The sequence below is a fragment of the Pseudomonas agarici genome (genome assembly GCF_900109755.1).
GTDB lineage: Bacteria > Pseudomonadota > Gammaproteobacteria > Pseudomonadales > Pseudomonadaceae > Aquipseudomonas > Aquipseudomonas agarici.
Genome location: NZ_FOAR01000024.1, coordinates 1 through 92,777, shown reverse-complemented (window position 1 = coordinate 92,777; position 92,777 = coordinate 1). Strand labels below are relative to the sequence as shown.

Annotated in this window: 89 protein-coding genes and 3 pseudogenes; 48 read left to right on the top strand and 44 right to left on the bottom strand. The window is 60.8% G+C overall.

What is annotated here, in order from left to right; translation table 11 throughout:
• Positions 1-373, top strand: a 373-nt coding sequence (locus BMX68_RS19810) for a hypothetical protein (protein ID WP_218145921.1), incomplete at its 5' end; no start/stop codon positions are given.
• A 247-nt stretch (positions 374-620) separates the two neighbouring features.
• Here BMX68_RS19810 and BMX68_RS19805 read toward each other — a convergent pair.
• From BMX68_RS19805 to BMX68_RS19790, 4 genes are all read right to left on the bottom strand, one after another.
• The gene (locus tag BMX68_RS19805; protein WP_017130264.1) at positions 621-1,076 is read right to left on the bottom strand and encodes a YaiI/YqxD family protein; all 456 of its coding nucleotides are present in this window, start codon (positions 1,074-1,076) and stop codon (positions 621-623) included.
• Positions 1,077-1,078: 2 nt separating this feature from the next.
• Positions 1,079-2,974 carry a cytochrome c/FTR1 family iron permease gene (locus BMX68_RS19800; protein ID WP_026012994.1) on the bottom strand — a complete coding sequence of 632 codons (1,896 nt, stop codon included), beginning with the start codon at positions 2,972-2,974 and terminating at the stop codon, positions 1,079-1,081.
• 154 nt (positions 2,975-3,128) lie between these two features.
• Positions 3,129-3,761 (bottom strand): LysE family transporter, encoded by a 633-nt coding sequence (locus tag BMX68_RS19795; protein ID WP_026012995.1) that lies wholly within the window; start codon positions 3,759-3,761, stop codon positions 3,129-3,131.
• 125 nt (positions 3,762-3,886) lie between these two features.
• Positions 3,887-5,797 carry an ATP-binding cassette domain-containing protein gene (locus BMX68_RS19790; protein WP_017130267.1) on the bottom strand — a complete coding sequence of 637 codons (1,911 nt, stop codon included), beginning with the start codon at positions 5,795-5,797 and terminating at the stop codon, positions 3,887-3,889.
• 50 nt (positions 5,798-5,847) lie between these two features.
• Between BMX68_RS19790 and BMX68_RS19785 the strand changes: the two genes are divergently transcribed.
• Positions 5,848-6,312 (top strand): TIGR02444 family protein, encoded by a 465-nt coding sequence (locus BMX68_RS19785; protein WP_017130268.1) that lies wholly within the window; start codon positions 5,848-5,850, stop codon positions 6,310-6,312.
• A gap of 2 nt (positions 6,313-6,314) precedes the next feature.
• Here BMX68_RS19785 and BMX68_RS25995 read toward each other — a convergent pair.
• Positions 6,315-7,094: pseudogene (locus BMX68_RS25995) on the bottom strand (AlgP family protein); the annotation flags it as partial.
• 332 nt (positions 7,095-7,426) lie between these two features.
• Here BMX68_RS25995 and BMX68_RS19770 point away from each other — a divergent pair.
• Positions 7,427-8,092 (top strand): FKBP-type peptidyl-prolyl cis-trans isomerase, encoded by a 666-nt coding sequence (locus BMX68_RS19770; protein ID WP_017130270.1) that lies wholly within the window; start codon positions 7,427-7,429, stop codon positions 8,090-8,092.
• Between the two features lie 64 nt (positions 8,093-8,156).
• On the opposite strand, the gene BMX68_RS19765 is transcribed toward BMX68_RS19770, so the two are convergent.
• From BMX68_RS19765 to BMX68_RS19730, 8 genes are all read right to left on the bottom strand, one after another.
• A complete protein-coding gene (locus BMX68_RS19765) occupies positions 8,157-8,615 on the bottom strand; it encodes an Rsd/AlgQ family anti-sigma factor (protein ID WP_017130271.1) in 459 nt (152 codons plus the stop codon).
• A 190-nt stretch (positions 8,616-8,805) separates the two neighbouring features.
• Entirely contained in the window at positions 8,806-9,318 is a 513-nt protein-coding gene (locus BMX68_RS19760) for a disulfide bond formation protein B (protein WP_017130272.1), read from the bottom strand.
• 224 nt (positions 9,319-9,542) lie between these two features.
• Entirely contained in the window at positions 9,543-10,781 is a 1,239-nt protein-coding gene (locus BMX68_RS19755) for a heme biosynthesis HemY N-terminal domain-containing protein (protein WP_017130273.1), read from the bottom strand.
• A complete protein-coding gene (locus BMX68_RS19750) occupies positions 10,778-11,905 on the bottom strand; it encodes a uroporphyrinogen-III C-methyltransferase (RefSeq protein WP_017130274.1) in 1,128 nt (375 codons plus the stop codon). Before BMX68_RS19750 ends, BMX68_RS19755 begins: the two co-directional genes overlap by 4 nt.
• Positions 11,906-11,922: 17 nt before the next feature.
• Entirely contained in the window at positions 11,923-12,690 is a 768-nt protein-coding gene (locus BMX68_RS19745) for a uroporphyrinogen-III synthase (protein ID WP_017130275.1), read from the bottom strand.
• Positions 12,687-13,628: a hydroxymethylbilane synthase gene (gene hemC, locus BMX68_RS19740; RefSeq protein WP_017130276.1), complete on the bottom strand. Its 942-nt coding sequence runs from the start codon at positions 13,626-13,628 to the stop codon at positions 12,687-12,689. The genes BMX68_RS19745 and hemC overlap by 4 nt, the downstream gene beginning before the upstream one ends.
• 138 nt (positions 13,629-13,766) lie before the next feature.
• Positions 13,767-14,513 (bottom strand): LytR/AlgR family response regulator transcription factor, encoded by a 747-nt coding sequence (locus tag BMX68_RS19735; RefSeq protein WP_017130277.1) that lies wholly within the window; start codon positions 14,511-14,513, stop codon positions 13,767-13,769.
• Entirely contained in the window at positions 14,510-15,571 is a 1,062-nt protein-coding gene (locus BMX68_RS19730) for a sensor histidine kinase (RefSeq protein ID WP_017130278.1), read from the bottom strand. The genes BMX68_RS19735 and BMX68_RS19730 overlap by 4 nt, the downstream gene beginning before the upstream one ends.
• Positions 15,572-15,775: 204 nt before the next feature.
• Between BMX68_RS19730 and argH the strand changes: the two genes are divergently transcribed.
• Complete coding sequence (gene argH / locus BMX68_RS19725) at positions 15,776-17,197, top strand: argininosuccinate lyase (RefSeq protein ID WP_017130279.1); 1,422 nt, start codon at positions 15,776-15,778, stop codon at positions 17,195-17,197.
• Between the two features lie 50 nt (positions 17,198-17,247).
• Here the strand turns inward: argH and BMX68_RS19720 are convergent, their stop codons facing one another.
• Positions 17,248-17,907 carry a glutathione S-transferase family protein gene (locus BMX68_RS19720; RefSeq protein WP_017130280.1) on the bottom strand — a complete coding sequence of 220 codons (660 nt, stop codon included), beginning with the start codon at positions 17,905-17,907 and terminating at the stop codon, positions 17,248-17,250.
• Positions 17,908-18,033: 126 nt separating this feature from the next.
• Here BMX68_RS19720 and BMX68_RS19715 point away from each other — a divergent pair, with 126 nt between their 5' ends.
• The 3 genes from BMX68_RS19715 (at position 18,034) to BMX68_RS19705 (ending at position 21,749) form a co-directional block, all read left to right on the top strand.
• Positions 18,034-18,318, top strand: a complete 285-nt coding sequence (locus tag BMX68_RS19715; protein ID WP_017130281.1) for a hypothetical protein — start codon at positions 18,034-18,036, stop codon at positions 18,316-18,318.
• 155 nt (positions 18,319-18,473) lie between these two features.
• Positions 18,474-18,719, top strand: coding sequence for a TIGR02647 family protein (locus BMX68_RS19710; protein WP_017130282.1), 246 nt, complete (start codon positions 18,474-18,476; stop codon positions 18,717-18,719).
• A gap of 183 nt (positions 18,720-18,902) precedes the next feature.
• Positions 18,903-21,749: a class I adenylate cyclase gene (locus BMX68_RS19705; protein ID WP_017130283.1), complete on the top strand. Its 2,847-nt coding sequence runs from the start codon at positions 18,903-18,905 to the stop codon at positions 21,747-21,749.
• A gap of 6 nt (positions 21,750-21,755) precedes the next feature.
• Here BMX68_RS19705 and rnk read toward each other — a convergent pair whose 3' ends face one another.
• The 3 genes from rnk to cyaY form a co-directional block, all read right to left on the bottom strand.
• Positions 21,756-22,169 (bottom strand): nucleoside diphosphate kinase regulator, encoded by a 414-nt coding sequence (gene rnk, locus BMX68_RS19700; protein WP_017130284.1) that lies wholly within the window; start codon positions 22,167-22,169, stop codon positions 21,756-21,758.
• 151 nt (positions 22,170-22,320) lie between these two features.
• A complete protein-coding gene (locus tag BMX68_RS19695) occupies positions 22,321-22,545 on the bottom strand; it encodes a DUF1289 domain-containing protein (RefSeq protein ID WP_039792128.1) in 225 nt (74 codons plus the stop codon).
• Positions 22,545-22,913: an iron donor protein CyaY gene (gene cyaY, locus BMX68_RS19690; protein ID WP_017130286.1), complete on the bottom strand. Its 369-nt coding sequence runs from the start codon at positions 22,911-22,913 to the stop codon at positions 22,545-22,547. The genes BMX68_RS19695 and cyaY overlap by 1 nt, the downstream gene beginning before the upstream one ends.
• A 215-nt stretch (positions 22,914-23,128) precedes the next feature.
• Here cyaY and lptM point away from each other — a divergent pair, with 215 nt between their 5' ends.
• The 6 genes from lptM to BMX68_RS19660 are packed head-to-tail and all read left to right on the top strand — an operon-like array spanning position 23,129 to position 27,727.
• Positions 23,129-23,290: an LPS translocon maturation chaperone LptM gene (gene lptM, locus BMX68_RS19685; protein ID WP_017125495.1), complete on the top strand. Its 162-nt coding sequence runs from the start codon at positions 23,129-23,131 to the stop codon at positions 23,288-23,290.
• Positions 23,291-23,299: 9 nt separating this feature from the next.
• Positions 23,300-24,547 (top strand): diaminopimelate decarboxylase, encoded by a 1,248-nt coding sequence (gene lysA / locus BMX68_RS19680; RefSeq protein WP_017130287.1) that lies wholly within the window; start codon positions 23,300-23,302, stop codon positions 24,545-24,547.
• A 4-nt stretch (positions 24,548-24,551) separates the two neighbouring features.
• Positions 24,552-25,382 carry a diaminopimelate epimerase gene (gene dapF, locus BMX68_RS19675; RefSeq protein WP_017130288.1) on the top strand — a complete coding sequence of 277 codons (831 nt, stop codon included), beginning with the start codon at positions 24,552-24,554 and terminating at the stop codon, positions 25,380-25,382.
• A 13-nt stretch (positions 25,383-25,395) separates the two neighbouring features.
• On the top strand, positions 25,396-26,121 hold the full coding sequence (locus BMX68_RS19670; protein ID WP_017130289.1) for a DUF484 family protein: 726 nt from the start codon (positions 25,396-25,398) through the stop codon (positions 26,119-26,121).
• A 2-nt stretch (positions 26,122-26,123) separates the two neighbouring features.
• Positions 26,124-27,023 (top strand): tyrosine recombinase XerC, encoded by a 900-nt coding sequence (xerC, locus tag BMX68_RS19665; protein WP_017130290.1) that lies wholly within the window; start codon positions 26,124-26,126, stop codon positions 27,021-27,023.
• Positions 27,020-27,727, top strand: coding sequence for an HAD family hydrolase (locus BMX68_RS19660; protein ID WP_017130291.1), 708 nt, complete (start codon positions 27,020-27,022; stop codon positions 27,725-27,727). Before xerC ends, BMX68_RS19660 begins: the two co-directional genes overlap by 4 nt.
• Before the next feature lie 119 nt (positions 27,728-27,846).
• Here BMX68_RS19660 and sutA read toward each other — a convergent pair whose 3' ends face one another.
• From sutA to glnK, 5 genes and pseudogenes are all read right to left on the bottom strand, one after another.
• Positions 27,847-28,179 (bottom strand): dormancy-specific transcriptional regulator SutA, encoded by a 333-nt coding sequence (gene sutA / locus BMX68_RS19655; protein ID WP_017130292.1) that lies wholly within the window; start codon positions 28,177-28,179, stop codon positions 27,847-27,849.
• Positions 28,180-28,281: 102 nt separating this feature from the next.
• Positions 28,282-28,374: pseudogene (locus BMX68_RS25660) on the bottom strand (secondary thiamine-phosphate synthase enzyme YjbQ); the annotation flags it as partial.
• Positions 28,375-28,535: 161 nt separating this feature from the next.
• Positions 28,536-28,867 (bottom strand): annotated as a pseudogene (locus BMX68_RS19650) (secondary thiamine-phosphate synthase enzyme YjbQ); the annotation flags it as partial.
• 207 nt (positions 28,868-29,074) lie between these two features.
• Complete coding sequence (locus BMX68_RS19645) at positions 29,075-30,415, bottom strand: ammonium transporter (protein WP_026012997.1); 1,341 nt, start codon at positions 30,413-30,415, stop codon at positions 29,075-29,077.
• A 35-nt stretch (positions 30,416-30,450) separates the two neighbouring features.
• The gene (gene glnK, locus BMX68_RS19640) at positions 30,451-30,789 is read right to left on the bottom strand and encodes a P-II family nitrogen regulator (RefSeq protein ID WP_002555808.1); all 339 of its coding nucleotides are present in this window, start codon (positions 30,787-30,789) and stop codon (positions 30,451-30,453) included.
• Between the two features lie 413 nt (positions 30,790-31,202).
• On the opposite strand from glnK, the gene BMX68_RS19635 reads away from it, so the two are divergent.
• Positions 31,203-31,463, top strand: a complete 261-nt coding sequence (locus BMX68_RS19635) for an accessory factor UbiK family protein (protein WP_017130294.1) — start codon at positions 31,203-31,205, stop codon at positions 31,461-31,463.
• Between the two features lie 246 nt (positions 31,464-31,709).
• Positions 31,710-33,215 carry a YifB family Mg chelatase-like AAA ATPase gene (locus tag BMX68_RS19630; protein ID WP_060782066.1) on the top strand — a complete coding sequence of 502 codons (1,506 nt, stop codon included), beginning with the start codon at positions 31,710-31,712 and terminating at the stop codon, positions 33,213-33,215.
• 113 nt (positions 33,216-33,328) lie between these two features.
• On the opposite strand, the gene BMX68_RS19625 is transcribed toward BMX68_RS19630, so the two are convergent.
• The gene (locus BMX68_RS19625; protein WP_017130297.1) at positions 33,329-35,305 is read right to left on the bottom strand and encodes a methyl-accepting chemotaxis protein; all 1,977 of its coding nucleotides are present in this window, start codon (positions 35,303-35,305) and stop codon (positions 33,329-33,331) included.
• Between the two features lie 609 nt (positions 35,306-35,914).
• Between BMX68_RS19625 and BMX68_RS19615 the strand changes: the two genes are divergently transcribed.
• Positions 35,915-37,321 carry a NorM family multidrug efflux MATE transporter gene (locus BMX68_RS19615; protein WP_017130299.1) on the top strand — a complete coding sequence of 469 codons (1,407 nt, stop codon included), beginning with the start codon at positions 35,915-35,917 and terminating at the stop codon, positions 37,319-37,321.
• A 20-nt stretch (positions 37,322-37,341) separates the two neighbouring features.
• Here BMX68_RS19615 and BMX68_RS19610 read toward each other — a convergent pair whose 3' ends face one another.
• On the bottom strand, positions 37,342-39,012 hold the full coding sequence (locus BMX68_RS19610; protein ID WP_017130300.1) for a putative bifunctional diguanylate cyclase/phosphodiesterase: 1,671 nt from the start codon (positions 39,010-39,012) through the stop codon (positions 37,342-37,344).
• A gap of 267 nt (positions 39,013-39,279) precedes the next feature.
• Here BMX68_RS19610 and rep point away from each other — a divergent pair, with 267 nt between their 5' ends.
• The gene (rep, locus tag BMX68_RS19605; RefSeq protein WP_017130301.1) at positions 39,280-41,289 is read left to right on the top strand and encodes a DNA helicase Rep; all 2,010 of its coding nucleotides are present in this window, start codon (positions 39,280-39,282) and stop codon (positions 41,287-41,289) included.
• 55 nt (positions 41,290-41,344) lie between these two features.
• The gene (locus BMX68_RS19600; protein WP_017130302.1) at positions 41,345-41,914 is read left to right on the top strand and encodes a xanthine phosphoribosyltransferase; all 570 of its coding nucleotides are present in this window, start codon (positions 41,345-41,347) and stop codon (positions 41,912-41,914) included.
• 42 nt (positions 41,915-41,956) lie between these two features.
• Here BMX68_RS19600 and BMX68_RS19595 read toward each other — a convergent pair whose 3' ends face one another.
• On the bottom strand, positions 41,957-42,625 hold the full coding sequence (locus BMX68_RS19595) for a response regulator (RefSeq protein WP_017130303.1): 669 nt from the start codon (positions 42,623-42,625) through the stop codon (positions 41,957-41,959).
• A 298-nt stretch (positions 42,626-42,923) separates the two neighbouring features.
• Between BMX68_RS19595 and BMX68_RS19590 the strand changes: the two genes are divergently transcribed.
• The 8 genes from BMX68_RS19590 to BMX68_RS19555 all read left to right on the top strand — a co-directional run bounded on the left by BMX68_RS19590 (position 42,924) and on the right by BMX68_RS19555 (position 51,137).
• Positions 42,924-43,487, top strand: a complete 564-nt coding sequence (locus BMX68_RS19590) for a fimbrial protein (protein ID WP_017130304.1) — start codon at positions 42,924-42,926, stop codon at positions 43,485-43,487.
• A gap of 61 nt (positions 43,488-43,548) precedes the next feature.
• The gene (locus BMX68_RS19585; RefSeq protein WP_017130305.1) at positions 43,549-44,319 is read left to right on the top strand and encodes a fimbria/pilus periplasmic chaperone; all 771 of its coding nucleotides are present in this window, start codon (positions 43,549-43,551) and stop codon (positions 44,317-44,319) included.
• A 19-nt stretch (positions 44,320-44,338) separates the two neighbouring features.
• Positions 44,339-45,124: a fimbrial biogenesis chaperone gene (locus BMX68_RS19580; RefSeq protein WP_017130306.1), complete on the top strand. Its 786-nt coding sequence runs from the start codon at positions 44,339-44,341 to the stop codon at positions 45,122-45,124.
• Positions 45,125-45,261: 137 nt separating this feature from the next.
• Positions 45,262-47,862, top strand: a complete 2,601-nt coding sequence (locus tag BMX68_RS19575) for a fimbria/pilus outer membrane usher protein (protein WP_017130307.1) — start codon at positions 45,262-45,264, stop codon at positions 47,860-47,862.
• A 61-nt stretch (positions 47,863-47,923) separates the two neighbouring features.
• Complete coding sequence (locus BMX68_RS26465; protein WP_026012998.1) at positions 47,924-48,886, top strand: fimbrial protein; 963 nt, start codon at positions 47,924-47,926, stop codon at positions 48,884-48,886.
• Between the two features lie 40 nt (positions 48,887-48,926).
• Positions 48,927-49,454, top strand: coding sequence for a fimbrial protein (locus tag BMX68_RS19565; protein WP_017130309.1), 528 nt, complete (start codon positions 48,927-48,929; stop codon positions 49,452-49,454).
• Positions 49,455-49,512: 58 nt separating this feature from the next.
• A complete protein-coding gene (locus BMX68_RS19560) occupies positions 49,513-50,034 on the top strand; it encodes a fimbrial protein (protein WP_017130310.1) in 522 nt (173 codons plus the stop codon).
• A gap of 83 nt (positions 50,035-50,117) precedes the next feature.
• The gene (locus tag BMX68_RS19555; protein WP_244159614.1) at positions 50,118-51,137 is read left to right on the top strand and encodes a fimbrial protein; all 1,020 of its coding nucleotides are present in this window, start codon (positions 50,118-50,120) and stop codon (positions 51,135-51,137) included.
• Here BMX68_RS19555 and BMX68_RS19550 read toward each other — a convergent pair.
• The 6 genes from BMX68_RS19550 to dadA all read right to left on the bottom strand — a co-directional run bounded on the left by BMX68_RS19550 (position 51,128) and on the right by dadA (position 57,713).
• Complete coding sequence (locus BMX68_RS19550; protein WP_074862522.1) at positions 51,128-53,068, bottom strand: acetyl-CoA hydrolase/transferase C-terminal domain-containing protein; 1,941 nt, start codon at positions 53,066-53,068, stop codon at positions 51,128-51,130. The two genes, BMX68_RS19555 and BMX68_RS19550, sit on opposite strands and share 10 nt — an antisense overlap.
• 577 nt (positions 53,069-53,645) lie before the next feature.
• Positions 53,646-54,071, bottom strand: a complete 426-nt coding sequence (locus tag BMX68_RS19545) for a c-type cytochrome (RefSeq protein WP_017130314.1) — start codon at positions 54,069-54,071, stop codon at positions 53,646-53,648.
• A gap of 187 nt (positions 54,072-54,258) precedes the next feature.
• Positions 54,259-54,807 (bottom strand): cupin domain-containing protein, encoded by a 549-nt coding sequence (locus BMX68_RS19540; RefSeq protein ID WP_026012999.1) that lies wholly within the window; start codon positions 54,805-54,807, stop codon positions 54,259-54,261.
• A gap of 115 nt (positions 54,808-54,922) precedes the next feature.
• Positions 54,923-55,996 (bottom strand): alanine racemase, encoded by a 1,074-nt coding sequence (gene alr, locus BMX68_RS19535; protein WP_026013000.1) that lies wholly within the window; start codon positions 55,994-55,996, stop codon positions 54,923-54,925.
• Positions 55,997-56,086: 90 nt separating this feature from the next.
• Positions 56,087-56,440: a RidA family protein gene (locus BMX68_RS19530; protein WP_017130317.1), complete on the bottom strand. Its 354-nt coding sequence runs from the start codon at positions 56,438-56,440 to the stop codon at positions 56,087-56,089.
• Positions 56,412-57,713: a D-amino acid dehydrogenase gene (gene dadA, locus BMX68_RS19525; protein ID WP_017130318.1), complete on the bottom strand. Its 1,302-nt coding sequence runs from the start codon at positions 57,711-57,713 to the stop codon at positions 56,412-56,414. The genes BMX68_RS19530 and dadA overlap by 29 nt, the downstream gene beginning before the upstream one ends.
• A 302-nt stretch (positions 57,714-58,015) precedes the next feature.
• Between dadA and BMX68_RS19520 the strand changes: the two genes are divergently transcribed.
• Entirely contained in the window at positions 58,016-58,504 is a 489-nt protein-coding gene (locus BMX68_RS19520; RefSeq protein WP_017130319.1) for an Lrp/AsnC ligand binding domain-containing protein, read from the top strand.
• Positions 58,505-58,548: 44 nt separating this feature from the next.
• Here BMX68_RS19520 and BMX68_RS19515 read toward each other — a convergent pair whose 3' ends face one another.
• Complete coding sequence (locus tag BMX68_RS19515; protein ID WP_026013001.1) at positions 58,549-58,902, bottom strand: YkgJ family cysteine cluster protein; 354 nt, start codon at positions 58,900-58,902, stop codon at positions 58,549-58,551.
• A 210-nt stretch (positions 58,903-59,112) separates the two neighbouring features.
• Here BMX68_RS19515 and BMX68_RS19510 point away from each other — a divergent pair, with 210 nt between their 5' ends.
• On the top strand, positions 59,113-60,666 hold the full coding sequence (locus BMX68_RS19510; RefSeq protein WP_017130321.1) for a phospholipase D family protein: 1,554 nt from the start codon (positions 59,113-59,115) through the stop codon (positions 60,664-60,666).
• A 1-nt stretch (position 60,667) separates the two neighbouring features.
• On the opposite strand, the gene BMX68_RS19505 is transcribed toward BMX68_RS19510, so the two are convergent.
• Positions 60,668-62,161, bottom strand: a complete 1,494-nt coding sequence (locus BMX68_RS19505) for an aldehyde dehydrogenase (RefSeq protein WP_017130322.1) — start codon at positions 62,159-62,161, stop codon at positions 60,668-60,670.
• 239 nt (positions 62,162-62,400) lie between these two features.
• On the opposite strand from BMX68_RS19505, the gene BMX68_RS19500 reads away from it, so the two are divergent.
• Entirely contained in the window at positions 62,401-62,763 is a 363-nt protein-coding gene (locus BMX68_RS19500; protein WP_017130323.1) for a cupin domain-containing protein, read from the top strand.
• Here BMX68_RS19500 and BMX68_RS19495 read toward each other — a convergent pair whose 3' ends face one another.
• From BMX68_RS19495 to rpmB, 3 genes are all read right to left on the bottom strand, one after another.
• Entirely contained in the window at positions 62,764-64,146 is a 1,383-nt protein-coding gene (locus BMX68_RS19495; protein ID WP_017130324.1) for a hypothetical protein, read from the bottom strand.
• A 158-nt stretch (positions 64,147-64,304) separates the two neighbouring features.
• On the bottom strand, positions 64,305-64,460 hold the full coding sequence (gene rpmG / locus BMX68_RS19490; RefSeq protein WP_003177274.1) for a 50S ribosomal protein L33: 156 nt from the start codon (positions 64,458-64,460) through the stop codon (positions 64,305-64,307).
• 12 nt (positions 64,461-64,472) lie between these two features.
• A complete protein-coding gene (gene rpmB, locus BMX68_RS19485) occupies positions 64,473-64,706 on the bottom strand; it encodes a 50S ribosomal protein L28 (RefSeq protein ID WP_007921114.1) in 234 nt (77 codons plus the stop codon).
• Between the two features lie 449 nt (positions 64,707-65,155).
• Here rpmB and BMX68_RS19480 point away from each other — a divergent pair, with 449 nt between their 5' ends.
• A complete protein-coding gene (locus BMX68_RS19480; protein WP_017130325.1) occupies positions 65,156-66,745 on the top strand; it encodes an ABC transporter substrate-binding protein in 1,590 nt (529 codons plus the stop codon).
• A gap of 22 nt (positions 66,746-66,767) precedes the next feature.
• Here the strand turns inward: BMX68_RS19480 and radC are convergent, their stop codons facing one another.
• Positions 66,768-67,442, bottom strand: coding sequence for a RadC family protein (radC, locus tag BMX68_RS19475; RefSeq protein ID WP_017130326.1), 675 nt, complete (start codon positions 67,440-67,442; stop codon positions 66,768-66,770).
• Positions 67,443-67,575: 133 nt separating this feature from the next.
• Here radC and coaBC point away from each other — a divergent pair, with 133 nt between their 5' ends.
• The 4 genes from coaBC to argB all read left to right on the top strand — a co-directional run bounded on the left by coaBC (position 67,576) and on the right by argB (position 72,889).
• Entirely contained in the window at positions 67,576-68,784 is a 1,209-nt protein-coding gene (coaBC, locus tag BMX68_RS19470; RefSeq protein WP_017130327.1) for a bifunctional phosphopantothenoylcysteine decarboxylase/phosphopantothenate--cysteine ligase CoaBC, read from the top strand.
• 5 nt (positions 68,785-68,789) lie between these two features.
• A complete protein-coding gene (gene dut, locus BMX68_RS19465; protein ID WP_017130328.1) occupies positions 68,790-69,245 on the top strand; it encodes a dUTP diphosphatase in 456 nt (151 codons plus the stop codon).
• Positions 69,246-70,536: 1,291 nt separating this feature from the next.
• Positions 70,537-71,931 carry a phosphomannomutase/phosphoglucomutase gene (algC, locus tag BMX68_RS26165; protein WP_208599941.1) on the top strand — a complete coding sequence of 465 codons (1,395 nt, stop codon included), beginning with the start codon at positions 70,537-70,539 and terminating at the stop codon, positions 71,929-71,931.
• A gap of 52 nt (positions 71,932-71,983) precedes the next feature.
• Positions 71,984-72,889 (top strand): acetylglutamate kinase, encoded by a 906-nt coding sequence (argB, locus tag BMX68_RS19455; protein WP_017130330.1) that lies wholly within the window; start codon positions 71,984-71,986, stop codon positions 72,887-72,889.
• Between the two features lie 47 nt (positions 72,890-72,936).
• On the opposite strand, the gene BMX68_RS19450 is transcribed toward argB, so the two are convergent.
• Positions 72,937-73,518, bottom strand: coding sequence for a DUF4124 domain-containing protein (locus tag BMX68_RS19450; RefSeq protein WP_026013002.1), 582 nt, complete (start codon positions 73,516-73,518; stop codon positions 72,937-72,939).
• Positions 73,519-73,524: 6 nt separating this feature from the next.
• Positions 73,525-74,169 (bottom strand): orotate phosphoribosyltransferase, encoded by a 645-nt coding sequence (gene pyrE / locus BMX68_RS19445; RefSeq protein WP_017130332.1) that lies wholly within the window; start codon positions 74,167-74,169, stop codon positions 73,525-73,527.
• 82 nt (positions 74,170-74,251) lie between these two features.
• On the opposite strand from pyrE, the gene crc reads away from it, so the two are divergent.
• Positions 74,252-75,031, top strand: a complete 780-nt coding sequence (crc, locus tag BMX68_RS19440; protein ID WP_060782080.1) for a catabolite repression control protein Crc — start codon at positions 74,252-74,254, stop codon at positions 75,029-75,031.
• Between the two features lie 72 nt (positions 75,032-75,103).
• Here crc and rph read toward each other — a convergent pair whose 3' ends face one another.
• Positions 75,104-75,826 (bottom strand): ribonuclease PH, encoded by a 723-nt coding sequence (gene rph, locus BMX68_RS19435; protein WP_017130334.1) that lies wholly within the window; start codon positions 75,824-75,826, stop codon positions 75,104-75,106.
• 231 nt (positions 75,827-76,057) lie between these two features.
• On the opposite strand from rph, the gene BMX68_RS19430 reads away from it, so the two are divergent.
• The 6 genes from BMX68_RS19430 to BMX68_RS19405 all read left to right on the top strand — a co-directional run bounded on the left by BMX68_RS19430 (position 76,058) and on the right by BMX68_RS19405 (position 81,392).
• Positions 76,058-76,921 carry a YicC/YloC family endoribonuclease gene (locus BMX68_RS19430; RefSeq protein ID WP_026013004.1) on the top strand — a complete coding sequence of 288 codons (864 nt, stop codon included), beginning with the start codon at positions 76,058-76,060 and terminating at the stop codon, positions 76,919-76,921.
• 12 nt (positions 76,922-76,933) lie between these two features.
• Entirely contained in the window at positions 76,934-77,554 is a 621-nt protein-coding gene (gmk, locus tag BMX68_RS19425; RefSeq protein WP_017130336.1) for a guanylate kinase, read from the top strand.
• A 169-nt stretch (positions 77,555-77,723) separates the two neighbouring features.
• Positions 77,724-77,987, top strand: a complete 264-nt coding sequence (gene rpoZ / locus BMX68_RS19420) for a DNA-directed RNA polymerase subunit omega (RefSeq protein ID WP_010447888.1) — start codon at positions 77,724-77,726, stop codon at positions 77,985-77,987.
• Between the two features lie 60 nt (positions 77,988-78,047).
• On the top strand, positions 78,048-80,153 hold the full coding sequence (spoT, locus tag BMX68_RS19415; RefSeq protein WP_017130337.1) for a bifunctional GTP diphosphokinase/guanosine-3',5'-bis pyrophosphate 3'-pyrophosphohydrolase: 2,106 nt from the start codon (positions 78,048-78,050) through the stop codon (positions 80,151-80,153).
• A gap of 32 nt (positions 80,154-80,185) precedes the next feature.
• Positions 80,186-80,566, top strand: coding sequence for a RidA family protein (ridA, locus tag BMX68_RS19410; RefSeq protein WP_017130338.1), 381 nt, complete (start codon positions 80,186-80,188; stop codon positions 80,564-80,566).
• A gap of 88 nt (positions 80,567-80,654) precedes the next feature.
• Positions 80,655-81,392 carry a hypothetical protein gene (locus tag BMX68_RS19405; RefSeq protein WP_017130339.1) on the top strand — a complete coding sequence of 246 codons (738 nt, stop codon included), beginning with the start codon at positions 80,655-80,657 and terminating at the stop codon, positions 81,390-81,392.
• Positions 81,393-81,447: 55 nt separating this feature from the next.
• On the opposite strand, the gene BMX68_RS19400 is transcribed toward BMX68_RS19405, so the two are convergent.
• Positions 81,448-82,302 (bottom strand): NAD-dependent epimerase/dehydratase family protein, encoded by an 855-nt coding sequence (locus BMX68_RS19400; protein WP_017130340.1) that lies wholly within the window; start codon positions 82,300-82,302, stop codon positions 81,448-81,450.
• A gap of 187 nt (positions 82,303-82,489) precedes the next feature.
• On the opposite strand from BMX68_RS19400, the gene exbB reads away from it, so the two are divergent.
• From exbB to BMX68_RS19370, 6 genes are all read left to right on the top strand, one after another.
• Entirely contained in the window at positions 82,490-83,461 is a 972-nt protein-coding gene (exbB, locus tag BMX68_RS19395; RefSeq protein WP_017130341.1) for a tonB-system energizer ExbB, read from the top strand.
• A gap of 6 nt (positions 83,462-83,467) precedes the next feature.
• On the top strand, positions 83,468-83,896 hold the full coding sequence (gene exbD / locus BMX68_RS19390) for a TonB system transport protein ExbD (RefSeq protein ID WP_017130342.1): 429 nt from the start codon (positions 83,468-83,470) through the stop codon (positions 83,894-83,896).
• On the top strand, positions 83,893-84,642 hold the full coding sequence (locus tag BMX68_RS19385; protein ID WP_017130343.1) for a TonB family protein: 750 nt from the start codon (positions 83,893-83,895) through the stop codon (positions 84,640-84,642). The genes exbD and BMX68_RS19385 overlap by 4 nt, the downstream gene beginning before the upstream one ends.
• Positions 84,643-84,865: 223 nt before the next feature.
• Entirely contained in the window at positions 84,866-85,786 is a 921-nt protein-coding gene (locus BMX68_RS19380; protein ID WP_074862518.1) for a hydrogen peroxide-inducible genes activator, read from the top strand.
• A gap of 5 nt (positions 85,787-85,791) precedes the next feature.
• The gene (gene recG, locus BMX68_RS19375) at positions 85,792-87,867 is read left to right on the top strand and encodes an ATP-dependent DNA helicase RecG (RefSeq protein ID WP_026013005.1); all 2,076 of its coding nucleotides are present in this window, start codon (positions 85,792-85,794) and stop codon (positions 87,865-87,867) included.
• Between the two features lie 78 nt (positions 87,868-87,945).
• Positions 87,946-89,346 carry an aminoacyl-tRNA deacylase and HDOD domain-containing protein gene (locus BMX68_RS19370; protein ID WP_017130346.1) on the top strand — a complete coding sequence of 467 codons (1,401 nt, stop codon included), beginning with the start codon at positions 87,946-87,948 and terminating at the stop codon, positions 89,344-89,346.
• Between the two features lie 26 nt (positions 89,347-89,372).
• Here BMX68_RS19370 and BMX68_RS19365 read toward each other — a convergent pair whose 3' ends face one another.
• Complete coding sequence (locus BMX68_RS19365; RefSeq protein WP_026013006.1) at positions 89,373-89,750, bottom strand: hypothetical protein; 378 nt, start codon at positions 89,748-89,750, stop codon at positions 89,373-89,375.
• A gap of 311 nt (positions 89,751-90,061) precedes the next feature.
• Between BMX68_RS19365 and BMX68_RS19360 the strand changes: the two genes are divergently transcribed.
• Positions 90,062-90,370: a hypothetical protein gene (locus tag BMX68_RS19360; protein ID WP_248672768.1), complete on the top strand. Its 309-nt coding sequence runs from the start codon at positions 90,062-90,064 to the stop codon at positions 90,368-90,370.
• Between the two features lie 361 nt (positions 90,371-90,731).
• On the opposite strand, the gene BMX68_RS19355 is transcribed toward BMX68_RS19360, so the two are convergent.
• Entirely contained in the window at positions 90,732-91,865 is a 1,134-nt protein-coding gene (locus BMX68_RS19355; protein ID WP_143063330.1) for a DUF6708 domain-containing protein, read from the bottom strand.
• Positions 91,866-91,900: 35 nt separating this feature from the next.
• Positions 91,901-92,777: hypothetical protein (locus BMX68_RS25990; protein WP_177178869.1), on the bottom strand; the 877-nt coding region annotated here is incomplete at its 5' end.

The following is a 92,777-nucleotide window of genomic DNA, read 5'->3' as shown; positions in this document are numbered from 1 at the left end:
GGTGATTCCGCTGATGAGCGACGCCGATGCCGCTGACCTGCGCGACAACCTGGGAATTGCCGGGCTGGTGGTGGAATACGGCATGGGCAGCGGCACCCGCCGCGAGGCCAACGGCTGCGGGCAGTACCGGCGCATCTTCGATCATGACCATGAGGCGCTGTCGCTAATCGATGAAGCGGGGCGGCATTTGGGGCATCTGTTCGACGAGATTCAGGAGCGCACCCGACAAGCCACCGAGAGCGTCGGTGCCGTGAAGGACCGGCTGACCGATAGCGTCAGCGAGCTGCCGTCCCGAGCCGCCGAAGTCGCCCGCCGACGCGCGCGGGACGCTCTGCGCGATTCACTGCCCAAAGGCATGCCGCCGCTACGGTGATTTTTAATGATGCGCGTATTTGTCATCCTGGCCAGCTCACAGATGGACAAAACCCGTGCGATCTACAGCCACCACCAAAACACATGGCTGTGCGACCGAACAGATTCACGTCCACAGCAAACTGATGACCGCCGATGACCTTTATGCGCCGATGGGTAGCGCCAAAATCAACAATCCACATTTTGGCGCAGAGCCTCACGGGCTGCGTGGCCCCTGCCGCACGCGGCAACGATTATCAGCCCTGTGTTCAGGAAGACCGTGAAAGCCGGGTGAGGATACGGTCGAAGGCATTGGCGAAGGCCTGCTTGTCCCGCTCGCCATAAGGCGGCTGACCGCCGCCCATCTGCCCTTGCTCACGCAGGTCGGTGAACAGGTTGCGCACCGCCAGCCGCTCACCCATGTTCTGCGGATCGAACTCCTTGCCACGAGGATCGAGTGCCGCCACCGCCTTTTTCACCAATCGATCGGCCAGGGGCACATCGCTGCAAATCACCAGTTCCCCCGGCACCGCATGCTCCACCAGGTAATCGTCGGCGGCGTCCGGCCCGCTGGGCACCACGATCAACTTGACGCAGGCGAAGGCCGGCTTGATCTGCGGCTGGCCCGCCACCAGCACCACTTCGAAGCGGCGCTTGAGGGCGAACTTCACCACCAGCTCCTTGGCCGCCTTGGGGCAGGCGTCGGCATCGATCCACACGCGCATGCTCAGGAAGCCTGCAATCGGCGCTTTTCGGCCAACCGGCTACGGCTGTAGAGCACGATGATCGCCAGCAGGGCCACGGCTTGAGCGCTCAGCGAATAAGCATCGGCATGGATCCCCAGCCAGTCGAAGTCGAAGAACGCCACTGGCCGCGTGCCGAAGATCCCGGCTTCCTGCAAGGCCTTGACGCCATGCCCGGCAAACACCACCGACAGCGCGCACAACAACCCGGCATTGATCCCGAAGAACAGCGCCAGCGGCAGCTTCGCCGAGCCGCGCAGGATGACCCAGGCCAGGCCGATCAGCAGCACCAGCGCCGTCGCGCCGCCTGCCAGCACCGCGTTGTGCCCGGCAGGACCGGCCTGCAACCAGAGGGTTTCATAGAACAGGATCACTTCGAACAACTCGCGGTACACCGAGAAGAACGCCAGGATCGCGAAACCGAAACGACCACCACCACCGACCAGACTGCTCTTGATGTAGTCCTGCCACGCCGCGGCATGGCGGCGATCGTGCATCCAGACGCCAAGCCAGAGCACCATCACACTGGCGAACAGCGCCGTACACCCTTCCAGCAACTCGCGCTGGGCGCCACTGACATCGATCACATAGGCCGCCAGCGCCCAGGTGCCAAGCCCCGCCAGCAACGCCAGACCCCAGCCGATATTGACACTACGCACCGCCGATTGCTGGCCGGTGTTGCGCAGGAAGGCGAGAATCGCCGCCAGCACCAGGATCGCTTCTACGCCCTCGCGCAGCAAGATCAGCAATCCCGAAATAAAGCTCAGGGATTGACTCAGTCCATCATTGCCGAGCAACCCGGCGGACTCCTTGAGCTTATCCTTGGCGAACGCCAGGCGCTGCTCGACCTGCTCGACCGGCAAGCCATCCTGCAAGGATTGCCGATAGGCCATCAGGGATTTTTCGGTGCCCTTGCGCACGCTGGCGTCAACGTTGTCCAGGGAGCTTTCGACTAACTCGAAACCTTCCAGGTAGGCGGCCACGGACAGATCGTAGGCCTGTTCACGGTCGCCGACACGGTAAGCCGCCAGGCTCTTGTCCAGGGTCGCGCCCGTGTAGTCGAGCAACTGCGCAGGGCCGCGCTTGACCTGCGGCGGTTGGGCGCGCTGGGCGCGAAACAGCGCGGCGGCAGCATCGCCTTCGGCCACCCGCACTTCATCAGGGGTCTGACGGGCCAGGTCGGCCAGATTGTAGGCCTTGTCGTTCGTGGCCACCGACGCGGCGCTGAAACCGGCGATATAAGTTGCCAGATCCCAACGCTGACGCTCATCGAGCTGATCGGCGAACGAGGGCATGTCCGTGCCTTCGACACCGAGGGTCAGGGTGTTGTAGAGACCATAGAGGCTCAGGCGATCCAGGCGCGCGGCGTCCCGCAGATTGGCCGGCGGGGGCGTCAGACCAACACCCGCCGGGCCATCGCCGGCTCCCGTGTCACCATGGCAGACCGAGCAGTGCTGGGCGTAAAGCGGCGCACCACGACTCGGATCCGGGGTGATGGCCGGCGCTTGACTGACCTCGTAGCTCACCGCCAGCCTTGCGCCCAGTTGCCGGGCCTGACGTGCCACCAGCGCGCCATCCTGGCGCTGGCTGATGGCCGTGCGCAGATCGACCACGCCCTGCTCCAGCTCCGCCCGCTCTGCACGGGCCGGTAGCGCGACAATCAGCTTGTGCAGAGCTGTCAGGAATTCCAGCTGCTCGTGGTATTCGGTCTCGTCGATGACCTTGCCGTCCGCCACCGTGGCTGGATAGTCCGCGCCGATGTAATCGATCAAGTGCAGGGCCTGGGCGGCGCCTTCCACCGTCTTCGCCAGCAGATTGGAGCTGCATAGGGCGAACATCGGCAGCATCAGCCAGGCCAGGAAACGCATGGGAACAATCATCGAAACAACCTAAATGGAAATGCGAAGTAACACATTGTTCCCTCTCACTGCACTTCACTCAAGCGCCGCGCGCCCTTGAGGCGCAAATAGTGCCTTTCAATAAGCGGTCGGCATCTTTGGGAAGGGTCGGTTGTGGGTATTTGCCGACCGGGACTCAGTGGGTAGCCTTGTGCAAAGTCGCCAGGAATCCCGCCGCGCCCACGAACAACCCGGCAAAAGTCCGATTCAGGCGGCGTTGTTGCTTGGGTGTGCGCAACAGGCGCAGGACCTTGGCCGCCAGGCCGGTGTAGCCGGCCATGACGATCATGTCGACGCCGATCATGGTCGCGCCCAGGATCAGGTACTGATGCACGAGCGGCGCCTGGGGATCGATGAACTGCGGCAGCACCGCGAGCATGAACACCAAGGCCTTGGGATTGCTGACGTTGACCAGGAAACCGCGAAACATCAAGGTCAGCGGTTTGCCGATCGGCCGGATCGTGGACTCTTCGGTCATGTCGTTGGGCAGCGCGCCCCACTGCTTGACGGCCAGGTACACCAAGTACGCCACACCGAACCACTTGATGGCGTAGAAGGCCGTGGCCGAGGCCGTGAGGACCGCACCGACACCGGCGGCGATCACCGCGATCTGTGCCGCCAGGCCCAGTTGCAGGCCCAGGGCATTCCAGTAGCCACGAAGGAAACCGTATTGCAGGCCGCTGGACATCGAGGCAATCGCACCGGCGCCCGGGGACAGGCTGATCACCCAGCATGCCGCGAAAAATGCCAGCCATGTCTCAATCTGCATCATGCACCTCGGATAAGAACTCCAACCCGCCTTTAAGCTAATCCGTGGGCCTGAAATTGACTATTGTTTTTTGTCGGACAGGGTCATCGACGAGCAGACATCTTGTGTAGGAACACCAAGGCACATCAAGACAGCGCTTCCAGTTCCGCCTGCATGCTCTCCAGCAGTTCCAGGGCGTGCATCCAAGCCTCTTCGAGTTCCGCCTCACGCACCTTGAGCTTGGCCTGGTTGGCCAACAGGTCACGCAGTTCGTCCTTGCGATCAGCTTCGTAGACCGCGCTGTCGCCAAGACTCGCCTCAATCTTTGCCAGTTGCTCATGCAGCTTGCCCAGCTCGGCTTCGAGCTTGTCGGCCTCACGCTTGTGCGGGGCCAGTTGTTGACGCAACGCAGCCGCAGCCTGACGCTGAGCCTTCTTGTCGGTCTTATCGGCATTCACTGGGGTGCTGCTGACCGGCGCGTTGCGCTGGCGATATTCGACCAACCAGCGGGCATAGTCTTCCAAGTCACCGTCGAACTCTTCGACCTTACCGTCGGCCACCAGGTAGAAATGGTCGGTGGTGCTCTTGAGCAGATGACGGTCGTGGGAAACCACCAGTACCGCACCGCTGAACTCCTGCAAGGCCATGGTCAGCGCCAGGCGCATTTCCAGGTCCAGGTGGTTGGTCGGTTCGTCGAGCAGCAGCAGATTAGGCCGTTCCCAGGCGATCAGGGCCAACGCCAGCCGGGCTTTCTCGCCGCCAGAGAAGTTCAACACCGGCTCGTCGATGCGTGCGCCACGAAAATCGAAACCACCGAGGAAGTCGCGCAGGGTTTGCTCGCGCTCGGTCGGTGCCAACCGTTGCAGGTGCAGCAACGGGCTGGCCTTGGCGTCCAGCGAGTCGAGCTGGTGCTGGGCAAAGTAGCCGACCACGGTGTTTTCACCACGGGTCATGCGCCCTGCCAACGGCGACAGCTCGCCGGCGAGGTTCTTGATCAGCGTCGACTTGCCCGCGCCGTTGGGACCGAGCAGACCGATTCGGGCACCGGGGGTCAGTTGCAGCTTGACCTTCTCCAGGATGGTTTTCTCGCCATAACCCAGCCGAACATCGGACAGGTCCAACAAGGGGCTGGAGATCTTATGCGACTCGCGGAAAGTGAAGTCGAACGGTGAATCGACATGGGCCGCCGACAGCTCCTCCATTCGCTCCAGTGCCTTGATCCGGCTCTGTGCCTGGCGGGCCTTGGTGGCCTGGGCCTTGAAGCGGGCAATATAGCTTTCCATATGCGCACGCTGCGCCTGCTGCTTCTCGTAAGCCTGCTGCTGCTGGGCCAGACGTTCGGCACGGGCGCGCTCGAAAGCCGTGTAGCCACCACGATAGAGAGTAATTTTGCGCTGGTCGACATGGGCCACGTGATCGACCACTTCGTCGAGAAAGTCGCGGTCGTGGGAAATCAGCAGCAAGGTGCCGGGGTAGCTCTTGAGCCACTCTTCCAGCCAGATGATTGCGTCGAGGTCGAGGTGGTTCGTCGGTTCGTCGAGCAGCAATAGGTCCGAGGGGCACATCAGCGCCTGCGCCAGGTTCAGGCGCATCCGCCAGCCGCCGGAGAAATCCCCGACCTGACGATCCATTTGTTCGTTAGTGAAGCCCAGGCCGGCCAGCAACTTGCGCGCGCGGGCATCGGCAGTGTAGCCGTCGGCGCTGTCGAGTTCCGCGTGCAGGCGTGCCTGGGCAGCGCCATCGTGGGCTGCCTCGGCCACTGCCAGGTCGTGCTGCACCTGGCGCAGGCGTATGTCGCCATCGAGTACATAGTCGACCGCCAGGCGTTCGAGGGTATCGACCTCCTGGCGCATGTGGGCGATACGCCAATCGGTCGGCAGGAAGCAATCACCCGAGTCCGGGTGCAGCTCGCCCCGCAGCAGGGCGAACAAGCTGGATTTGCCGGCGCCGTTGGCACCGATAAGGCCGGCTTTATGGCCGGCGTGCAGGGTCAGCTCGGCGTCTTCTAGCAGACGTTGCGGGCCACGCTGTAAAGTCAGGTTCTGAAGTCGAATCATAATGGCGGCGGAGTCTACCAGCTTCCCTCGCAACTGGCGCGGATCGAACCATGCATGCTGACCTGTGGACGTTTTCTCTTGAGACTTATGCCAAGCCCGGCGTGGAGGAGGCCTGCCTGGCCTTACAAGCCCAGGGGGCGGATGTCTGCCTGATGCTCTGCGCGGCCTGGCTGGGGGCGCGCGGTGTCAACTGCGAACCCGAACGCCTGGCCCGGTTGCGCCTGATTGCACAAGACTGGCAGGCGCAGGTGATACAACCGCTCAGGCAATTGCGTGGGCAATGGCGATCCATGGCGCTGCTAGACAACGAGTTGAAAGTGCTGAGAGATCAGCTCAAGACACTTGAGCTGGAAGCGGAGCGCCAGTTGCTGTTGCGTCTGGAAGGGTTGAGCCAGGGTTGGCCGCAGGGAGTTGCCCTCGACCTGGCACAGTGGCTGGACGGCAGCACCGTCCAGGTGACCCACCTCAATCGCGAGGCGCTGCACAAGCTGCGCCTCGCGGTGAGCCAGGCTTAGGAAGCGCTGGTTGGCGCGGCGACCGAGGCCGGCGCTGGAGCAGCAGCCGGAGCAGAGGTTGCAGTCGATGCCGATGCTGCTGAGGTTGGCGTCGAAACTACGGGCTTAGCTGCGGGGGGGTTTGCAGCCGGTTTGGCAGCAGCCGGTTTTACGGCAGGCTTGGCAGCAGCGGTTTTAGCAACAGCCGGTTTGGCGGCAGGCTTGGCGGCAGCGGTTTTAGCAGCAGCCGGTTTGGCGGCAGGCTTGGCGGCAGCGGTTTTAGCAATAGCCGGTTTGGCGGCAGCCGTTTTAGCAGCAACCCGTTTGGTCGCCGGCTTGGTAACAGCAGCTTTAGCAGCAACTGGTTTGGCAGCAACCTTGACCGGCGCAGCAGTTTGGGCAGTTCGAGTAGACAGAGCCTTGGTCACGGCTTCTTTCACACGCCCAATACCTTGCGCCAGCTTCAGGCTCTCTTGCGCATCGCGCTTGAGTTGCAAAATGTAGGAGCGGGTTTCGGATTGGCTGGTTTTCAGCTTGTCGAGCAGGTCTTCCAACTCACTGACGGCCGTCTTGGCCTTGGCTTGCGCCTTGGCTTTTCCAGCGGCAGCGGCATCCTGCAATTTGGTCCGGGATTTATGCAATTTTTCTTGTGCTTTACCGCGTTGTTTTTCCAGTTTGGCGAGCAATTTTTCAGCATCAGCCAGGGCTTGGGAACAAGCGTTTTCCAAATGTTCGAGCAAGCTGCCCGACAACTGTTGGAGTAAGTGCAACGGAGTATTTACAGGCTTCTTGGTGGCCGACATGGTTTACCTCCTGGCTGACGTGAGTGCGGCTCATACTAGCCCTCTGTGACTAACGCCGCTAGGGCATGTTGACAGTATCGAATGCCGGGCGTTGCATGCGGCAAAAAATGTTCTTCGGGATCATTGGGCGAGCCAAACAATTGCCGATAAAATTCTTCTCGCCCAAGCGATATTTCATCGTATTTTTGCAGACCGGGCGCGCACTCTTTGTCGCGCTCCACCGCCAGTTTCGATCACACCGCCCGCGGCAGTTTTTCATGGTGTCGCGGGCGCTCCAACAACCATCGCGCAGCACTGGCATAATCCTTCGGATCACAGGCCGGAGAATCTCCATGTCGCGTTATCTACTGCTGTCGTTGTGCCTGGTTTTGCCGCTGGTCCAGGGCGCGCCAAAAGAAACAACAGACGATGCCCAGGACCTTGCCTATAGCCTGGGCGCCAGCCTCGGCGAACGCTTGCGCCAGGAGGTTCCGGGCCTGCAGCTCAAAGCCCTGATCGAAGGTTTGCAGCAGGCTTACCAGGGCAAGCCGCTGGCCTTGAAGGAGGAGCGAATCGAGCAGATCCTGGCCGCTCACGAAGCCCGAATCGTCGCGGAATCGACGAAGCCGCAAAGCGAAACAGCCCTCGAAGCCGAGAAAGAATTCCTCGCCCGAGAAAAAGCCCAGCCGGGTGTCCGGGAGCTGTCCAATGGAATCCTGATGACCGAACTGACCCCAGGCACCGGCGAAAAAGTAGCTGCCAATGGCCGGGTGCAAGTGCGTTATGTAGGGCACTTGCCCAATGGCACGGTGTTCGACCAGAACCGCCAACCACAATGGTTTCGCCTGGACAGTGTGATCAATGGCTGGCGCAGCGCGTTGCCGCAGATGCCGGTCGGCGCCAAGTGGCGCCTGGTGCTGCCTTCGGCACAAGCCTATGGCGCGGATGGCGCGGGTGACCTGATCGCCCCCTATACGCCGCTGGTATTCGATATCGAATTGTTGGGCGTCACCAACTGAGCTCGTCCCACAAACGAAAAACGGTGCGCCCCATGCACCGTTTTCATCGAGAAATCGCTACACCTCAAGCCGGATCGACCAACTCTTGCTTGTGCGAGGTGTGCAGTACCTCGATCAGGCAGTCTTCGAGTTCGAAGCGTTCGTGCAGCAACCCACCCAGCTCCTGGAACTTCTGCGCCACGCACTTTCCGGCGTCGCACAGGTCGTTGAAAGCCAGCAACTTCTCGGTGATCACCTCGATACGTGGATAGATCGTCTCGGCCAGCTCCAGCCCGCGCTCATCACCGAAGACCTTAGCCTCACCGGTGAGCTGTTCGTAGATTTCGAAGTGTCCGGCCGACACATAATCCACTAAGCCCCCGCAAAACTCTTGGAGCGATTGGCGATTGTCCGCCAGAGCTCCGGGCTCGGCTCCAAGAGCATCATAGGCTCGTACAAGTTCGTGACGCGCCTGCAACCAGCGGTCGATCAGCAGATGCACTCCACCCCAACGTTCCTGAGCATTCTGACAACTTTCGAGCATGGTGATCTCTTCCCTTCTGGGTCGTGCCGCCCGACCTCGTATAAACCGAGGATTCTGACTTGGCCAAACAAAACAACCTATTTGCAATAACACGTGCGGGCCAGATTATGCCCGCACGACACCCGCTTCAAGGTACGCAGGAGATAAAGTTCATACAAGTGTTTAATCCCGAGGACGGCGATAGGCTGCTTCAGGTGCGGTGCTTAGAGCCTGTGGCCGGGCCAACTATCTGATAGATCGCCAGAATACCCATGCCGACAAATGCCAGCAAACTCCACTCGGGGAGACTCAGATCGAACAGGGTCCAGTGGATCTGAGCACACTCGGCGGTCGCCCGGAACATCAAGATCAGTGCCTTGAAGGGAGATACCTGCTGCATCAGACAATGCAGTCCGGGCTGGCAGATCATCAGTTCCTCCAATGGCACCCGCTGCAGCAGCACTTGCCGGACCGCCGTCGCCGCACCCGCCAGCACGAACAGCAGCCCCAGCGCACCATAGACCCAGCGGCCGATGCGCGCGGGTCCGTGCAATGCGCCCATCAGGCTGACCAGGCAGAAGCCGCCGAGAAATAGGCGTTGCATCACGCACAGCGAGCACGGTTTCAGCCCGACTCCATACTCCAGGTACAACGATGCCCCCATGACCAGGGTCGCCGCCAGAAAAGCGAGAGAGAACAGAGAGCGTGAGCGGGCCAAGAACATGGCTTTTCCGTAACAGGAGAGACAGGCAGTTACGGTAGAGGAAAGGCCTTGGCCCTTTCAAGCAGGGTCACTGCAGATAATTCCTCAAGCCTGTAGGGAATTACCGACAGACATCCTATGAAACCATTAAGTAGCGAGTAGGATTTCGGTATCAGAGTATTACAGGGAAATAGGCCAGGAGCCTGAGACGGGCGCTCATCGCGAACCGTCCGTCCCAGTCGCTTCTAGGCGCTCACCGGCACCGGTAGAGACACCGCAAGCAAGCGTTCGTCCAACAGGCCAAGGCCCTCCTGAAACAACTGGTTGCTACGCTCAGTGTCTCCCAACCGGGCCAGCAGCCTGGCCAGCTCGGCACAGGCTTCCGGGTTGCGCTGCACCCGCAGACTACCTTCCAGGTAATCGCGAGCCTTGCCCCACAAGCTGTTTTGCAGGCACAAGCGCCCCAGTGTCAACAACAGGCTGGCATCGGCCGGATGCTCCTTGAGCCAACCCTCGGCGGTCTGTAGCTGGCGAGCCGGATCGCGCCCGCGCAGCAACCCGTACAAACGCGCGAGATGGCTGTCGTACTGACGCTTGAGCGCCGCGTGCAACGTTTCCTCGGCTTGGACCTCGGCCCCCAACCGGCGCAGTTGCTCGGCATAAGCCAACACCAGTGGCGGTTCCTGCCGTTGGGACGAGGACAATTGCTGCCAGGCCCGCTCCAGCGATTGCAGAGCCGCTGTAGCGTCCTCTTCACGACGCGCCGCCAGACTGAGGTTTTCACCCCAGGCGCGTCGCTCCAGCGCAATCAGCTCACCTTGTGCCAGCGCCTTGTTCTTGCGCAGCTCCGGTAACAGCCGGACCACCGCCGACCAGTCGCCACGCTGCTGATGCAGCCGCTGTAACTGGCGCAGCACCTGGATACTGTGAGGATGCAGCTCGTGCATGGCTTGCAGCGTACCCAAAGCACCCTCGGTATCGCTACGGTCCACTTGCAACTGCGCGTGACTCAGCGCGATCGCCAGTTGGGCCTGCGGCTGACGCGTCAGTGCGCGCTCCAACAAGCTGTCGCACTCCTCATATTTGCCTTGTTCATTGGCCGCACGCGCCGCGCCGAGGTAATAAAGCAGTGGCTGGCGCTCTGCTTCGGCAGCCCGCTGCAAATGCTTCTGCGCGCTGGCCCAACGACCTTCGGCAAGATCCATCTGGCCTTGCTCGATAGCCAGCCGAACCCGCCGGCTGCGGTTGCGGCGGGACCAGGGATTGGCAGCCGAACTCGACGCCGTAACCAGGCCAACGAGGAATCTGACCAGCCGATAAACCAGCCACAACACCAGCAGCACGCCCAGGAATGCCCACAGGCTAGATTCGTAACGAAAGCTGTCATAGGCAATCAGAACGTAACCGGCATGCCTGGAAATCGCGAAACCCAACAGGCCTGCCGCGACAATGACCAGCAGTGCAATCGCGATAAACCGTTTCATGGACGGGCCTCCTGCGTCGGGTTGGCGTTGCCGCTCACAGGCCTATCGACTTCCACCTGCCGGCGCTCGAGATAAGCCTGGACGGCACCGAGGGTCGCGGCGAGATCCGGAGTCAGCACCGTCACCGGTTTTTCGCTCAGCTCGCTAAGTTGTTCGACCATGCCCTTGCTCTGCGGACTGTCTGGGTTGAAACTGCTGGTCAACACATCACGGGCCTCTGTCAGCGCCTGGGTGTAAACCCCTGCCTGGCCATTCAGGGCCGCCCACTGCGCCTGCTCCAGTGCCAGCCGCAAGGCCAGGCGAACCTGAGTCAGGCTCTGCCCGGCGAGCAGCGGCCGAATGTTCTTGTTGGCGTTGAAGTCGATACGGATATAGCGAGAAATCTCGTCCCACCACTGCGCCCAGCGACTGGCGCCGTCGCCATCGGAGGTCAGGCCCAGCAGGGAATCACCGCGGTCCTGGTACTCCGGCGCCAGCTCGTTGAGCTGTGCGACCTGGTCACGCAACGCACCCAGTTGCAGGAACAGTCCAGTACGATCCGGCTGCTCGGTATTGCGCAGCGCCGCCAGGCTCTTGGCCAATTGTTCGCGGGCAGCAAAGGAGCCTGGGTCGTTTTGTTCCCGTAGGATATCGTCGGCCCCTTGGACCAGGGCCAGGGCACTGGGGATATCCTGCAACGCTGATAGGCGCAACGTGGCCAGGCGCAACAAGTGCTCGGCCTCGGCGAGGCGCCAGTCCTTGCGACTGGCTCCCAGGACGCTGTCCAGGCGCTGGCTCAGGCGCTGCTGATCGCCCTGCAATTGCGCCACCAGACGCCGACGATCCTCCAGTTCGGTGGCGCCCGGCAACTGATCCAGACGCAGGGCTAATTGCTGCTCGCTCAACTTGAGCGACTGCGCCTGGTTGCCCAGGTCCTGCAGTTGCCCACCCTGCTGCAGGTGATGGGCCTGCAGGTTGCGCACCTGCCAGACACCCCAGCCGCCCGCGGCTACGCCAGCGGCACCCAGCAGCAACGCCAGGATCGCCAGACCATTGCCACGGCGCTCGACAGGCGCCACTGGCGGTTTGACCGGCGCCTCGGGCACCGGTTGAGCTTGTTCTTTTGGCAAGGCTGCTTCGCTCACGTATCCATCCTTCGCATTCAGAAAGCGGGTACGGGGAACTCCCGTAGCGCCGCCAGCAAAGCCGTGGCGCTGGCACCACGACAATCCACTACACATTGTGCCCCGGCGGCACGGGCCATCTGCGCCACCCGAGGGCTTGGAACAAACAATGGCAACCGGGCCACTTGCGGCCAATCCGCCCCCGCCAACTGCTGCAGGTGTTCAAAACCCTGCCCACTGCTGACCATCAGCCCGTTCAGGCGTTCCCCGTAAATCTGTCGGATCAGGGTGCCCTCGGCATACGCCGGCAAGCGGCGACGATAGAGTTCCAGATAGTCGACACTAGCACCTTGGCTGCGTAAACGCTCAGCCAGGAGCTCGCGGCCACCCTCGCCGCGCAAGATCAGCACACGGGGATCGGGCTGCGCCAGGACCTCGCGCAAGGCCGGCAAATCGAGCAAGGCCTCGCTATCATCGCCATCGGCCGGGTAGCCCACCCGCAAGCCATAGTCGTCCAGCAGCTTGGCCGTCGCGATACCCACAGTGAACCAGGGCAGCAACGGCGGTTGCGGCCAGTACTGATCCACCAGCTCCAACCCTAGGCGCGCAGCCGGTTTGCTGACGACAATTGCCGCCGAATAGAAAGGCAACTTGAGAATCTTCGTCAGCCCGGCGCCATCGATAGCCAGCGGCTCGATTTCCAGCAGCGGCAAGGCACTGCTGAAGATCCCGGCCTCGGCCAGTACCGCCGAAAGCGCGGTCGAGTCATCCGCCGGCCGCGTCAGCAGCAGACGCCAACCGCTCATTCCTCGCCGGCCTCGCCATAGACAGCCTTGAGGATGACGTCCGCGCCCTGCCCCAGCAAATCCTCGGCAACCCGCACGCCCAACGCCTGAGCATCCGCTTGCGGAGCACGTGCTTGAGCGCTCAGCAGCAAGCCCCCGTTAGGCTGGCCGACCAGGCCACGCAACCAAATCTGCTCGCCTTCGAGCACGGCATAACAGGCAATCGGCACCTGGCAGCCACCGTTGAGGTGCTTGTTCAGAGCCCGCTCGGCGCTGACCCTGACGGCGGTGTCGGCGTGATGGAGCGGCGCGAGCAGTGCATGAATCTCGCTGTCGGCGCTACGGCACTCGATACCGACCGCGCCCTGACCACCCGCCGGCAGGCTGTCCTCGACGTTGATGGTCGAGGTGATACGATCTTCGAAGCCCAGCCGGATCAGCCCCGCCGCCGCCAGGATAATGGCGTCGTACTCGCCAGCGTCGAGCTTGGCCAGACGAGTGTTGACGTTGCCACGCAGGAAGCGGATCTGCAGGTCTGGACGGCGACTCAACAATTGCGCCTGGCGACGCAGGCTCGAAGTACCGACCACGGCACCCGAGGGCAACGCATCCAGACTGGCGTGGGTATTGGAAACGAAGGCATCGCGAGGATCCTCGCGCTCGCAGATGCAGAACAGACCGAGTCCCTCGGGGAAATCCATCGGCACGTCCTTCATCGAGTGTACGGCGATGTCCGCCTCGTGTTCGAGCAGCGCGGTTTCCAGTTCCTTGACGAACAATCCCTTGCCGCCGATCTTCGACAGCGGCGAGTCCAGCAGCTTGTCGCCGCGACTGACCATCGGCACCAGGGTCACGATCAACCCCGGATGAGCCTGTTCCAGGCAGGCCTTGACGTATTCGGCCTGCCATAAGGCCAGCGCGCTCTTACGGGTAGCGATGCGGATTTCGCGAGAGGACATAGATCGATCCGTACTGAATAGATACGGCAGATAATAACAGTTCGGCCCGGCTAGCTTTGTCTTGTATCAGAAACTCTGCTGCCTCTCCGGCCCGGAACAGCCAATGAGCGAGTCACGGGGCCTGCGACAAGCCCCGGATTAAAGCTGTTGCATCATTTTGCGCACACCGGCGACATGGCGCCGACTGACGATCAGCGCATCGCCGTTGAGGCCCTTGAGGAATAACTGGAAGTGCCCCAGGGGCGTGCGTTGCAGACGCTCGATGCGTTCGCGGGCCACCAGGGCATTGCGATGAATACGCGCGAAGCGATCGCCGAACTCGTCCTCCAGGGCCTTCAACGGCTCATCGAGCAACACCTCGCCGCCTTCGTGGCGCAAGGTCACATACTTGTGGTCGGCGATAAAATAGATCACCTGGTCGAGCGGAATCAGCTCGATCCCCTTGCGGGTCCGCGCACTGATATGGGTGCGCGGACCGGCGCCGCTCTGCGCGGCCGGCCGGGTCAGGGCGGCCAGTTGCACGCGGTTGGGCCGCTCGGCCTTCTTCAAGGCTTCAAGCAGGTGCTCGGCACGCACCGGCTTGACCAGATACCCCACGGCGCTGACCTGGAACGCCTCCAGGGCAAACTCGTCATGGGCGGTGCAGAACACCACCGCCGGCGGTGTTTCGCGCTCGCACAAACGCGCGGCCACCTGCAACCCATCCACGCCGGGCATGCGGATATCGAGTAAGACGACATCCGGCTTGAGGCTGTCGATCAGGGCCAAAGCCTCTTCGCCATTGGTGGCACTGGGCTCCAGGACACTGTAACCCTCGAGTTCGCCAACCAAACGGCTCAGGCGCTCGCGGGCCAGTGGTTCGTCATCAACGATCAGGACATTCATATTGCGCTGGATTCCTGCGTGAGTCTCGTACAAGGATAGCGTAGACAAGTGAAGTGACGTCCGTCACGGCGATCCATGGTAAGACTAGCGCGAGGCCCAAAAAGTGCCGTAAGTCGGGCACCAATGTTCACTAGCGCCAGTTGAGTACCGCTCGACACCTGCTGCCGGGCAGCATCGTCGTAGGGATTGCTGATACACAATATGAACTCTCCCTCTTTGTAGCTGGCTTCGACTCTGACCACCCCGCCTTCGACCCGCGGCGCGATTCCATGGATCAGAGCGTTTTCCAGCAATGGTTGCAAGGTTAGTGGCGGGATCGGCAAATCATCCGGAATTGTCCCCACCCTCCAGTCCAACTGTAGACGGTTGCCAAGACGATAGTGTTCGATCGACAAATATCGTTGCGCTAATTCCAGCTCGTCGCGCCAGGACACCAGGCTGCCTGACTGGGCGAGGTTGGCCCGGAACAGGTCGGACAGATCCAGCACCGCCTGCTCGGCCTGCCGTGGATCGCTCCTCACCAGGCAGGCAATGCTGTTCAGGCTGTTGAACAGGAAATGCGGTCGGATCCGTGCCTGTAGTGCTTCGAGCCGCGCTCGCAGTTCCGCCTGCTGCTGGCGTCGCCACTGACTCTGCAGATAAAAGTAGCGCAGCATCAGCGCCGAGATGATGAGGCTGATCAAGCCATGGCGCAGATAACGACTGAAACTGCCGGCATCGACCTGCCGCTCGGCGAGAGCAAAGTACTCGGTCAGGGCCGTGCAGGTCAGCGTCAAGCCGATCACCAGGGCGCAGCACAAGGCGCCCGCCACTGCGGGACGCAGGCGCGCCAGCCAGGACCGGGTGCCACAGAGCGCCGCCGCCGACAGCAGCACGATCCACTGCACGTACAGCGAGGTCAGCGCCAAGCGTACCCAGTCGAAACCGCCAGACATCGACTCAGACAAGACCAACACCATCACCAGCAGCTCGGCCAAGACCACCAACACCAGCAGCGCCTCTGGCAGGCAGAGCTGCGGTAGAAAGAATTCCGCTGTCGCCGGCGCACCAGGCGCCATTTTCGTTCGTGAGATTGGCATACGGGGCGTATTCCCAAAACGAGACACCCAGTCTCCGCGCCTGCGCCGTCGCCGACAAGCCATCTGACCGGTGCGCTCGCAATAAAAACCGCGCGCCCCGCGCCAGCGCCAGTCGGGACAACCCTGTTATGATCAGCAACGACTTTTCCGGCAACCCACTTTCAGTAGATCACGAGCGAATCCATGAGCACCGACAAGACCAATCAGTCCTGGGGCGGCCGCTTCAGTGAACCCGTCGACGCCTTCGTCGCACGCTTCACCGCCTCCGTCACGTTCGACCAGCGCCTCTATCGTCACGACATCATGGGCTCCATCGCCCACGCCAGGATGCTGGCCAAGGTCGGCGTCCTGAGCGATGCCGAGCGCGACAGCATCATCGACGGACTGACCACCCTCCAGGGGGAAATCGAGGCCGGCAACTTTGACTGGCGCGTGGACCTGGAAGATGTACACATGAACATCGAGGCGCGTCTGACCGACCGTATCGGCGTCACCGGCAAGAAGCTGCACACCGGGCGCAGCCGCAACGACCAGGTTGCCACCGATATCCGCCTGTGGCTGCGGGACGAAATCGACCTGATCCTGGCGCAAATCTCCCGCCTGCAAAAAGGCCTTCTTGAACAGGCCGAGCGTGAAGCCGACAGTATCATGCCCGGCTTCACCCACCTGCAGACCGCGCAGCCGGTGACCTTCGGGCACCATATGTTGGCCTGGTTCGAGATGCTCAGCCGTGACTACGAACGCCTGGTGGACTGCCGCAAGCGCACCAACCGCATACCCCTGGGCAGCGCCGCACTGGCCGGCACCACCTACCCCATCGACCGCGAATACACGGCCCAACTATTGGGTTTCGAAACGGTCGGCGGCAACTCCCTGGACAACGTTTCGGATCGCGACTTCGCTATCGAATTCTGCTCGGCGGCCAGCATCGCGATGATGCACTTGTCGCGCTTCTCCGAAGAGCTGGTGCTGTGGACCAGCGCGCAATTCCAGTTCATCGAACTGCCGGACCGCTTCTGCACCGGCAGCTCCATCATGCCGCAGAAGAAAAATCCGGACGTGCCGGAACTGGTACGCGGCAAGACCGGCCGGGTATTCGGTGCGTTGATGGGCCTGCTGACCCTGATGAAAGGCCAACCGCTGGCCTACAACAAGGACAACCAGGAAGACAAGGAACCGCTGTTCGACGCCGCCGACACCCTGCGCGATTCGCTACGGGCTTTCGCCGACATGATCCCGGCGATCAAGCCCAAGCACGCGACGATGCGCGAAGCGGCCGTGCGCGGTTTCTCTACCGCGACCGATCTGGCGGACTACTTGGTACGCCGTGGCCTGCCGTTCCGCGATTGTCATGAAATCGTCGGCCATGCGGTGAAGTACGGTGTGGAAAGCGGCAAGGACCTGGCACAAATGAGCCTGGAAGAATTGCGTCGGTTCAGCGACCAGATCGACCAAGACGTGTTTACGGTGTTGACCCTGGAAGGCTCGGTCAACGCCCGTAACCATATCGGCGGCACAGCGCCAGAGCAGGTGAAGGCGGCGGTGGCCCGCGGCCAGGCACTGCTCGCCAGCCGCCAGTCCTTGCCGGTTAGCGACGCCAACTGACCTCAAGACCGCGCTAGGCCTCCATGGCATTGCGGCTCGCAAGGTTTTTGTTATTTCCTGGCGGCAATCATCGCCAGGAACTCCGGCATCGCGGCGTCCTTGTCCGCCGCGATCCGCTGTGCATGTGCAGTCTGCTGCAGCCGCTCCAGTAAGTCCCTCGCCTCTGGCATCTCGGCCAACAGATCAATCCCGAACAGCTTCTGACCGACCGCACAGGCCAGGTCGACGCTGTAGAGAAAATACAGATCCGCCACGCTCAACTCGCTGCCCGCCACATAAGGGGCAAATTTGCCATGGCGCTTGAGCGAGGCAAAGCCCAGCAAAAGTTCGGTCCGAGTCTTTTCCTTGATTGCCTCCGGCACGGGCATGCCAAAGAACACTTCGGCAAACGAAGCTCGCGCCGGCAATTCGATATACAGCTCGATCTCCTTGGCCAGTGCCAGCACCTGGGCCCGCTGGAATGGATCCTTGGGCAGCAACGCCTTGCCGCCCTGGGTGTCGTCGAGGAATTCGAGGATCACGCTGGTTTCGCTGATGTAGCCCTGCTCCACGCCCAGTACCGGGACTTTCGCGCGCGGGCTGATTGCCAGGACCTCGGGCGTCTGTGCGGGGTAGAACGGGATTTCCTCGAAGGACAAACCCTTTTCGAGCAATGCCAGCTTGACCATGTTGTAGTAGTTGCTGACAGCAAATCCATAAAGCTTGAGCATCACAAAACCTCCAGGGCGTGTAGGGTGGTTGGCGCAGGCAGTTATAGAGCACTGCACGACAATCGACCAGCAGCATTACCTTGCCGAATAAGGGTAAACTGCCAACCTTTCCTTGAGGAGCCCGCCATGAGCGAACCCATCGATCTCGATAACGACGACGAAGCGTTTGCCGAGAGCACCCTGATCCAGGCCATCGAAAACCAGATCGAAAGCGATACTCCTCCAGCCGCCAAGGCCATGTTCAACAAGTTGACCCTGGTCGGCTACGAACGCGACGAGATCCTCAACCTCATGGCCCATGTACTGGCGGTGGAAATCGACGCGATGCTCGACGATGATCGCGCGTTCGATACCCAGTGGTACGAAGACGCCTTGCGAGCCTTGCCAAAGCTGCCGCCCGAAAATCAATGAGCGCTTGAGCAAGGACTGTCTACACTGGTAAAACCCCGTAACAACTGATTCCACGCCTGCTTCCGGCCAAGCGCTCACCCGGCACTGGACAGTCCGTGCAAGTGGGATCACCTTAGGAACTCTGTCCAATAATTCCTAGAAAGTCTGGAGTCCTTATGTCGTATACCCCTGAGTTGGTTGCCGAACTGGAAATCCTCGCACTGTTCAACCTGGGGAGTTCCCAGGAAGGTCTGAAAATTCACCAGACCGCTGCCCCGAAAGCCATCTCCGCCGCCAAACGCCTGTTCGATAAGGAGCTGATCACCCAAGTCGACGGGGGTTACCTGACCAGCCTGGGCCGTGACGCCGCCGAACATGCCCAAGGCCTGCTGACTATCCTGAGCGTCAAAGAGCCCGCCTGAATTCGCCCGAAGCCCACGCAATCCCCGCTTTTTACGGATTGCGCGGGCAAACCGTGGCCGCTCATCTGGCAAGTTGACATCTTTCGCCAAATTCAGCTTAAAGCACCGCTCGCTTAGCCTGTAAACTGCCGATCTTCAGAGATTTCCTACTGTCGAGTGCCAAGGAGCCGGTTTGGGTTTGAAATGACGCACACCCACGAAATTCGCCCGAACCTGGACGAGGGCATCGACCGCAAAGTGCTCAGCCAACTGCGCTCACGCTTTCTCAAGCTCAACCAGGGTCGACTTGGCCGCGCCATGGAAGGCCTGTCGTCGCGACAGCAGGCGGTACTGAACGTGTTGCCGCTGTTTTTTCATGTCAATCACCCCCTGCTGCCCGGCTATGTCTCGGGCAGTACGCCGGCTGGGCTGTCGAACTATGAGCCGAATGACTCGGCCCTGGCCGAAGCCCAGCGCCTGACCCGCTCCTTCTCCTACAAGGCTCGTCACGGCAATCCGCCACGACCGATTCACGGGTTATTCCTAATGGGCAGTCTGGGTACCCTGGCCCAGGCCGACCAGAGCGATATGGACTTCTGGGTCTGCCATGCCAGCGACCTCAACCAGGGCGAGCTGACGGAACTGCGCAGGAAATGCCAGTTGCTGGAAACCTGGGCGGCCAGCCAGGGCGCCGAAGCGCATTTCTTCCTGATCAACCCAGCGCGTTTCGTTCGTGGCGAGCGAGACGCTGCGCTGAGTTCAGAGGACTGCGGCAGCGCCCAGCACTACCTGTTGCTGGACGAGTTCTATCGCACCGCCATCTGGCTCGCCGGGCGCACCCCGCTGTGGTGGCTGGTGCCGGTGTATGAAGAGCCGCGCTACGACCAATACACGCATGCCCTGCTGTCCAAGCGCTTTATCCGCGCAGACGAGGGCCTGGACCTCGGCCATCTGGCACAAATCCCGCCAGGTGAGTTCATCGGTGCCGGGCTCTGGCAGTTGTTCAAGGGTATCGAGTCGCCCTACAAGTCGGTGCTCAAACTGCTGCTGATCGAGGTCTATGCCAGCGAACATCCGCAGGTCCAGTGCTTGAGCCTGCGCTTCAAGCAGGCGGTGTTCGCCAACCAGTTGGGCCTCGACGAGTTGGACCCTTATATCGTGGTCTATCGACGAATCGAAGAATACCTCAAGGCCCGCAACGAACCGGAACGCCTGGAACTGGTACGGCGCAGCCTGTACCTGAAGGTCAACCGCAAGCTCACCGGCAACCACTCGCGCAACACTAGCTGGCAACGCCAACTGCTGGAGCGCCTGACCGGCGAATGGGGCTGGGACCGGCGGCAACTGACACTACTCGACAGTCGCAGCCAGTGGAAAGTTCGCCAGGTCAGCGCCGAACGCCGTGCGCTGGTCAACGAGCTCAACTACAGCTATCGCTTCCTGACCCAGTTCGCCCGTACCGAGCAGGCGGTCAGCCTGATCAACAAGCATGACCTCAACGTGCTCGGTCGTCGGTTGTATGCAGCGTTCGAGCGCAAGGCCGGCAAGATCGAGTTCATCAACCCCGGCATCGCCCCGGACCTGGCCGAAGACACCCTGACCCTGGTGCAATCGCCTAACCGCAAGGAACCGGGGCAGACCCATTGGGGCCTCTACAACGGCAGCCTGGGCGCCCAGGAGTGGGAACACTTCGCGCCAATCAAGCGCAGCCGCCAACTACTCGAACTGCTGACTTGGTGCCACCGCAACGGCGTAATCGACAGCAGCACTCGCCTGGCCCTACACCCCGGCGGCAGCGACCTGACTGAGTTCGAGCTGTTCAATCTGCTGGGCAGCCTGCAGCAGGCGATCGCTCTGCCGCTGAGCACCGTCGGCGAAGAACCGCTGCTGCGCCCCAGCATCCCGAGCGAGGTGCTGTTGCTGGTCAATATCGGCGTCGACCCGCTCAAGCACCACCGGGATCTGAATATCTTGATGACCACCGAACGTACTGACTCCCTGAGTTACGCCGGTGTCCGCGAAAATCTGGTACTGACCCTCGACCAAGTCACCCTCAACAGTTGGAACGAGGTGCAGGTCAGTCGTTACGACGGGCCCCACGCCCTGCTCGACTGCCTGTGCGACTACCTCAACAACCTACCGCTGGGGCGCGAGCTGCCCAGGCTGCAAGTACGTTGTTTCTGCCACAACCGCGCGCCATTCATCGCCCAGCGCGTCGAGGAAGTACTCAACACTGCCCAGGAACTATTGATCGGCGACCTCAATCACCGCTACCTGCTGAAGGTCCAACAGCGCTACCACGTACTGGAGCTGGTGCCCGGCCAAGTTCGCCATATTGCCCTGGACAGCCTGTCGACACTGCTTGACTACCTGAGTGCCGACCTGTCGAGCTACAGCCCGCTGCACCTGGATCTGCGGGCGATGGAGGAAAACGACCTGGCCCTGGTGCTGCCGATGGGGCAACCCGGCTGCATACAGGTGTTCTTTCGGATCAACGAGAGCCATGCCGACTTGTATGTGTTGGATGAGTTCAATGCTCTGTGGCAACAGCGCCTGCCGTTCCATGACGAGCAAAGCTTGTTGGTGCCACTGCAACGCTTCCTACAGTCGATCCTACAGCGCCGCGAAGCCTTGATGCCGATGGACTCGACATCGCCCGCCGGCGCACTGGAAACCCTGTATTACCAGCTATTGCCCTCGGCACCGGGCCGAGCGCGCCGGGTCGAGGCCCGCCCCGTGCCGCAGACGCCGGTCAACAAGCCGTTCTACGATGTTCAGGCGATCCTCGGCAAAGTCGGGCCGAACGAGGTCCAAGTCACCCTGTACTGCAATCAGCGAGAGTTTTGCGAACTGGAATACGGCAACCAGCTGTTTATTGCGGTCGCCCAGGAGATTATCGGCCAGCGTCGCGAGGCAGAGCGCTATCGCTGCTATATAACCGACCTGGACCTCAGCGCCTTGGTTGGCGAAGGCATGGGCTCGACCAACCTGTACCTGCGCTACAAGGCAGACCTGGAAAGCTCGCTGAATATCGCCCTGAAACAGACTTGAGGTCGATCAGAGGTGAAAGTCACCGGCCGCTTCCGGCTGGTACTCCACCTCCAACAAGGCCAGTTTCAGGGTCTTGCCGCCCGGCGCCGGCCAGTCGATGTGCTGGCCGACCTGCAAGCCGAGCAAGGCGCTGCCGACCGGCGCGAGAATCGAGATCTTGCCGGCATCGGCATCGGCATCCTGGGGATAGACCAGGGTCAGGTGATAGTCCTTGCCACTGCCTTCTTCGCGACAATGGACTCGCGAGTTCATGGTCACGACACCGGCGGGCACTTCTTCGTGGCCCACGACGCTGTCAGCGCGATCCAGTTCGGCCTGCAACGCGACAACGCCCGCAAGCGAGTCGTCCAGGCTATCGATCAGGCGCTCGAGACGCTGCACATCGAGACGGGTGAGGATGATGGAAGGTGCGGTGCTCATGATCCAGGCAGACTCCTTTTTTTTCTGCGCGATAAAAGCAAAACCCCGCCACGAAAGGCGGGGTTTTCACTGCCTCGTCATCGCGAGGCGTAATCGGACACTATCACAGCAGCATAAATACACAAGTCGCAGAAGCGGGTCGGCCCTGCCGTCAGGCCTGTAACCGGCGCTGGCGCGCCTGCTCGCAGATCACCCGGCGGCGCTGGTCGTCCGCCGAGCGCCACTGGCGAATGTCCTCGACATGCCGAAAACAGCCGATACACACTTTTTGCTCATCGAGCCGGCACAGGCTCACGCAAGGCGAAGGCACGGCGGGACTGACGTTGCTATACAACGGTTTGGCGGGTCTTGCCGGTGTGGCTTGCTGCGTCACAATCAGATCTCTTCAAAATCCAGGTTGATATCGTCTCGGTCCCGACTAAAGGGCAGAGTAAACCGCGCCAGGATTTCATTAAGCTTCTCTTCGCTCTTCACGCAGAACCAATAGCTGCCGTCTTCATCTTCGCTGCTGCTTTCCTTGTACTCGAAATGATAGCCGCCGGAGGGCCGGGAGGTCGCCAGCCAAAGCTGACGCAGAGGTTCCTGGCGACTGAAGATCAACTGGCTACCGCCTTCGAACTTCACAGTGAGCAAACCAGCGGAGCTTTCCAGGTCTACATCCAGGCCACTCTCGTCGAACACCTCTTCCAGGTTTTCCAGGGTGCTATCGACCAGATCGTGAAAACGGGCTTCAGTCAAACTCATTGCGCGAACCTCAAAAAATACTGGCCACTCCAGGTGCCCGAAGATACGGGCGCTCGCGGATGATTGCAAAGCATAACCACCCTGGAGCGACAACGACATCAATAATCGTGCCGGCCTGATCGACCCGGCAAAATCCGGCCGGCGGCCCGCATAGGCAAGCTGCCGGGTGGCCGGTATACTCGGGCGCAATTAATGCTTTTACAAAGGATTTCGCCATGAAGCGCCTGATCTCGTCCCTAGCCGCGCTCCTCGCGATCGCTTGCCTGGTCTCAGCCTGTGGTCAAAAAGGTCCACTGTATCTTCCCGATGACAGCCAGAACCCGGACGACCAGGCCAAGTCCTCGCAGGCCAAAGCGCACAAGCACGACACCTACTAAGGGATCACCATGGACGCATTTAACTACCGCGACGGTGAGCTGTTCGCGGAAGGTGTAGCTTTGTCTGCCATCGCCGAGCACTTCGGCACGCCGACTTACGTCTACTCCCGCGCCCATATCGAGGCGCAGTACCACGCTTATGCCGATGCCCTGCAAGGTGCGCCGCACCTGGTTTGCTACGCGGTCAAGGCCAACTCCAACCTCGGCGTGCTAAATGTCCTGGCGCGCCTGGGCGCCGGTTTCGACATCGTTTCCCGTGGCGAGCTGGAGCGTGTCCTGGCGGCTGGCGGCTCGGCGGACAAAATTGTCTTCTCCGGCGTCGGCAAGAGCCGTGACGACATGCGTCGCGCTCTGGAAGTCGGCGTACACTGCTTCAACGTCGAGTCCACCGACGAGCTGGAGCGCCTGCAAGTGGTAGCGGCGCAGATGGGCGTGCGTGCGCCGATCTCGCTACGGGTCAACCCGGACGTGGATGCCGGCACTCACCCGTACATCTCCACCGGCCTGAAGGAAAACAAGTTCGGCATCGCCATTGCCGACGCGGAAGAAGTCTATGTCCGCGCCGCACAACTGCCGAACCTGGAAGTACTGGGCGTCGATTGCCATATCGGCTCGCAACTGACCAGCCTGCCACCGTTCCTCGATGCCCTCGACCGCCTGCTGGTGTTGATCGATCGCCTCGGCGAATGCGGCATCTACCTGCACCATATCGACCTCGGCGGTGGCGTAGGCGTGCGTTATCGCGATGAAGAACCACCACAGGTGGCCGACTATATCAAGGCCGTGCGCGAGCGCACCGCCGGCCGCGACCTGACGCTGATGTTCGAACCGGGTCGCTTTATCGTCGCCAACGCCGGCGTACTGCTGACCCGGGTCGAGTACCTCAAGCACACCGAACACAAGGATTTCGCCATCGTCGACGCGGCGATGAACGACCTGATCCGCCCGGCGCTGTACCAGGCCTGGATGAACGTCACCGCCGTACACCCGCGTGACAGCGAGCCACGGACCTACGACATCGTCGGGCCGATCTGCGAAACCGGCGACTTCCTGGCCAAGGATCGCCAGCTCGCGCTGGAGGAAGGCGATCTGCTGGCCGTGCACTCGGCCGGTGCCTATGGTTTTGTCATGAGCTCCAACTACAACACTCGCGGCCGCGCCGCTGAAGTGCTGGTGGATGGCGAACAGATGATCGAAGTCCGCCGTCGCGAGACCTTGACCGAGTTGCACGCCGGCGAAAGCCTGCTGCCGGAGTAAGACCATGTTGCTGCGTTTTACCAAGATGCACGGCCTGGGCAACGACTTCATGGTCCTCGACCTGGTCAGCCAGCACGCGCACATCCTGCCCAAGCACGCCAAGCTTTGGGGTGATCGGCACACCGGCATCGGCTTCGACCAGTTGCTGATCGTCGAAGCGCCGAGTAATCCCGAGGTTGATTTTCGTTACCGGATCTTCAATTCCGACGGCTCGGAAGTGGAACAATGCGGCAACGGCGCCCGCTGCTTCGCGCGCTTCGTGTTGGACAAGCGTCTGACTGCCAAGCGGCAGATCCGTGTGGAGACCAAGAGCGGTATCATCGAGCTGGACGTGCGCCAGGACGGTCAGATCAGCGTGAACATGGGCGCCCCGCGCCGGGTGCCGGCAGACATTCCGTTCCAGGCACAGGCACAGGCGCTGAGCTATCAGGTGGAAGTCGACAGCCAGACCGTCGAGCTGGCGGCCCTATCCATGGGCAACCCCCATGCGGTGCTGCGGGTCACGGATATCAACCGTGCTGCGGTGCACGAGCTGGGACCGAAGATCGAACACCATCCGCGCTTCCCGGCGCGGGTCAACGTCGGCTTCCTGCAGGTGATTGATCGCCAGCGCGCACAACTGCGCGTCTGGGAGCGTGGGGTCGGGGAAACCCAGGCCTGCGGTACTGGCGCTTGCGCGGCAGCGGTTGCGGCCATCAGCCAGGGCTGGATGGATTCGCCAGTGACAATCGATCTGCCCGGCGGACGTCTGTTCATCGAGTGGGCCGGTGACGGCGAACCGGTCATGATGACCGGGCCGGCGGTACGGGTGTATGAAGGACAAGTGCGTCTATAAGCGAGCGAACGTCATGACCGATCAGCCTCAGGCTCCAACCGAAGAGCCCAACGAACTGCCTGTGCAAAGCTTGGAGGCGGCGACCGTCGCCGCCTATCTGGAGGCTCACCCGGACTTCTTCGTCGAGCACGAAGCACTACTGCCGGCGCTGCGCATTCCCCACCAACGCGGTGATAGCGTGTCGCTGGTCGAACGGCAGATGAAGATCCTGCGCGACCGCAATATCGAGATGCGCCACCGGCTTTCGCAACTGATGGACGTTGCCCGGGACAACGATCGGCTGTTCGACAAGACCCGCCGGCTGATTCTCGCGCTGATGGACGCGGCCAGCCTGGAGGACCTGGTGATGGCCGTCGAAGACAGCCTGCGCCAAGATTTCCAGGTACCCTTCGTCAGCCTGATCTTGTTCAGCGACAATGCCATGCCGGTGGGTCGCTGGGTCAGCGGCGCCGACGCACAGCAGGCGATCGGCGGGCTGCTCTCGGAAGGCAAGAGCATCAGCGGCAGCCTGCGCGAGCATGAGCTGGATTTCCTGTTCGGCGAAGAACAACGCAAGCAGATCGGCTCCACCGCCGTGGTCGCCATCAGCCATCTGGGCCTGCACGGTGTGCTCGCCATCGCCAGTCGCGACCCACATCACTACAAAAGCTCGGTCGGCACACTGTTCCTCAGCTATATCGCCGAAGTCCTGGGACGTGTCGCCCCGCGCTTCACTCACGCCCTGCGCTCGGTGCGCTAGTCGTGGAACGGCAACTGGACGCCTACTGCGAGCACCTGCGCAGTGAGCGCCAGGTGTCCCCCCATACCCTCGAAGCCTATCGGCGCGACCTGAACAAGGTCCTGGCCTTCTGCGCAAAGGAACAGATCGGCAGCTGGGCTACCCTGGATATCCAGCGGCTGCGACGACTGGTTGCGCGCCTGCACCAGCAGGGACAATCCTCACGCAGCCTGGCACGGTTGCTGTCGGCAGTCCGTGGGTTGTACCAGTACCTGAACCGCGAAGGCCTGTGCAACCACGACCCGGCCACCGGCCTGGCGCCGCCCAAGGGCGAACGCCGGCTGCCCAAGACCCTCGACACCGATCGTGCCCTGCAACTGCTCGACGGCGCCGTCGAGGATGACTTTCTTGCCCAGCGCGACCAAGCCATTCTTGAACTGTTCTACTCCTCGGGCCTGCGCCTCTCGGAGCTGACTGGACTCAACCTGGACCAGTTGGACCTGGCCGATGGCCTGGTGCAAGTCCACGGCAAGGGCAGCAAGACCCGCCTGCTGCCAATCGGCCGCAAGGCCCGCGAAGCCCTGCTGACCTGGCTGCCGCTGCGCGCTTTGAGCAATCCCACGGACGATGCGGTATTCGTCAGCCAGCAAGGCCGGCGCCTCGGGCCCCGAGCTATCCAACTGCGGGTCAAGGCTGCCGGCGAGCGCGAGCTGGGACAGAACCTGCACCCGCACATGCTCAGACACTCCTTTGCCAGCCATCTGCTGGAATCCTCCCAGGACTTGCGGGCGGTTCAGGAACTGCTCGGCCACTCGGACATCAAGACCACGCAAATCTACACCCACCTGGACTTCCAGCACCTGGCAACCGTCTATGACAGCGCCCATCCCAGGGCCAAACGCAGCAAGGATAGTGAGTCATGAGGATTCAGCTGATCACCTTCGATCTCGACGACACCCTGTGGGATACCGCTCCCGTGATCCACAGCGCCGAGAACGTGTTACGCGAATGGCTCGCCGGGCACGCACCGGACCTGGGGAGCGTATCGATCGAACACCTGTGGGCGATTCGCGAACGAGTGCTGCTCAAGGAGCCGGCCCTCAAGCACCGCATCAGCGCCCTGCGCCGCCGAGTGCTGTTCCACGCGTTGGAGGAGGCCGGTTACGCCCCTGGGCAGGCAGCAACGCTGGCGGAGGACGCATTCGAGGTGTTCATTCATGCCCGGCATCAGATCGAGGTGTTTCCCGAGGTCGAGCCGACCCTCGAGACGCTCAGCCGCTCTTTTGCCCTGGGCGTCATCACCAATGGCAATGCCGATGTGCGTCGCTTGGGCCTGGCCGATTACTTCCGCTTTGCCCTCTGCGCCGAAGACATCGGCATTGCCAAGCCCGATTCACGGCTGTTCCACGAGGCGCTGGTATGCGGCGGAAATGTCCCGGCCGAGGCGGCGGTGCATATCGGTGACCATCCGGGCGACGATATCGCCGGGGCGCAACAGGCTGGCCTGCGGGCGATCTGGTACAACCCCATGGGCAAGGCCTGGGAAACGAACAAGCAGCCGGATGCGCAGATCCGCAGCCTGACCGAACTGCCGGAGCTGCTGACCCGCTGGAACACCGGAGCCTGACCCCCTTGTGGCGAAAGGGCTCGTCGGAACGCCACAAAGCCTGCTTTCCCCTCTATTTTACAGACATGAAAAAGCCCGCAGCGACGGCAGGCTTTTTCGAGGAGCGAGAAAACTGACACTCAGATAGGTCGGCTACCGTACTTGTTATCCGGCTTCTTGGGTGGATCGGCCACCACATTGGCCTCGACTTCCTGCACCTTACCACCGCGTGCGAGGAACTCCTCCATCGCCCGAGCCAGAGCATCACGCTCCTTATTCTTGGCTTCAACGCTGGGTAGCTCATCAACCGACACGGCGACCTTGGCCTTACCCTTGGCAGCCGATGCGGGGACATCGCCACTGTCGTCGTCATCGGCAACATCTACGTCTTCACCTACCGCTTCCAGACCCTTTTCGGTTTCGTCTTCGTCGCCTACTTCGAGGTCATCGTTTTCCAGATCATCGTCGCTCATGTTCTACCTCATGACTTGCGAAAAAGCAGATTAGTTATAGCCCAGCTGCGCCGCCTGTCGAAGGCCGCCGGAAAAAATCAACATCCGCTGAATCTCAGCGGCTTATGCCCCATCACCCTGCAGGGTGACAAGGACTTTACGAGCACCGCCATGATCACGGTGTTCGCCCAAATAGACACCTTGCCAGCTACTTAGTGGCCTGTGTGGCCAGTTCTGTGAGTCAATTTCGGCGCCACCCGCCCCTGACCGGCGTTGCTGTTCCTCGCCATAGCCGAGCTATGACTCCTCACAGCGCCTTGGTCATGGACTTCCGGCATCCGAACTTGAGCTAACGAACTCACCGTACAGGCCACCAGCGCCAACCATCCCGCCGTTGCCGGCAAAGTCAGCTGACAGCCTAGCAAACTGGCCTTGAAGTGCGCCGGCCAGTCATCCGTGCCTTCGTCGTTATGTTCATACCCGAGCTCGCCTTGCGGCACCAGGGGGTTGAAAAAAACTTCGAAGTCACGGCAAACCGCCGGATCGGCATTCTCGTTGACGATCAACGAGGCCGAGGTATGTTGCAGCCAAAAATGCAACAGTCCGACTCGACATGCCCTCAGTTCAGGCAAGCCATCGAGCAACTCCTGGGTCACCAAATGAGAACCCTGGGGCCTGGCCCGCAAAGTAATCAGGTCTGTTGCCACATACAGTTCTGCGCCCATCGGCGCGCATTCTAGCGCGCTCAGGAAAAAAGCAAAGCGCCTAATACGCCTGCCATGCTGTAAGCCATCGGCCCACGGGAAATAGGCCCGGTGTTTTCGCCGAAATGCCTCTGGTAAGTCCTTTGAGTCCTCTTGGCACTGACAAAACCCAGGCAAAAAAAAGCCCGGCAAGCCGGGCATTTTTTTTTGGCCTACAGGTTATAGCCGCGCTCGTTGTGTTGCGCCAGGTCGAGGCCGATCGATTCTTCTTCTTCGCTCACACGCAGGCCCATGACCACATCCAGCACCTTGAGAATGATGTAAGTCACCAGCGCCGTGTAGATAACGGTGAAACCGACACCTTTGCACTGGATCCAGACTTGGGCAGCGATATCGGTGGTCGCGGCATTGAATCCGCCCATCGACGGTGCGGCGAACACGCCAGTCAGGATTGCGCCGAGGATACCGCCGATACCGTGCACGCCGAAGGCGTCCAGGGAGTCATCGTAACCCAGCCGGCGTTTCAACGTGGTGGCGCAGAAGAAGCACACCACACCGGCCGCCAGGCCAATGATCAGCGAGCCCATCGGGCCAACAGTACCGGCAGCCGGAGTAATGGCAACCAAGCCGGCGACCACACCCGAGGCGATCCCCAGAGCACTTGGCTTGCCGTGGCTCAGCCACTCAGCGAACATCCAGCCCAGCGCGGCGGCGGCGGTCGCGATCTGAGTCACCAGCATCGCCATGCCGGCGGTACCGTTGGCGGCGGCGGCGGAGCCAGCGTTGAAGCCGAACCAGCCGACCCACAGCATGGCCGCGCCGATCAAGGTGTAGCCAAGGTTGTGTGGTGCCATCGGAGTGACCGGAAAGCCTTTGCGCTTGCCCAGTACCAGGCAAGTCACCAGCCCGGCAATACCGGCATTGATGTGCACCACGGTGCCGCCCGCGAAATCGAGTACGCCCCAGTCTCCCAGCAACGAACCCGGACCGCTCCAGACCATGTGCGCAATCGGCGCATAGACCAGGGTGAACCAGATGCCCATGAAGATCAGCATCGCCGAGAACTTCATCCGCTCGGCGAAGGCACCGACGATCAGCGCCGGGGTGATGATCGCAAAGGTCATCTGGAAGGTGACGAACACCGCTTCAGGAAACAACGCCGTCGGGCCGGTCATACTCGCGGGCGTGATACCGGCGAGGAAAGCCTTGGCCAGCCCGCCGACAAAGGAATTGTAGTTGACGACGCCAGCCTCCATCCCGGTGGTATCGAACGCCATACTGTAGCCATAGCCAAACCACAGGAGGGTGATCAGACCGGTAATGGCGAAACACTGCATCATCACCGAAAGAATGTTTTTCGAGCGCACCATGCCGCCGTAGAACAGCGCGAGGCCTGGAAGGGTCATGAACAGCACGAGGGCCGTAGAGATCAACATCCAACTGGTATCGCCGGAATTGAGGACTGGAGCTGGTACCGAGTCCGCCGCCATGGCCAAGGCCGGCATTACGAGGGACAACAGCGCTCCTAGCCCTGCGAATTTACGCAGAGTCATATGGTTTTCTCCTGGGGCGTTGGGTTTAACGCGGCTTAGATGGCGTCGGTATCGGTTTCGCCGGTACGGATGCGAATAGCCTGTTCCAGATTGACCACGAAGATCTTGCCGTCACCGATCTTGCCGGTGTTAGCGGCCTTGGTTATCGCCTCGATAACCCGATCAAGGTCCTTGTCGTCGATGGCGACATCGATCTTCACCTTGGGCAGGAAATCGACCACGTATTCCGCGCCGCGATACAGCTCGGTGTGACCCTTCTGCCGCCCGAAGCCTTTGACCTCGGTAACGGTAATGCCCTGCACGCCGATTTCGGACAACGACTCGCGCACGTCGTCCAACTTGAACGGCTTGATGATGGCAGTGACTAGCTTCATGAAACTCTCTCCGAATGGGTGGACTTGCCCCAGGAAAACAAACCCGACTCAAGTCTAAGCGCAGTGCCTGGCTTTGTAACGCATCGTTGGCCTCGATCAGCCTGTCGATGCTGGCTAACCGCTGTCGGCGAAGCTTCCCTGCTCCGCTTACCGCACCACTTGGTCACAGTGACGGCATCAGTGCATGGGTTACCAACGACTAAGCAGAAACCTTGCCATCTCTACAAAACCTACTGATTTCAATTCCTTGATCGCCGTGGAGAGCAAAAATTCCACCCACTGGCAGGTAACACGCACCACCACGGCGCACGACCGATCGGTGTGTTGCGCAAAAAGCGTGCGCCACCGCCCTGGTAAATCACTATAGACACGGCGTGGTACACTGGGACGCCCTCGTATCTGGAACCCGCACCATGCTCGCGCCCAAAGCCTTTCTCGACGCCCTGAGCGGCCACGCCTCTCGCCTGTTCAGTGGCGAAACCCCATTGCCGAGCGATGAAATAGAAAACCAGTTCAAAGCCTTGTTGCAAAGCGGCTTCAGCAAGCTGGATCTGGTCAGCCGAGAAGAATTCGACAGCCAGATGGTGGTCCTGGCCCGCACCCGCGCACGATTGGAGAGTTTGGAAGCGAAAGTGGCGGAGTTGGAGGCCAGGCTGAATCCGCCGGGGGCGTGATGGTTCGACGCGTCAACAGACAGGAGCCCCGGCCCGTGGTACTGATTTAGTCCACTGGCGGGACATGTGCGTCTGTCTTGATCATTGCTCACCTCACACATCGCCAACGATCCCAGCAAGCTTAACGCTATCGCTAACAAGCTAAACAACGAATCGTCTGGACACATAAAATCCCGCAACCCCTTTCCCCCCTCGACTAGCCTTTCAGAACCGCAGCAAGCGCCCCTTTGCGCTCAAGGAAAGAGCATGTCCCTGGCTATCGTCCACACTCGCGCCCAGGTGGGCGTCGAAGCCCCCGCCGTTACCGTGGAAACCCACATGGCCAACGGCCTACCGACACTCACCCTGGTCGGTTTACCCGAAACCGCCGTGAAGGAAAGCAAGGACCGGGTTCGCAGCGCGATCCTCAATTCGGCCCTCGACTTTCCAGCCCGACGCATCACCCTCAACCTTGCCCCCGCGGACTTGCCCAAGGACGGAGGGCGCTTTGATCTGGCAATTGCCCTCGGCATCCTCGCCGCCAGTGCGCAGGTGCCGGCCCTGACGCTGGACCATCTGGAGTGCCTGGGCGAGCTGGCCTTGTCCGGTGCCATCCGCCCGGTGCGCGGCGTGCTACCGGCTGCATTGGCCGCCCGCGCCGCCGGACGCACGCTGGTGGTACCGCAGGCCAATGCCGAAGAGGCTTCGCTGGCCTCGGGCTTAACGGTGATTGCCGTCGATCACCTGCTGCAACTGGTTGCCCACCTCAACGGACATGCACCGATCCAGCCCTTCGAATCCGATGGTCTGTTGCACCTGGGCAAACCCTATCCGGACCTGAGCGAAGTGCAGGGCCAACTCGCCGCCAAACGTGCCCTGCTGATCGCCGCAGCCGGCGCTCACAATTTGTTATTCAGCGGTCCGCCCGGCACCGGCAAGACGCTGCTGGCAAGCCGTCTGCCCGGCCTGTTACCGCCACTGGATGAACAGGAAGCGCTGGAAGTGGCGGCGATCCAGTCGGTGGCCAGCCATGTGCCATTAAGCAGTTGGCCGCAGCGACCGTTTCGCCAGCCCCATCATTCGGCCTCCGGCCCGGCGCTGGTGGGCGGCGGTTCCAGGCCACAGCCCGGTGAGATCACCCTCGCCCATCACGGCGTGCTGTTTCTCGACGAACTGCCGGAGTTCGACCGCAAAGTGCTGGAGGTTTTGCGCGAGCCGTTGGAGTCGGGCCAGATCGTTATTTCCCGAGCCCGCGACCGCGTGCGGTTCCCGGCCCGCTTCCAACTGGTGGCGGCGATGAATCCCTGTCCCTGTGGCTATCTTGGCGATCCCGCCAACCGCTGTCGCTGCACACCGGAACAGATCCAGCGCTATCGCAACAAGCTGTCCGGGCCTCTGTTGGATCGCATCGATCTGCACCTGACCGTGGCCCGCGAAGCCACGGCATTGAGCCCTGCCAGGGAGCCGGGAAACAATACCGCCAAAGCTGCGATACGGGTGGCACAAGCCCGTCAGCGCCAGCAACAGCGCCAGGGCTGCGCCAATGCCTTTCTTAATTTGCAGAGTCTGCGAGAGCACTGCACGTTATCCACCGCCGATGAAAACTGGCTAGAAACCGCCTGCGAGCGATTGACCCTGTCGCTGCGGGCGGCGCATCGATTGCTGAAAGTCGCCCGGACCCTGGCGGATCTGGAACAGTTGGAAACCATCAGCCGTGATCATCTGGCCGAGGCGTTGCAATATCGGCCCAGTGCTAGTGGCCTGTGTGGTTAGTTCTATCAGTCAATGTCGGCGCCACCGCCCCTGGCCTCCAAACTTGCGCCAACGAACTCACCGTACAGGTCACTAATTGATGTCGCGCTGTCCGATAGGCCGCGTTCGCCCAGTCAGCAAAACCGATCAACCTCCCGGTGCAAGTCGGCCGCCAGGCGTTCCAGTTCCTTAGCGGTCAACGCAAGGTTGGAGACCGCTTCGCGCTGTTCGATGTTGGCCCGCGCGATGCTTTGCAGGTTGCTGCTGAGTAGGGTCGCAGTGCTGCTCTGCTCCTGCGTGGCGCTGGTGACGGCGGCGAACTGCTGGCCTGCCGAGCGGCTCTGTTCGTCGATCCGCGCCAGCGCCGAGGCAACGTTGGCATTACGCGACAGACCTTCCTGCATCAGCGCATTGCCCTGCTCCATAGTCAGGATAGCGTGGCTGGTCTCCTGCTGGATGCTGTGGATCATCCCGGAAATCTCGGCAGTCGCCTCGCGGGTACGGCCCGCCAGACTGCGCACTTCATCTGCTACCACGGCAAAACCGCGCCCCTGCTCGCCGGCACGGGCCGCTTCGATGGCGGCGTTCAACGCCAACAGGTTGGTCTGATCGGCAATCGAGGTGATCACCCCGACAATGCCGCCGATTTCCTGGGAGCGCTGCCCCAGCGTATTGATCACTGTCGCGGTGCCGTTGAGCGCCGCCGCGATCTGCTCCAGGGAGGATGACGCTTGCTCCATAGAGGTCCGACCGATCCGCGTCTGCTGGGCATTTTCAAGAGCCAGGCGCTCGGTATTGCCCATATTGTCGGCGATGTTCAGCGAAGTCGCGCTGAACTCCTCAACCGCACCCGCCATGCTGGTGATTTCACCGGACTGCTGCTCCATTCCCTCATAGGCCTCGCCGGATAGGCCGGACAACGTCTTGGCGCGACTGTTGACCTCGCCGGCCGCCTTGCGGATGTGCTCGACCATGGTCGAAAGCGCCTGCCCCATCTGGTTGAAGCTGCCGGCCAATTGGCCGATTTCGTCATGACTCGAGACATTCGACCTTACGTTCAGGTCACCCGCACCCAAGGCCTGTACCTGGCGCACCAGGTCCCTCAGCGGTTGCAGCTTGCCACGCAATAGCCACACCGTCGCACCGACCGCCAACAACATCGCGAGTACGCTGCTCAGCACCAGACGAATACCGACACTCCAGGTCACTTGGCGAATCTCGGCCTTGGGCATGCTTGCCACCACCGTCCAAGGTCCACCTTCGAATGATACTGTCACACTATAGAGATCATTGCCTTTGTCGCTCCAGAAACGACCGTGGCCCGGCTGTTTGGCCAGGTCGATGATCACCGGTACCGCCTGGTCGAGATCCTTTACCCCCGCCGGCGGCACCAGCCAGTGTTTCTGCTCGTCGAGCAACGACAGGGAGCCGGTGGTGCCGATCCGAAAACGCTTGAGGTTGTCGAACTGGGCATTCTGCGCATCGGTGTAGTCGAAGCCAACAAACAATACTGCAAACACCTTGCCAGCACTGTCACGCACCGGGGTGTATTGGGTCATGTAGGACCGATCGAACAACAAGGCGCGCCCCACATAACTCTGACCGGCCATGAGTTTGGCGTAGGCTGGGTGCTGGTGATCGAGCAAGGTGCCGATAGCGCGGCTGCCGTCTTGTTTGGTCAGGGAGGTGCTGACCCGAATAAAATCGTCGCCACTGCGCACGAACAAGGTCGCGACGCCGGCGGACATCTGCTTGAACTCGTCGACTTCACTGAAATCGTTGTTGAGCAGATGATCGCCCAGGTACAACCCGGGAGCCAGGGTACCGGCAACAGCCACTGAAGCTTCGGGTCGCACCTTCAGACCACTACTGAAGCGTTTTTCGAACAATCCGCTCAAACGCTGAGTGCTTTCGCGCAAGGTGTCGTGGAAGGTGGTCAACTGCTCGGCCAGCAGGCGCGCCTCGCTGGCTAGGTGCTCTTCACGGGTGTCGAGGTTAGCGGAGTCCAGCGAGCGCAGAGCGAAAACAGTACTGCCACTGATGACCACTGCCAGGATAGCAGCAAGCGCCAGACCCAGTTGCGTGGCGATTCGAGCACGGGGTTGAGACATGAACAGCTCCTAGCCGAGCGGTCGGATCACCCTGATCCCATGGCGCTACCCGGTAATAATTCTAAAAAGAATCCTAAATGAGACTTTCTGAACAAAAGCTCCATATGGGTAGATTCGGCGGCCCGCAGCGATACTTGAGTAAACTCGATGGATATCGCACAAATCCCGGACTGACGAGCCATTTCGATGAGGAAAATCCGCACGGAAAACAGCCAGCCGATCCCTCACTGCGACGGGAGATGCCCGTTGGCCGCGCTCCGGCTGATCGGCTTTTTTTGCAGCGCGAACGAACGGCGTCGCGCCTGGGCCTCGAAAGCTGGTGAGGCTGGCGATGGCAAAACAGCGAAAAACTTACAAAAAAGGCACCCACATGAGTTTTACTCCTTTGTGCAAATCCTCGCAGGCGCCGAGAATCAATCCTTTCCCTAGTGGTCTGTGTGGTGAGCTCTGTGAGTCAATTTCGGCGCCACAAGTCCCTGGCCGACGTAGCTGTTCCTCGCCATGGCCGGCTATGACTCGTCACAGCGCCTTGACCATGGACTTCTGGCACTAGAACTTGAGCTAACGAACTGACCGTACAGGCCACTAGCCTGTCACTTTTTGAGTCTGATGATCATGCAGCATCCAGCACGTACCGAACTCCGGGCCATCCTGCGGCTGTCGGGGCCGTTGATCGCTTCGCAGTTGGCGCACATGTTGATGGTGCTGACCGACACCCTGATGATGGCCCGCCTAAGCCCCGAGGCTCTGGCCGGAGGCGGCCTGGGCGCAGCGAGTTATTCGTTCGTGTCGATTTTCTGCCTCGGCGTGATTGCTGCGGTCGGCACCCTGGTGGCCATTCGTCACGGTGCCGGCGATGTCGAGGGCGCCACCCGGTTGACCCAGGCCGGGCTCTGGTTGGCCTGGATCATGGCGCTGGGCGCCGGCCTACTGCTGTGGAACCTCAAGCCGGTCCTGCTGCTGTTCGGCCAGACGCCGAGCAACGTGCAGGCAGCCGGCCAATTCCTGCTCGCACTGCCGTTTGCCCTGCCTGGCTACCTGAGCTTCATGGCCCTGCGCGGCTTTACCAGCGCCCTGGGACGCGCCACTCCGGTAATGGTGATCAGCCTGTGCGGTACCGTGGCCAATTTTGCGCTCAACTATGCATTCATCACCGGGATGTTCGGCCTGCCCCGGCTAGGGTTGACCGGTATCGGTCTGGTCACCGCCATCGTCGCCAACTGCATGGCCCTGGCCCTGGCCTGGCATATCAAGCGGCATGCCGCGTATCGCGACTATCCCCTGCGCCGCGGTCTGTTACGGCCGAACCGGCACTACCTGCGCGAGCTCTGGCGACTGGGCTTGCCCATCGGCGGTACCTACGCGGTGGAGGTCGGCCTGTTCGCCTTCGCCGCACTGTGCATGGGCACTATGGGCAGCACCCAGTTGGCGGCCCACCAGATTGCCCTGCAGATCGTCTCGGTGGCGTTCATGATTCCGGCAGGGATTTCCTATGCCATCACCCTGCGCATCGGCCAGCACTACGGGGCTGGGCAACTATTGGATGCGCGGCGCGCGGGGCGGGTCGGTATCACCTTCGGCGCGGTAACCATGCTGGCCTTCGCCATGCTCTTCTGGCTCGTACCGCATCAACTGATCGGATTGTTCCTGGACCACAATGACCCGGCGTTCCGCCCGGTGATCGAGCTAGCCGTCAGCCTGCTGGCCGTAGCTGCCTGGTTCGAGCTGTTCGACGGCACCCAGACCATCGCCATGGGCGCGATTCGTGGGCTCAAGGATGCCAAGACGACCTTCCTCGTCGGGCTCGGCTGCTACTGGCTGATTGGCGCACCGGCAGCGTGGTTGCTGGCGTTCAATATCGGCTGGGGACCCACCGGGGTCTGGTGGGGCCTGGCCCTGGGGCTGGCGTTCGCGGCAGTGAGCCTGACCCTGGCGTTTGAATGGCGCATGCAGCGGATGCTTGAGCGTAGTGATCAGCGCCGTGAGTTCGATCTGAAAACACCACGACCGTCGTAGGAATGCCGGCTCCTGAGGGCTCAACAGATCTCCCGCGCACCCTGCCGGCTGGCACCGAGCGCCAGGTACTCGACCAGTTCCACCAGCGGCAGCGGTCTGCTGATCAGGTAACCCTGGGCCTGATCGCAGCCAAAACCGCGCAACAGCGCCAGTTGCTCCGGCGTTTCGACACCTTCGGCCACGACTTCCAGCTTGAGATTGTGGGCCAGGTTGATCATGGCGTGGACCAGCTTGCGGTTCTCTTCGCGCAACTCCATGCCACCGACGAAACTCTTGTCAACCTTGAGCAAAGCAATCGGCAAGCTGTTGAGGTGCACAAAAGAGGAGAAACCGGTGCCGAAGTCATCCAGAGAAAAACGCACCCCCAGCCGTCCCAGGGCATCCATGGTCTGCTTGACCAAATCGCTGCGACGCATGACTGCGGTTTCGGTGAGTTCGAATTCCAGCCATTGCGCCTCGACGCCGCGCTCGGCAATCAGCCGACTCAAGGTCGACAGCAATTGACTATCCTGGAACTGCCGGAAAGACAGGTTGACCGCCATGTGCAACGGCCTCGACCCACGCTCGCGCAAGTCCTGCATATCTCGCAGGGCCCGGGAAATCACCCAGTAGCCCAGTGGCACGATCAGCCCACTCTGCTCGGCCAGCGGCACGAACTCGCTGGGCGCCAACAGCCCGCGCTCGCCGTGTCGCCAGCGCACCAGGGCTTCGAGGCCAACGATCTGCCCGCTACTCAAATCCAGGCGGGGCTGGTAGTGCAACTCCAGTTCGTCACGGCGCAATGCCCGGCGCAGCTCGCTTTCAAGGTCGGCGAGGCTGCGGGCATTGCGATTGATGAGCTCGTTGAAGATATGGAAGGTGCAGCCCTGGGTACTTTTAGCCTGTTGCATGGCAATGTGCGCGTGCCACATCAGTGGGTCGGCACCGGCTCTGGCACGGGCGTGGGCGATGCCCAGGCTGCAACCGATCAGCAGGCTTTCGCCATCGACCCAGTAGGGTTCGGCCATCACTTCGATGATCCGCTCGGCCATCCACTCGGCCCGCTGCGGCGCCCGGCGGGTATCGATCAACAAAGCGAACTCGTCACTGCCCAGGCGAGCCAACTGATCGCCGGCTTCGAGCTGACTCTTGAGGCGTGCGACCACTTGCAGGATCAGCCGATCACCGGCCTGGTGGCCCAGCGCATCGTTGGCATGGCGGAAGTTGTCCAGGTCGAGGTGCCCAAGGGCCAGGCCGCGCCCTTCATTCTCGGCCAGGCGTGCCGTCAGCAGGGTCTGGAATCCCTGGCGATTGGCGATGCCGGTCAGCGGGTCTTGTTCGGCGAGACGTTGCAGGGTGTTTTCCAGCACCCCACGCTCATGCACATAACGCAGGCAGCGACGCAGAGTCGAGGCGTCCAGGTCCGCGCGAACCAGCCAGTCACTGACACCCAGCGGCGCTACGTCCGGCTCACTGTCGAGCAACAGCACCGTCGGCAGGCTGCAGCGCCCCGGCGCCGGCTGCAGACCGGGTACACTCAGCAATATCGTCGGGCATTGGTCTTCGAAGAGGCTGCTGACCCGCTCCCAGGATGTCGCAGTGACCAATACGACTGCATCGCCCATCGGAGCGAGACACTCGCGCAACAACGCCGCCCACATCGGATCTTCGGTCAGAAGCAGCAAACGCAAGGGTTCGACAGGCTCGGACAAGCTAGCTCCCTAGACTCTGCAAAAAATAGTGGCGAAAGGCATTATGACGCGCCGCGCAGTGACTACAAACACAGTTGATTCTCAACTGCTTCTTTGTACCGTGCAAACTTGCACAATAGCCTTAAATTCTTCGTGCATCCTGCGGGAAACTAACAAAACCGGCAAATTTAGATCGCGTGGTAGGTCGCCGTGTCGGAGAGTCGCGGCAGAATCTGTCCAGCCTGCTAAAATGCCTGCCCTTTCTCGTAACAGACTACTGACTTCGCCATGTCCCGACTCAACCCCCGGCAGCAAGAAGCCGTGAACTACGTCGGCGGCCCTCTTTTGGTGCTCGCCGGTGCCGGTTCCGGCAAGACCAGCGTGATCACCCGCAAGATCGCCCACCTGATCCAAAATTGCGGCATCCGCGCTCAGTACATCGTCGCCATGACCTTTACCAACAAGGCAGCGCGGGAAATGAAGGAACGCGTCGGCACGCTGCTCAAGGGCGGCGAAGGCCGCGGCCTGACGGTCTCGACCTTTCACAACTTGGGGTTGAACATCATCCGCAAGGAACATACGCGGCTGGGCTACAAACCGGGTTTCTCGATTTTCGACGAAGCCGACGTCAAGGCCCTGATGACCGACATCATGCAAAAGGAATACTCGGGCGACGACGGCGTCGACGAAATCAAGAACATGATCGGCGCGTGGAAGAACGACCTGATCCTGCCGCCCCAGGCCCTGGAAAACGCACGCAATCCCAAGGAGCAAACCGCCGCCATCGTCTACACCCATTACCAGCGCACGCTCAAGGCGTTCAACGCGGTGGACTTCGACGACCTGATCCTGCTGCCAGTGAAACTGTTCGAGGAACATGCCGACATTCTCGAAAAGTGGCAGAACAAGGTCCGCTACCTGCTGGTGGACGAATACCAGGACACCAACGCTAGCCAATACCTGTTGGTGAAAATGCTGATTGGCACACGCAACCAGTTCACTGTGGTGGGCGACGACGACCAATCGATCTATGCCTGGCGAGGCGCGCGCCCGGAAAACCTGATGCTGCTCAAGGACGACTATCCCTCCCTGAAAGTGGTGATGCTCGAGCAGAACTACCGCTCCACCAGCCGCATCCTGCGTTGCGCCAACGTATTGATCTCGAACAACCCCCACGCGTTCGAAAAACAACTGTGGAGCGAGATGGGGCACGGCGATGAGATCCGCGTGATCCGCTGCCGCAACGAGGACGCCGAAGCCGAGCGCGTGGCCATGGAAATCCTCAGCCTGCACCTACGCACCGATCGTCCCTACAGCGATTTCGCCATTCTCTATCGCGGCAACTACCAGGCCAAGCTGATCGAATTGAAGCTGCAGCACCACCAGATCCCCTATCGCCTGTCCGGCGGCAACAGCTTTTTCGGACGCCAGGAAGTGAAGGACCTGATGGCCTACTTCCGCCTGATTGTGAACCCGGATGACGACAACGCGTTCCTGCGGGTCATCAACGTACCACGCCGGGAAATCGGCTCGACCACCCTGGAAAAGCTCGGCAACTACGCCACCGAGCGCAAGATCTCGATGTACAGCGCCATCGACGAAGTCGGCCTGGGGGAACATCTGGACAATCGCTTCACCGACCGCCTGGCACGCTTCAAGCGCTTCATGGACCGCGTGCGCGAGCAATGCGCTGGCGAGGATCCGATTTCGGCCCTGCGCAGCATGGTCATGGACATCGACTACGAAAACTGGCTGCGCACTAACAGCTCAAGCGACAAGGCCGCCGATTACCGGATGGGCAACGTCTGGTTCCTGATCGAGGCGCTGAAGAACACCCTGGAAAAAGACGAAGACGGCGACATGACCGTCGAGGACGCCATCGGCAAGCTGGTCCTGCGTGACATGCTCGAACGCCAGCAGGAAGAGGAAGACGGTGCCGAAGGCGTGCAGATGATGACGCTGCATGCATCCAAGGGACTGGAGTTCCCCTATGTGTTCATCATGGGCATGGAGGAGGAGATTCTCCCTCACCGCTCCAGCATCGAAGCCGACACCATCGAGGAAGAGCGGCGCCTGGCCTACGTCGGGATTACCCGCGCGCGCCAGACTCTGGCCTTCACTTTCGCCGCCAAACGCAAGCAATACGGCGAGGTCATCGATTGCGCGCCCAGCCGCTTCCTCGATGAGCTGCCGCCTGACGATCTGGCCTGGGAAGGCAACGATGACACCCCGACCGAAGTGAAGGCCGTTCGCGGCAACTCCGCGTTGGCGGATATCCGCGCCATGTTAAAGCGCTAGAATTAACTATTTTTATCTAATCTTCAGCGCAACACGCGCTACTTGAGGACGTTCCGTGGAAGCACTGCATAAGAAAATTCGCGAAGAAGGCATCGTGCTTTCCGATCAGGTCCTGAAGGTCGACGCCTTCCTGAACCACCAGATCGACCCGCAGTTGATGAAACTGATCGGTGACCAATTCGCCACGCTGTTCGCCGATTCGGGCATCACCAAGATCGTCACCATCGAGGCCTCAGGCATTGCTCCGGCGATCATGACCGGGCTGAACCTCGGCGTACCAGTGATTTTCGCCCGCAAGCACCAGTCCCTGACCTTGACGGAGCACCTGCTGTCGGCAACCGTCTATTCCTTCACCAAGCAAGTGGAAAGCACCGTGGCGGTCTCCCCGCGTCACCTGACCAGCAGCGATCGGGTGCTGATCATTGATGACTTCCTGGCCAACGGCAAGGCGTCCCAAGCCCTGATCTCGATCATCAAGCAGGCCGGCGCGACGGTGGCGGGCCTGGGCATCGTGATCGAGAAGTCGTTCCAGGGCGGCCGTGCCGAACTGGACGCTCAAGGCTATCGCGTAGAATCGCTGGCCCGAGTGAAATCCCTGGCCGATGGCGTGGTGACCTTTATCTGACACGAGCGCCAACGCAGGCACAGCCCTGCTGGCCGCTCGACGTCAGAAGCCCATCGCATTGGGGTCTCGCAACGAACTGGACAACTTGAACAGTTCGCTGTCGGTCTTGATCCCGAGCTTGCGATAAGCCGACTGTTTCTGTGTGCTGATGGTATTGGCGCTGCGCGAAAATTTCTCGGCGATCCCGTTCACCGACATACCATCGAGAAAACAGCGCAGCACTTCCCTCTCCCTGGGCGAGAGAATGTCATGGGCACAGGCCGATACCTGCTCAGTGGCGCTCGCCGCCTCATACACCTCCGTCTCCGACACCGTCGCCACTTCCCTGGCCATCACCGGATGCAGATAGATCTTCCCACGGGCCACGGTGCGGATCGCCGCCGCCAAACCGTCCAGGCGCTGGGTCTTGCCAAAGAAGCCCCAGCTTCCAGCCCGTAGTGCCAGCGACACAGTCGCCGGGGTGTAGTGGGCCGAGAGCACCAGCGGCCGGCAATCGGGATAACGCACCCTCAAGGCACGAATCAGGTTGATGCCGTCGATCTCAGTCGGACCAAGCATGAAGTCGATGACGACAATATCGGGTTGGCGCACGGCCAGGGCATCGAGCAACTCCCTGCCCGTGGAAAAGGACCCGACAACCTCAAAGTCAGGCTCCTTCGACAGCCACAAGGCCGTCCCCACCCTTATCAGTTCATGATCGTCCAACAACATTACCGTGTAGGAACCAGGGACTGCGCTAGTCATCTTTTTTTAGACCTCCTGAGAAAAAACCGAGCCGCCAGCGACGGGCGCGGCGAATACCTACAGAACTTTCAGGCTTATAGCACCCAGCGCCGAGAGCACAAACGGAAAGCCCTTCGAGAAATCACGAAACTTCAGCGTTTCGAGTTATCTCGATGTTCCATCGACTCTGGCTGCGCGAGAGTAGCCCCCTCATCCGACAGGCTACCACTCTCCACTCGGCGGGCTGCCGGAGGGGAAATCAACTGAAACCATTCAAGGTAATTCCATGAAAATCTCGCAAGTCTCTGCCGCCGTGTCCCTGGCCCTGGCAGCACTCATCGCCCTGCCGGCTTCCGCCGCCAACGACGGCGTCATCAACTTCAACGGCCTGGTGACCGACGTGACCTGCACCATCGAAGGCGAAGCGCCCGGTGGTGGCACCGTGGTCAAGAACGTCGACCTGGGAGGTGTGTCCGCGGCGCGTCTGACCCACGCCGGCGATCGCGCCAACCTCACCGGTTTCTCGATTCGCGTGGGCGCGCCGGGCGAAACCGCCTGCACCAACGGTCGTACCGCACTGGTCGCATTCGACCCGACCAGCCCAGCAATCGACGTTGCCACAGGCCGCCTGAACATCGACAGCAGCGGCGACGCCGCGAGCAACGTCCAGGTCGAGGTGACCCAGCGCGATGGCACGCCGATCCACGTCTACACCGAAAAATCCGAAGGCGCGGTCATCGCCGACAACCAGGCGGTCATTCCCCTGGCTGCTCAGTACTACGCCACCGGCGCGGCGGGTGAAGGCCAGGTCGCCACTCGGGTCGGCTTCATGATCGAGTACGCCGACTAAGCATCATCCAACGGACCCGCGCCCTGTCGCGGGTCCAGCCTTCCACACGAGAGCTTCGCCAATGAACAACCTGGCTCGTTCGGGCATGGTCATCTGTGCTTTTCTGACGGCATCGCCGCACGCTACTTCCTCACTGGCCGCCGTGGTCATCCATGGCGCGCGCGTGATCTATCCCGCCGAACAACAGGAGGTCGTGGTCCGGTTGGAGAACAAAGGCGAACGTCCCGCCCTGGTTCAGCTCTGGCTCGATGACGGCGACAAACGGGCGACGCCCGCCACCGCGCAAGCCCCCTTTACCGCGATACCGCCGATCTTGCGCATTGAACCGAAAAAGCAGCAAGCCCCGCGCCTACGCTATACCGGCGAGCCGTTGCCCACGGACCGCGAAAGCCTGTTTTGGTTGAATGTACTGGAAGTGCAGCCAACCTCGGCCGATGCCGCCGACAGAAATCTGTTGGAACTGTCATTCCGCTCCCGCCTGCGCGTGTTCTTCCGACCGCAGGGATTGCCCTATCCGAAGGGTGCCGCGGCACCAAGACTGAGCTGGAAGCTGGTGCCCCATGAGGGTGGCCACGCTCTGGAAGTCGTCAACCCGACGCCCTATCACGTCTCGCTAGGCTCGGTGGAGCTGGTGGGCAAAGGCCGCAATGAACGCTATCCAAAAGCCCCGAGCAAAGAGGTCAACGACAGCCTGTTACTGCCGTCCGGCGATATCAAGCGCTTCCCGCTGCCTGCCCTGCGAACGCCGCCCACCGGCGCCCTGAAGGTCGAGTTCACCGCAATCAGCGACTTCGGCGCGCGCGTCAGCCACAGCGCCGACATCACCTCTTGAACCGGACCGACCATAGCTCATGAACACCCGCAGATTGTCACGCATCACCACGCTCGCCCGCCTCTGCGGCCTGTCCATGCTGATGGCCCTTGCGCTGGGCAGCAGTGTCACGGCGCAGGCCAGCGTCATCATCACCGGCACCCGGGTGGTGTATCCGGCCAACCAGAAGGAGGTGACGATACGCTTCGAAAACAAAAACCAGCGGCCAGCCCTGGTGCAGGTCTGGCTAGACACCGGCGACGAAGGTGTGGCGCCGGAACAGGCCCGCGTGCCCTTCCTGGCGACTCCCCCGATCTTTCGCATGGAGCCGGGCAAGCAGCAGGTCGTCCGGCTGGCTTATACCGGCGAACCGCTGCCCACGGACAAGGAAAGCCTGTTCTGGCTCAACATGCTGGAAGTACCGCCCAAGGCCCAGGACTCGGCAGAGAGCAACCAATTACAGCTCGCATTCCGCACGCGTATCAAGGTGTTTTTCCGACCGCGGAACCTGCCCTACGACCCTATGCAGGCGGTGGAAAAACTAAGTTGGAGGCTGGTTAACGGTGATCAGGGGCAAAGCTTGGAAGTGCACAACCCGACGCCCTACCACCTGAACTTCGATTCGGTGGAACTGGTTGCGGCGGGCCAACGCCATGCCAAGCCGGTCGGCCAAACCGGACCGGAAAACATGGTCAACCCCAAGGCGAATAACCGCTTCCCCCTGCCGAGCCTCAAGTCGACACCGAAGGCCGATGCATGGGTCGAGTTCCAGACCATCGACGACTACGGCGCCCGACACTCGCACAAGGCCCAGGTCACACCATGACCGACTGACATCGGCGCCTGGCGCGCCTGGAACGCCAGTCCATAAAGAGATTCCCGCCCCGTCCGCGATCAACAACGCGCGACGGTCGGGTCCGGCTTGCCCGAATCCGGCAACACACAAGGTTTGGAACGTTAGCGATGAGATCGAAGACACAATCTGTACCCGGTGGATTACGTGCCCCACGCAACCGTCTGGCTCACGTCATTCACAGCCTCCTGCTGCTGGCCGCCGGCAATGCCTGGGCGGCGAACGAGGTCGAGCGGGTGGAGTTCAATCCGGCGTTCTTTCCCGGCGGCGGCGGGCAGATTGACATCTCGCGCTTCAACGAAGGCAATGTGGTCCTGCCGGGCCTGTACCGTGCAGATGTCTCCATCAACGGCAACTGGATCGGCCAGGAAGAACTGACCTTCGCTACCGTCGAGGGGCAGAACAACGCTCAGCTCTGCCTCGAACGCCCTCTGTTGATCAGGCTCGGAATCGATCTCGACGGGCTCGCACAAAAGGCCACCGAAGCCGGCGTAACCGTTCCGCCGGCATTACCGGCCCTACCGACCTGCGGCGATATCGGCACCTACATACCCGGCGCCACCGCCAGCTTCGATACCGGCGACGGACGCCTGGACCTGCAAGTACCACAGCTCTACCTGTCACGCACCGCCCGCGGCTACGTCAGTCCGGAACACTGGGATGCGGGCGTGAACGCGGCATTCATCCGCTACAATGCCAACGGTTTCATGAACAACAATCAGGGCCGTTCATCGTTTTCCAACTACCTGGGGCTGCACACCGGCCTCAACCTGAACGGCTGGCACCTGCGGCACAACGGCGCCTACAGCAGCAACTCAGCCACCAGTGGCTACCAGAGCAGCGCCACCTATGTGCAACGGGAATTGCCTGGGCTGCAATCGCAACTCATGACCGGCGAGATCTATACCTCCGGCGAGTTGTTCGACAGCATCCGCCTGCGCGGCATAACCTTGTCCACCGATGATCGCATGTTACCCGACTCACTGACGGGCTACGCCCCCATCGTCCGTGGGGTGGCCGAGACCAACGCCCGGGTCAGCGTGCGCCAGCGCGGCATCTTGCTCGACGAAGTCACCGTGCCACCAGGTCCGTTCGTACTCAACGACCTGTTCCCCACCGGTTACGGCGGCGACCTGGAGGTCACCGTCACCGAGTCCGACGGTCGGCAACGGCAGTTCATCGTGCCGTTCGCCTCCAACGTGAACCTGATCCGTCCGGGCTATAGCCGTTACTCGCTGAGCGTCGGCGAGATGAACGAGCTCGGCCTCGACAGCAAGCCGTGGCTGGCCCAAGGCACCTTCCAATACGGTCTCAATAACCTGGTCACCGGTTATGCCGGCGTATTGGCCTCGCAAGGCTACCAGTCGCAACTGCTGGGGGCGGCGTTCAACACCCCAGTGGGGGCGATTTCCCTCGACTTGACCGCCTCCCAGGCCGAACTGCCGGGGCTTGCCAAGCGCCAGGGCCAGAGCCTGCAGGCTCGCTACAACAAGAACTTCGCCGACACCGGGACCAACTTCGCCCTGGGGGCCTTCCGCTACTCCACCGACGGTTTCCTCAACGCCCGCGACACCGCACAACTGCGTGAAATCGCCCGCCAGGGCGGTGACCTGGAAGGTGTGGGCCGGGTGCGCGAACGCCTGGATATCAGCCTCAATCAGAGCCTGGACCAGGGGTCGGTATTCCTCACCGGCTCATCGCAAAACTACTGGAACCGCAAGAGCGGCACCCTGAGCTTCACCGCCGGCTACAGCAGTTCCTGGCAACGCGTGAACTACACCGTCAGTGCCCAGCGCAGCCGCGACCTGCTGACCGAGCGCAGCAGCAACCAGATCGACCTCACCATCAGCTTGCCGCTGGGCTACTCGAACCGCGCACCGAACCTGTGGAGCAACCTCAGCCGCGGCGACCGCCAAAGCAGTGCCCAGGCCGGCCTCGGCGGCACCTGGGGCGAACGTAGCGAGCTCAACTACGGAGTCTCGGCCAGCCATGCCGACAACGGCGTCGGCAATAGTTTCAACGCCGACCTGCAATACCGCAGCCGCTATGCCGTGGCCTCCACCGGCTTCAGCCAGGGCAACGGCTATCACTCACAATCGGCGAGCTTGTCCGGAGGCCTCGTGGCCCATGCCGGCGGCCTGACCTTGACGCCGGAGCTGGGCGACACCATCGGCCTGGTTCACGCACCCGGCGCCAGTGGCGCATGGGTCGGCAGCAACAACGAGGCCCAGGTGGACGACAACGGCTACGCGGTAGTGCCCCACCTCACACCGTACCGTCAGAACGTGGTCGAACTTGATCCCAGGGACATGTCCCACGATGTGGAACTCAAGTCAGCCTCGCAGAACATCGCTCCCCGGTCCGGTTCCGTGGTGGTAATGAAGTACGAGACCAGCAGCGGACGGGCCGTGATCATCGATGCCCGCCGCGAAGATAACAGTCCGTTACCGTTCGGCGCCGATGTGTTCGATGAAAGCGAGGCCAGCGTGGGCGTGGTCGGGCAGAACAGCAAGGCGTTCGTCCGCTTGCCGCAAGAGAGCGGTCGGTTGACGGTCAAGTGGGGCCCGACCCCAGCGGACACCTGCTGGATCGCATATGACCTGAATAGTGTCGCCGACTCCGAAGGTTTGCGGCAGATGAGGGGAGATTGCCGGGCCGATGCCAGTCTCGATGAGACCGGTGGAACCACCCGATACGGGGAAACCAAATGAGACAGTGATGCCCTGTCGAACCTTCTTTTTCCATTTTGAATTTTGATGCTGGAGCAATCCCATGGCTCTACTAAATACGCGATCTCTCAGCCTGTTTATGCTGATAACCTCGATGCTCTTCCCGCTCTGGGTATTGGCGGACTGTCAATACATCCAAGGGGCGGGAGGAGGAGACTTCCGATCATTCGGCGGACCTGCCAGCATTACCGTAAATCGTCATGATCCGGTCGGAAAAGTTCTATTTCAACAACGTTTGATGACGAGTGGCGCACGTACCCATATCCGCTGTACGGCAGGCACTTATACTTATCAACGCGGTTTGACCTATGCCGCCGCCCCCGTTGCCGGTTTTTCCAATGTATTTACGACTGGTGTGCCAGGCATTGGCATTCGTTTCAGGTTTTTGGATGGCTCCCCTAACTTCACTCAAAATCGCAACTACAGCCGCACCACCGATCTGGGGATTTCCGCCGCGGACTATGTCGAAGTGGAAATCATCAAGACACATGACAATGTTTCTCCAGGCACAATACAGGCGCAACAGGCCTATCAGCACATATTCGGTAGTAGCGGTTACGGTTATAACTTCATTGTGGGCAATTACTATACTGCCACGAAAGTGATTGTTGCAGCCTCTCCCACCTGCGACCTCGCCGCTGGCGATGTCAACCGCACGATCACCCTGGATCCCGTCCGGATCTCGAATTTCACCGGTGTCTCGGCCGGCCTTAAACACTTCGACCTGACCGCCAACTGCACCAACACCTCGACCGTCACCTTCAGATTCACCGGCACTCCAGCGCCCGGAAACTCCGCACTCTTTGCCAATACCGGCACGGCGGGCGGTGTTGCGCTATGGCTGCATACACCTAACCAGACGGTCAGCCACAACAGCGCCCGCGCCGTGGCGGTATCCGCCAACCGCGCCGTGCTGCGATTGGGCGCGGAGTATCACAAGACCAACGCTGCTCTGACCAAGGGCACGCTGGCGAGCACCGTCACCGTGAATATTTCCTACAACTAAACACATCAATGATCGACGACATTTTCGAAGGATCCCGGCCATGAAAACACCGCTTTTTGTACTCTCCTTATGGATCACCGCCACAACGATTTCCGCCACCACCCAAGCCGCCACGCAAGGCACTCTGACCTTTCGCGGTGATATTCAGGGTGGCACCTGCAATCTGGACACCGGCGACGTCAACCGCCAGATCACTCTACCCACGGTCAAGGTCAGTGATTTCGATAGCACCGAATGGACCGGTCTCCGAGAGTTCAATCTGACCGCCAACTGCGATTCGGACGTCAGGAATGTCACCTTTACCTTCAGCGGAACGCCATCCGCCACCTCCCCCACACGTTTCGCCAACACCGGCACGGCGGGCGGCCTCGCGACCGTGATTCAATCGCGCATCGGCGGAAGTACCTACAACTTCCCGGCCAACGGCACCGCAACCGCTCGCTCGCGAACCATTGCAGCAAGCTCCGGCCGCGCGGTACTGCCCATGGGCGCCCACTACATAAAAATCGGCACCGTCGCCAAAGGCTCACTGCTGACCACGGCCTCCGTAACCATTACCTACAACTGACATGCGAGGCCCTGATTGGCCGCGACCTCCAGTCGGCCTCTAGAACGGACAACACCCCATGAAAACGTATCTGATACTTCTGGCGCTGACGGTTGCGGCCATCGCCCAGGCCTCGGCCACCGAGGTCCTGACCCCGGGAAACCTGCAGATCGAAGGCACCGTCGAGGGGGGCACCTGCAACCTGATTGCCGACGATATCGAGCGCCCCATTCGCCTGCCGCCGGTCAAGGTCAGCGATTTCGCCCACACCGACTCGGCAGGTCACAAGCCCTTCGAACTGAGTGCCCGCTGCGATTCGGATATCAACAGCGTGACCTTCACGTTTCACGGCACGCCGGCCCCTGCGGATGCCGCCCGGTTCGCCAACACGGGTGATGCCAGCGGCCTGGGACTGTGGCTGTACTCGCACCAGGGCGGCGTACAACAGACTATCCGCGCAGACGGCAACGACAATACCCGCACCCTGACCCCGAGCGGCGGCCTGGCAGTCCTGCCACTGGGGGCCGCCTACTGGAAGATTGGCGCGATACGCGAAGGGACGCTGGAAAGCCAGGCGACAGTGGACGTCACCTACAACTGAGACATGGCTGGATCGGCAACAGCTTCAGGCAGACGGCATGTGTCGTTTCCAGGAGCCCAAATATTGAAAAACAGGGGAGGCAAATGAACGGGCCTTACAAGGTAACATCCGCAACGGCACTGTTATTGTCCATGTCTGGACATGCGTTCGCCGCGTGCACGTCTTCTGTCTACCACCCAGGTGGATTTGCCGGTGATCTTGGCGTTGTCACCGTCACAGACAACGTTTCTGTCGGTAGCCCACTGACAGGGTGGAACAATTTTTTGAGTGTCAGTCATGCAAGCATGCGGGTTCGCTGGTTTTGCACGAGCAACACCGATGTGAAATTCAGCGCACAGGGAGCTGCCGGCGCGGTATCGAGCTACAACGATGGATCCCGATCCTATAGCGTCTACCCAACAGGGATGCCCGGAATCGGGATTGTATTCAGAACCAACGGCGGCACTCGTGTCGGCGCGCACAACACTCTGACCGGGATCCAGAGTAACAATACACAGCGCACGTACAGTCAGACCAACCTTGCGGTGCATGGTGACAACTATGGCTATGACATCACTTACAGACTGATAAAGACCGGAACACTGTCTTCCGGGAATATTGTTCCGCGCACTATTGCCCGCACGTGGTGGGAGCCAAGGCCCGTGAGTGCCAATCCGTATGAATTCAACATCACCCTGGGCAGAGGCACCATTATTGTTCCAACACCTACTTGCGATCTTGCCGTGGGCGATGTCAATCGCACGGTGCCGCTGGACACCGTCCGGCTCTCGAACTTCACCGGTACTTGGTTGGCCAAGAAAACCTTCGACATCAGCGCCAACTGTCGCAATGCCTCCAACGTGACCTTCAGGTTCAGCGGCACACCGGCCACCGGCAACGCGGCGCTGTTCAGGAGCACAGGTACAGCCGCCGGTGTTGGCCTGTGGCTTTACTCGCGAATCGGCGGCGTCGAAACGACTCTCAGCAACAACGGCTCGCGCACCGTGCCGGTGTCAAGCAATCGGGCTGTGCTGCCGCTGGGCGCGGCATATCACAAGACCACAGGTACGCTCACCAAAGGCACGCTGATCAGTACCGTGACCGTCAACATCAGCTACAACTGATGGCCCTCTAGCCCTCTAGTGGCCTGCAGCCCGGCCAGCAGTAGACGCTGGTACAACTCCTCGCGCAGGCCTTGCGGTTGCACCAGCTCCATACGTTGCAAGTGCTCCGCGAATACCGAGGGCTCGGGGGCGTCCAGCGTCGCCTTGCCCAACTCCAATACCTCGCTCAGCTTGAATTTGCTCTTGAGCCAATTCAGCGCCCGCAGCAGATCGCGCTCCTCGGCGCTGAAATCGCTGCCCAGCGGATACTCCGCGAACAACCGCGGATGCCGTGTTTGAATTGCCTGCAGGCGCTCCGGGCTGTTATCGGCAAAACGCGGATCGAGGCGGAAATGCTTCGGCAGCTTGCCGACCTTCTGCGCCTGTTCAATCAGCCCGGCTTGGAACCGCGAATCGCTGATATTGAGCAACGCCTCGATCACCGCCGCATCGTTCTTGCCACGCAGGTCGGCAACCCCGTACTCGGTCACAACGATATCGCGCAGATGCCGGGGAATAGTGCAATGACCATACTCCCAGACGATATTCGAACTGACCTCGCCCGCCGATTCACGCCAACTGCGCAGGATCAACACCGAGCGTGCCCCTTCCAGCGCGTGTCCCTGGGCCACGAAGTTGTACTGCCCGCCCACCCCACTGACGACCCGACCGTCTTCCAACTGGTCGGCGACGCCGGCCCCGAGCAGCGTCATGGTGAAGGCACTGTTGATGAAGCGCGCCTCCAGGCGTTGCAGGCGCTTGAGTTCCTCCTGGCCATACAGCTCGTTGATGTAGCTGATGGCGGTCATATTGAACTCGGCGAGCCGCTCCTTCGGCAACTGCCGCAGACGCTGGTAAAAGCTGTCAGGCCCGAGAAAGAAGCCACCATGCACCACGACGCCGCCGACCGCCGCCGTCTCATCGAGCAACCCGGCATTGGCCTGGCGCTGCGTGGCGATATCGGCATACACCTTGCGCCGCACGATCCCTGCATCGGCCAGCACCAGCAGGCCGTTGACAAACATCTCGCTGCAACCGTAAAGCCCCTTGGCAAAGGGGTCCACACCGCCCTCGCGCTCGATCAGCGACTTCCAGGGCAACACGTCGATATCAGCCAGCAGCGCCCGATACCTGTCGTTATCGGCATGACGGGCCAGCAGCGCCGCCGTCAGCGCATCGCCCATGGAGCCGATGCCGATCTGCAAGGTCCCGCCATCGCGCACCAACGTACTGGCATGCAGGCCGATAAAATGATCCTGGCAGCCCACCGGCATGTTCGGAGTGGAGAACAACGTACTTTGCTCCTGCTCGTCGATCAGCAGGTCGAAGGCCTCACGGTCGATTTGCGCATCGCCCTCCATATAGGGCAGGTCGCCATGGACCTGGGCCAGCAATAAGATGGTTTCACCGGCTGCACGGCGCTTGGCGATCATCGGCAGCAGGTCAAGGGTGATGTCCGGATTACAGCTCAGGCTCAACCGGTTCGGTTGCCGCGCATCGGCGGCGACCAACTGGGCCACCAGGTTCAGGCCACAGGCATTGATATCCCGCGCCGCGTGGCTGTAATTGCTGCTGACATAATCCTGCTGGGCGGGAGCGCTGTCGAGCAGGCTGCCCGGTTGAAGGAAGAACTGCTCGACATGGATATTCGGCGGTAGTTGGCCGCGACGCAGGTCGGCGAGGAAATCCAGCTCCGGGTAATCACCGAACACCCGCTCGACAAAGGGTTCGAGCAAGCGCCGTTGCAAGCCGTCGCCCAGGGCGGGGCGCCCCAGGGTCAGCGCCGTGTAGATCGTCAACCGCCGCTCCGACAACTGGCAGATACGCCGGTACAGGGCATTGACGAAACGATTGGGTTTGCCCAACCCCAGTGGCACACCCATGTGGATATGCGCCGGCAACCGCGCCAACACCTCGTCGACTGCCCGCTCGATAGAACACGCCTGCACCATGCGATCCTCCTAGACCACTTTCCAACAAGGATCAGCAACCATACCTCGAAGATTGCAGGGAGGGATACATTCTGGAGGTAGCGCTCATCCAATTAAAAACTCAAAACCACCTTTCATAACGAAGAAACAGACTCCATTGAATTAAAAGTCTGACCAACAAGTTAGTCCATAGACTACTTTTAACACTTATAAAAAATAAACCCCCTAAAAATACCGAATAAAAGTCCATGCGAATTTCAGAAGCAATGGAGGCCCTGTTTCAATACCGGCTCAAGGCCAATGGACTGTATATTCTCGATGAGCCGGAAGTCTCTCTTTCCCCATAAAAGCAGTTGAACTTCATTCTGAAAGTATGTGAGCTTGCTGAAAATGGATCACCATTCATTATCGCGACCCACTCCCCGCTCATCATGTCTATGCCAAACTGCAAACTGCTTCGGATGCACGATGGTCATAGTATTTACAAAGCAGTGATCAACTCATCTGGCAAATACCTTAAGCGCCTTTTTGCTGAAAAATAAAAGGCGAGTAATAAGCTCGCCTTCCATAGATCATGGTGCCATCACCCCACTCAAAATTATTTCAGGCCGGACATCTTCTCGATGGCTCCTTTGAGTTCGGCATCGGAGCAGTCGGCGCAAGTGCCCTTTGGCGGCATCGAGTTGATACCGGTGATGGCCTTGGCCAGCAAGCCATCCAGGCCACCCTGCTCCTTCGCACGCTTAGCCCAATCTGCAGCACCTTCCGCGCCGATTTTTGGCGCGCCCAACACGCCGGAACCGTGGCAGGCATTGCAGTGTTTGGCAATCACCTCGTCGGGCGTCTTGGCGCCGCCACCGCCACCGACCGGGGTGGCGACTTCCATTCCCTTGCACTCCTTGCCCTGTACACAGACCTGGCCGACCGGCTCCAGGCGTTTGGCAATATCGTCGTTGGTTGTCGAAGCTTGAGCACTGATTGTCCATAGGACGACTAAGGTTGCTGGTACGGCCAGCATTTTCATAATTGGATTCACGCGTACACCCTCAATGGTGGCTAATCACACCCCGAACCACGGTTTCGCAGGCAGGCGTGAGTATAGCGATAAGACCGGCACTGCGAAACAACCCTTGGAGTTACAGGGGTATTATCCCAATCACGTATCCGTACCGCCGGGCCTCCCGAAACGCCTTAGCGGGCGCCTCGGGTTATCAGAAGTTGGCGGGGGTCGCTGCGCTGATGAGTCGCGCCGGTGTGTCGAACGGATTACGAAAGCGGTGCGGCTTAGTGCTTTCGAAATAGTAGCTATCGCCCGCTTCGAGTACGAAGGTTTCCGCGCCGACCACCAGTTCCAACCGACCTTCAACCAGAATGCCGGTTTCCTCACCTTCGTGAGTCAGCATTTCTTCGCCGGTATCGGCGCCGGGCGGATAAATTTCGTTGAGAAACGCGATGGCACGGCTCGGGTGGGCTCGTCCAACCAGTTTCATGGTCACGGCGCCATCGGAGATGTCGATCAGTTCATTGGCTTTGTAGACAATCTGCGTCGGTATTTCTTGGAGTATCTCTTCGGAAAAGAACTCGACCATCGACATGGGAATGCCGCCCAGCACTTTTCTCAACGAACTGATCGAGGGGCTGACACTATTTTTCTCGATCATTGAAATGGTGCTATTGGTGACGCCCGCACGCTTGGCGAGTTCACGTTGAGACAGACCTTTCAGTTTGCGGATGGATTGCAGTCGTTCACCGACGTCCAATGCGGCAGTCTCCCAGGGATTCAGGCAATTGTTGTCATTGAACGATATCATGGCATAGCGTTCAGTATTTACAACACTTTGCCCCGTCCACATTTCGCCAACACCGTACAGGCCACTAGCTCCCGAGGTAGAGCCTCGGAACCCGCCGCAGGTTGCAGAAAATCTGGTAAGGGATGGTCTCAGCGCAAGCCGCCACCTCGCTGGCGAGGATATTTTTGCCCCACAATTCCACGGTCGAACCGAGCCCGGCCTGCGGTACGTCCGTCAGGTCGACACACAGCATGTCCATCGACACCCGCCCCAGCAACTGGCTGCGCTGGCCGGCCACCAGCACCGGCGTGCCGGTCGGCGCATGACGCGGGTAACCGTCGGCATAGCCCATGGCGACCACACCGACGCGCATTGGCTTGGGCGTGATGAACCTGGCGCCGTAGCCCACCGGCTCCCCGGTCGGCAGCTCGCGCACGCTGATGATTTTCGATTCGAGGGTCATGACCGGCTGCAAGCGCGACGCGACCGGATGTTCGTCACCGAAAGGCGTGGAGCCAAACAGTAGAATTCCCGGACGCACCCAGTCGCTGGAAATCTTCGGCCAGCCCAGCACCGCCGGAGAGTTACGTAGGCTGACCTCGGCCACCAGGCCCTGACGCGCCGCTTCGAACACCGCGACCTGTTCGTCGCTACGCTGGCACCCCAATTCATCGGCGCGGGCAAAATGACTCATCAGCACGACCTGCGCCACCTTGCCGCTGGCCAGTAGGCGCCGGTAAGCCGTTTGGTAATCCGCCGGGTGCAGGCCGACACGGTGCATGCCTGAATCCAACTTCAGCCAGACGGTGATCGGCATATCGATCGCAGTCTGCTCGATGGCCTCCAGTTGCCACAGCGAATGCACCACGCACCAGAAATCATGCTCGACGATCAGCGCCAGCTCGTCGGCCTCGAAAAAGCCTTCCAGCAGCAGAATCGGTGCGCGAATACCCGCGGCGCGCAACTCCAGCGCTTCCTCGATACAGGCCACGGCAAAACCGTCGGCCTGGGCTTCCAGCGCCTGGGCGCAACGCACGGCGCCATGACCATAGGCATCGGCCTTGATCACGGCGAGCGCCTTGGCCCCCGATACTTCACGGGCCAGTTGGTAATTATGGCGCAGGGCTTGGAGGTCGATAAGGGCACGGGCAGGACGCATGGCGGCAGACTTCTGGACGGTCGGTTGGGAATAAAAAACCGGCATGACACGCGGTGTTGCCACACGCCATGCCGGGAGAGGGACCTTGCGTTAAGGCAGGGCGGCCACGACGGACAGCTCGACGAGGATTTCCGGTTCGCAGAGCTTGGCCTGGACCGTTGCGCGTGCCGGGGCCGTCTCTTTGGGCAACCACTTGTCCCAAACGGAATTCATGCCGGCAAAATCGGCATCGACATCTTTCAGGTAGATGGTTACCGACAACAGTTGGGTCTTGTCGGTGCCTGCCAGGTCCAGCAAACGTTCGATATTGGCCAAAGCTTCACGGGTCTGTGTCTCAATCCCGGCGCTCATGTCGTCGCCGACTTGCCCGGCCAGATACACAGTCCCGCCGTGAACGACGATCTGGCTCATGCGCTCATTGGTGAGCTGGCGCTGGATTGCCATGTTTTGCAGTCTCCTGATGATTACCATAACGTGAAATATCGAGCCCTTCGGCGCTGATTTGTGGCGTTTTCTTCGCCATCAAGTCGGCCAGCAGGCGACCGGAGCCACAGGCCATGGTCCAGCCGAGCGTACCGTGACCGGTGTTCAGGAACAGATTGCGCAACGGCGTGGCACCTACAATCGGCGTACCGTCTGGGGTGGCCGGGCGCAGGCCGGTCCAGAAGCTGGCTGCCTGAAGGTCGCCGCCCAGAGGATAAAGGTCGTTGACGACCATCTCCAGTGTTTCGCGTCGACGCGGGTCAAGCGACAGGTCAAAACCGGCGATTTCCGCCATGCCGCCCACCCGGATACGATTGTCGAAGCGGGTGATCGCGACCTTGTAGGTCTCATCGAGAATGGTCGAAGTCGGGGCCATCTCCGGCTGAGTGATCGGCACGGTTAGCGAGTAACCCTTGAGCGGATAGACCGGTGCCTTGATGCCCAGCGGCTTGAGCAACTGCGGCGAATAGCTGCCCAGGGCCAGCACATAGCGGTCGGCGGTTTCCAACTTGCCGTCGATCCACACGCCGTTGATCCGATCACCCACAGCCTCGAGACGCTGGATGTCCTGGCCGAAGCGGAACTCCACGCCCAGCTTGATGGCCATGTCGGCCAGGCGAGTGGTGAAGATTTGGCAGTCGCCGGTCTGGTCGTTCGGCAGACGCAGAGCGCCGGCGAGGATATCGGTGACATTCGCCAAGGCCGGTTCGACCCGGGCGATGCCCGCACGATCGAGCAATTCGTAGGGCACGCCGGACTCTTTCAGCACCGCGATGTCTTTCGCCGCGCCATCCAGTTGCGCCTGGGTACGAAACAGCTGGGTGGTGCCCAGACGGCGGTCCTCGTAAGCAATGCCGGTTTCGGCGCGCAATTCGTCGAGACAGTCACGGCTATACTCGGACAGACGGACCATGCGCTCCTTGTTCACCGCGTACCGGTTGGCGCTGCAGTTGCGCAGCATCTGCGCCATCCACAGGTACTGGTCGACATCGGCGGTGGCCTTGATCGTCAGCGGCGCATGGCGTTGCAGCAGCCATTTGATGGCCTTGAGCGGCACCCCTGGCGCAGCCCATGGCGAGGCATAACCCGGGGAAACCTGGCCGGCATTCGCGAAGCTGGTTTCCATGGCAGCCGCGGGCTGACGGTCGACCACCACCACTTCAAAGCCAGCCCGGGCCAGATAATAAGCACTGGCGACACCGATGACGCCACTGCCCAATACCAGAACTCGCATGTGTATGTCTCCCAATCGCAGCCTGCCGCCGATGTTTGTTGTTCAACGTGATGCTGCGCGCAGTGTAAGAAACAATAGCCAGTGCTTTTCACTATATAAGCGCCTATATTTGGCGAGAATTCTCGGCTATGTGGCTTTTCGGCAGATGATGTGAAAGCGTCGCGAGCGAAGGCAAAACAGGCGAGGCCGGTCGGGGTCGCGGGCGACTTTACTGGCTGTCAATGGGGCATCCCGAGCTTTTTTAACGCTGGATGGCCGAGCGCGGTACCTTTCACATTATCTGCCACGGAGGGGAATCCCCTATGCGCACCAATCACCAGACCAAGCGTGAGCTGGACAAGATCGACCGTAATATCCTGCGAATTCTCCAGGCCGACGGGCGCATCTCGTTCACCGAGCTGGGCGAAAAAATCGGCTTGTCCACCACGCCCTGTACCGAGCGGGTTCGACGGTTGGAACGCGAAGGGATCATCATGGGCTACAACGCCCGGCTCAATCCACAGCACCTCAAGGGCAGCCTGCTGGTGTTCGTCGAAATCAGCCTGGACTACAAGTCCGGCGACACCTTCGAGGAGTTCCGCCGCGCTGTGCTGAAACTACCGCATGTGCTGGAGTGCCACCTGGTCTCGGGCGACTTCGACTACCTGATCAAGGCGCGGATTTCCGAGATGGCGTCCTATCGCAAACTACTGGGCGATATCTTGCTCAAGCTGCCCCATGTACGCGAATCCAAGAGCTATATCGTGATGGAAGAGGTGAAGGAAAGCCTGAGCCTGCCGATTCCGGATTGACACTGCTTCCTCGATTGAGCTCCTCCCCTATAGATCGAAGGGGATCAGACCAAAACCTGGCGGGTGCTGGCGATATAGTCGTATACCTGCTTTTCAGCCCGTGGATGGATCATCTCCGTCGGGCGCCGACCATTGGGGCACGGCAGGCTCGCCGTGGTGCCGAACAGGCGGCAGATCAACGGGCGCTCGTCGTACACTGTGCAGCCGTTCGGCCCCAAGTGTACACAGTTCAGTTCGTTCAGCGCCGCTTCCTGTTCGGCCACGGTCTTGCGCGGCAAACGAGCCATTTCCGCCGACGAGGTAGTCACCGGCCCACAACAATCGTGGCAGCCCGGAACGCACTCGAAAGACGGTATCTGCTGCCGGAGAAAGCGGATTTTCTGACTGTTGCAGCTCATTCGATGCGGCTACCGGAGACGAGAGTAAGAGAGGATTTTGCCTGAAAAGCCCTAGTCCAGACAGCGGCAATCGTGCCACGATTGCCCGTTCGCAAGGTTGGCGCAGCGACGATCAAGCTGTCGACCGACAATGCCTGCGGCAGCGATTGACCTTTGGTCACCTGGCAGCATCTATATACCGACACCTGCCATGATTTAGGGCGACTACGCTTGAAATTCTATTTTCTGTTGATCGCCCTGCTCTTGAGCGGATGCGCCTCACTGGACACTCCCCGGCTGCCCAGCCAGGCCTTGCCGGCAACGGATTCGGCCTTCGGTCGCGCACTCCAGGCCCAGGCCGCCGCCTACCAGGGGCGCTCGGGCTTTCGCTTGCTGCCCAATGGCGGCGAGGCCTTCAGGGCGCGAGCTGAACTGATCCGCAACGCCCAGAGCAGCCTCGACTTGCAGTACTACATCGTCCACGACGGCTTGAGCACGCGAATGCTGGTGGACGAGCTGCTCAAGGCCGCTGACCGCGGCGTGCGCGTGCGGATCCTGCTGGACGACACCAGCAGCGACGGTTTGGACGACATCATCGCCACTCTGGCGGCTCACCCGAATATCCAGATCCGCCTGTTCAATCCGCTGAGCCTGGGGCGCAGCACCGTAGCCACGCGAACCCTGGGCCGGCTGTTCAATCTGTCCCAGCAACACCGAAGGATGCACAACAAGCTATGGCTGGCTGACAACAGCGCCGCCATCGTCGGTGGGCGCAACCTGGGCGACGAGTACTTCGGCGCGCTACCGGACCTGAACTTCACCGATATCGACATGCTCGGCGTGGGACCGGTGGCCGGACAACTCGGCCAGAGCTTCGATCAATACTGGAACAGCGCCCTGAGCAAGCCCATCGGTGAATTGCTCTCGCGCCTACCCACCGTCCGAGACCTGGCCAACACCCGCAACCGGCTGGAACAATCCCTCGATGCCTGGCGCCAGCAGAACCCCGCGCTGTATCAGCGCCTGGCCGATTACCAGCGCCGCCCCCAGTTGGATACCTGGCGCCGCGAGCTGATCTGGGCCTGGAACCAAGCCTTGTGGGATGCGCCGAGCAAGGTGCTGGCCAGGAACGAACCCGACCCGCACCTGCTGCTGACCACCCAACTGGCGCCCGAGCTGCGCAATGTCCATACCGAGCTGATGATGATTTCCGCGTACTTCGTTCCCGGCCAGCCGGGGCTGGTGTACCTGACGGGACGCGCGGACGCCGGGGTGACCGTCAGCCTGCTGACCAATTCGCTGGAGTCCACCGACGTGCCAGCCGTGCACGGCGGTTATGCGCCCTATCGCCGGGCGCTACTGGAACACGGGGTAAAACTCTTTGAACTGCGCCGCCAACCGGGTGACCGTGGCGGCAGCGGCCCGCACCTATTCCACAGTGGCTTCTCCAAGGGCTCGAACTCCAGCCTGCACAGCAAAGCAATGATCTTCGACCGGCAGAAATCCTTTATCGGTTCGTTCAATTTCGACCCGCGCTCGGTGCTGTGGAACACGGAGGTCGGCGTGCTGGTGGACAGCCCGCAACTGGCCGAACACCTGCGTGCCCTGGCCCTGCAGGGTATGGCCCCGGCCTTGAGCTACGAACCACGACAGGAGGCCGGGCAATTGGTGTGGATCACCGAAGACAACGGACAGATTCATGTGCTGCATCGCGAACCCGGGAGTTGGTGGCGTCGGCTCAATGCCTGGCTCGCCACCCGAATCGGCCTGGAGCGCATGCTCTAATTTACAGCTTGATCCATGTCGCCTTCAGTTCGGTGTACTTGTCGAACGCATGCAACGACTTGTCGCGACCGTTACCCGACTGCTTGAAACCACCGAACGGCGCGGTCATGTCACCGCCGTCATACTGGTTGACCCACACGCTGCCGGCCCGCAGGGCCTTGGCGGTCAGGTGAGCCTTGGAGATATTCGCGGTCCAGACAGCGGCGGCCAAGCCGTAGGGCGTGTCGTTGGCAATCTCAATAGCCTCTTCGACGCTATCGAAAGCGATCACTGACAGCACCGGGCCGAAGATTTCTTCCTGGGCGATTTTCATCGCATTGCTCACCCCATCGAAAATCGTCGGCTCGACGTAGGTCCCGCCGGTCTCCTGGAGGGTACGCTTGCCGCCGGCCACCAGTTGGGCGCCATCGGCATGGCCGGAATCGATGTAGGACAGCACGGTGTTCATCTGCTGGGTGTCCACCAGAGCACCGACATTGGTTGCCGGGTCCAGCGGGTTACCGGGCTTCCAGGCTTTCAGCGCTTCAATCACCAGCGGCAGGAAGGAGTCCTTGATCGAACGCTCGACCAGCAGACGCGACCCGGCGGTACAGACTTCGCCCTGGTTGAAGGCGATAGCACTGGCCGCAGCTTCGGCGGCGGCCCGCAGGTCCGGTGCGTCGGCAAAGACGATGTTCGGACTCTTGCCGCCGGCTTCGAGCCAGACACGCTTCATGTTCGACTCGCCAGCGTAAATCAGCAGTTGCTTGGCGATCTTGGTCGAACCGGTAAACACCAGGGTATCGACATCCATATGCAGGGCCAGCGCCTTGCCAACGGTGTGGCCGTAACCCGGCAGCACGTTTAGCACACCCGCCGGAATGCCGGCTTCGACGGCCAGGGCGGCAATGCGGATGGCGGTCAGCGGGGATTTTTCCGACGGCTTGAGAATCACCGAGTTTCCAGTGGATAACGCCGGACCGAGTTTCCAGCAGGCCATCATCAGCGGGAAGTTCCATGGCACGATAGCGCCGACCACTCCAACCGGCTCACGGGTCACCAGGCCCAATTGGTCATGGGGCGTCGCGGCGACTTCATCATAGATCTTGTCGATGGCTTCACCGCTCCAGCTCAATGCCTGAGCCGCACCCGCGACGTCGATGGACAGCGAGTCGGTGATCGGCTTGCCCATGTCGAGGGTTTCCAGCAAGGCCAGCTCTTCGGCATGGGTTTTCAGCAGTGCGGCGAAACGGATCATCGCCGCCTTGCGCTTGGCCGGCGCCAGGCGCGACCAGACGCCAGAATTGAAAGTGGCACGGGCATTTTCCACGGCACGCTGGGCGTCGGCGGCATCGCAGCTCACAACATGCGTCAGCAGGCGACCATCGACCGGGCTGATGCACTCGAACGTCTGGTTAGAAACAGCGGCGGTGTATTCGCCATTGATGTAGGCGCGGCCTTCAATCTTCAGCTCACGGGCGCGTTGTTCCCAGTCAGCACGGGTCAGGGTAGTCATGCGAGTGTCCTCCTTTTATTGAAATAGAAGCGCCACGCCTACTTGCGCCAGCACCGTCCAGAATTTTGCCCGACAAGCCCTGTTTTTCGGCCCATGGCAGTCACCACCCTAAACCAGTGGCGCCCGAAGTTTCAATATATTTGACACAAGATCGCTAAACGCCGTTGCCATGTTCGATTTAATAAACATAGACTCGGCGCTTCCAGCCATCCGCCTTATCACTGCCGAGGAAAAGCAGCATGAGCATCCAGGACATCGTCGACTTCAGCGAAGCCAACACCACGCCCGAACGCTTTCGTCCAGTACCGGAAAAGGTGCTCAAGGGTGATCCGCAACAGACGATCTTCAATCACTATGCCAGCCCGTGCGGACAGATGAATGCCGGCGTCTGGGAGGCCGAGGTCGGCCACTGGACGGTGAACTATACCGAGCACGAATACTGCGAGATCGTACAAGGCGTCTCGGTCCTGCGTGACACTGAGGGCAACGCCAAGACCTTGCGCGCCGGTGATCGGTTCGTCATTCCCGCGGGCTTCAAGGGCACCTGGGAAGTGCTGGAGCACTGTCGCAAGATCTACGTGGTGTTCGAACAGAGCGTCTGATCAGACCTCGACGCACCAAATGCGCGGGTCATCGAGGGACCGGACCGGATAAGGAAGGTCGACCTTAAGGTCGTCGCGCTCGACACGCAGCCGACCGTCGACGTCCTTCGCCAACTCGTCCGCCGTCAGGGCCAGGATCCAGTAAAGATCCTCGCGGCCACAGGCTTTCTGCACCTGGGTCGCGACGGTTGTGTTCCTGAGCTCGATTCGACCGTCGCCGAAGGCGAAGCCGGCACGTACCCCGACCTCGACTTTCTCCGGCTGCGTGGCCAACAGGTAGGAGTGGTCGATCTCGAAACTGCCCTGCATGGCCCGATTCGACACCAGCAGGCGTCCGCCCGAAGGATCGTTGAAACGCTGCACAAACGGCTCGAAGGCTAGCGCCGCCTGGCGATTGGCCTCGGCAACGGCAGCGCCGATGCGTTGGCTCAACACCGCGTCGGCGGGCGTGGCGAGAGGAGGCAGCGACTCCAGCAAAATCGCCAGCGGTGTCTCCCCCCGTGCAACACGCGCCAGCCAGTCCAATCCCTGGCGATCTAGCAAATACCCAGCCAGGTCCCCCAGCACGTAACTTTCATGGTCGGCGACCAGATAGTCCTCCTGCCCTTGCCGCGCCAGTGTCTCCAGCATCAACGCCGACCACTCGGCGGAGTTTGGCCGCACCCCTTGGGCCAGTAGTCGCCCCACCGACTCCACATAACGCGCACTGCCTTCGGCGCGGTCGGTATTACCGATACGCCTGGCCTCGTCGGCATGCTCACTCAGCCAGCGACGATACCAGTGGCTGGCCCGCGCCAACCCCTCGGGTTGTCCCTGGGCCGCCGCCAGCAAGTGACGAATGATCAGGTTGCGATACAGCCTCGGCTCGGCGAGCGCCGGATACAGGATGCTGCGCTCAGCCCCCGGCAGGTGCGCCCAGCCTGCTTCCACATAAAAATGAAAGGCTTCATGGGTCGCCAGATTGAACAGCTCGGGAACCGCTTGGGGATCCTTCAATCGCCGCCGTTCGTCCTCCGGCAATGTTTCGCCCAAGCCGACAAAAATGGCTGGACGACCTTGCCAGAGGATCTTCCGGTAGCGCAGGTACTCATGGGACAGTCCCAGCTTCCTGACTGGCGCCATATCCAGCTCGTGCCCACCCCGCGCACTTATCACCCAGGCGCGTTGGCCATCGCTGGTCAGCAACTGGATATCGGCAAACACCCGAGTGGCCGGGTTGAACCCGCTTAGCGCCGGCCAGGCGGTTCGCGTCGCCGCGATCACCCGGCGCACATAAGCCTCGGCGCCGGTTTCGTCATCGGTCGACGGTGCCGCCGATACCGCGACACTGGCGGCCGCCAAGACTACCAGCAACAGCAATGCAAACATCCTTGCAATGATCATCCATGCCCTCCATGACTACGTTGTCCCGTTGTTCAGCCAGTCTAGAAAAGGCACAACGGGAGAGACGCAGGAAAAGGCCATGCGACATGAAGGAAATGTCTGAAAAACAGACAAAAAAAACCCCGAGTCAATCGGGGTTTTTTAAAAAACAAAATCAATTACTTGATTTTGCCTTCTTTGTAGATCACGTGCTTGCGAACAACCGGATCATATTTCTTGATCTCGATCTTGTCCGGAGTAGTGCGCTTGTTCTTGTCAGTCGTGTAGAAATGACCAGTACCGGCGCTCGAGATCAAACGAATCAATTCACGCATGATTTAGCTCCCTTATACCTTGCCATCGCGACGGAGTTCGGCCAGCACGACATCAATGCCGCGCTTGTCGATGATACGCATGCCCTTGGCGGAAACGCGCAAACGCACGAAACGCTTCTCCGACTCAACCCAGAAGCGGTGATGCTGCAGGTTTGGCAGGAAACGACGACGGGTTTTGTTGTTTGCGTGGGAAATATTATTCCCAGTCACCGGACCCTTACCGGTAACTTGACAGACTCTAGACATGCCTCAGCCCTCTAAACCACATGCCCAACCCGGCATGGGTTGGCCGCTTAATCTCTCAGTCATTTGGCGCCAGGCGCCGCGTTTCTTTAAGGGTCTTACCGGCTACACCTACAAGCGAAGGAACCGGGCCCCTAGAAAAGAGCGCTGCTTTATACCAGAAAGACCACGGCGCAACAACATTCAGTGCGATTAAAACCGTGTCGAACGCCCGAAAATCGGATACAAGACGCTAGCGCCGAGGGCTTGCGCAACAAATGCCGCTCGTCGCACAAAGCTTCGCTCGCCAGAGAAAGACCGCAAGTCCCGTGTGGAAAAGACCGTCCAATTGTACGGCGCCTTGGGCAAGCCGAGTAAAAATGGGATAGTCAATTGTCGCCCGGCGCACTAGGGTAGGGTCTTTTCCAGACTGCACTCGCAGATGGGACAACGACCTGCGAAGGAAACTGAATATGCGTTTCGCTGCCCTACCGCTATTGCTCGTCCCGTTTCTCAGCCCACAGGCCTTGGCCGCGACCTCGCTGAGCGTCTGCACCGAAGCCAGCCCGGAGGGCTTCGACGTCGTGCAATACAATTCGTTGACCACCACCAACGCCTCGGCGGATGTGCTGATGAACCGCCTGGTGGACTTCGACGCCGCCAGCGGCAAGCTGGTGCCGAGCCTGGCCGATAGCTGGAACGTCTCCGATGACGGCCTGACCTACGACTTCAAGCTGCACTCGGGGGTAAAATTCCACCACACCGACTACTTCAAGCCGACTCGCGACCTGACTGCGGCCGATGTCCGCTTCAGCTTTGAACGCATGCTGGACCCAGCCAATCCCTGGCACAAGATCGCCCAAAGCGGTTTCCCCCATGCCCAGTCGCTGCAACTGCCAGCGCTGATCAAACGCATCGAAGCCATCGATCCGCTGACCGTGCGCTTTACCTTGGATCACCCGGACTCGACCTTTCTGGCGGCGCTGAGCATGGGCTTTGCCTCCATCTATTCGTCGGAATACGCCGACAAGTTGCTGGCCGCCCATACGCCGGAGAAACTCAACAGTCAACCGATCGGCACCGGCCCCTTCGTTTTCAGGCAGTTCCAGAGGGATGCGTCGATCCGCTATACCGCCAATCCGGACTACTTCGCCGGCAAACCGGCGGTCGACAACCTGATATTCGCGATCACCCCGGACGCCAACGTGCGGCTGCAGAAGTTGCGACGCAACGAATGCCAGATCGCCCTGTCGCCCAAGCCTTTGGACGTCGCTTCGGCGAGCAAGGACCCTGCGCTCAAAGTGGAGAAGAACGCCGCCTTCATGACTGCCTTCCTGGCCATCAACAGCCAGCACCCACCGCTGGACAAGCCGGAAGTCCGCCAGGCGATCAACCTGGCTTTCGACAAAACCAGCTACCTCAAGGCCGTCTTCGAAGACACCGCCGAAGCCGCCCATGGCCCTTACCCGTCCAATACCTGGAGCTATGCCGGGGACTTGCCCGGCTACGCCTACGACCCGGCGAAGGCCAAGGCGTTGCTGGCCAAGGCCGGCTTCAAGGACGGTTTCAAGACCACCCTCTGGACCCGTCCCTCAGGCAGTTTGCTCAACCCCAACCCGAGCCTTGGCGCGCAGCTGCTGCAGGCTGACCTGGCGCAAATAGGTATCCAGGCGCAAATCCGCGTGATCGAATGGGGCGAGCTGATTCGTCGCGCCAAGGCAGGCGAGCATGACTTGCTGTTCATGGGCTGGGCTGGCGACAACGGCGACCCGGACAACTTCCTGACCCCACAATTTTCCTGCGCCGCCGTAAAGTCCGGCACCAACTTCGCGCGTTATTGCGATGCTGGCCTGGACAAGCTGATCAGCGCCGGGAAAACCACCAGCGAACAGGGCGTGCGCAGCAAGCTCTACCAGCAGGCCCAGGCCCAGATCCAGCAACAGGCGCTCTGGCTGCCATTGGCCCATCCGACCGCCTTCGCCCTGGTGCGCCAGGATGTCCAGGGTTATCAGGTGAGCCCATTCGGGCGCCAGGACTTCTCCAGGATCACTCTCAAGCATTGATCGAACATTCATCGAGGGCGCATTACATCAACCCATGCTCCATCATCGAAAACGGCTCGCCCTCGCCGATAATGAAATGATCGAGCACCCGCACATCGACCAACTCCAGCGCGTCCTGCAGACGCCGGGTCAACAGCCGATCCGCCTGGCTGGGCTCGGCAACGCCCGAAGGGTGGTTGTGGCACAGGATCAACGCCGCCGCGTTGTGCGCCAGCGCCCGCTTGACCACTTGCCGTGGATAGACGCTGGCGTTGTCGATGGAACCGCGAAATAGCGCTTCGAAGGCCAGCACCCGGTGCTTGGCGTCCAGAAACAGGCAACCGAACACCTCATGAGGTTCATGGCGCAGCATCGCCTTGAGGTAATCGCGCACCGCCCCTGGGCTTTCCAGGGCAGAATCACGGCGCAGGCGCTCGGCCAGATGACGGCGGGCCATCTCCAGCACCGCCTGCAACTGCGCGAACTTCGCTGGCCCCAAGCCCAGCTCACGGCTGAATTCGCGCTGATCCGCCTCCAGCAGGCTACGCAAACTACCGAATTTTCCCAAAAGATGTCGCGCCAAATCCACCGCACTTTTGCCGGAAACGCCAGTGCGCAAGAAGATCGCCAACAGCTCGGCATCGGACAGATTCGCCGATCCCAGTTGCAGAAGCTTCTCCCGTGGCCGCTCCGCGGCCGGCCAATTACGGATACTCATCACACCTCCCTGTCCTTTGGGGCCCGCTGTTCCATAACGGGCGCTGTGTTATCGTAGCCCATCTTTTTTACCCCTGATCCGGCCTGGGGAGGCGTCGTCAGGGGTGGCAATCATTGGACTAAAAGGCAAGCCTATGCAGCGGCTGTATCGGAAACGCATCGTTCTCGGCGTCGGCGGCGGCATTGCCGCCTACAAGAGCGCCGAGCTGGTTCGCCGACTTATCGATCAGGGCGCCGAAGTGCGCGTGGTCATGACCCGTGGCGGTAGCGAGTTCATCACTCCCTTGACCCTGCAGGCACTGTCCGGGCACCCGGTGCACCTGGATCTGCTCGACCCGGCAGCCGAAGCCGCGATGGGCCATATCGAACTGGCCAAATGGGCCGATCTGGTGCTGATCGCGCCCGCGACCGCCGACCTGATTGCACGGCTGTCCCAAGGCATCGCCGATGACCTGCTGACCACCCTGGTGCTCGCCACCGACGCCACCGTGGCCATCGCCCCGGCGATGAATCAGGCCATGTGGCGCGACCCAGCGACCCAGGCCAACACCCAGTTGTTGCAGAGTCGGGGCCTGAAAGTCTTCGGCCCGGCCTCCGGCAGCCAGGCCTGCGGCGATGTCGGCCTGGGGCGCATGCTCGAAGCCAGCGACCTGGCCCAGCGCGCCGCCGACTGCTTCCAGCACCTGGCGCTGACCGGCAAGCAGGTCTTGATCACTGCCGGCCCAACCCAGGAAAACATCGACCCAGTACGCTACATCACCAACCACAGCTCCGGGAAAATGGGTTTTGCCCTGGCCGAGGCCGCCGTCGAAGCCGGTGCCCGTGTCACCCTGATCACCGGTCCGGTACACCTGCCGACTCCGGATCGGGTCACCCGCATCGATGTGGTCAGCGCCCGAGACATGCTCGCCGCCTGCGAAGCCGCGATCCCGTGCGACCTGTTCATCGCCTCGGCGGCAGTCGCGGACTATCGCCCGGAAGTCGTCGCCCGGCAAAAACTCAAGAAAGACCCTACGAACGGCGACGGCCTGCTGCTACAGATGGTGCGCAACCCGGACATTCTGGCCACCATTGCCTCCCGCCCCGATCGCCCATTCAGCGTCGGTTTTGCCGCCGAGACCGAGCATCTGCTCGACTACGCCGCGCGCAAGCTGAAAGACAAGAACCTCGACCTGATCGTCGCCAATGACGTGGCCAATCCCAGTATCGGCTTCAACAGCGAGGAAAACGCCTGCAGCGTGATCGATCGGGAGCTACACGAGACACTTTTCGCCCAGACCAGCAAAGGCAAGATTGCCCGCCAACTGATCTCTTTTATCGCCACACGACTGAACCAGGTTTAATCCACATGCATGCTTTGCAAGCCAAGATTCTCGACCCACGCATCGGCAACCAGTTCCCGCTACCGCAGTACGCCACACCTGGCTCGGCCGGCCTCGACCTGCGTGCCATGCTCCAACATGACAGCGTGCTGGAACCGGGCCAGACCCTGCTGATCCCTACCGGCCTGGCGATCTATATCGGCGATCCGGGCCTGGCCGCGCTGATCTTGCCGCGCTCCGGCCTGGGCCACAAACACGGTATCGTGCTGGGCAACCTGGTCGGCCTGATCGACTCGGACTATCAGGGCGAGCTGATGGTCTCGTGCTGGAACCGCGGCCAGACCGCCTTCAATATCGCCGTCGGCGAGCGCATTGCCCAACTGGTATTGGTGCCGGTGGTACAGGCGCACTTCGAGCTGGTCGAGGCGTTCGACGAAAGCCAACGCGGTGCCGGGGGGTTCGGGCATTCCGGCAGCCATTGACCTACGCTGATTCATGTCGGGTCCCGCACCCGGCCTGAATAATTCGCGCTGCATTTGAGGATGAGTTTCGCGGAGACGGTATTTGAAAGGCATCAAACGCAGCGCAAAAAACGCCAACGGTCATGAACGCAATGGCCATGAGCCTCCAGGCGATGTCACCACGACTCTGTTACCGGGGTTGGGGATTGCCTTGAGCGGGCTGGTCCTGGCTGCCGCGCTGCTGTGGTTTGGCGTGGTCGAGCCGTGGAGCCACACGCTGCGCAGCAACTATGCGCTGCTCCCCGGCCTTGTGGCGTCCGCGGGTCTGAGCCAGGCGACCCACGATCTGATCGCCCAGACCGAGGCGACGGCCCTTGACCCCTCGCTGCTCAAGGCCCTGCAAAGCCAGAATGCCGATCAGGTCAAGGCCGCGGAAGCAGGCCTGCGCTTCGCCAACGGCCTGGTGGACGCGCAACTCTACCTACCCGGCCAGGCCCAACCGGGCAATGACCGCGCCGCGCCGCTGAATTTCTCGGTGCTGGATATGATCACCCGTGCCGAGCGAGGGACCCGTCCGGCGCCGCAAGCCTACAAATTTGGCCAGCGTTGGCTGGTCTATAGCGTCGCCTCGCTCACGGCGCCCGCCGAAACCCAAAGTGGCGGCACCCTGCTGTTGGTCTTCGATCTGCAACGACTGCTCCAACCCCTCGCCACATCGCACCCGCAGACGGGTGAGTTGCGCTTGACGCAAAGTGTCTTCGGTAGCCCGGAACAAGTGCTGGATCAGCGCGGAACGGCCACCACGGACGCAAGCTATCCCTTGGGCACCGGCAATCCCAACTGGGTGCTGAAATTCAGCCCCGGCCCCTTACTCAAGTTGCCTTACCCCTTGAGCGCCTACGTCTTGACGGCACTTGCCGCCCTGTTCGCCCTGGGCGGCGCCTTGCTGGGCATCTATCTGACCCACAAACGCCTGCAAAACCGCCTCGACGGCGATGTCCGACAGCTGGAACAGTTGTTTCACGAACTCTCTGGCGGAAAAACCGTCAAAGCCTTCGGTTTGAGCCTGCCGGCCCTCAACGGACTGGCGCAGGATCTGGCGCGCTTCTCTCAGCGCAACGGCCAGCCTGTCGCCACCGCGAATAACCCCGGCATCGATCCAGGCCCGACGACCAGCAGTGCCCCAGCGCCAATCCAGACTGCCACCCAAGTTGCCGAATGGATCGACCCGCTGTTCCAAGATACCGATATCCCTGATATCGACATTCTCGACGAAAACCAAGATTTCCTGAGAACGGAGCATCCTCTCGCCATGAACAGCACCACACGCACTGTCCCGACTTTCCCCGACAGCATCTTTCGCGCCTACGACATTCGCGGCACGATTCCGGAAACCCTGACCGCCGAAACTGCTTACTGGATCGGTCGCGCCATCGGCTCCCAGAGCCTGGCCCAGGGCGAACCGAATGTATCGGTTGGCCGTGACGGACGCCTGTCCGGCCCGGAGCTGGTCCAACAATTGATCCAGGGCCTGTACGACAGCGGCTGCCATGTCAGCGATGTCGGTCTGGTGCCGACACCGGCGCTGTACTACGCCGCCAACGTGCTGGCCGGCAAGTCCGGGGTCATGCTCACCGGCAGCCACAACCCGTCGAACTACAACGGCTTCAAGATCGTCATCGCCGGCGACACCCTGGCCAACGAACAGATCCAGGCCCTGCATACCCGCCTGAAAACCAACGATTTGAGCAGTAGCAAGGGCAGCATCGAGAAAGTCGATATCCTCGACCGCTACTTCAAGCAGATCCGCGAAGACATCGTACTGGCGAAAAAACTCAAGGTGGTGGTCGATTGCGGCAACGGCGCCGCCGGCGTGATCGCCCCGCAACTGATCGAAGCCCTGGGCTGCGAAGTGATTGCGCTGTTCTGCGACGTCGACGGCAACTTCCCGAACCATCACCCGGACCCTGGCAAGCCGGAAAACCTCGAGGATCTGATCGCCAAAGTCAAGGAAACCAACGCCGACCTGGGCCTGGCCTTCGACGGCGACGGCGACCGTGTCGGCGTGGTGACCAACACCGGCAGCATCGTGTTCCCCGACCGCCTGCTGATGCTGTTCGCCAAGGACGTGGTGTCGCGCAATCCGGGCGCGGATATCATCTTCGATGTCAAATGCACTCGGCGCTTGATTCCCTTGATTCAGGAATATGGCGGCCGCCCAGTCATGTGGAAGACCGGTCACTCGTTGATCAAGAAGAAAATGAAGCAGAGCGGTGCCCTGCTGGCAGGCGAGATGAGCGGCCATATCTTCTTCAAGGAGCGCTGGTTCGGTTTCGACGACGGCATCTACAGCGCCGCGCGCCTGCTGGAGATCCTCAGCCAGGAGAAAGCCAGCGCCGAGGAACTGTTCGCGACTTTCCCCAATGATATTTCCACGCCGGAAATCAATATCAATGTGACTGACGAGAGCAAATTCAGCATCATTGAAGCCTTGCACGACGCACAATGGGGCGACGCCAACCTGACCACCATCGACGGTGTGCGGGTCGACTACCCCAAAGGCTGGGGCCTGGTTCGCGCCTCCAACACCACACCGGTGCTGGTGCTGCGCTTCGAAGCCGATACCGAAGCCGAGCTGCAGCGCATCAAGGATGTGTTCCACGCGCAGCTCAAACGCGTTGCACCCGACCTGCTACTACCGTTCTGACCTCCAGACGGTGTAAAACACCGTCTGACCACCTGTTCCACCGGAGCCCTGAATGACCCTCGAACGCGATGCCGCCGCCAATACCGCCAAGGTTCTTTCCGAAGCGTTGCCTTACATTCGCCGATACGTCGGCAAGACGCTGGTAATCAAGTACGGCGGCAACGCTATGGAAAGCGAAGAGCTGAAGACCGGCTTTGCCCGCGATATCGTGTTGATGAAGGCCGTGGGTATCAACCCTGTGGTGGTGCATGGTGGCGGCCCGCAAATCGGCGACCTGCTCAAGCGCCTGTCCATCGAGAGCCACTTCGTCGACGGCATGCGCGTCACCGACGCACAGACCATGGACGTGGTGGAGATGGTCCTCGGTGGCCTGGTGAACAAGAGCATCGTCAACCTGATCAACCGCCATGGCGGCAGCGCCATCGGTCTGACCGGCAAGGACGCGGAACTGATTCGTGCGAAAAAGCTCACCGTGACCCGCCAGACCCCGGAAATGACCGCACCGGAAATCATCGATTACGGACAGGTCGGCGAAGTGGTCGGTATCAACACCGATCTGCTGAACCTGCTGGTCAAGGGCGATTTCATTCCGGTGATCGCGCCGATTGGCGTGGGCGCTAATGGCGAGTCCTACAATATCAACGCCGACCTGGTCGCGGGCAAGATTGCCGAAGCACTGAAGGCCGAAAAGCTGATGCTGCTGACCAATATTGCGGGCCTGATGGACAAGCAAGGCAACGTTCTGACCGGCCTGAGCACTGACCAGGTCAACGGCCTGATCGCCGACGGCACCATCTACGGCGGCATGCTGCCAAAGATCCAGTGCGCGCTGGAGGCGGTCCAGGGCGGCGTTGGCAGCTCGCTGATCATCGACGGCCGGGTGCCGAATGCCGTCCTGCTGGAGATCTTCACCGATACCGGCATGGGCACCCTGATCAGCAATCGCAAGCGCCACTAGCAATAAAAAGCCCTGCTCCGGGAAACCGGGTAGGGCTTTTTTGCCAATCAGCGCAACAACTGCTCGACCCGCGCCCGGTCCGCCGCGAAATCCCGCTGGGACTGGACCCGCGCCGCCTGATACTTATCAATATCGGCTTTCATTCGGGCCTGCTCATCGCGCAAACCGGCGAGCAGGGCCAGCAGCTGTGGAGAAACCTCCTTGCCAGCGCGCTCCTGCTCCGCTGCCTGACCATGCAAACTGGCCTGGCGGGCCAGCGACGCCTGGAGATTGGTCTGCGCATTGGCAATCAATCCATCCAGCTCGACCAGCTTGCGCGCCAGCGCCTTGTCGACCTCATCGACGCTGGAGTAACGCCGCAGCAACCGGGCATTGGCATCGGCCTGGACTTTCTCGACCTGCTGCCGCTGGATCTGTTCGACGCTGAGCGCCGGGGCCACGGTTTGGATCACCCGGCCACGTGGGTTGAGCACCTGATAACCCTGGCCGATGTACTCCGGCGGTACGCCCTGACGGCTCAATACCGTCACGCCCTTGTCATCGACATAACGGTACAGCAGCACATCGTCCGCCTGCACGGCGACAGAAGCCCCAAGAACCAGGGCCAGCCACGGGTATCCGAGCCTCAAGAAGGGTCAGACCCCGTATTGTGCGCGATAAGCCTCGACCGCCGGCAGATGCTGCTTGAGCTGCTGGTCGTCGGCGAGGAATTCAAGGACCTGGTTCAGCGACACAATACTGACTACCGCAATCCCGAAGTCACGCTCCACTTCCTGGATCGCCGACAACTCACCGTTGCCGCGCTCCTGGCGGTTCAGCGCAATCAACACGCCCGCAGCCTGGGCACCGTCCTGGGAGGCGATGATCTGCATCACTTCACGAATCGCGGTGCCGGCAGTGATCACGTCGTCGACGATCAGCACATTGCCCGCCAAGGGCGCGCCAACCAGGCTGCCGCCCTCACCATGGGCCTTGGCCTCCTTGCGGTTGAAGCACCATGGCAGATCGAGCCGGTGATGCTCGGCCAACGCCACGGCGGTCGCGGCCGCCAGGGGAATGCCCTTGTAGGCCGGACCGAACAGGACGTCGAAAGCCATACCGCTGTCGATGATCGCCGCGGCATAGAAACGCCCCAACTGAGCCAGGGCGGAGCCCGAGTTGAACAGGCCGGCATTGAAGAAGTAAGGACTGGTGCGTCCGGACTTCAGAGTGAACTCACCGAAGCGCAAAACCCCGCGATCGATGGCAAAACGAATGAAATCGCGCTGATACGCCTGCATGAAGAAAGTCCCAAGTACCACGGATTTAGCTAATTAGGTAGACCTCGGGTATCATACACGCACGTGATTTTTGGGGCCATTTATGCGGATCATTAGTGTGAACGTCAATGGTATTCAGGCCGCAGTCGAGCGAGGTTTGCTCAGTTGGCTGCAAGCCCAGAATGCCGACGTTATCTGCCTGCAGGACACCCGCGCCTCCGCCTTTGAACTGGACGACCCAGCCTTCCAACTGGATGGCTACTTCCTTTATGCCTGCGATGCCGAAGTCCCCGCCCAAGGTGGCGTGGCTCTGTATTCGCGGTTGCAACCGAAGGCTGTCATCAGCGGTCTCGGTTTCGAGACGGCAGACCGCTATGGGCGCTTCCTGCAAGCCGATTTCGACAAGGTCAGCATTGCGACCTTGCTGCTTCCATCAGGGCGCAACGGCGATGAAGACTTGAACCAGAAGTTCAAGCTTATGGACGATTTCGCCCGCTACCTGGATAAACAGCGGCGCAAGCGACGCGAGTACATCTACTGTGGCTCACTCTACGTGGCGCAGCAGAAGCTCGACATCAAGAACTGGCGCGACAGCCAGCAATCTCCGGGTTTCCTGGCGCCTGAACGGGCCTGGATGGACGAGATTGTCGGCAACATGGGCTATGTCGATGCCCTGCGCGAAGTCAGCCGCGAAGGCGACCAGTACAGTTGGTGGCCGGATAACGAGCAGGCCGAGATGCTCAATCTCGGCTGGCGCTTCGATTATCAGATCCTAACGCCGGGCTTGCGCCGCTTCGTGCGCAGCGCACGCCTGCCGCGCCAGCCGCGCTTCTCGCAGCACGCGCCGCTGATCGTCGACTACGACTGGATGCTGACTATCTGAGCAGTTATCCACAGCCACAAAAAAGCCGACATCGCGTCGGCTTTTTTGTGGCTGGCGGGAAAATCCGAATAATCAGTCAGCCAGCGCAGCGTTCTGCAATTCGAAGATCTCGTTCATGCCTTTTTGTGCCAGTGCCAGCATCGCATTCAGCTCTTCCGGCTGGAACGGCGCGCCCTCGGCAGTGCCCTGAACTTCAATGAAACCGCCAGTGCTGGTCATCACCACATTAAGGTCGGTCTCGGCGGCGGAGTCCTCCAGGTAGTCCAGGTCGAGCACCGGCTCACCCTGGTACATGCCCACCGAGACGGCGGCGATCATCTGCTTGAGCGGACTACCGCCCTTGAGGCCACCACGCTTCTTGATCACCGCCAGGGCATCGACCAGCGCCACCATGGAACCGGTGATGGAGGCGGTGCGGGTACCGCCATCGGCCTGGATAACATCGCAATCGACATACAGGGTCACGTCGCCCAGCTTGGACATATCCAGCGAAGCGCGCAACGATCGACCGATCAAGCGCTGGATTTCCAGGGTCCGGCCGCCCTGCTTGCCACGGCTCGCTTCGCGCTGGTTACGCTCGCCGGTGGCCCGCGGCAACATGCCGTACTCGGCGGTCAGCCAGCCCTGACCTTGCCCCTTGAGGAAGCGTGGCACCCCATTCTCGATGCTGACCGTACAAATCACTTTAGTGTCACCGAACTCGACCAGTACAGATCCCTCGGCGTGTTTGGTGTAGTTGCGGGTGATGCGGATCGAGCGGAGCTGATCGGCGGCACGACCACTTGGACGTTTCATCTGGGAATACCTGCACAGGGACGGAAATCTACCCGGCATTATAGAGGTCATAGCCTGTGCTGGGCACTGCTTAAAAGTTACCGTCGCGCCAAACCCATGAAACGCTCCCACAAGTTTTGGGGCATTCACCGCACTGCGCTACAATCCCGTGCCTTTGCTGCCGCTCGGCGTTCATTTATTTATCAGGTCAAGCCCGGCAACGCCGGCAGGCCCGAACAGCGAGGTACTTCCATGGTCCACAGCATGACCGCCTTCGCCCGCGTCGAAAGCGCCGCAATCCAAGGCACCCTGAGCTGGGAGTTGCGCTCGGTGAACAGCCGTTACCTGGAGCCGCACCTGCGCCTGCCGGAAGCGTTTCGCGACCTCGAAGGCGCAGTGCGCGAAGCCCTGCGCCAGGGACTGTCACGGGGCAAGCTGGAATGCACTCTGCGCTTCAGCGAGGAAACCACCGGCAAGCCACTGCAGGTCGACCGCGAACGCGCTACGCAACTGATTGCCGCCGCCGAGACCGTCGCCGGCCTGATCAAGCAGCCGGCCGCGCTGAATCCGCTGGAAGTGCTGGCCTGGCCTGGCGTGCTGGTGGCCGATGCCAGCGACCCGCAAGCCCTCAACAAGGAAGCGCTGGCCTTGTTCAATAAAGGCCTCAAGGAGCTGAAGAATGGCCGCGAGCGCGAAGGTGCGGAGCTGGCCCGTTTGATCAACGAACGCCTGACCTCTATCGAGGAAGATGTCCTGATCCTGCGCGAGCTGGTGCCACAAATGCTTGCCACCCAACGCCAGAAAATCCTCGACCGCTTCACCGACATGCAGGCCGAGCTGGACCCGCTACGCCTGGAACAGGAAATGGTCTTGCTGGCACAGAAAAGCGATGTGGCCGAAGAACTCGACCGCCTGAGCACCCACATTATCGAAGTACGCCGGGTGCTCAAATCCGCCGGGGCCGCTGGCCGGCGCCTGGACTTCCTGATGCAAGAGCTCAACCGCGAAGCCAATACCCTAGGCTCCAAGGCCTTCGACCCGCGCAGCACCACCGCAGCGGTCAACCTCAAGGTGTTGATCGAGCAGATGCGCGAACAAGTACAGAATATCGAGTAAGGCTACCCCGACATGACCCATAGCACTGGCACCCTCTATATCATTTCCGCACCGTCGGGCGCGGGCAAGACCAGCCTGGTCAAGGCGCTGATCGATGCTCAACCGCAGATCCGCGTCTCGGTCTCGCATACCACCCGCGCCATGCGTCCGGGCGAAGTCGACGGAGTGAACTACCACTTCGTCGACCGCACGGAGTTCGTGCGGATGATCGAGCAGGGCGACTTCCTTGAGCAGGCGCAAGTCTTCGGCAATCTCTATGGCACCTCGCAGAGTCACCTGCAGCAGAGCCTCGACGAAGGCCACGACCTGATCCTCGAAATCGACTGGCAGGGCGCCGAACAGGTACGCCGGCAAATGCCCCAGGCCAAATCGATCTTTATTCTGCCGCCGACCCAGCACGCCCTGCGCCAGCGCCTGACCAACCGAGGCCAGGACAGCGACGAGATCATCGAAGGCCGGATGCGCGAAGCGGTCAGTGAAATGAGTCACTACGTCGAATACGATTTCCTGATCATCAACGACGATTTTGCCCATGCGCTGGACGACCTCAAGGCGATTTTCCGCGCCAACCAGTTGCAACAGCAATCCCAGCAGCAGCGTTTCAGCGTCCTGCTGAGTGAATTGCTGGCGTAACCAAGGCTTCCCAAAGCCGCTACGGGGGCCTTACATTGCTACTTATCAGTAGCACGCTTAGGCGTCTGCAAAAAAACAGCGCTTCCCTAATCGCTGGTGATTTTTTAAACTGTTCAGTCCGCTCGCCCATCCGGGCAGCGCGCCTACCGCATTTGCTACGAGGAACACCATGGCCCGCGTAACCGTTGAAGACTGCCTAGAACACGTGGATAACCGTTTTGAGCTGGTCATGCTCTCCACCAAGCGTGCTCGTCAACTGGCGACCGGTGGCAAAGAGCCGAAAGTCGCCTGGGAAAACGACAAGCCTACCGTTGTGGCCCTGCGTGAAATTGCCGAAGGCCTGGTGAGCTACGAAATGATCGCCAACGAGGAGATCGTCGAAGACGAACCTCTGTTCGCGGCGTTCGAGGACGAGTCCAACGAGGCCGTCTAAACCTATGCCGGGTCGAGACAGCACGGCGCAAGGTACAAGGCTTCGGCCGAGGGAAACCTCATGCCGAGCATAGACGCCCTCGCCGATCGCTTATCGACCTACCTCGGCGCCGACCAGGTCAATCTGGTCCGCCGGGCGTATTTCTACGCCGAACAAGCCCACGATGGCCAACGTCGTCGCAGTGGCGAAGCCTACGTCACGCACCCGCTGGCGGTGGCCAATATCCTTGCCGACATGCGCATGGACCATCAGAGCCTGATGGCCGCGATGCTGCATGACGTGATCGAAGACACCGGAATCGCCAAGGAAGCGCTGCAGGCGCAGTTCGGCGAGACCGTGGCCGAACTGGTCGACGGGGTCAGCAAGCTGACCCAGATGAACTTCGAGACCAAGGCCGAGGCCCAGGCGGAAAACTTTCAGAAGATGGCCATGGCCATGGCCCGCGATATCCGCGTCATCCTGGTCAAGCTCGCCGACCGCCTGCACAACATGCGGACCCTGGAGGTGCTGTCCGGCGAGAAGCGTCGACGCATTGCCAAGGAAACCCTGGAAATCTACGCACCCATCGCCAACCGGCTGGGCATGCATGCGATCCGCGTCGAGTTCGAAGATCTTGGCTTCAAGGCCATGCACCCGATGCGTTCGGCGCGGATTTACCAGGCAGTCAAGCGCGCCCGGGGCAATCGCAAGGAAATCGTCAACAAGATCGAGCAATCCCTCAGCCACTGCCTGGCCATCGATGGCATCCAGGGCGAGGTCAGCGGCCGACAGAAGCACCTCTACGGCATCTATACCAAGATGCGCGGCAAACGCCGGGCCTTCAACGAGATCATGGACGTCTACGCGTTCCGGATCATCGTCGACAAGGTCGATACCTGCTATCGCGTGCTCGGCGCTGTACATAATTTGTACAAGCCCCTGCCCGGTCGCTTCAAAGACTACATCGCGATTCCCAAGGCCAACGGCTACCAGTCGCTGCATACGACACTGTTCGGCATGCACGGCGTGCCGATCGAGATCCAGATCCGTACCCGCGAAATGGAAGAGATGGCCAACAACGGCATCGCCGCCCACTGGCTGTACAAGTCCAGCGGCGACGAGCAGCCCAAGGGCACCCATGCCCGCGCCCGCCAGTGGGTCAAGGGCGTGCTGGAGATGCAGCAGCGCGCTGGCAACTCCCTGGAATTCATCGAGAGCGTGAAGATCGATCTGTTCCCCGACGAGGTCTACGTCTTCACGCCCAAAGGCCGGATCATGGAGTTGCCGAAAGGCTCCACGGCGGTCGACTTCGCCTATGCGGTACACACCGATGTCGGCAATAGCTGCATTGCTTGTCGGATCAATCGTCGTCTCGCGCCACTGTCCGAGCCGTTGCAAAGCGGTTCCACCGTCGAAATCGTCAGCGCCCCTGGCGCCCGACCGAACCCGGCATGGCTCAACTTTGTGGTCACCGGCAAGGCTCGCACACATATCCGTCATGCCTTGAAGCTACAGCGCCGCTCCGAATCCATCAGCCTTGGCGAACGCCTGCTGAACAAAGTCCTCAACGGTTTCGACAGTGCCCTGGACAAAATCCCGGCCGAACGTATCCAACTGATGCTCAACGAGTACCGCCTGGAGCTGATCGAGGACCTGTTGGAAGATATCGGCCTGGGCAACCGCATGGCCTACGTGGTCGCCCGCCGCCTGCTCGGCGAAGGCGAACAACTGCCCAGCCCTGAAGGTCCGCTGGCGATTCGCGGCACCGAAGGCCTGGTACTCAGCTATGCCAAGTGCTGCACGCCGATCCCCGGCGACCCGATTGTCGGCCATCTGTCCGCAGGCAAGGGCATGGTCGTACACCTGGACAACTGCCGTAATATCAGCGAAATCCGCCACAATCCGGAAAAATGCATCCAGCTCTCCTGGGCCAAGGATGTCACCGGCGAATTCAACGTCGAGCTGCGTGTGGAGTTGGAACACCAGCGCGGCCTGATCGCCCTGTTGGCCAGCAGTGTCAACGCGGCCGATGGCAATATCGAGAAAATCAGCATGGACGAACGCGATGGTCGCATTAGTGTGGTCCAACTGGTGGTCAGCGTGCACGACCGCGTACACCTGGCCCGCGTGATCAAGAAATTGCGCGCCCTGACCGGGGTGATCCGCATTACCCGCATGCGCGCGTAACCGCCCAGCCCAAACATTACAAGGAGTCAAGCATGACCAAAAGCGTTATCAGCAGCGACAAGGCCCCGGCCGCCATTGGTACCTACTCCCAGGCGATCAAGGCCGGCAACACCGTATACATGTCCGGGCAGATTCCCCTGGACCCGAAAACCATGGAACTGGTCGAAGGCTTCGAAGCTCAGACCGTCCAGGTCTTCGAGAACCTCAAGGCAGTGGCCGAAGCAGCCGGCGGCTCGTTCAAGGACATCGTCAAGCTGAACATCTTCCTGACCGACCTGAGCCATTTCGCCAAGGTCAACGAGATCATGGGCACGTACTTCGAACAACCGTACCCGGCTCGCGCCGCCATCGGTGTCGCAGCCCTGCCCCGTGGCTCGCAGGTCGAAATGGACGCGATCCTGGTCATCGAATAACCACTGCGGTCACGTTCCCGCGGAACAACCCCGCACGGCCTGGTGCAGCCTTCCACACTGCGCCAGCCTCGTCTGCAAGGATTCCACCATGCACAAAGTGCTTGCCTTCTCGGCGCTTGCCCTCCTGCTCGGCGGTTGTGCCAGCGACCCCGCCAAATATGACATCAGCGGCACCTGGATCAACCAAAAGGCCATCGACGCGGCCGTAAAAAAGGGCAGCTTGCGTGAAGCCCTGGAAACCTACGGGCCGAACCTGGAATGGAATGTCGACACCCGCAACGGCCAGGCTAAATACAGCAACGGCTTCGAACGCCCTGAAGGGCATGTGCGAGAAGACGGCAAGCAGAAGTGGCATGTTGATTTCTATGGCAGCACCGGCACCTCACTGATCCGGGACGGCAAAGAGCTGATTCAGGGCGCCAGCGATTCCGAGCCCGAACAACCGTTTGTCCGCGCCCAGGCAGAGCTGCCGGTCGGTGCCCCGGTCGGCGCCAGCTTCGAACAAGCCCTCTATTCGAGCTATATGGGTGGCGACTGGAAAATCGTCAGCGGCCCAGGTGAAGGTGCTCGGGTGAAATTCTTTGCGGACGGACGCCTCGAAGGCTTGCCGGGCAACGACCGCTATGCGCTGTGCCTGGCGGGCGACTGTGCGTCCATGAGCAGCGGTAACGACAGTATCTGGCTGCAACAGGGTGACCAGGGCAGTGCCTGGATCTTTGTGCGCAAGGGCAAGCAACTGGAAATTTTCCAGGCGTTGAACTCGGCTCAAGCCGATGAACAACCACAGCTTTACCCCGGCAATCGCCAGTGGCTGCTGGAGAAGTAGGGCAAGCCCTCATCTGCGCAGCCCCCTTGCAGTGAGCGGGCTCCATGAACGCCTCTCAACGCCCGCCAAGAATCGCCGCATACCCCTCACGATAGCTTGCGTACCCAGGCACCCAACCCAGCGCCCGCGCCCGGGCATTGCTGCAACGTTTGCTGCCAGTGCGACGAACACTGGACTCGGTGTCCCACCCGGTCACCCCCAGGTACTCGCGTAACCAGCCCACCACCTCGGCCAGGGGCGCTGGCGTGTCATCGACGCCGATATAACAATCCTCCAACGCCTTGCCCGCCCGATCCGCCTCCAGCAGGAACGCCAGCAACCCGGCAGCGTCATCGACATGAATGCGGTTGCTATATAACGGCGGCTCGACAGCCACCTGATATCCGCGACGCACCTGCGTCAACAACCACTCGCGGCCTGGCCCGTAGATCCCCGTCAGACGCACCCGACTCGCCGGAAAATCGCTGTCGAGCGCCAGTTGCTCGGCCTCGAGCATCAAGCGCCCGGAATAACCCTCGGCCTCGGTTGGCGAAGTTTCATCGACCCATTCGCCCTGGCGTTGCACATACACACTGCTGCTGGAGACGAACAGCAAGCGCCTGGGCTGCTGCTGCGACTGCTTGAGCCAGTTCAGGACATGTCGCAAGCCTTCGACATAAGCAGCCCGATAACCGGCTTCATCGTGATCGGTGGCCGCCGCGCAATACACCAGGTAATCCAGTGGACCGCTCGGCCAGTCCGCCGGACGCTGCTCGGCGAACAGGTCGCCCGCCACCCCCAGAACACCTTCCGGTAGGCGCAAAATCGAGCGGCGCAGGCCATACACCTGCCAACCCCGGACCAGCAATTGAGTTGCCAGACGACCACCGACATCACCACAACCGGCGATCAGAACAGAAGGAGCAGACATCGGAAATCTCCACAAAAGAGCCAAGGACTAGCGTCGAGAATGGACGAACCGCTAGCAATGAAAGAAAAAACAGACACTATCACTTCTGTTAACAAGAATTACTTGCAATAATGCCCGACCATTTGTTCTCGGCCCAACGAGGCCTGGAAGGACAAGATCCATTTTAATTCGCTCAGGTCCGGCCAGCATGATACGCAATCAATCCACCGCCTCGCCAAACCAGCTCCACACCCCTTCACGCGCCTGGCGTTCGATTGCTGCGTTGCTGTTCAGCCTGCTGCTGGCCCCGACCGCCGTATTCGCCGACGAGCCGACCCACCACAGCGCGCCTGCGGCCATCGCACCGGCTACGACCGAACAGGCCACCCCTAGCGTCGCTGCCGACTCGGTCCAGGCTGAAAGCGCCACGCCGACCGACATCGACGTGCTGCCAGCCGAGGACACCAGCCTGGGCCTGGGCCATGACCTGTCGCCGTGGGGTATGTACAAGAATGCCGATATCATCGTGAAGATAGTCATGATCGGCCTGGCCATCGCCTCGATCATCACCTGGACCATCTGGATCGCCAAAGGCTTCGAGTTGCTGGGCGCCAAACGTCGTCTGCGTGGTGAAATCGCCAACCTGAAGACCGCCACCACCCTCAAGGAAGCCAGCGCCAGCGCAGCCAAGGCGGGCACCCTGGCCAACCTGCTGGTACACGACGCGCTCGAAGAAATGCGCCTGTCGGCCAACAGCCGCGAGAAAGAAGGGATCAAGGAACGCGTCAGCTTCCGCCTGGAACGCCTGGTCGCCGCCTGTGGTCGCAACATGAGCAGCGGCACTGGCGTGCTCGCCACCATCGGTTCTACCGCGCCGTTCGTTGGCCTGTTCGGTACCGTATGGGGCATCATGAACAGCTTCATCGGCATCGCCAAGACCCAGACCACCAACCTCGCCGTGGTTGCCCCCGGCATCGCCGAAGCCCTGCTGGCCACTGCCCTGGGCCTGGTCGCCGCGATCCCGGCGGTGGTGATCTACAACGTCTTCGCCCGCTCCATCGCCGGCTACAAGGCCCAGGTGTCCGACGCTTCGGCTGAAGTCCTGCTGCTGGTCAGCCGCGATCTCGATCACCTGCTGCCGGAACGCACCAGCCAACCGCACATGGTCAAAGTAGGGTAATCGGCCATGGGTCTGCATTTGAAAGAAGGCGCGGACGACGATCTGGCCGAGAACCATGAAATCAACGTCACGCCGTTTATCGACGTAATGTTGGTGCTGCTGATCATCTTCATGGTCGCGGCCCCTCTGGCCACCGTGGACATCAAGGTCGACCTGCCTGCTTCCACGGCCAAGCCGGTTCCACGTCCGGAGAAGCCGCTGTTCCTCAGCGTCAAGACCGATCAACGCCTGTTCCTCGGTGAAGACGAGGTCAAGGCCGAGTCCCTGGGGGCAGCCCTGGACGCCAAGACCCACGGCAAAAAAGACACCACCATCTTCTTCCAGGCCGACAAGGGCGTGGACTACGGCGACCTGATGCGCGTCATGGATTCCCTGCGCACAGCCGGTTACCTGAAGGTCGGCCTGGTCGGACTCGAGACGGCAACCAAGAAATGATCACGACGCGCCATAAGCTGACGCGTTACGGCGCCAGCCTGGCCCTGGTGCTGGGCATTCACGCGGCGGCGATTCTCGCCACCTTGAACTGGTCGGTGTCCAAACCGATCGAACTGCCGCCGCAGGCCATGATGGTCGAGCTGGCCCCTCTTGCGCCAGCTCCGCCGCCTCCGGCACCGCCCAAGGTGGTGACGCCACCGCAGCCACCGGCCCCCGTGGAAGAACCGCCGTTGCCCAAGCTCGCCGAAGCACCGAAGCCGACGATCACGGTACCAAAGCCAGTCAAACCCAAGCCCAAACCGCAGCCACCGAAACCGGAAGTGAAGAAGGAACCGGAAAAGGAAAAGCCCAAGGAAGAGAAGCCTGCCGAAGAGCCGCCGACCAACCGCCCTCCGGAAAAATCCGCCGCACCGGCACCGGGGCCTTCGCCACAGCAGCTCGCCGCCAAGGCAAGCTGGGAGGGCACTTTGCTGGCACACCTGAGCAAATACAAGAAGTACCCGCCGGCTGCTCAATCGCGTGGCAAGGAAGGCCTGAACCGTCTGCGCTTCGTCGTCGATGCCGAAGGCAAGGTCCTCTCTTACGAGTTGGTGGGCCGCTCGGGCAATGCCGACCTGGACCGTGCTACTCTGGAAATGATCCGCCGTGCCGAGCCGCTGCCCAAGCCACCGGCAGACATGCTCACCAACGGCAGCATTGAGATTGTCGCGCCCTTCGTCTACTCCATCGACAAACGTGGCCGCTAGAGGAGCGACGCCGAACCGTCGCGAGAAAACCCTCGATGGCCGCTGAAAACGTCGCCAGCCAGCCCACTCCCGCAGGTGCGGTATTCCCCGGAGCTTGCGGTCCACTCCCACAAATCGGTCGTTTAATTAAATTAACGACAATCGTCACTTATCCTGCGTCTGATAACGTGCGTCTATCGATTGCAGCCGTTATGCTTGGCCTGCAACCTTATGGACGCTTGCTATGACTCTGACAGAATTACGCTACATCGTTACCCTTGCCCAAGAGCAGCATTTCGGTCACGCGGCCGAACGCTGCCATGTCAGCCAGCCGACGCTATCGGTGGGCGTGAAAAAGCTGGAAGACGAACTCGGTGTGCTGATTTTCGAGCGCAGCAAGAGCGCCGTGCGCCTGACGCCAGTCGGCGAAGGCATTGTTGCCCAGGCACAAAAGGTCCTGGAACAGGCCCAGGGCATCCGTGAACTGGCCCAGGCCGGGAAAAACCAACTGGTCGCGCCGCTGAAAGTCGGTGCGATCTATACGGTCGGTCCCTACCTGTTCCCACACCTGATTCCGCAACTGCATCGGGTCGCCCCGCAGATGCCCTTGTATATCGAGGAAAACTTCACCCATATCCTGCGCGACAAGCTGCGCAACGGCGAACTGGACGCGGTGATCATCGCCCTGCCGTTCAGCGAAGCCGATGTGCTGACCTTGCCGCTGTATGACGAGCCATTCTACGTGCTGATGCCAGCCTCGCACCCCTGGACCCAGAAGGAAACTATCGACAGCGCCCTGCTCAACGACAAGAGCCTGCTGCTGCTGGGCGAAGGCCACTGCTTCCGCGACCAGGTCCTCGAAGCGTGTCCGACCCTGGTCAAGGGCAGCGAAGCGGCCAAGCACACCACAGTTGAATCCAGCTCCCTGGAAACCATCCGCCACATGGTCGCCTCCGGGCTCGGTGTTTCCGTGCTGCCATTCTCGGCGGTGGACAGCCATCACTACGCGCCCGGCGTCATCGAGGTGCGGCCACTCGCGCCGCCCGTGCCGTTCCGCACCGTGGTCATCGCCTGGCGTGCCAGCTTCCCACGCCCCAAGGCGATTGAAATCCTCGCCGACTCGATCCGCCTGTGCTCGGTGGCCAAGCCGCCCGTCGCGAGCTGAATGCCGTGACTGAGCTGTCGCAAGTGTCGGTCACGGCACTCAAGGGGGTCGGCGCAGCCATGGCCGAGAAACTGGCCAAGGTCGGTCTGGAGAACATCCAGGACGTACTGTTTCACTTGCCCCTGCGTTACCAGGACCGCACCCGTATCGTGCCCATCGGCGCTCTGCGACCCGGCCAGGACGCGGTGATCGAGGGCATGGTCAGCGGCGCCGACGTGGTCATGGGCAAGCGTCGCAGCCTGCTGGTGCGTCTGAACGATGGCACCGGTAGCCTGAGCCTGCGCTTCTACCACTTCAGCAATGCGCAGAAAGAAGGTTTCAAGCGCGGCACTCAGGTGCGCTGCTACGGAGAGGCCCGCCCCGGCGCCTCGGGCTTGGAGATCTATCACCCGGAATACCGCGCCTTGACCGGCGACGAACCACCGCCGGTGGACCAGACCCTCACTCCGATCTATCCGCTGACCGAAGGCTTGACCCAGCAGCGCCTGCGCCTGCTGAGCCAGCAAAGCCTGGCGATGCTCGGTCCACGCAGCCTGCCGGACTGGCTGCCCCAGGAGCTGGCACGCGACTACCAATTGGCGCCGTTGGACGATGCTATTCGCTACCTGCACCAGCCGCCGGCCGATGCCGACGTCGAGGAACTCGCCCTCGGTCATCACTGGGCCCAGCATCGCCTGGCCTTCGAGGAACTGCTCACTCACCAACTGTCTCAGCAACGCCTGCGCGAAAGCCTGCGGGCCTTGCGCGCGCCGGCCTTGCCCAAGGCCCGCCAATTGCCGGAGCGGTTTCTCGCCAACCTGGGATTCCCGCCCACCGGTGCCCAGCAACGGGTCGCCAACGAAGTCGCCTACGACCTCAGCCAACCCGAGCCGATGCTACGACTGATCCAGGGCGATGTCGGCGCCGGCAAGACCGTGGTCGCCGCCCTGGCCGCCTTGCAGGCCCTGGAGGCCGGCTACCAGGTGGCGCTGATGGCGCCGACTGAGATCCTCGCCGAGCAGCACTTCATCAACTTTCAGCGCTGGCTGACCCCACTGGGTATCGAAACCGCGTGGCTGGCCGGCAAACTCAAGGGCAAGGCCCGCGCCGCCGCCCTGGAACAAATCGCCGGCGGCACACCGATGGTGGTCGGCACCCATGCACTGTTCCAGGACGAAGTGCGGTTCCACAACCTGGCCTTGGTGATCATCGACGAACAGCACCGCTTCGGTGTTCAGCAACGCCTGGCCCTGCGCCAGAAAGGCGTGGGCGCACGCATGTGCCCGCATCAGTTGATCATGACCGCCACCCCGATCCCCCGCACGTTGGCGATGAGCGCCTACGCCGATCTCGACACCTCGATCCTCGACGAGTTGCCGCCCGGACGCACACCGGTGAACACCGTGCTGGTGGCCGACAGCCGACGCTTCGAAGTGGTCGAGCGGGTACGCGCCGCCTGTGCCGAAGGGCGCCAGGCCTACTGGGTCTGCACGCTGATCGAAGAATCCGAAGAGCTGACCTGTCAGGCCGCCGAAACCACCTTCGAAGAATTGACCGCCGCCCTCGGCGAACTGCGCGTCGGGCTGATCCACGGACGCATGAAACCAGCGGAAAAAGCCGCAGTGATGGCCGAGTTCAAGGCCGGTAACCTGCAACTGCTGGTGGCCACCACCGTGATCGAAGTGGGTGTCGATGTGCCCAACGCCAGCTTGATGATCATCGAAAACCCCGAGCGCCTGGGCCTGGCGCAACTGCATCAGTTACGCGGTCGGGTTGGCCGGGGCAGCGCCGTCAGTCATTGCGTGCTGCTCTACCATCCACCGCTGTCGCAGATCGGACGCCAGCGCCTGGGCATCATGCGTGAAACCAACGACGGCTTTATCATTGCCGAAAGAGACCTGGAGCTACGCGGCCCCGGCGAGATGCTCGGCACCCGCCAGACCGGCCTGCTGCAATTCAAGGTGGCCGACCTGATGCGCGACGCCGATCTGCTCCCTGCCGTGCGTGACGCGGCCCAAGCTTTGCTCGCCCGCTGGCCACAACATGTCAGTCCGCTGTTGGAGCGCTGGCTGCGCCATGGGCAACAATACGGCCAAGTGTGATAGACCTCACAATTCAGGGCCCGGTCACCAGGATAAGCTGGTTATACTGGTAAAATTGTAGGAAACCGGATACAGACCATGACAGAAGTTGCCCTCATCGATGCAACCCCGCACACCCCGTCTGTGGTCCGACTGCTGCTCGACAAGTTAGCCATCAACTACCGTGAAGTCACAGACTTGCCTGGCCTACCGGTGGCTCGCAAGGTACAAGCGGTGCTGCTCGACGACGCAATCGGCGCGCTTATGGTCCTGTTCCCACAGAGCCAACTGCTCGACCTCAACCGCCTGACCGAACTCACCGGTCGGCGCCTGACAGCCATGCCAACCGAGCGCCTGCAGCACCTGCTCGGCAAACACAATCTGCACCGGCTACCGGGCCTGCCGGCGCTGATCAACTCGCCTTGCCTGTACGAAGAACAACTGCTGCGTGAACCCAGTGTGCTGATCAGCTCCGGTGAGCTCGGCCTGCTGCTGGAAATCTCCAGCGACGACTTCAAGAGCCTGCTCACCAAGGCCAGCGCCGCCAGCTTCGGCGAAGCGCTGAGCAGCATCCGCCTGAACCTCGACCGCCCGGACGATGACCGCGAGGAAATCACTCAAGCGGTCCAAGCCTTTACCGCCCGGCGTATCCAGCAACGCCTGGAAGCGATCATCGAGATCCCGCCCCTGGCGGAAACCGCGCAGAAGATCATCAAGCTGCGGGTCGATCCCGATGCGACAATCGACGACATCACCGGAGTGGTCGAGACCGATCCGGCACTGGCCGCACAGGTGGTGAGCTGGGCGGCCTCACCGTACTACGCCTCGCCGGGCAAGATTCGCTCGGTGGAAGATGCCATTGTGCGGGTGCTGGGTTTCGACCTGGTGATCAACCTGGCCCTCGGCCTGGCCCTGGGCAAGACCCTGAGCCTGCCCAAGGACCACCCACAGCACAGCACACCGTACTGGCAGCAATCGATCTACACCGCCGCGGTGATCGAAGGCCTGACCCGCGCCATGCCTCGCACACAGCGTCCAGAAGCCGGCCTGACCTATCTGGCGGGCCTGCTGCACAACTTCGGCTACCTGTTGCTGGCCCACGTATTCCCGCCGCACTTCTCGCTGATCTGCCGCCACCTGGAGGTCAATCCGCACCTGTGCCACAGCTATGTCGAGCAGCACCTGTTGGGCATCAGCCGCGAGCAGATCGGTTCCTGGCTGATGCGCTACTGGGACATGCCCGAAGAACTGTCCACCGCACTGCGCTTCCAGCACGACCCGAGCTACGACGGCGACTATGCCGCGTACCCCAACCTGGTGTGCCTGGCGGTACGCCTACTGCGCAGCCACAGCATCGGTTCCGGGCAAGAAGAAGAGATTCCCGATGCCCTGCTCGCCCGCCTCGGCCTGAGCCGCGACAAGGCCGAGGACGTGGTGAATAAGGTGTTGGAAGCAGAGGTGTTGCTGCGCGAACTGGCCTCGCAGTTCAGCCAGCCCTGACACCGTGCCAGCCCGGCAGTAAGACCTCAGGCCGTCTTTTTCTTCGGTTTGAGGTACCGGGTCAGGCCCTGGAACCAGATTACCAGCGCCGGGTTGCCCTTGATCTGGATCGACTGGTCCTGAATCCCTGTCATGAACGCCAGTTGCTTGTTCTTTGCCTGCATCGTGGCGAAGCCGTAGGCGGCATCCTTGAACGCAATGGCAAACGCCGGTTCTGGATAAGTCCCGGACTTGCTGGTAATGCGCTGGTCCTTGACCGTGAAGTGACGCGCCACTTTGCCGTCCAGGGTCTGTAACTGGAAGACCAACGCCTTGTCGGCCAGTTGCTCTTGGAACGCTGGATTATTGCGGCTGGCCCGGGCCATCAGTAGACCCATTGCCCAGAGAAGAAAGCGGAATTTCATGCGCGGTGCCTCGGCGAAAAAATTGAATAGCCGGCGCAGTGTAGCGATTTGTTCAGGGAACGCCACCGATCGGCTTCGTTACAAGAAGATCGGTGGGCTTTTGCTGCTTATCTCAGCATGTTAGTGACCCAACGGTCACTCAGACGTTCGGGCAAGGTACGGGTTTAGTCACGGCATTGACGTGTTTTGTGCCCTCGCTGGTTGGCGGCGCAATCACCGGTGCGGTGAATGATCGCTGATACGCAAGCGTCTCCTCAATCGTGGTCTATCCTTGAACCGTTACAAAACCTACACGGCATGGGAGATTGCGAATGGATGCACGAGAAAGAGCACTGATGCGGGCCAACGTGGCTCTTGGGTTGCTGATCAGCACACTGAAAAAGCATGACGTTGACGCCCCGCTGCCCTTGGACGATCCTCATCTCAGGGAACTGATCACCCATCTGCGGGAAAATCTTCTGGAAGCCCAGACCAATCCTGCGGTATCCAAGGCCATGGTCCCACCGAACGAGGTTTTCGCCCAAAGCACACGACTTCTTAATGCCGGCAGTCTCAGCACGCTGCTCAGCGACTTGAACAAGGTCGACATGCTACTCAGGGAAGCCGGCAAGCATCATTGACCGACACCTCATAGGTCTACCCCGCACTCAAGTATCGTCTAGAACACGATCCGGCCCACCCAGCTTGTCCCACCCCATCAACACCGAGCGCACCAACGATGCTGTCCGGGCGGCTCCAGGCCCGCTCGCCCAGCGGGTATCGGTCAGCGCGCTGGTCACCATCGCGGCCACGCTGAGATCCTCGACTATCTCAACGTCGAGGCGGGCAATACGTCCATGACGGTTATCCTCGTCCCGAAATGCTGTTAGGTGATCTGTCAGTCAAGCAATGCAGGGTCCGCATTCAGCACGAAGTCCCGGTGCCTGATCAGATTGAAGCTGGATAATTATCGTTCAAGACCTCTCAATCAGACATAACCAATCACACATCGAAATCATCCTGTTGCCGGACAGCAGGCCGCCATCCTGGACGCTCGGGCATGGGCGTTTCGCTACGTTCTTTCAGGGTATTGGCCCGCAAATTGGCACCGATAACCGGACCGAAATCTTCGGCTGTAGTGAGTTTTGGGATGGGCTTGCCGGGTTGTCCAGCCTCCTGGATCTCCTTGGGCCAGCGTGGAGCCCAGCACAGAAGCAGCGAGATCCAATGACACAACGCATGCAGCACAATAAGGGGCGACAATAAGGTGCCAGTAATTAAGGCGGTGATCTTTCCGCCATTACGCCAGAAGCCCGACATAAAACGCAGGGTGGCCCGCACCGGCTCAATCGGAGTAGGCCGAAGTGTGAGTAACCGCTTGGGTTTGGGCACCGCTTGCGGTCCTTCTTCCATGTAGCGGCGGATAAACTCCCAGAAACCGACCAGTTCTTGATTACCGTGCATGGGGCGTCCCAGCATCAGGGTTTCGTCGTAGCCCGCGCCCGTGTGTTCCGACATGAATGCCAATAGGAGAAAACCGCCCATGCCCATAAAATCGGGATCTTCCGGATTGATGGCCGGAACTACGGCTTCCCAGGGCAAGATGACGATGCCTCCCGCATATTTGGGTCGATTGACGTAAACCTGTCGTGTTTTACGATTAAATCGGGCAATTAGATGGCGCTGGGTAAACAACTCCACACGAAACCAGCGCCAAGTGTACTTCCAGAGATAGTAATTACTGCCCCCCATAACAAGTAAAAAAAACAGCCCAAAAAATAGATTCCCCAAATCCCATCGATCATGATAAGCATTACCCATTACGTACAGCTCAAACGGAAACAAAACCGAGCCGTACAACATATATAAATTCAAGCCAAGTGCCATTGAAAAAAAACAAAACGTTATCAATCCACGCTTTTCTTCCTGGAACGCTGCGCGCACATCTAAATAGTCATCATTAAACGCATAAAGTGATTGTGCATCTGTGGGATTTTGGCTCGCAAACTCATAGTACTCCCAAACTTTATCAACACCATTCACTTCCAGACTGGATTTGGGGCTTGAGCTATCGTCATTACCTTCTGCTTTTGCAACCTCTTCGGCCCAAAACTCCCGTTGCGCAGGGCTTTCCATTCTTCCAGACCATATGATTCGCTCAAAAAGAAACATTAGTTAGCCACCACCTTATTAAAAGCGGCCTCCAACTCAACCAGCTCATCGACATGTTTTTTAAACCCCTTAGTTTTTTTGTTTTTACGAAAAACTGATTTCTCGCACCACGACTCAATTGCCTTAGGCTCTAATAACCAAATTACTCCGCTTATTGCCAATCCCGCCCATGCCAGCCGAACCAATCCTGCACGCATCATTTTTAAAATTTGCTCTGCCGCCAAACGTTTAGCTAACAACTCTAGAAGCTTCAGAGCACTCAAAAGCAGAGTATTGCTCGTTCGAGACATTAACAGCCTCAAATATGGCCCACTTCCCGACATAACAATACCTAGAGTGAGTGAGATAACAGCAAAGGAAGACACAGAACGAATAAAGTAAGCCCCAGATAAAAATCTCCGATCTTTTTCAAATTGGCCTATTCCGCCTTGTACATCTAACGAACCACCAATCACCCCACCAATAGCCCCCAAAAACCCACCATACAACTTCAACCCACCGCCCCAGTTCGCCGCTATCCTTCCCGTCGCCGTCGCCGCCCCATACTTCTTGCTGGTCCATTCCGCTCCGGTATGCATCAACTCCAGCGCAACCGCCGTGGTCGCCAACGCCGCCGCCGCGAACTCAGCCTTCTGCTTATGCCCCTCGGACATCGCCTGCGCTTTGCTGTACAACTGAAAGGCTTCATACAGACCGACGATCACACCAATGCGCAACGCGTAAAAATTACCGACCTTGCCCGCTTCCAATTCAGCTTGAACCGACGCCCTTACCCGCACCTGCAACTCCAGCCGCACCCGCTCAATGCTTTTCGGCGTCTTGGCCTCGGCCAATTCCTCCAGGCGCAATTGCGGCGCGAAGTGGCCCAGACGCCAA

Bases quoted from the DNA above. Each gene is read 5' to 3' on its own strand.
- BMX68_RS19805 (WP_017130264.1), bottom strand. From the start codon at position 1,076: ATGCGCGTGTGGATCGATGCCGACGCCTGCCCCAAGGCGGCCAAGGAG.
- BMX68_RS19800 (WP_026012994.1), bottom strand. From the start codon at position 2,974: ATGATTGTTCCCATGCGTTTCCTGGCCTGGCTGATGCTGCCGATGTTC.
- BMX68_RS19795 (WP_026012995.1), bottom strand. From the start codon at position 3,761: ATGCAGATTGAGACATGGCTGGCATTTTTCGCGGCATGCTGGGTGATC.
- BMX68_RS19790 (WP_017130267.1), bottom strand. From the start codon at position 5,797: ATGATTCGACTTCAGAACCTGACTTTACAGCGTGGCCCGCAACGTCTG.
- BMX68_RS19785 (WP_017130268.1), top strand. From the start codon at position 5,848: ATGCATGCTGACCTGTGGACGTTTTCTCTTGAGACTTATGCCAAGCCC.
- BMX68_RS19770 (WP_017130270.1), top strand. From the start codon at position 7,427: ATGTCGCGTTATCTACTGCTGTCGTTGTGCCTGGTTTTGCCGCTGGTC.
- BMX68_RS19765 (WP_017130271.1), bottom strand. From the start codon at position 8,615: ATGCTCGAAAGTTGTCAGAATGCTCAGGAACGTTGGGGTGGAGTGCAT.
- BMX68_RS19760 (WP_017130272.1), bottom strand. From the start codon at position 9,318: ATGTTCTTGGCCCGCTCACGCTCTCTGTTCTCTCTCGCTTTTCTGGCG.
- BMX68_RS19755 (WP_017130273.1), bottom strand. From the start codon at position 10,781: ATGAAACGGTTTATCGCGATTGCACTGCTGGTCATTGTCGCGGCAGGC.
- BMX68_RS19745 (WP_017130275.1), bottom strand. From the start codon at position 12,690: ATGAGCGGTTGGCGTCTGCTGCTGACGCGGCCGGCGGATGACTCGACC.
- hemC (WP_017130276.1), bottom strand. From the start codon at position 13,628: ATGTCCTCTCGCGAAATCCGCATCGCTACCCGTAAGAGCGCGCTGGCC.
- BMX68_RS19735 (WP_017130277.1), bottom strand. From the start codon at position 14,513: ATGAATGTCCTGATCGTTGATGACGAACCACTGGCCCGCGAGCGCCTG.
- BMX68_RS19730 (WP_017130278.1), bottom strand. From the start codon at position 15,571: ATGGCGCCTGGTGCGCCGGCGACAGCGGAATTCTTTCTACCGCAGCTC.
- argH (WP_017130279.1), top strand. From the start codon at position 15,776: ATGAGCACCGACAAGACCAATCAGTCCTGGGGCGGCCGCTTCAGTGAA.
- BMX68_RS19720 (WP_017130280.1), bottom strand. From the start codon at position 17,907: ATGCTCAAGCTTTATGGATTTGCTGTCAGCAACTACTACAACATGGTC.
- BMX68_RS19715 (WP_017130281.1), top strand. From the start codon at position 18,034: ATGAGCGAACCCATCGATCTCGATAACGACGACGAAGCGTTTGCCGAG.
- BMX68_RS19710 (WP_017130282.1), top strand. From the start codon at position 18,474: ATGTCGTATACCCCTGAGTTGGTTGCCGAACTGGAAATCCTCGCACTG.
- BMX68_RS19705 (WP_017130283.1), top strand. From the start codon at position 18,903: ATGACGCACACCCACGAAATTCGCCCGAACCTGGACGAGGGCATCGAC.
- rnk (WP_017130284.1), bottom strand. From the start codon at position 22,169: ATGAGCACCGCACCTTCCATCATCCTCACCCGTCTCGATGTGCAGCGT.
- cyaY (WP_017130286.1), bottom strand. From the start codon at position 22,913: ATGAGTTTGACTGAAGCCCGTTTTCACGATCTGGTCGATAGCACCCTG.
- lptM (WP_017125495.1), top strand. From the start codon at position 23,129: ATGAAGCGCCTGATCTCGTCCCTAGCCGCGCTCCTCGCGATCGCTTGC.
- lysA (WP_017130287.1), top strand. From the start codon at position 23,300: ATGGACGCATTTAACTACCGCGACGGTGAGCTGTTCGCGGAAGGTGTA.
- dapF (WP_017130288.1), top strand. From the start codon at position 24,552: ATGTTGCTGCGTTTTACCAAGATGCACGGCCTGGGCAACGACTTCATG.
- BMX68_RS19670 (WP_017130289.1), top strand. From the start codon at position 25,396: ATGACCGATCAGCCTCAGGCTCCAACCGAAGAGCCCAACGAACTGCCT.
- BMX68_RS19660 (WP_017130291.1), top strand. From the start codon at position 27,020: ATGAGGATTCAGCTGATCACCTTCGATCTCGACGACACCCTGTGGGAT.
- sutA (WP_017130292.1), bottom strand. From the start codon at position 28,179: ATGAGCGACGATGATCTGGAAAACGATGACCTCGAAGTAGGCGACGAA.
- BMX68_RS19645 (WP_026012997.1), bottom strand. From the start codon at position 30,415: ATGACTCTGCGTAAATTCGCAGGGCTAGGAGCGCTGTTGTCCCTCGTA.
- glnK (WP_002555808.1), bottom strand. From the start codon at position 30,789: ATGAAGCTAGTCACTGCCATCATCAAGCCGTTCAAGTTGGACGACGTG.
- BMX68_RS19635 (WP_017130294.1), top strand. From the start codon at position 31,203: ATGCTCGCGCCCAAAGCCTTTCTCGACGCCCTGAGCGGCCACGCCTCT.
- BMX68_RS19630 (WP_060782066.1), top strand. From the start codon at position 31,710: ATGTCCCTGGCTATCGTCCACACTCGCGCCCAGGTGGGCGTCGAAGCC.
- BMX68_RS19625 (WP_017130297.1), bottom strand. From the start codon at position 35,305: ATGTCTCAACCCCGTGCTCGAATCGCCACGCAACTGGGTCTGGCGCTT.
- BMX68_RS19615 (WP_017130299.1), top strand. From the start codon at position 35,915: ATGATCATGCAGCATCCAGCACGTACCGAACTCCGGGCCATCCTGCGG.
- rep (WP_017130301.1), top strand. From the start codon at position 39,280: ATGTCCCGACTCAACCCCCGGCAGCAAGAAGCCGTGAACTACGTCGGC.
- BMX68_RS19595 (WP_017130303.1), bottom strand. From the start codon at position 42,625: ATGTTGTTGGACGATCATGAACTGATAAGGGTGGGGACGGCCTTGTGG.
- BMX68_RS19590 (WP_017130304.1), top strand. From the start codon at position 42,924: ATGAAAATCTCGCAAGTCTCTGCCGCCGTGTCCCTGGCCCTGGCAGCA.
- BMX68_RS19585 (WP_017130305.1), top strand. From the start codon at position 43,549: ATGAACAACCTGGCTCGTTCGGGCATGGTCATCTGTGCTTTTCTGACG.
- BMX68_RS19580 (WP_017130306.1), top strand. From the start codon at position 44,339: ATGAACACCCGCAGATTGTCACGCATCACCACGCTCGCCCGCCTCTGC.
- BMX68_RS19575 (WP_017130307.1), top strand. From the start codon at position 45,262: ATGAGATCGAAGACACAATCTGTACCCGGTGGATTACGTGCCCCACGC.
- BMX68_RS26465 (WP_026012998.1), top strand. From the start codon at position 47,924: ATGGCTCTACTAAATACGCGATCTCTCAGCCTGTTTATGCTGATAACC.
- BMX68_RS19565 (WP_017130309.1), top strand. From the start codon at position 48,927: ATGAAAACACCGCTTTTTGTACTCTCCTTATGGATCACCGCCACAACG.
- BMX68_RS19560 (WP_017130310.1), top strand. From the start codon at position 49,513: ATGAAAACGTATCTGATACTTCTGGCGCTGACGGTTGCGGCCATCGCC.
- BMX68_RS19555 (WP_244159614.1), top strand. From the start codon at position 50,118: ATGAACGGGCCTTACAAGGTAACATCCGCAACGGCACTGTTATTGTCC.
- BMX68_RS19550 (WP_074862522.1), bottom strand. From the start codon at position 53,068: ATGGTGCAGGCGTGTTCTATCGAGCGGGCAGTCGACGAGGTGTTGGCG.
- BMX68_RS19545 (WP_017130314.1), bottom strand. From the start codon at position 54,071: ATGAAAATGCTGGCCGTACCAGCAACCTTAGTCGTCCTATGGACAATC.
- alr (WP_026013000.1), bottom strand. From the start codon at position 55,996: ATGCGTCCTGCCCGTGCCCTTATCGACCTCCAAGCCCTGCGCCATAAT.
- BMX68_RS19530 (WP_017130317.1), bottom strand. From the start codon at position 56,440: ATGGCAATCCAGCGCCAGCTCACCAATGAGCGCATGAGCCAGATCGTC.
- dadA (WP_017130318.1), bottom strand. From the start codon at position 57,713: ATGCGAGTTCTGGTATTGGGCAGTGGCGTCATCGGTGTCGCCAGTGCT.
- BMX68_RS19520 (WP_017130319.1), top strand. From the start codon at position 58,016: ATGCGCACCAATCACCAGACCAAGCGTGAGCTGGACAAGATCGACCGT.
- BMX68_RS19515 (WP_026013001.1), bottom strand. From the start codon at position 58,902: ATGAGCTGCAACAGTCAGAAAATCCGCTTTCTCCGGCAGCAGATACCG.
- BMX68_RS19505 (WP_017130322.1), bottom strand. From the start codon at position 62,161: ATGACTACCCTGACCCGTGCTGACTGGGAACAACGCGCCCGTGAGCTG.
- BMX68_RS19500 (WP_017130323.1), top strand. From the start codon at position 62,401: ATGAGCATCCAGGACATCGTCGACTTCAGCGAAGCCAACACCACGCCC.
- BMX68_RS19495 (WP_017130324.1), bottom strand. From the start codon at position 64,146: ATGATCATTGCAAGGATGTTTGCATTGCTGTTGCTGGTAGTCTTGGCG.
- rpmG (WP_003177274.1), bottom strand. From the start codon at position 64,460: ATGCGTGAATTGATTCGTTTGATCTCGAGCGCCGGTACTGGTCATTTC.
- rpmB (WP_007921114.1), bottom strand. From the start codon at position 64,706: ATGTCTAGAGTCTGTCAAGTTACCGGTAAGGGTCCGGTGACTGGGAAT.
- BMX68_RS19480 (WP_017130325.1), top strand. From the start codon at position 65,156: ATGCGTTTCGCTGCCCTACCGCTATTGCTCGTCCCGTTTCTCAGCCCA.
- radC (WP_017130326.1), bottom strand. From the start codon at position 67,442: ATGAGTATCCGTAATTGGCCGGCCGCGGAGCGGCCACGGGAGAAGCTT.
- coaBC (WP_017130327.1), top strand. From the start codon at position 67,576: ATGCAGCGGCTGTATCGGAAACGCATCGTTCTCGGCGTCGGCGGCGGC.
- dut (WP_017130328.1), top strand. From the start codon at position 68,790: ATGCATGCTTTGCAAGCCAAGATTCTCGACCCACGCATCGGCAACCAG.
- algC (WP_208599941.1), top strand. From the start codon at position 70,537: ATGAACAGCACCACACGCACTGTCCCGACTTTCCCCGACAGCATCTTT.
- argB (WP_017130330.1), top strand. From the start codon at position 71,984: ATGACCCTCGAACGCGATGCCGCCGCCAATACCGCCAAGGTTCTTTCC.
- pyrE (WP_017130332.1), bottom strand. From the start codon at position 74,169: ATGCAGGCGTATCAGCGCGATTTCATTCGTTTTGCCATCGATCGCGGG.
- crc (WP_060782080.1), top strand. From the start codon at position 74,252: ATGCGGATCATTAGTGTGAACGTCAATGGTATTCAGGCCGCAGTCGAG.
- rph (WP_017130334.1), bottom strand. From the start codon at position 75,826: ATGAAACGTCCAAGTGGTCGTGCCGCCGATCAGCTCCGCTCGATCCGC.
- BMX68_RS19430 (WP_026013004.1), top strand. From the start codon at position 76,058: ATGGTCCACAGCATGACCGCCTTCGCCCGCGTCGAAAGCGCCGCAATC.
- gmk (WP_017130336.1), top strand. From the start codon at position 76,934: ATGACCCATAGCACTGGCACCCTCTATATCATTTCCGCACCGTCGGGC.
- rpoZ (WP_010447888.1), top strand. From the start codon at position 77,724: ATGGCCCGCGTAACCGTTGAAGACTGCCTAGAACACGTGGATAACCGT.
- spoT (WP_017130337.1), top strand. From the start codon at position 78,048: ATGCCGAGCATAGACGCCCTCGCCGATCGCTTATCGACCTACCTCGGC.
- ridA (WP_017130338.1), top strand. From the start codon at position 80,186: ATGACCAAAAGCGTTATCAGCAGCGACAAGGCCCCGGCCGCCATTGGT.
- BMX68_RS19405 (WP_017130339.1), top strand. From the start codon at position 80,655: ATGCACAAAGTGCTTGCCTTCTCGGCGCTTGCCCTCCTGCTCGGCGGT.
- BMX68_RS19400 (WP_017130340.1), bottom strand. From the start codon at position 82,302: ATGTCTGCTCCTTCTGTTCTGATCGCCGGTTGTGGTGATGTCGGTGGT.
- exbB (WP_017130341.1), top strand. From the start codon at position 82,490: ATGATACGCAATCAATCCACCGCCTCGCCAAACCAGCTCCACACCCCT.
- exbD (WP_017130342.1), top strand. From the start codon at position 83,468: ATGGGTCTGCATTTGAAAGAAGGCGCGGACGACGATCTGGCCGAGAAC.
- BMX68_RS19385 (WP_017130343.1), top strand. From the start codon at position 83,893: ATGATCACGACGCGCCATAAGCTGACGCGTTACGGCGCCAGCCTGGCC.
- BMX68_RS19380 (WP_074862518.1), top strand. From the start codon at position 84,866: ATGACTCTGACAGAATTACGCTACATCGTTACCCTTGCCCAAGAGCAG.
- BMX68_RS19370 (WP_017130346.1), top strand. From the start codon at position 87,946: ATGACAGAAGTTGCCCTCATCGATGCAACCCCGCACACCCCGTCTGTG.
- BMX68_RS19365 (WP_026013006.1), bottom strand. From the start codon at position 89,750: ATGAAATTCCGCTTTCTTCTCTGGGCAATGGGTCTACTGATGGCCCGG.
- BMX68_RS19360 (WP_248672768.1), top strand. From the start codon at position 90,062: ATGGATGCACGAGAAAGAGCACTGATGCGGGCCAACGTGGCTCTTGGG.
- BMX68_RS19355 (WP_143063330.1), bottom strand. From the start codon at position 91,865: ATGGAAAGCCCTGCGCAACGGGAGTTTTGGGCCGAAGAGGTTGCAAAA.